Source organism: Dyadobacter crusticola DSM 16708 (assembly GCF_000701505.1).
Taxonomy (GTDB): Bacteria; Bacteroidota; Bacteroidia; order Cytophagales; family Spirosomataceae; genus Dyadobacter; species Dyadobacter crusticola.
Genome location: NZ_JNJB01000007.1, coordinates 80,973 through 196,315 on the forward strand (window position 1 = coordinate 80,973; position 115,343 = coordinate 196,315).

General features: G+C 46.8%; 90 protein-coding genes and 1 tRNA gene (2 of these 91 cut by a window edge). 33 read left to right on the top strand and 58 right to left on the bottom strand.

Annotation, left to right across the window (positions count from 1 at the left end):
• Both Q369_RS0110875 and Q369_RS0110880 read left to right on the top strand, forming a co-directional pair.
• Positions 1 to 685 carry the 3' end of a SusC/RagA family TonB-linked outer membrane protein gene (locus tag Q369_RS0110875; protein WP_031527835.1) on the top strand. Its footprint begins 2,534 nt before the window's first position, so 685 of the gene's 3,219 nt are visible here — the last part of the coding sequence; the start codon falls outside the window, past its left edge; its stop codon occupies positions 683 to 685.
• 10 nt (positions 686 to 695) lie between these two features.
• Positions 696 to 2,135 (top strand): SusD/RagB family nutrient-binding outer membrane lipoprotein, encoded by a 1,440-nt coding sequence (locus Q369_RS0110880; RefSeq protein WP_031527836.1) that lies wholly within the window; start codon positions 696 to 698, stop codon positions 2,133 to 2,135.
• Between the two features lie 66 nt (positions 2,136 to 2,201).
• Here the strand turns inward: Q369_RS0110880 and Q369_RS0110885 are convergent, their stop codons facing one another.
• Positions 2,202 to 2,513, bottom strand: coding sequence for a hypothetical protein (locus Q369_RS0110885; RefSeq protein ID WP_031527837.1), 312 nt, complete (start codon positions 2,511 to 2,513; stop codon positions 2,202 to 2,204).
• 21 nt (positions 2,514 to 2,534) lie between these two features.
• Positions 2,535 to 2,720 (bottom strand): DUF3606 domain-containing protein, encoded by a 186-nt coding sequence (locus Q369_RS0110890; RefSeq protein ID WP_031527838.1) that lies wholly within the window; start codon positions 2,718 to 2,720, stop codon positions 2,535 to 2,537.
• Positions 2,721 to 2,905: 185 nt separating this feature from the next.
• On the opposite strand from Q369_RS0110890, the gene Q369_RS0110900 reads away from it, so the two are divergent.
• A complete protein-coding gene (locus Q369_RS0110900; RefSeq protein WP_031527839.1) occupies positions 2,906 to 3,556 on the top strand; it encodes a hypothetical protein in 651 nt (216 codons plus the stop codon).
• A gap of 18 nt (positions 3,557 to 3,574) precedes the next feature.
• Here Q369_RS0110900 and Q369_RS0110905 read toward each other — a convergent pair whose 3' ends face one another.
• Genes Q369_RS0110905 through Q369_RS0110915 form a run of 3 tightly spaced genes read right to left on the bottom strand, consistent with a single transcriptional unit; the run spans position 3,575 to position 7,090 of the window.
• Complete coding sequence (locus tag Q369_RS0110905; protein ID WP_031527840.1) at positions 3,575 to 4,270, bottom strand: ABC transporter ATP-binding protein; 696 nt, start codon at positions 4,268 to 4,270, stop codon at positions 3,575 to 3,577.
• The gene (locus tag Q369_RS0110910) at positions 4,263 to 5,654 is read right to left on the bottom strand and encodes an ABC transporter permease (RefSeq protein ID WP_051664025.1); all 1,392 of its coding nucleotides are present in this window, start codon (positions 5,652 to 5,654) and stop codon (positions 4,263 to 4,265) included. The genes Q369_RS0110905 and Q369_RS0110910 overlap by 8 nt, the downstream gene beginning before the upstream one ends.
• Positions 5,651 to 7,090 carry an ABC transporter permease gene (locus Q369_RS0110915; protein WP_051664026.1) on the bottom strand — a complete coding sequence of 480 codons (1,440 nt, stop codon included), beginning with the start codon at positions 7,088 to 7,090 and terminating at the stop codon, positions 5,651 to 5,653. Before Q369_RS0110915 ends, Q369_RS0110910 begins: the two co-directional genes overlap by 4 nt.
• A 115-nt stretch (positions 7,091 to 7,205) precedes the next feature.
• Between Q369_RS0110915 and Q369_RS0110920 the strand changes: the two genes are divergently transcribed.
• From Q369_RS0110920 to Q369_RS0110935, 3 genes are all read left to right on the top strand, one after another.
• The gene (locus tag Q369_RS0110920) at positions 7,206 to 8,120 is read left to right on the top strand and encodes a pirin family protein (RefSeq protein ID WP_031527843.1); all 915 of its coding nucleotides are present in this window, start codon (positions 7,206 to 7,208) and stop codon (positions 8,118 to 8,120) included.
• Between the two features lie 140 nt (positions 8,121 to 8,260).
• Complete coding sequence (locus Q369_RS0110925; RefSeq protein ID WP_031527844.1) at positions 8,261 to 9,142, top strand: sulfite exporter TauE/SafE family protein; 882 nt, start codon at positions 8,261 to 8,263, stop codon at positions 9,140 to 9,142.
• 236 nt (positions 9,143 to 9,378) lie between these two features.
• Positions 9,379 to 10,425, top strand: coding sequence for an SGNH/GDSL hydrolase family protein (locus tag Q369_RS0110935; protein WP_229206805.1), 1,047 nt, complete (start codon positions 9,379 to 9,381; stop codon positions 10,423 to 10,425).
• A 54-nt stretch (positions 10,426 to 10,479) separates the two neighbouring features.
• On the opposite strand, the gene Q369_RS0110940 is transcribed toward Q369_RS0110935, so the two are convergent.
• The 4 genes from Q369_RS0110940 to Q369_RS0110955 form a co-directional block, all read right to left on the bottom strand.
• Positions 10,480 to 12,066 carry an ABC-F family ATP-binding cassette domain-containing protein gene (locus Q369_RS0110940; RefSeq protein ID WP_031527846.1) on the bottom strand — a complete coding sequence of 529 codons (1,587 nt, stop codon included), beginning with the start codon at positions 12,064 to 12,066 and terminating at the stop codon, positions 10,480 to 10,482.
• A 354-nt stretch (positions 12,067 to 12,420) separates the two neighbouring features.
• Positions 12,421 to 13,194, bottom strand: coding sequence for an exodeoxyribonuclease III (gene xth / locus Q369_RS0110945; protein ID WP_031527847.1), 774 nt, complete (start codon positions 13,192 to 13,194; stop codon positions 12,421 to 12,423).
• Between the two features lie 60 nt (positions 13,195 to 13,254).
• Positions 13,255 to 13,974, bottom strand: coding sequence for a hypothetical protein (locus Q369_RS0110950; protein WP_031527848.1), 720 nt, complete (start codon positions 13,972 to 13,974; stop codon positions 13,255 to 13,257).
• Between the two features lie 44 nt (positions 13,975 to 14,018).
• A complete protein-coding gene (locus Q369_RS0110955; protein WP_031527849.1) occupies positions 14,019 to 15,737 on the bottom strand; it encodes a tetratricopeptide repeat protein in 1,719 nt (572 codons plus the stop codon).
• Positions 15,738 to 16,001: 264 nt separating this feature from the next.
• Between Q369_RS0110955 and Q369_RS0110960 the strand changes: the two genes are divergently transcribed.
• Positions 16,002 to 18,740, top strand: coding sequence for a PAS domain-containing protein (locus Q369_RS0110960; protein WP_157488151.1), 2,739 nt, complete (start codon positions 16,002 to 16,004; stop codon positions 18,738 to 18,740).
• Here Q369_RS0110960 and Q369_RS0110965 read toward each other — a convergent pair.
• Together Q369_RS0110965 and Q369_RS0110970 are read right to left on the bottom strand one after the other, a co-directional pair.
• Positions 18,737 to 19,333, bottom strand: a complete 597-nt coding sequence (locus Q369_RS0110965) for a hypothetical protein (RefSeq protein WP_031527851.1) — start codon at positions 19,331 to 19,333, stop codon at positions 18,737 to 18,739. The genes Q369_RS0110960 and Q369_RS0110965 overlap by 4 nt on opposite strands.
• 5 nt (positions 19,334 to 19,338) lie before the next feature.
• The gene (locus Q369_RS0110970; RefSeq protein ID WP_157488153.1) at positions 19,339 to 20,145 is read right to left on the bottom strand and encodes a metallophosphoesterase family protein; all 807 of its coding nucleotides are present in this window, start codon (positions 20,143 to 20,145) and stop codon (positions 19,339 to 19,341) included.
• Positions 20,146 to 20,355: 210 nt separating this feature from the next.
• Between Q369_RS0110970 and Q369_RS0110975 the strand changes: the two genes are divergently transcribed.
• From Q369_RS0110975 to Q369_RS0110995, 5 genes are all read left to right on the top strand, one after another.
• Positions 20,356 to 20,811: a hypothetical protein gene (locus tag Q369_RS0110975; protein ID WP_035333320.1), complete on the top strand. Its 456-nt coding sequence runs from the start codon at positions 20,356 to 20,358 to the stop codon at positions 20,809 to 20,811.
• A gap of 205 nt (positions 20,812 to 21,016) precedes the next feature.
• Positions 21,017 to 21,631 (top strand): TetR/AcrR family transcriptional regulator, encoded by a 615-nt coding sequence (locus Q369_RS0110980; RefSeq protein ID WP_031527854.1) that lies wholly within the window; start codon positions 21,017 to 21,019, stop codon positions 21,629 to 21,631.
• 50 nt (positions 21,632 to 21,681) lie between these two features.
• A complete protein-coding gene (locus Q369_RS0110985; RefSeq protein WP_229206806.1) occupies positions 21,682 to 23,049 on the top strand; it encodes a TolC family protein in 1,368 nt (455 codons plus the stop codon).
• Between the two features lie 6 nt (positions 23,050 to 23,055).
• Entirely contained in the window at positions 23,056 to 24,099 is a 1,044-nt protein-coding gene (locus tag Q369_RS0110990) for an efflux RND transporter periplasmic adaptor subunit (protein ID WP_031527856.1), read from the top strand.
• 18 nt (positions 24,100 to 24,117) lie between these two features.
• Positions 24,118 to 27,201: an efflux RND transporter permease subunit gene (locus Q369_RS0110995; protein ID WP_031527857.1), complete on the top strand. Its 3,084-nt coding sequence runs from the start codon at positions 24,118 to 24,120 to the stop codon at positions 27,199 to 27,201.
• A gap of 52 nt (positions 27,202 to 27,253) precedes the next feature.
• Here Q369_RS0110995 and Q369_RS0111000 read toward each other — a convergent pair whose 3' ends face one another.
• The 3 genes from Q369_RS0111000 to Q369_RS0111010 form a co-directional block, all read right to left on the bottom strand.
• Positions 27,254 to 27,583: a hypothetical protein gene (locus Q369_RS0111000; protein WP_031527858.1), complete on the bottom strand. Its 330-nt coding sequence runs from the start codon at positions 27,581 to 27,583 to the stop codon at positions 27,254 to 27,256.
• Between the two features lie 128 nt (positions 27,584 to 27,711).
• Complete coding sequence (locus Q369_RS0111005; RefSeq protein ID WP_031527859.1) at positions 27,712 to 28,482, bottom strand: LytR/AlgR family response regulator transcription factor; 771 nt, start codon at positions 28,480 to 28,482, stop codon at positions 27,712 to 27,714.
• Positions 28,457 to 29,659, bottom strand: a complete 1,203-nt coding sequence (locus Q369_RS0111010; RefSeq protein ID WP_229206807.1) for a sensor histidine kinase — start codon at positions 29,657 to 29,659, stop codon at positions 28,457 to 28,459. Before Q369_RS0111010 ends, Q369_RS0111005 begins: the two co-directional genes overlap by 26 nt.
• Positions 29,660 to 29,827: 168 nt before the next feature.
• On the opposite strand from Q369_RS0111010, the gene Q369_RS0111015 reads away from it, so the two are divergent.
• Together Q369_RS0111015 and Q369_RS0111020 are read left to right on the top strand one after the other, a co-directional pair.
• The gene (locus Q369_RS0111015) at positions 29,828 to 30,850 is read left to right on the top strand and encodes a LacI family DNA-binding transcriptional regulator (protein ID WP_031527861.1); all 1,023 of its coding nucleotides are present in this window, start codon (positions 29,828 to 29,830) and stop codon (positions 30,848 to 30,850) included.
• 74 nt (positions 30,851 to 30,924) lie between these two features.
• Positions 30,925 to 31,566, top strand: coding sequence for a bifunctional 4-hydroxy-2-oxoglutarate aldolase/2-dehydro-3-deoxy-phosphogluconate aldolase (locus tag Q369_RS0111020; protein ID WP_031527862.1), 642 nt, complete (start codon positions 30,925 to 30,927; stop codon positions 31,564 to 31,566).
• 141 nt (positions 31,567 to 31,707) lie between these two features.
• Here Q369_RS0111020 and Q369_RS0111025 read toward each other — a convergent pair whose 3' ends face one another.
• Complete coding sequence (locus Q369_RS0111025) at positions 31,708 to 32,022, bottom strand: helix-turn-helix domain-containing protein (RefSeq protein ID WP_031527863.1); 315 nt, start codon at positions 32,020 to 32,022, stop codon at positions 31,708 to 31,710.
• Between the two features lie 12 nt (positions 32,023 to 32,034).
• Positions 32,035 to 32,373 (bottom strand): type II toxin-antitoxin system RelE/ParE family toxin, encoded by a 339-nt coding sequence (locus tag Q369_RS0111030; protein WP_031527864.1) that lies wholly within the window; start codon positions 32,371 to 32,373, stop codon positions 32,035 to 32,037.
• A gap of 273 nt (positions 32,374 to 32,646) precedes the next feature.
• Here Q369_RS0111030 and Q369_RS0111035 point away from each other — a divergent pair, with 273 nt between their 5' ends.
• From Q369_RS0111035 to Q369_RS0111045, 3 genes are all read left to right on the top strand, one after another.
• Positions 32,647 to 33,099 (top strand): hypothetical protein, encoded by a 453-nt coding sequence (locus Q369_RS0111035; RefSeq protein ID WP_031527865.1) that lies wholly within the window; start codon positions 32,647 to 32,649, stop codon positions 33,097 to 33,099.
• Between the two features lie 179 nt (positions 33,100 to 33,278).
• Positions 33,279 to 33,665: a nuclear transport factor 2 family protein gene (locus tag Q369_RS0111040; RefSeq protein WP_051664027.1), complete on the top strand. Its 387-nt coding sequence runs from the start codon at positions 33,279 to 33,281 to the stop codon at positions 33,663 to 33,665.
• Between the two features lie 518 nt (positions 33,666 to 34,183).
• Positions 34,184 to 36,421 (top strand): bifunctional alpha,alpha-trehalose-phosphate synthase (UDP-forming)/trehalose-phosphatase, encoded by a 2,238-nt coding sequence (locus Q369_RS0111045; RefSeq protein ID WP_031527867.1) that lies wholly within the window; start codon positions 34,184 to 34,186, stop codon positions 36,419 to 36,421.
• A gap of 56 nt (positions 36,422 to 36,477) precedes the next feature.
• Here the strand turns inward: Q369_RS0111045 and Q369_RS0111050 are convergent, their stop codons facing one another.
• From Q369_RS0111050 to Q369_RS0111070, 5 genes are all read right to left on the bottom strand, one after another.
• The gene (locus Q369_RS0111050) at positions 36,478 to 36,729 is read right to left on the bottom strand and encodes a hypothetical protein (protein WP_031527868.1); all 252 of its coding nucleotides are present in this window, start codon (positions 36,727 to 36,729) and stop codon (positions 36,478 to 36,480) included.
• Between the two features lie 227 nt (positions 36,730 to 36,956).
• Positions 36,957 to 38,033: a dipeptidase gene (locus Q369_RS0111055; protein ID WP_031527869.1), complete on the bottom strand. Its 1,077-nt coding sequence runs from the start codon at positions 38,031 to 38,033 to the stop codon at positions 36,957 to 36,959.
• Positions 38,034 to 38,043: 10 nt separating this feature from the next.
• Entirely contained in the window at positions 38,044 to 39,153 is a 1,110-nt protein-coding gene (locus tag Q369_RS0111060) for a D-TA family PLP-dependent enzyme (RefSeq protein WP_031527870.1), read from the bottom strand.
• A 280-nt stretch (positions 39,154 to 39,433) separates the two neighbouring features.
• The gene (locus Q369_RS0111065; RefSeq protein WP_031527871.1) at positions 39,434 to 39,910 is read right to left on the bottom strand and encodes a RidA family protein; all 477 of its coding nucleotides are present in this window, start codon (positions 39,908 to 39,910) and stop codon (positions 39,434 to 39,436) included.
• A 189-nt stretch (positions 39,911 to 40,099) separates the two neighbouring features.
• Positions 40,100 to 41,413 carry a GntT/GntP/DsdX family permease gene (locus tag Q369_RS0111070; RefSeq protein WP_031527872.1) on the bottom strand — a complete coding sequence of 438 codons (1,314 nt, stop codon included), beginning with the start codon at positions 41,411 to 41,413 and terminating at the stop codon, positions 40,100 to 40,102.
• Positions 41,414 to 41,696: 283 nt separating this feature from the next.
• Between Q369_RS0111070 and gyrA the strand changes: the two genes are divergently transcribed.
• The gene (gene gyrA, locus Q369_RS0111075) at positions 41,697 to 44,327 is read left to right on the top strand and encodes a DNA gyrase subunit A (protein ID WP_031527873.1); all 2,631 of its coding nucleotides are present in this window, start codon (positions 41,697 to 41,699) and stop codon (positions 44,325 to 44,327) included.
• A 73-nt stretch (positions 44,328 to 44,400) separates the two neighbouring features.
• Complete coding sequence (locus tag Q369_RS0111080) at positions 44,401 to 45,861, top strand: tetratricopeptide repeat protein (protein ID WP_031527874.1); 1,461 nt, start codon at positions 44,401 to 44,403, stop codon at positions 45,859 to 45,861.
• A gap of 60 nt (positions 45,862 to 45,921) precedes the next feature.
• Here the strand turns inward: Q369_RS0111080 and Q369_RS0111085 are convergent, their stop codons facing one another.
• The 12 genes from Q369_RS0111085 to Q369_RS0111140 form a co-directional block, all read right to left on the bottom strand.
• The gene (locus Q369_RS0111085) at positions 45,922 to 47,229 is read right to left on the bottom strand and encodes a hypothetical protein (RefSeq protein WP_031527875.1); all 1,308 of its coding nucleotides are present in this window, start codon (positions 47,227 to 47,229) and stop codon (positions 45,922 to 45,924) included.
• Positions 47,162 to 48,208 (bottom strand): glycosyltransferase family 2 protein, encoded by a 1,047-nt coding sequence (locus tag Q369_RS0111090; RefSeq protein ID WP_051664028.1) that lies wholly within the window; start codon positions 48,206 to 48,208, stop codon positions 47,162 to 47,164. Before Q369_RS0111090 ends, Q369_RS0111085 begins: the two co-directional genes overlap by 68 nt.
• A gap of 10 nt (positions 48,209 to 48,218) precedes the next feature.
• Positions 48,219 to 49,166, bottom strand: coding sequence for a glycosyltransferase family 2 protein (locus Q369_RS0111095; protein WP_035333323.1), 948 nt, complete (start codon positions 49,164 to 49,166; stop codon positions 48,219 to 48,221).
• Between the two features lie 412 nt (positions 49,167 to 49,578).
• Positions 49,579 to 50,448: a hydroxypyruvate isomerase family protein gene (locus tag Q369_RS0111100; RefSeq protein ID WP_031527878.1), complete on the bottom strand. Its 870-nt coding sequence runs from the start codon at positions 50,446 to 50,448 to the stop codon at positions 49,579 to 49,581.
• Between the two features lie 21 nt (positions 50,449 to 50,469).
• The gene (locus Q369_RS0111105; RefSeq protein WP_374754348.1) at positions 50,470 to 51,378 is read right to left on the bottom strand and encodes a hydroxypyruvate isomerase family protein; all 909 of its coding nucleotides are present in this window, start codon (positions 51,376 to 51,378) and stop codon (positions 50,470 to 50,472) included.
• Between the two features lie 127 nt (positions 51,379 to 51,505).
• Positions 51,506 to 54,202, bottom strand: coding sequence for a c-type cytochrome (locus tag Q369_RS0111110; protein ID WP_031527880.1), 2,697 nt, complete (start codon positions 54,200 to 54,202; stop codon positions 51,506 to 51,508).
• Positions 54,203 to 54,698: 496 nt separating this feature from the next.
• The gene (locus tag Q369_RS0111115) at positions 54,699 to 56,207 is read right to left on the bottom strand and encodes a RagB/SusD family nutrient uptake outer membrane protein (protein ID WP_031527881.1); all 1,509 of its coding nucleotides are present in this window, start codon (positions 56,205 to 56,207) and stop codon (positions 54,699 to 54,701) included.
• Positions 56,208 to 56,239: 32 nt separating this feature from the next.
• Complete coding sequence (locus Q369_RS0111120) at positions 56,240 to 59,485, bottom strand: SusC/RagA family TonB-linked outer membrane protein (RefSeq protein ID WP_031527882.1); 3,246 nt, start codon at positions 59,483 to 59,485, stop codon at positions 56,240 to 56,242.
• A 463-nt stretch (positions 59,486 to 59,948) separates the two neighbouring features.
• Positions 59,949 to 61,370 carry a DUF1501 domain-containing protein gene (locus tag Q369_RS0111125; RefSeq protein WP_031527883.1) on the bottom strand — a complete coding sequence of 474 codons (1,422 nt, stop codon included), beginning with the start codon at positions 61,368 to 61,370 and terminating at the stop codon, positions 59,949 to 59,951.
• 182 nt (positions 61,371 to 61,552) lie between these two features.
• Positions 61,553 to 63,847 carry a DUF1549 domain-containing protein gene (locus Q369_RS0111130; protein ID WP_374754349.1) on the bottom strand — a complete coding sequence of 765 codons (2,295 nt, stop codon included), beginning with the start codon at positions 63,845 to 63,847 and terminating at the stop codon, positions 61,553 to 61,555.
• 320 nt (positions 63,848 to 64,167) lie between these two features.
• Positions 64,168 to 65,676 (bottom strand): RagB/SusD family nutrient uptake outer membrane protein, encoded by a 1,509-nt coding sequence (locus tag Q369_RS0111135; RefSeq protein ID WP_031527885.1) that lies wholly within the window; start codon positions 65,674 to 65,676, stop codon positions 64,168 to 64,170.
• An 11-nt stretch (positions 65,677 to 65,687) separates the two neighbouring features.
• Positions 65,688 to 68,924 (bottom strand): SusC/RagA family TonB-linked outer membrane protein, encoded by a 3,237-nt coding sequence (locus Q369_RS0111140; RefSeq protein ID WP_229206809.1) that lies wholly within the window; start codon positions 68,922 to 68,924, stop codon positions 65,688 to 65,690.
• A gap of 379 nt (positions 68,925 to 69,303) precedes the next feature.
• Between Q369_RS0111140 and Q369_RS0111145 the strand changes: the two genes are divergently transcribed.
• Positions 69,304 to 71,211, top strand: a complete 1,908-nt coding sequence (locus Q369_RS0111145; RefSeq protein ID WP_031527887.1) for a T9SS type B sorting domain-containing protein — start codon at positions 69,304 to 69,306, stop codon at positions 71,209 to 71,211.
• 15 nt (positions 71,212 to 71,226) lie between these two features.
• On the opposite strand, the gene Q369_RS0111150 is transcribed toward Q369_RS0111145, so the two are convergent.
• The gene (locus Q369_RS0111150; RefSeq protein ID WP_031527888.1) at positions 71,227 to 71,610 is read right to left on the bottom strand and encodes a helix-turn-helix transcriptional regulator; all 384 of its coding nucleotides are present in this window, start codon (positions 71,608 to 71,610) and stop codon (positions 71,227 to 71,229) included.
• A gap of 243 nt (positions 71,611 to 71,853) precedes the next feature.
• Positions 71,854 to 72,669 (bottom strand): 2,3,4,5-tetrahydropyridine-2,6-dicarboxylate N-succinyltransferase, encoded by an 816-nt coding sequence (locus tag Q369_RS0111160; protein ID WP_031527889.1) that lies wholly within the window; start codon positions 72,667 to 72,669, stop codon positions 71,854 to 71,856.
• Positions 72,670 to 73,078: 409 nt separating this feature from the next.
• Here Q369_RS0111160 and gap point away from each other — a divergent pair, with 409 nt between their 5' ends.
• The gene (gap, locus tag Q369_RS0111165; protein WP_031527890.1) at positions 73,079 to 74,092 is read left to right on the top strand and encodes a type I glyceraldehyde-3-phosphate dehydrogenase; all 1,014 of its coding nucleotides are present in this window, start codon (positions 73,079 to 73,081) and stop codon (positions 74,090 to 74,092) included.
• A 57-nt stretch (positions 74,093 to 74,149) separates the two neighbouring features.
• On the opposite strand, the gene trmB is transcribed toward gap, so the two are convergent.
• The 7 genes from trmB to Q369_RS0111200 form a co-directional block, all read right to left on the bottom strand.
• Complete coding sequence (gene trmB / locus Q369_RS0111170) at positions 74,150 to 74,809, bottom strand: tRNA (guanosine(46)-N7)-methyltransferase TrmB (protein WP_031527891.1); 660 nt, start codon at positions 74,807 to 74,809, stop codon at positions 74,150 to 74,152.
• Positions 74,810 to 74,820: 11 nt separating this feature from the next.
• The gene (locus tag Q369_RS0111175; RefSeq protein WP_031527892.1) at positions 74,821 to 76,116 is read right to left on the bottom strand and encodes a bifunctional folylpolyglutamate synthase/dihydrofolate synthase; all 1,296 of its coding nucleotides are present in this window, start codon (positions 76,114 to 76,116) and stop codon (positions 74,821 to 74,823) included.
• Between the two features lie 6 nt (positions 76,117 to 76,122).
• Positions 76,123 to 77,049, bottom strand: coding sequence for a hypothetical protein (locus Q369_RS0111180; RefSeq protein WP_031527893.1), 927 nt, complete (start codon positions 77,047 to 77,049; stop codon positions 76,123 to 76,125).
• Positions 77,050 to 77,136: 87 nt separating this feature from the next.
• Positions 77,137 to 78,207, bottom strand: a complete 1,071-nt coding sequence (locus Q369_RS0111185) for an HU domain-containing protein (RefSeq protein ID WP_031527894.1) — start codon at positions 78,205 to 78,207, stop codon at positions 77,137 to 77,139.
• A gap of 30 nt (positions 78,208 to 78,237) precedes the next feature.
• Positions 78,238 to 79,899, bottom strand: a complete 1,662-nt coding sequence (locus tag Q369_RS0111190) for a TonB-dependent receptor (protein ID WP_051664044.1) — start codon at positions 79,897 to 79,899, stop codon at positions 78,238 to 78,240.
• 42 nt (positions 79,900 to 79,941) lie between these two features.
• On the bottom strand, positions 79,942 to 82,959 hold the full coding sequence (locus tag Q369_RS0111195) for a tetratricopeptide repeat protein (RefSeq protein ID WP_035333374.1): 3,018 nt from the start codon (positions 82,957 to 82,959) through the stop codon (positions 79,942 to 79,944).
• A 161-nt stretch (positions 82,960 to 83,120) separates the two neighbouring features.
• Positions 83,121 to 83,372, bottom strand: coding sequence for a hypothetical protein (locus Q369_RS0111200; protein ID WP_031527897.1), 252 nt, complete (start codon positions 83,370 to 83,372; stop codon positions 83,121 to 83,123).
• Between Q369_RS0111200 and Q369_RS0111205 the strand changes: the two genes are divergently transcribed.
• On the top strand, positions 83,373 to 84,431 hold the full coding sequence (locus Q369_RS0111205) for a tetratricopeptide repeat protein (RefSeq protein ID WP_031527898.1): 1,059 nt from the start codon (positions 83,373 to 83,375) through the stop codon (positions 84,429 to 84,431).
• Positions 84,432 to 84,438: 7 nt separating this feature from the next.
• Here the strand turns inward: Q369_RS0111205 and menD are convergent, their stop codons facing one another.
• The 6 genes from menD to Q369_RS0111235 form a co-directional block, all read right to left on the bottom strand.
• Entirely contained in the window at positions 84,439 to 86,148 is a 1,710-nt protein-coding gene (gene menD / locus Q369_RS0111210) for a 2-succinyl-5-enolpyruvyl-6-hydroxy-3-cyclohexene-1-carboxylic-acid synthase (RefSeq protein WP_031527899.1), read from the bottom strand.
• 66 nt (positions 86,149 to 86,214) lie between these two features.
• Positions 86,215 to 87,078, bottom strand: a complete 864-nt coding sequence (locus Q369_RS0111215; RefSeq protein WP_015810559.1) for a sigma-70 family RNA polymerase sigma factor — start codon at positions 87,076 to 87,078, stop codon at positions 86,215 to 86,217.
• Between the two features lie 66 nt (positions 87,079 to 87,144).
• Positions 87,145 to 89,286: a polyribonucleotide nucleotidyltransferase gene (gene pnp, locus Q369_RS0111220; RefSeq protein ID WP_031527900.1), complete on the bottom strand. Its 2,142-nt coding sequence runs from the start codon at positions 89,284 to 89,286 to the stop codon at positions 87,145 to 87,147.
• A 110-nt stretch (positions 89,287 to 89,396) separates the two neighbouring features.
• Positions 89,397 to 89,672, bottom strand: coding sequence for a 30S ribosomal protein S15 (gene rpsO / locus Q369_RS0111225; protein ID WP_031527901.1), 276 nt, complete (start codon positions 89,670 to 89,672; stop codon positions 89,397 to 89,399).
• Between the two features lie 105 nt (positions 89,673 to 89,777).
• Positions 89,778 to 91,271: an LptF/LptG family permease gene (locus Q369_RS0111230; protein WP_031527902.1), complete on the bottom strand. Its 1,494-nt coding sequence runs from the start codon at positions 91,269 to 91,271 to the stop codon at positions 89,778 to 89,780.
• Positions 91,271 to 91,663 carry an START-like domain-containing protein gene (locus Q369_RS0111235; RefSeq protein ID WP_031527903.1) on the bottom strand — a complete coding sequence of 131 codons (393 nt, stop codon included), beginning with the start codon at positions 91,661 to 91,663 and terminating at the stop codon, positions 91,271 to 91,273. The genes Q369_RS0111230 and Q369_RS0111235 overlap by 1 nt, the downstream gene beginning before the upstream one ends.
• 198 nt (positions 91,664 to 91,861) lie before the next feature.
• Here Q369_RS0111235 and Q369_RS0111240 point away from each other — a divergent pair.
• The 4 genes from Q369_RS0111240 (at position 91,862) to Q369_RS0111255 (ending at position 94,908) form a co-directional block, all read left to right on the top strand.
• Positions 91,862 to 91,935, top strand: a tRNA-Met gene (locus Q369_RS0111240).
• Positions 91,936 to 92,066: 131 nt separating this feature from the next.
• Positions 92,067 to 93,845 carry an ABC transporter ATP-binding protein gene (locus Q369_RS0111245; protein ID WP_031527904.1) on the top strand — a complete coding sequence of 593 codons (1,779 nt, stop codon included), beginning with the start codon at positions 92,067 to 92,069 and terminating at the stop codon, positions 93,843 to 93,845.
• Between the two features lie 89 nt (positions 93,846 to 93,934).
• Positions 93,935 to 94,636, top strand: coding sequence for a 2OG-Fe(II) oxygenase (locus Q369_RS0111250; RefSeq protein ID WP_031527905.1), 702 nt, complete (start codon positions 93,935 to 93,937; stop codon positions 94,634 to 94,636).
• A 2-nt stretch (positions 94,637 to 94,638) separates the two neighbouring features.
• Positions 94,639 to 94,908: an Ada metal-binding domain-containing protein gene (locus tag Q369_RS0111255; protein ID WP_031527906.1), complete on the top strand. Its 270-nt coding sequence runs from the start codon at positions 94,639 to 94,641 to the stop codon at positions 94,906 to 94,908.
• Here Q369_RS0111255 and Q369_RS0111260 read toward each other — a convergent pair.
• The 3 genes from Q369_RS0111260 to Q369_RS0111270 are packed head-to-tail and all read right to left on the bottom strand — an operon-like array spanning position 94,898 to position 97,540.
• Complete coding sequence (locus Q369_RS0111260) at positions 94,898 to 95,803, bottom strand: DNA-3-methyladenine glycosylase family protein (protein ID WP_031527907.1); 906 nt, start codon at positions 95,801 to 95,803, stop codon at positions 94,898 to 94,900. The two genes, Q369_RS0111255 and Q369_RS0111260, sit on opposite strands and share 11 nt — an antisense overlap.
• 55 nt (positions 95,804 to 95,858) lie before the next feature.
• Positions 95,859 to 96,878 (bottom strand): DNA polymerase III subunit delta, encoded by a 1,020-nt coding sequence (gene holA / locus Q369_RS0111265; protein WP_031527908.1) that lies wholly within the window; start codon positions 96,876 to 96,878, stop codon positions 95,859 to 95,861.
• Between the two features lie 56 nt (positions 96,879 to 96,934).
• Positions 96,935 to 97,540 carry an acyl carrier protein phosphodiesterase gene (locus tag Q369_RS0111270; RefSeq protein WP_031527909.1) on the bottom strand — a complete coding sequence of 202 codons (606 nt, stop codon included), beginning with the start codon at positions 97,538 to 97,540 and terminating at the stop codon, positions 96,935 to 96,937.
• A 96-nt stretch (positions 97,541 to 97,636) separates the two neighbouring features.
• Between Q369_RS0111270 and Q369_RS0111275 the strand changes: the two genes are divergently transcribed.
• Positions 97,637 to 98,152, top strand: coding sequence for an FKBP-type peptidyl-prolyl cis-trans isomerase (locus tag Q369_RS0111275; RefSeq protein ID WP_031527910.1), 516 nt, complete (start codon positions 97,637 to 97,639; stop codon positions 98,150 to 98,152).
• A 279-nt stretch (positions 98,153 to 98,431) separates the two neighbouring features.
• Here the strand turns inward: Q369_RS0111275 and Q369_RS0111280 are convergent, their stop codons facing one another.
• Positions 98,432 to 98,911 carry a deoxycytidylate deaminase gene (locus Q369_RS0111280; protein ID WP_031527911.1) on the bottom strand — a complete coding sequence of 160 codons (480 nt, stop codon included), beginning with the start codon at positions 98,909 to 98,911 and terminating at the stop codon, positions 98,432 to 98,434.
• A 67-nt stretch (positions 98,912 to 98,978) separates the two neighbouring features.
• Here Q369_RS0111280 and Q369_RS0111285 point away from each other — a divergent pair, with 67 nt between their 5' ends.
• Entirely contained in the window at positions 98,979 to 100,064 is a 1,086-nt protein-coding gene (locus tag Q369_RS0111285) for a DUF922 domain-containing protein (protein WP_031527912.1), read from the top strand.
• Here Q369_RS0111285 and Q369_RS0111290 read toward each other — a convergent pair whose 3' ends face one another.
• Genes Q369_RS0111290 through Q369_RS0111300 form a run of 3 tightly spaced genes read right to left on the bottom strand, consistent with a single transcriptional unit; the run spans position 100,065 to position 104,069 of the window.
• Entirely contained in the window at positions 100,065 to 101,849 is a 1,785-nt protein-coding gene (locus Q369_RS0111290; protein WP_031527913.1) for a ComEC/Rec2 family competence protein, read from the bottom strand.
• A 2-nt stretch (positions 101,850 to 101,851) separates the two neighbouring features.
• Positions 101,852 to 103,141 (bottom strand): M43 family zinc metalloprotease, encoded by a 1,290-nt coding sequence (locus Q369_RS0111295; protein ID WP_031527914.1) that lies wholly within the window; start codon positions 103,139 to 103,141, stop codon positions 101,852 to 101,854.
• Positions 103,122 to 104,069 (bottom strand): PhoH family protein, encoded by a 948-nt coding sequence (locus tag Q369_RS0111300; protein ID WP_031527915.1) that lies wholly within the window; start codon positions 104,067 to 104,069, stop codon positions 103,122 to 103,124. Before Q369_RS0111300 ends, Q369_RS0111295 begins: the two co-directional genes overlap by 20 nt.
• Before the next feature lie 244 nt (positions 104,070 to 104,313).
• On the opposite strand from Q369_RS0111300, the gene dnaB reads away from it, so the two are divergent.
• Positions 104,314 to 105,927 carry a replicative DNA helicase gene (gene dnaB / locus Q369_RS0111310; RefSeq protein ID WP_031527916.1) on the top strand — a complete coding sequence of 538 codons (1,614 nt, stop codon included), beginning with the start codon at positions 104,314 to 104,316 and terminating at the stop codon, positions 105,925 to 105,927.
• A 135-nt stretch (positions 105,928 to 106,062) separates the two neighbouring features.
• On the opposite strand, the gene rlmD is transcribed toward dnaB, so the two are convergent.
• Entirely contained in the window at positions 106,063 to 107,460 is a 1,398-nt protein-coding gene (gene rlmD, locus Q369_RS0111315) for a 23S rRNA (uracil(1939)-C(5))-methyltransferase RlmD (protein WP_031527917.1), read from the bottom strand.
• A gap of 62 nt (positions 107,461 to 107,522) precedes the next feature.
• Between rlmD and Q369_RS0111320 the strand changes: the two genes are divergently transcribed.
• From Q369_RS0111320 to Q369_RS0111330, 3 genes are all read left to right on the top strand, one after another.
• A complete protein-coding gene (locus Q369_RS0111320; protein WP_031527918.1) occupies positions 107,523 to 109,730 on the top strand; it encodes a T9SS type B sorting domain-containing protein in 2,208 nt (735 codons plus the stop codon).
• A 332-nt stretch (positions 109,731 to 110,062) separates the two neighbouring features.
• A complete protein-coding gene (locus Q369_RS0111325) occupies positions 110,063 to 110,716 on the top strand; it encodes an NAD(P)-dependent oxidoreductase (RefSeq protein WP_031527919.1) in 654 nt (217 codons plus the stop codon).
• 319 nt (positions 110,717 to 111,035) lie between these two features.
• The gene (locus Q369_RS0111330; RefSeq protein WP_229206810.1) at positions 111,036 to 112,358 is read left to right on the top strand and encodes a putative porin; all 1,323 of its coding nucleotides are present in this window, start codon (positions 111,036 to 111,038) and stop codon (positions 112,356 to 112,358) included.
• Here the strand turns inward: Q369_RS0111330 and Q369_RS0111335 are convergent.
• Entirely contained in the window at positions 112,355 to 112,810 is a 456-nt protein-coding gene (locus Q369_RS0111335) for an SRPBCC family protein (RefSeq protein WP_031527921.1), read from the bottom strand. The genes Q369_RS0111330 and Q369_RS0111335 overlap by 4 nt on opposite strands.
• Positions 112,811 to 112,911: 101 nt before the next feature.
• Between Q369_RS0111335 and Q369_RS0111340 the strand changes: the two genes are divergently transcribed.
• Positions 112,912 to 113,358, top strand: a complete 447-nt coding sequence (locus Q369_RS0111340; RefSeq protein WP_031527922.1) for an SRPBCC domain-containing protein — start codon at positions 112,912 to 112,914, stop codon at positions 113,356 to 113,358.
• A gap of 45 nt (positions 113,359 to 113,403) precedes the next feature.
• On the opposite strand, the gene Q369_RS0111345 is transcribed toward Q369_RS0111340, so the two are convergent.
• On the bottom strand, positions 113,404 to 115,343 hold the 3' portion of the coding sequence (locus Q369_RS0111345) for a Tex family protein (protein ID WP_031527923.1). Its footprint extends 178 nt past the window's final position; 1,940 of the gene's 2,118 nt are visible here — the last part of the coding sequence; the start codon falls outside the window, past its right edge; its stop codon occupies positions 113,404 to 113,406.

The following is a 115,343-nucleotide window of genomic DNA, read 5'->3' on the forward strand; positions in this document are numbered from 1 at the left end:
GACCGTCGGCAGACCGTTCGGGATATTGAGAGGATCAGGGTATTCGTACCACGAAAACGGCGGAAGGCTGATCGACGAGCGGGGACAGTATGTATTATCAAGTCCGACCAAAGAGATAGGTGACCCCAACCCGGAATGGATAGGCGGCATTGGCAACACGGTGAGCTTCAAGGGAATCTCGCTTTACTTTTTGGTTGATGTGAAAAAAGGCGGACAGCTCTACAACCTGGACACTTTTTACGGGTTCGGAACCGGGCTATATCCTGAAACTGCCGGCTTGAATGAACTGGGCAACCCGTCGCGGCTGCCGGTTGCACAAGGTGGAGGGATACTGCTGGACGGTGTGAAAGCCGACGGCTCGCCGAATGATGTGAGGCTGGAAAACCGCGCCTACGCACTCGGTCCGTACGGACCCAATGAATCGCACATTTACGGCGCCGGGTTCGTGAAGCTGCGGGAAGCATCGCTCTCGTATGCGCTGCCGGCAGGTTTGATCTCAAAGCTGAAAGTGGTGAAAGGGATTGATCTTGCGCTGGTAGGACGGAATCTGTGGATTATCCATAAAGATGTGCCTTACTCAGATCCTGAGGCCGGCTTTGGTGCAGGTAACATTTCAATGGGCTACCTGGGGGGAGCTTACCCGACAGCACGTAACATCGGCTTCAATGTAAAACTCAGATTTTGACCAAAAAACCATGAAAAAGACCATTCTATATAGTATTTCAACATTGTTTCTGACGGCGGGCTGCGTCAGTAACCTGGACAGCGATTTTAATATCGATCCCAAGAAGGCCACGGAAGTGCCTGCGGCTACGCTGGTGAGCAACGCGCAGTTCAATCTGACCAATATCATCACGACGCCGGATTATAATTACAATCCATTCAGGTACTATCTGCAATACTGGGCTGCGGTGCAGTACCCGGACGAAAGTCAGTACAATATCAATTCACGCGAGATCAATAAGTCTTTCTGGGATGTGCTGTACCGTGACGTGCTCAGCGATTTGCGTGAAGCGCGGAAGACAGTCGATGCAAATGCATTCCTGACCGAGGGAGCGCGCGCAAGTCAGGTTGCTACCATCGAGGTACTGGAAGTATATGCGTGGTCGGTGCTGGTGAATACATTTGGCAACATTCCATATTCGCAGGCGCTGGATATCAACAATGTACTGGCTGCTTATGAAGATGACGCGGCCATTTATGCGGACCTAATCAAGCGCCTCGACGCAGCAATAGCAAGTTTGAATGCCCACCCTGATGCAGAGGGATTCTCAAACGGCGACTTGTACTACGGCGGGGATGCAGCAAGCTGGATTAAATTCGCGAATTCGCTCAAACTGCGCCTCGCCATCACCATTGCCGACGCAGAACCTGCGAATGCCAAAAAGCTCGCGGAAGAGGCGGCGCCTCACGTATTTACTTCATCGGAAAACGACGCGCAGCTGAACTACACAGCTGCTATGCCAACCGCCAACCCGATGTCGGACATACTTGCAAAAAGGGATGATAACGTGGCGGCCAACACGCTTGTGGATTTGATGAACAAGCTATCAGACCCGCGCATCAATGAGTTCTTTCAGCCTGCAACAGCAGGGCCGAATGCAGGAAAATATGTGGGGGGAATTTACGGGGAAGCGAATGTATATGCTGAGTTTGCACAGCCTGGCAGTCTCCTCAGAGATCCTGTTTTACCCGGTGAGCTCCTTTCCTATACAGAGGTTGAATTTCTTTTGGCAGAAGCCAAGTCACGCGGGTTCAATGTTCCCGGAACTGCTGTCGCGCACTATAATGCGGCAGTTACTTCTTCAATCGTCCACGACTTTGACGGTACGCTGGCAGAAGCCACCGCATATCTGGCCAGGCCGGGAGTTGCTTTTGAAGCTGCTAACTGGAAAAAAAGTATTGGTACCCAAAAGTGGATAGCTATGTATAATCAGCCTGTGGAAGGCTGGAAGGAATGGAGAAGACTTAATTATCCAGTGTTACAAAAGCCGGCGCAGGCGCTGTCCGAAATGCCTTTGCGTTTTCCATATCCATTCTCTGAACAAAACCTGAATGGGGCCAACTATCGCGCGGCGGCAGCTGCTATGGGAGGTGATGAGGTTACCTCACGTATTTTCTGGGATAAACCGTGATACGCTGATTGTTGTAAACAAAATGCCCGGAACGTGCTTTGCATTCCGGGCATTTTGCTTTTATGCCTAGTCGACCCGACCGAGCTCTTTTTTCAGGTTATACCATTTAGTCACGTCGCCTTCTTCGGCATCCGTGTAATTCTTGGCCAGGTAATCCAGGAATGCAAACTTGGCTTCGTCAGATTCCAGGAACAAGTGTGGTACAACACCTTCGGCTTTGATAAAGTATTGGTAGCCGTCGTTAGTGACTTCCTTGGTGGTATAAAACCTCCCTGAACCTTCGAAATTGGTGATCGAGTCGTACAGGTTGTATACATCCTCGTGATCAGCCAGGCTCACGCCCGACAGCCATTCTTCATAATCAGTTACTTTTTCCATTTGTGTTTGTTTTTATAAATATCAATTCGAGTGATCTTTCAAATACGCCTCGATCTTCTCACGGTTGCCGCCAACGGCTTTGATTGCTTCCAGGATCTGCTCCCGGGAGGCGCCGCTCTTTTTTGCCAGATAGTCTATCTCATAATCCTCGCTGGCCGAAACGCGGTTGCGGTCGCGGGCGTCCTTTTTGGTTTTGTCGTCTGCCATGATCGTGCTGTTCAATTTGTTGATTAAAGGATTTTGGGCATAACAGCAAAAACCGTGCTTGCACGCTTTGACCAACTATCCGGATTTAAATTCGGGGTAATTGCAGGAATGCAGGCAGCGCGGGCAGGGGATAGCGTGTCTGTGGAGGTAGTCGAAAAATGGTTTTTACAAGAAAAATTTGAACTATGAGAAAACTTCGTCTACACCTGCCCGCATTAGCCCTGCTCATTTTTGTCGCTTCCTGTTCGCAGGATCAAATTGTCCATCGCGAGGCCGCGGTGAAGCTTGACAAGGATTCTGTAATCCACCAGCTCGGAAGCCACCGGTTTTTTATCTCAGAAGCGTACCGCTTTGTGGGCTCCGATTCTGCGGATCTGATGCAGATTGATCCTAAGTTTGACATTTACCGAAAGGAAGTGTACCTGGCATTTCGCACGAGCGGCTCTGTCCTTTACTGGTTCGGCACTGAGATCGACGAAAGGGCACAGCAGGGCGCCTCTTATACATTTTCCATGAACATCAGAATCGAGCGGCCGATCGGACTTCGTGTTCACTGGGATGACGAGAAGGGTACCGCCGTGGTAGAGTCGGAGCCAAATTCACCTCTGCCGATGATTGTTCTGGGGAAAAAGGCCTATCTGGAAACCAGCACTTACAAAATCTATCCCACACTGGAAGAAGCCAGGAATGCAAGTGTGAGAGGCAGCGCCACATTCATTTACGAAGACGACGATGCCAAGCTTGGAAAGGTAACTTACAAGATCAAATTAAAGCCGATGTACCAATATTACCGCGCGCCCGATCAGCAGAATCACGCCAAATTCGCGGTTTTTTAATAGTTCAGTTCAAAGTTTTTAAACAGTTTTCAGGTACAGCTGCTCTAATTCGTTGGCCGAAATGGAGCCTGCTTGGATAACAGATTGCAGGTTTCCTTCTTTCATGATACCGATCCGGGTGGCCACTTCGCGTGCCCGGAAAATGTCGTGCGTCGCCATCAGGATCGCTGTACCCGAAGCTGAAAGCGTTTTAAGGATTTCGGAGAATTCATTGGAGGCTTTCGGGTCCAACCCGCTGGTGGGTTCGTCGAGGAGAAGCACCTTCGCTTTTTTAGCTATTGCAATCGCAATTCCCACTTTTTGCCGCATTCCCTTGGAGTAGCCGCCCAGCCGTTTGTCGTGCGCAGTACTTTGCAGGCCCGCAGTATCCAGAAACCCTGCCAGCTGGCTCGCCTCATAGCTGAAACCGGCCAGCGATGAGAAGTATTCCAGATTTTCCAGGCCAGTCAGGTTGGGGTAGAGCATGACGGTCTCGGGAATGTAAGCCAGCCTGGTTTTGGTCTCCCCGGCGTGCGTGGCAACGTTCAGTCCATCAATGGACGCAGTACCTGAGGTCGGCTCCACAAAGCCTAGAAAAAGGTTGATCGTTGTTGTTTTGCCCGCCCCATTCTGGCCCAGCAATGCAAATATTTCTCCTTTCCCAATAGTAAGGTTGAGATTGTTGAGCGCGGTATAATCGCCGTATTTCTTGGTCAGATTGCTAGCTTCAAGCATTTTGCCTGTTGGTATGTTGGATGAAATTTCTTCTCATTAATAAAATGGCTGATAATCCCGCGAGCACACTCCATACGATCAGCGGCAGAACGGACGCACTCGCCGCCTCTCTGTGAGCAGTTTTCGCCTGATACTTCGGGTAGCTTGTCCAGTCCAGGTTTTCTGTTTGTACGTTTTCGAATATATACGGGTAAAAAAACTCCCGAAGCTGTTTGTGATAACTTTTGACCGATTGCAGGTATGCAATGTGGCTAGTCAGGTCGGTTTCGGCAATGCGGTTAAGCATTTGCTGTGCGTAGATCACCGGATTAAGCATACCGATTTGTTCGGCCAGCGCTTGTCTTTGTGCCAGCTTTGTAAAAAGCTGTCCGGCCGATTCCCTCGCTTCAACTTCCCCGGCATACTGCATTGCATAATACCAGCCCGGTGAATATTCGTCTTCCGGGATCGGGTATTTGCGGTATTGCGGATAAGCTGCGTAAAAGGTTTCCATTGTTGGTTTTTTAGGTAAATCCCATTTGGCATGATAACCTTCCCGCTGCCTCACTGTCGTTTCGAGCGCTTCGGGGATCGCGATCTGCCCGCTGATCAGCACATTGGCAATGCCTGGAAAAAGCATGCACAGAAATATCCAGCACGAAACCAGCGCGGTAGCATTGAAAGACGAGCTTTTGCCAAGCGAGATCACGAATGCACAAAGAAGAAACCAGAAGAGTAGGTAGCACACAATCACCAGAAAGAGCTTGAAGGTTGGCACCGACCACGGAAGTCCCAGCCACACAACCCCGGCCAGAAAGACGATCAGCGCGGTGAGAACTACGGCTGAAAAGCGGACCAGCAGCTTGATGAAAATAATGGTAAGCAGGCTGGGTGCATTGGTTTCCACGATCCGCCACACACCATGTTCCTGTTCCTGCGAGACGGTGTTGTAGGTGAATGCAATGATCAGGAGCGGAAACAGAAAGATGAAAACGAAAGAAGCGTCGAGGTTGCCGACCAGCAGCGTAAGCGGATTTGTGAGCTCGGAATCGTAAAGCTGACCTTCAATGCCCAGTATCTTGACTTTCAGGCTGAATGCATTTACATCCCGCTGGCCAATCGAGAAAGAAGCCCAGGGCGAAGGGTAATTTGCTGTGTAAAAAAACGGGTAGTACGCGGTAGTTCCGACTGTCTTGCCTTTTCCTTCCTCAGCTACGTGATGCAGGTGGGTTTTCTGCACGGAGGGAATGGAGCTGATGGTTTCGAGCTGGCTGCCAATTACATTTTTTCCGTGGTAGAAACTGTAAATGCCAAATAAGACAAGTCCGGCAATTGCCCAGCGAACCGTTTTCTCGCGGAAGAAATTAATGACCTCCAAAAAGAGGAGCTTACTGCTGATTTTCATAACTGGTATTTGCGTTGCGAAGAAATGAACCCGAGTGCGGCAAACCCTGCGGCAAGCCAGAAAAGCAATGCGATCAGGCTCCATTTTCCATTGTCGATGGTCGCTGCGAGCGAGAGCGGCCGGAACTGAAAAGGCGGCATTTGCTGCCAGTTGGACTGTGCCACTTTTTGCACGCGGTCATTTTTGTAGGAGATCTGTGTAAGGTGAATGTTATTGATCAGGGTTGTTTTGTCGAAACGGTATTTTTCGGTTTGCTTTTGAAATTCCGAGAAAGTGTCGAAGTCTACGCCGCAGAGCTGCATGGATATGTTCCGCAGCGGGAGGTATGGATCAAAGAAACCGAGGATTACGGATACAGCATTCTGTGCTTTGTAAGTGTCTATCAGCTTGTCGAAACGCGATCCGAAGATTTCCGAGGTAATGCGTTCGCCTTCCTGCATGACCAATGCGCCATAATTCACCGGAAGTTGTTGCACGGAATCGACACCGTACTTTTTCAAAGTGTTGGTTCTGAGCGCTGCGAAATGCGGGTCGTCGGGATCGTGGCTGTTGCCTTCCTTGCTTACGTCCGCCTCAATAGCCTGCTCAAATGCGATTTTATCGGGTGCTTTGTACAGGCTGCTGCCGAGTGTCTGGGCGCTTTTTGGTATTACAATAAAACAGATCATCCAGCCTAATACAAGGATAATTAATGCATTTGCTGCGTTTTTACTCATGGCCGAAACACTGGTCACGATCGTGGTGACGATCAGGAAATAGATTGCGTAAACGAGCAGGATCAGTCCGCACCTGAGCAGGAGTTCGGCATTGATATCATTTTGCAGCAGCACGGCGCCGCCAAGCAATGCGGCCAGGACGAGCGGCAGGAATAATAGCCAGGTAACCGCAACCAATCCGGCAGTTTTCCCCGCAAGTATATCAAAGAAGGAAGCTTTTTGGCATAACAGAATTTTGAGGACGCCGTTTTGCTTCAACCCGGCCACCGTGGAAAAGCCCAGGAAAATAATGAAAAGCGGAACCAGCAGCTGCAGCACAAGCGCCATGCTCAGCTCACCAAAGCGTAGCATACCATTTGAAAAACCCGCCTCACTCATGTTGACGGTATTTTGCCGGTGAGCTTCCAGGAATACCGAGTTGCCGACATAGCTGTCGAGACCGAAGTCGAAAAAGCTGAGCGGCGCCTTTTCCCTGAAAACCAGGTAGCCGTAGTGCGCCACCCGGTGGGGATGGCGCTCGGGCTGGTTCATCCAGTGATCCTGGACCTCTGTGGTGTAGCGGGCCTGCTGTGCATTGAACTTATGCACGTAGTTCCAGCCGATGAACCCGGCAAGTAAAAGCATGGCTAATAGAATGCTGTACAAAATAAAAGGCATTTTGCTCCTGAAAACGGTCTTGATCTCATGCAGGGCAACAATGCGGATTAAATGGAGGTGCATAGGAGTGAGTAAATGAAACGGTGTTGCAAATATAAGCGTGCGACTTTTAGATGCAACTATGTTGCATGATTTTGTTAAGCCGTTTCCCTATATTTAGCTCAACCAAATACCAGCTATGTTAGACATTGTCATCGAAGCCCGAAAGGCTGCTATCAGCGAATCTGTCATGGTCAAACGCATTCTTCCATTCCGCCTGCGGAGAATGGTCGGGCCATTTATTTTTATGGACCACGCGGGTCCTATCGCCGACATTCCGGCGAACCCGTCATCACTCGACGTACTGCCGCATCCCCATATCGGCTTGTCGACCGTGAGCTATCTGTTTGGAGGCCAGGTCACGCATCGCGATAGTCTGGGTGTGCAGCAGGTGATCAGGCCGGGAGAAGTAAACTGGATGACGGCTGGCAGCGGCATTGCGCATTCGGAACGTTTTGAAGATCCGGCTGCATTAACAGGTGGGCTGGAAATGATACAAACGTGGGTTGCATTACCCGAGAAAGATGAGGAAGCTGCACCTGATTTCAAAAACTACACGACGGCAGAGCTGCCTGTTTTTACAGACAAAAATATTTGCATGCGCCTGATCGCCGGCGATGCTTATGGTCTTAAAAACGAAGTTAAAACGCATTCTCCATTGTTTTACCTGCACGTGGTACTGCAAGCCGGTGCTCGTTTCGGGTTACCGGCGGGATACAGCGAGCGGGCGGTCTATATTGTGAAGGGAGCTTTGGAAGTTTCAGGACATCGCTACGAGCCCGGTCGGATGCTGGCTTTTAATCCCGGCGTCGATCCGGTGATCATCGCTTTGGAAAATACGACCTTGATGCTGCTGGGCGGTGAGCCGCTGGGCGAAAGGTTTATCTGGTGGAACTTCGTGTCTTCGCGCAAGGAGCGTATCGAGCAGGCCAAGGAGGATTGGAAACAGGGCAGGATTATACTGCCGCCTACTGATGATCAGGAGTTTATCCCACTTCCCGACGACAGATCCCGTCCCGCAGGTACGCCGCCACGACCCGAGCCGCTTTCGTAAATGCTGTTAAAAAACAACTCCGCAGGTAAACGCCTTTGGGGATGCAGGTATCTCATTTTAAGGTAAATTTAATAGACTATAATTTTAATAGAGTAAATAGATTTGCTACTTTTGGAGCATAACAATTTAGTGCTGCGCTTATGCTCTCCAAAGTTCTTTCCCTGCGTCTTCCGTTCTCGTCCTGGTTACTGCTGCCGATCGCGCTTGTTCTTGGCGTGGCCGGTATCCTGATTTTCAATGGGCCACAAACGTTCAATGCGGAAAATGTAACTGAGTTTCTGAACAGCGACTTCGCGCTTTATTTGTTGGTGGGTTTCATTGCACAAATGGTGGACGGTGCATTGGGAATGGCTTACGGAGCTACTTCGTCTTCCTTCCTGCTGGGAATGGGGGTGCCACCTGCGGTCAGCAGCACGAGCGTGCACGTGGCCGAAATGTTTACAACAGGTGCATCCGCAATTTCTCATTTTCGGTTTAAGAACATTAATAAAAAGCTTTTCAAGAGTTTGCTCATCCCTGGCGTCCTCGGCGCAGTTACAGGTGCCTACCTGCTTTCGGATGTGATTGACGGCGATTTTATCAAACCTTTTATCGCCTTTTACATGCTGATCTTAGGTTTGATCATCATCAGAAAGGCGCTTTTGACCAAACTCGCTAAAACAAAAACGAAACGCATCGGTGTACTGGCCGCAGCCGGAGGCTTCCTGGATTCGATTGGCGGTGGTGGATGGGGACCGATTGTTACTTCTTCCTTATTGGGCCAGGGCCGCGATCCCCGCTACACGATCGGCTCGGTAAATGCTGCTGAATTTGTGATCAGCTTTTCAAGCGGCGTAACATTTTTGTTCTTCCATGGCGTGGCAAGCTGGCAGGTGGTGCTCGGCCTGATTGTCGGCGGCGTTATCGCTTCTCCGTTAGGTGCATTGCTTGTGGGCAAGATTAAGCGTAAGCCTTTGATGTTAATCGTAGGTGCATTGGTCATCTTCCTAAGCGCCCGCACTATTCTTCATAGTCTTAATTAGAAAGGGAGGAAGGGGAGGAAAGGGACGAAGGGGATGAAGGGGATGAAGTTATTTCGCTTCCTCCATCAGTCCTTTCCTCCATCCTCCCTTTCCTCCATCCTCCCTTTCCTCCATCCTCCCTTTCCTCCATCCTCCCTTTCCTCCCAAGAAAATCCAGGAACGATTATTGAGCATGTAGATACCGGAAGTCTGGTTTAGGACTTTTCGAACAATCAAACACATACTCGTTCCATCAAATGATTGAAGATCAAGAAAGTACCCCGAAAATTAAGAATTCGAAAAATGCACTGAGCCGCAGAAGGTTTTTTCACCATTCTGGGGCGGCACTGCTAGCCACCACATTCCTGACCTCTTGTGAAGGGCTGCTCGACGATATCCTTCCCAAAAAGAACGGAGCGGAAAAAGGCGAGGAGGAATCAGGACCTAAGAGGGACCAGACGCTTGCATTTTTTGGCGACAGTCTCACGATCGGGGCTGGCGGCACAACGCCTTACGGTAATATGGTAGGGGAGGCTTTCCCCGGCAGGCCCATTGTCAGCGACGGGATCGTTGGGCAGGTCGCATTGTCAATCGCGATCCGGCAAGGCGGCACTCCGCTAAAAATTTCTGTGCAAGGTGGTAAGTTTGATGGTACCAACGAGATAAAGGTAACCAAGCTGAACAATGAGTTTCTGTCGACGCCGATCAACTACGAGACTTACAGCAGGACCGGAACAATCGTGGGTGTAAAATGCACGATCACACGCACCGCGAATGACAATGGCGAAAGCTACACGATCAAGCCCGATGCAGAAAGTACCCTCGACATTCCCGAAGGTTCGATTTTCGAACTGGATGATGCGACGCGACTGAGAACGGCAACGCAGATCCTCTGGTATGGCCGCAACAACATTACCAAAGGAAGTGCCCAGGACGAAATTCTCGAAGCGCTGGACAGTTCCATTGCTTTTATAGAAGAGCCGAAAAGGTACCTTGTTGTGGGTATGTTGCAGGCCAGGCCGGAAAATAGAGGGACCGACCGATATAACCAGGTAATTTCAATTAATGAGAAACTAGCCAGTCGGTACGGCAGCAACTACGTGCCTATGACACCGCCAACCGCCGACGAAATGGCCGCTATCAATTACACACCCACTGAGCAGGACCTTGCGGATATTGAAAATATGAATTTTCCGACCGGAATGCGCCCCGACGATCGTTCGGATGAAATCCATATCAATGACAAAGGATATAGGATTGTGGCAAATCGGGTAATTTCCAAATTGAAAGAACTGAAATATTAAGTTCTGATTATTAATACAAAAAACGCTGGCTTTTGAAAAATGGCCAGCGTTTTTTTAAAGCTGAATTACGCGTTCGATTTTGATTTGTTCGAGGAAAATTTCATCGTGTGAAATAACGAGGATTGTTCCCTGATATTCATTCATGGCCGCAGTCAGAATTTCCAGGTTTTGTAAATCAAGATTATTGGTTGGTTCGTCGAGCACGATCATATCGGGCGACTGGCTGATAATGGAAACAGAACAAAGCATTAAGCGCATCTTTTCACCGCCACTTAATGCAGCACAGGGTTTATCCCAGAATTCCCTTGTAAAAAGAAAGCGGTTAAGTCTCACTTTCACTTCATGCTCCTGTAAAAAACCATCGTTGAATTGTTGAACCTGATCAAAAACGGAAAGTTCATTTCTGATCAATGAATAATCCTGATCAATATAAATAGATTTGAAATCTGCGCGTTCAATATTTCCGGTTTCAATTGCCAGCTGACCTAAAATCAGTTTAATTAAGGTTGTTTTACCTGAACCATTATTTCCCTTTATAGCAATGCGTTCGCCGCTTGTGATTTGAAAATCAAATGGTAATTCCCACAATTGCTGCTGACCATAATGGAAGTTGATCTGCATTGCGCTGAAGAGTATTTTTCCTTTGTGCAAACCGGAATTATCCAGGTCCATTTTCATTTTGTCAATTCCTGGCGAATCACGTCGCAATGCAGTTAGTTCCTGCGCAATCGCACCCACTTTCTCCGCATGAATTCCTTTGATCTTTGAAGTACTTTTTTCAGCATTATTTCTCAGCGTGTTCATCATGATCGTGGGCAAGCCGGCTTTTTCCTGCTTCTTTTTGCCGCGTGCATCAAGTTTTTGCTGCCGCGCCAAAGTCTCCTTTTCGGTCTCCTTTGCCTTTCGCAGTGCCTTTTCCCTGCTTTTCAGGTCTTGTGCCAGTGCCTCGCGTTCGACTGCCTTTTGTTGCTGGTAAAAATCGAAATTGCCTCCGTAGGTAGTTATCCCTTTTTTGCTCATTTCATAAATTATTTCAACCAGGTTGAGCAGAATTCGGTCGTGACTTGCGACCAGCATTGTTCCTGAATGCATTTGAACGAAATTGTAAAGCAGCTTTCTGCCTTCGGCATCGAGGTGATTACTTGGCTCGTCGAGCAGAATGATCTCAGGATTGTGGATCCGTATACCTGCGAGAAACACTTTTGTTTTTTGACCGCCACTTAGTTCGCCCATTTTTTGGTGCAGGCTTATCTCCGGCAATTTCCAGAGCTCAAACGCTTCACGGCAACGTTCTTCAATCGTCCAGTCGTCGGCCAGCAAAGTCAGGTTTTCTTCGCTTACATTTCCATGAAGTATTTGATTCAATGCATTTACTTTTTCGTAAATGCCGAGTGCTTCTGCAATGGATTGCGCATTGAATTGTCCGAATAGCTGAGGTATGTAATACGGTTTTGAATTGCATTTGATAGTACCGGATTCCGGTAATATCTGGCCTGCAATAATCTTGATTAATGTAGATTTTCCACCACCGTTATTTCCTATTAATGCAGCCTTATCGTGTGGGTGAATTGTGAGACTGATGTCGTGAAACAACATATCTCTATTGGGATGCGCATAAGCGACATCTTGAATAAAAAGCATAATTTCTTCCTTTTAAAGTAAATAATGGCAGACGCGAAATGCGAGGCTGCTTTGACTTTTTGTGAAAGAAATTTGCTCTTACATGGAAATGTGTGATGGATTTTGGAAGTGCAAAAATAAAGAAATCAATTTTTTACTTCCAAATAAAAACAGGAAACTCCATCTCATTTCTGAAATGGAGTTATCGAAAGGTTATTGTTAGATAAGGTTAAAAAGCTTGCTGATGCGGAACCTGCTGCATACACAAAGCTGGGGAATATCTGAGGTATAAGTAGCGCGTTCAGCGAAATGGAAAACACGGGCCGAAATGCGCTTTCCAGTTTAACTTGCTTAAAACCAGCTGAGGTAATTTATTTATTCACTTATTTCAATCCAGGTAGGAGCGTGGTCGCTCGACTTCTCCCAGCCACGCACATCTTTGTCGACTCCCGCCGAAATCAGCCTGTCTTTGAAGTGCGGACTCAGCAGGAAATGGTCGATCCGTAAGCCGGCATTGCGGCCAAATGCATTTCTGAAATAATCCCAGAATGTATAAATCTGCTCGTCCGGATGTAGTGTTCGGAGTGCGTCGGTCCATCCCTGATCAACAAGGGTTTTGAATGCAGCGCGGGTCTCAGGTCTGAAAAGCGCGTCGTCTCGCCAGCGCTCGGGTTTGTAAACATCCAGGTCAGTGGGCATTACATTGTAATCACCTGCCAGGATCACAGGCACATCGTGCGCCAGGAGCTCCGCTGCGTGTGCGATCAGATTGTTGAACCAGCGCAGTTTGTAGTCGAATTTCGGCCCGGGCGCAGGATTTCCGTTGGGCAAATAAAGGCAGCCGATCAGCATATTTTCGATGATCGCTTCGAGATACCGGCTGTGAGGATCTTCTTCTTCACCTGGCAGCTGGCGTCGTACTTCCTGTATTTCGAGGCCGCGGGTGAGAATAGCCACACCATTCCAGCTCTTTTGTCCGTGCCAGATTGCATTGTAACCTGCGTCCGCAATCGCCTTTTCGGGGAATTTCTCCTGTGGTGCTTTCAGCTCTTGCAGGCAGACGATATCCGGTGCCTGCTCTTCCAGCCAGCGGAGCAGTACAGGCAGGCGGCCGTTTACACCATTCACATTATAGGTTGCGATTTTCATCCTTTTTGATCAACTATTTAATTTAACCCTTCACAAAAACCAGGCCTCGCGGCAGCGACATTATTTTAGCTCCTGGCAAAACGCCAGCAAGCGGGAAAGGTCTTTCTCGTCCGTGTAGTTTACAGGATTTTCTTTCAGGTACCGCGTAATCTCGTCTTTGTGTTTTGGGAAAAGCTTGCTGATGCTGTTTTTGCCGGGGATCAGGAACCGGTCATTTGGATCCATGAAAAAGTAAAGGATCCTGTGCCCGAAAATGGCCTCAGTATCCATCTTCAATTTCCTTGCGCCGGGTGCCGCCTCATTGGAATAGGAGTTGTAAGTAGTTACAGATGAAGCAGTATAGGAAATGCCGTAAGGTCCGCCTTTTTCGTTACCGATCCTCGCAAGTACGTGCTTTTTGGCCAGCTTAATGACGCCGAAAGCAGCTACCATTTCGCAAAAACCATAATGTTTATCATTATAGAAAATCTTTCCCTGTACGTCGGCAACCTTCACGAGTTTCTGGTCGAGGAGTTCGAGGGTATCTTTCTGATTATTCAAAAAGAGCAAATTCCCACCCAGGTACGTGTAGTTCAGAAGCGCCTGCTCGGTTCTCCCGCCGTAAAAAAGGATTTTCCCGGGCTGAAATGAAGGAAACTGGTACTGCTCTGCAACAGGGATTACCCTGTTAGGATAGTCTCCGGCCTTCACCTTGAAGGTTTTCATGGTTTGTCCATGTGCGGCGAGCGGCAGCCAGCTGAGCACTGCGAGCAGACGAACTAATGTCGGGCGTAAATTCATTTGCATTGTGTTTAAGCGCCTGAAAATGGATCAATTTACATTGCCTATCTGATCAAAACCGATGCTGCGGGCAGCTCGTCCGCGCGGGCAAAAGCTGTCTTGTATTGTGCTTCCAGTTTGCTGAGTTCCTTCGTTTTCCCCTGGGCTGTCAGGCTCTGCTGCAAGCCTTTGAGCGACCAGCCATTCCCGGGATTTTTAGCCAGATCCTCACGGTACACCTGCTCTGCCTGAGCAGCTTTTCCTGATTTAAGCAGGTACTTGCCCAAAAACTGCCGGCTTGGAATGGGCCAGTCTTTGGGTTCCGTATAGATCAGGTTGTCTTCCAGCTTCACGGCAGCTTCGAGTGAGGCAATTGCGCTTGTTTTGTCTTTTTGTTCAAATAGCACCGTACCGGCGAGGATCCGTTCTGCAATGCGGGCAATCTCAACCGGTGAGTTGAAAGGAATGCGACGTTTGGTCAATGCAGGATCGTTGATATTGTCGCGCAGGATTGAAAGCTGTGCCGCGGCCGAGTCGGTTTTGCCGGTCTGGGTAAATGCAACTCCCTTCGCAAATGCAGACAGGATTTTCGAGAAGTTCCATTGCGGGTCAATGTAAGTGGTATCGCTCAGTATCTCGTTCCATTTTCCCATTCTGACCATCGCCATTTGTGGCAGCATGTATAAATATTGGTCGTAAGTGCCTTCGTGAGACGGCGCTACGGTTTTGCGGAGCCGCTGGGCGTAGCGGGCAGCATCTTTGTACATTCCACCCGTTAATGCGCAGTAGGTTTGCACCGCGAAATAGTGCGCAGAATGCTTGTTAAGCGACAGATGCTTGGCGAGTGCGTCGTAGTAAAGCAAGTTATCGTCTGCAACATTGTTCACCTCCACGCCTTTTGCATACAGCCCGTTGCGTTCGTACTCGTGACTCGCCATGTGCACCATATGAGCGACGCCCGGGGCTACATTTCGAAGCGTTTCAGCACTTGCCAGCGCTACCTCGGGGCGGCGGGAGGCTTCGGTCAGGTGAATGTGGTAATGCAGGGCAGCCGGGTGTTTGGGGCTTTCTTTCAGTACCTGCTCACATAGGCGGATCAGCTCCGGTGTCCACGATTTTGCACTCCCGTCCTTGTTCCAGAAGTCCCAGGCGTGGATCAGCATCATCGCATCGATATACAGGATTTTGTATTCTTTTTCGGCCGGATTTTGTGCTACAAGCTCTTTCAGGCTTTTCGCATAAGCCAGGTTCAGCTCGCGCCTGCGGGAATCGTCGGGCCCTTCGGAGTAGCGCGTGTTCATGCTTTTGATGAGAGCCTGGCCGGTTGCGTTCGCATTAGCGGCAGCCGCATTCATGCTGGCCAGTACTTTCGAGAGCTCAGCAGGTTTGGTATAGCTGTGCGCTGCATTGTAGTAAGGCCCCATAGCCAGAGCCTGTCCCCAGTAAGCCATCGCATTCTCAGGGTCGAGTCGGGCGGATTCGCGGAAGGAAGCCACCGCTTCCCGAAAATGGTAGCCGTAATACAGATTAAGTCCCTGATCGAAGAAAAACTGGGCGCTGTCATTTTCAGTGGCAACCGGAAAAGAATAGTTGCCCCAGCCGGGCATCGAGCCGATGAATTTTCCTTCTTCGTTCAAGCCTGCCGGGCCGGCGTAAGCGGGTCCGCAAACGGCTATGTCTTTTGCGCTTGTGACGTAGCCCGGTTCTGTTTCACGGAAATACATGAAGGCCGCAGCCCCGACGAAGGTAGCGCCTAATGCAGTTGTTAATAAAAAGGTTCTCATAGTCGATCTTTTTCTTCCTTTCCAAATAGCCTGTGCGTGCGAGAGTGAAGTTTATTCTGTAATATAATAATTAAAAGCTCACGCAGCTTTTTGCGGCAAGTCAGCCATTATTAAGTTTTGTGATAATACCTTAATTTTTTGCACGAAAGAAAGTCTTGGTATATTTTTATAAAATCGTAATATCACGCTAGTTCTATCAACTTCTTCTAAAACTTACCTTCATAATAGTTAAATGTACATAATGCAGCTTAACACTTTTATCGCTTGTCATGTACAACCCGTGTAGCCTGTATGATCAGCCACGATTTTAAGGAAATATTTAATGCCAGCCCGGTCCCGAGCCTGGTGATAGAAGCTGATGCGCCTTCGTTTACGATCACGGAGGTGAATGAGGCGTTTCTTCTGTTCAGCAGCAGAAGAAAGGAAGATCTGGTCGGCCGGAGCTTTTGTGGTGCTTTCGACGAGGTACTCTCCGGCCAGGCGAGTTTATCGCTGACAGTGTTGGAGCAGGTAGCCGCTACCGGCAGGTCAGGTGTCACACCTGTTATGCGGTACGTAACTCCGCCGGACGAGCAGGGCCAGGTATCCGAAGTATTTTACCAGTCCACCTGTACTGCCGTCTTCGGCGAAAATGGACAGGTAAAGTACATCCTGAAATCGGTTATGGATGTTACCGGGGATGCAAGTAAGACACGCAATCACGGGCTTGTGCTTGATATCAGTGAAACGCGGCGGCTGGAAGAAGTGGAACACCTGGAACGGACAGTTCTGGAAATCAATGCAGGAAAGAACTCTCAGCTGAATGAAGTACTGCTGTACTATGTGACAGGTATCGAAAAGATTTTCCCGGGAATGACCTGTTCTATCATGGGGATCAAAAACAGCAGGCTGCAAAACTGGGCGTCGCCTTCGCTGCCGGCAGAATACACTGACTCAATCGTAGATCTTGAAATTGGCCCGAAAGCGGGCTCCTGCGGTACTGCCGCATTTACAAAAAAAATGGTGGTGGTGGAAGATATTGCAACTGACCCGGTGTGGGCAGATTACAAAGAGCTGGCGCTTAGACATAACCTGCTTGCCTGCTGGTCGCATCCGATCATTCTCTCGGATGATACCGTGATTGCGACTTTTGCTGTGTACTATAACAATGTCAAAGCGCCGAATGAAGAAGAGCTCAAATTCGTTGCCAAAGCCGTGGCATTGCTTACAGTCATTCTTGAAAACCGCCGGAATGTTGACCTGATTGCCGACACTGCGCTGCTGATATCGCAGGGACAGGAGCTGGCGCGCTTTGGTACCTGGCAATGGGATCTTGATACGAATGTGGTAAGCTGGTCAGACACTTTGTACGCCATTTACGGTCTGCAAAAGGGTGAATACAATCCTAGTCTGGAAGGGTATCTTGCTTTGGTGCACCCGCTCGACAGGGAGCGCGTGCGGGCAGGACTCGAAAATGCAATGAAAAACAAGACTGACATCGAATTCGAAGAACGTATCATCCATGCCTCGGGTGAGGTAAGATACCTGAAAACTTGGAGCCGGTCGAAGCTTGATGACAATGGCCGCATTGTAAAAATGATCGGAGCGTGCCTGGATATTACCCAAAGCAAGAAAATACAGGAAGAACTGCTCGCCAGCGAATCACGTTTGCGCAGCCTGGTCGACGCGCAAACGAATTATGTGATCCGGACTGACCTGCTTGGAAACTATACCTATTACAACAGTAAGTACCGGGAGGATTTCAGGTGGTTTTACAATGATGAGAACTTCCTGGGCGTCAATTCGATCATGGTCGTAATGCATTATCACCGCCTCAGCGTGGTTGACGTGGTGAATAAATGCCTCCTCGAACCCGGTAAGATCTTTTCGGTAGAGCTGGATTACGTGCAGCAAAGCGATAAGCCCAGATCCGTGTTCTGGCATTTCACAGCATTGACCGACTCAGTTGGCGAACCTGTGGAGATCCAATGCATCGGGATTGATATTTCTGAACAAAAACAGGCTATTGACGAGCTACGGAAAAGCAACCAGCGGTACGAGCTGCTCAATATGGCAACGAACGACGCCATTTACGACTGGGACCTGGTAGCACAGCGTATTGAATGGGGAGGCGGGTTTTTCAGGCTGTTTGGTTTCGAGCTTGGTGACAAAGAGCCCGCTGGTGAATGGGCGCGGCATTTGCACCCGGAAGACCGTGCGGCTGTGGAGCAAAGCCTGGCATTGCAGCTTGCCGGACGCGGCCAGCGGTGGAGTGCTGAATACCGGTTCAGGCGGGCAGACGGCACTTACGCATTTGTTGAAGACATTGGGTATATCACCCGCAACCGGCGGGGCAAAGCAGTGAGAATGATCGGGGTAATGCGCGATATATCCCGGCAAAAGGAGGAAGAATATGAACTCAAATTGCTGGGATCGGTGATCACGAACACCAGCGACGCCGTATTGATCGCCAAGTCAGATCCGGGTGACGTTACGGGCTTGCAAATCCTGTACGTGAATGCAGCATTTACCAGGCTCACGGGCTATACTCCTGCTGATGTCGTGGGCAAGAGCCCGCTCGCATTGGAGGGATTCAGATCTTCCGAGAACGATTTCGAAAAGCTGCGGGATGCAGTTTCCAATCTCGAACAGCTGAAATCAGAGATTGTGTACTACGAGAAAGAGGGTAAGGGTTATTTCATCAGTTTGTCGCTTCACCCGGTTGTAGACGAGGCGGGGCAGCTTACACACTGGATTTCCATTGGCCGCGACGTCACCGAGAAGCGCCGGTATATCAGTGAGATTGAAGAGCGTAACCAGAAATTACAGCAGATTGCCTTTATGCAATCGCACGTGATCAGGGCTCCGCTGGCAAGATTGATGTCGCTGATCGATTTGATGAAAAATTACGAGAACTCGGCCGAGGAAACCAGTGAGCTGCTGGATCATGTACTTTCGTCCGCGCATGCATTGGATGAAATTATCAGGGATATCTCCGGCAAAACCGAGGAGATCAGATCTTAAAAGCCAAATTTGACACCAAGCGCAAGGTTAAGAATGTCGCCTGGCTTCAAAAAGCCGGTATTCTGTACGTAGCTGATCAGCAGCAGATCGTAGGTTCCGAGCTCGTAGTATAACTCCACCTGGCGCTTGCGCGTCCGGGGCGTCACGTCCCTTCCCACTTTTCCTCCGATGTATAAGCCGGGCCTGACAGACGTAGCCCACCAATAGTAGCCTTTGGGATAGTAACTCGGCCATTTCCAGTCAAACTGCGGGCCGAATGTGTAGCTGAGGTAAATGCCTGCTGAAAATGGTTTGATGTAGTAAGAATCGCGCAATGGGACCGACCACGGCGAGTAGGTGGTTTTACCCGTAATTGTAATTAATGCATCGCCACCGAATTCCTCCGGTAAGTACCCGAACAGGAAGTCTGTTTCAAGTGTACGGTTTTTGGAAATATAACCCGGACCGCCGGACAGGAAGCCGGTTCCACCTGCGAACTGCAATTTTACATGGTCTGGCAGAAACCAGTGTCTTTGGGGTTGGGACAGATCAGTGCTTTGGCCCGAGGCGTTAAGTTGTGCGAAAAGCAAGCAGAGGAGTAGTAATTTCTTCATAATTTCTAAAATTCAATTCTTTTGATATCGTGGCCGCCTTCCCATAGTTTGATCAGCAGATAACCTCTTGCTCCCATGCTCGTCGTCACCACATAGCGAACGCCGTCTTTGTAATATTCACCGTCTGCAAATGAATGCTGGTGACCATATAAGCTCATGTTGACGTTCGGATTATCGCCCAGCAACTTTGCAAACTCTGGTTCCAGCTTTTTGTCGAAATCATTGTCGTAAGGCGGCACGTGACCTATTACGATCATCTGTTTTTCTTCCGGATTGTCGGCCAGCTGTGTTCGCAGCCAGGGTAGGTTCGGCACTGTGCCGTCGAAAGCGTACTCCCTTGAGTTGGTGTTGATGAAAATGAACTTGTAGTTGCCGTAGCTGAAAGCGTAATTCAGCGGTCCGAACATTTTCCTATAAGCATCAGGCCCGTTTGCGATCACATCGTGGTTGCCGATGACGGTCATGTACGGGACATCGAGGCGCGACATAATGCGGTTGACCCATTTGAGTTCCTGCGCCAGTCCGAAGTCGGAAATGTCACCGGCGTGCAGCACAAAGGAGATACCTTTCTGGTTGTTCGCACTTTTGACGAACTCTTCCGACTCGTCGTACCAGCGTTGGGTGTCGCCCATTAAAATAAAGCTCAGCGTATCCTGGATGGGCGTGGCGTGGAGCCGGGCAATGTTTTTTTCGTTGAGGTTCGATTCCCCGTTCAGCAGCTTTACCTGGTTAGGGTTGTATAAAAACAGGCTGTCACAGGAAGAAAGGCTCAGTAGTAAGAAGAGCAGTAGTGGTTGAGCAATGCGGGCCAAAGTAGAGTTGTTTTGTCGGTGAGATGATGTGGATTATGTTGTACAAATATTTTAAACAAACTCTTTAAACAACCATTTAATTCCCGAAATTCTGCTTAATTGCTGAAATTTGGCATATTTAAGACGAAAAACCCCGAATGAAAATGTACTTTCCGCCGGTATGATTTTTGCACTGTTCCCGTTTTTACCTCACATATCAAAAATGAAGCGATGAAAATCAGAAACATAGTGGTATCCCTCGGTCTTGCATTGATTACCTTTTCGGCCTCGGCCCAGGCAGTGTCTAAAGACTCTATCAACCTCCTGAAAAACCAGAAGGAAGCGCTTGAACTGAGCAAGAAGTTGAACGATCGTAAGCTTGAACTGGCGAAGCTGGAAAACGAGCTGCAAAGCAAAACGGAAGAAGCCGCAAAGACCGCAGAAGCAGCAGAACGCTCAGTAGAACAAAACAGAAAAGCGGCAGACAGGCTTAGCGACGATCCGCAGGATAAACGCGCCGCAAAGCGGGCCAGCAAAAGCGCGAGTTCAGCGAACAGAGATGCAAAAAAAGCAAGAAGGGCGGCGGACAGCCTCGAAAAATTGAAAAGAAATATCGATAACCTGAGAAAGGATATCAGCCGGGATGAAGAAAAACTCGCGTCGCTGCCGGGTACCTCAGGAATGTAAAATGCAATTATGCAATGCGAAAGCGGGTCAGTTCTGGTCCCGCTTTTTTTGTGCGCAATGCCGTCGTAAACTCCACCTAAGAGTACGAAAATTATAATTTGGCTTTCCGTTCAAGTATATTTTTCTGCCATTCTTCCTTTTTGTGTGAAACAAAAATAGATTTACTAAACACTGTTTATTATATTCACGGCGTATTTCAGAGACTATGGCGATTAAGGAAAGGAAAGAGCGGGAAAAGCAGGATATGAGGAACCTGATCATCGATTCGGCAACTCAGTTGTTTCTGAAGCAAGGTTATGATAAGACGTCCATTCGTAACATTGCCGAGGATATTGAATATAGTCCCGCTACTATCTATCTGTATTTCAAGGATAAGGATGAGATTTTCTACATTATCCACGAGAACGCATTTGAGATACTCGACAAACTTTTGCGTCAGCACAATTCCGTCACCAACCCATTCGAACGGTTGCGTGAGCTAGGGAAAACTTATGTGGATTTTGCACTTGCAAACCCCGATTATTATGATCTCATGTTTGTAATGCGGGCTCCATTGGCCGAGATCAAGCAAAAGGAAAAATGGAGTGCAGGTGAATGTGCATTCGGATACCTGCTCGAAACCCTTGCAGAGTGCATTGAGCAAAAGCTGATCAGGCCTGTCGACAAGTTTGTGGCTGCTATGACAGTCTGGTCCTTTGTACACGGGCTCGTTTCACTCTACATCAGGGAAAGGATTTGTATCCTCGAAATGCAAGATGAAGATGTAAGAAAATTGATGAATGCATCCCTTGATCATTTTTTGAATCAATTGAAAACCTAAAAAATTTGCCCTCTTAATGAACACTGTTTAGTAAATAAACGATACTTAGTATGAACGTCAATTTTAAGGCGCCCTCGCGGCGGCTGTTACACTATGCTTTTGCCTTTTGCCTGATGATTTCCGCTGCAAATGCACAGGATGCGACCTTGCAGCAGTACATTGACCAGGCGTTGAAAAACAACCAGGGAGTAAGGCAGCAGGGCTTCTTACTGGAACAAAATCTCTATGCATTGAAGGAGGCTAAGACGCTTTTCCTGCCGGAAGTAAATCTGAATGCTTCCTACCTGGATTCGCGCGGCGGCCGCAAGATCAGTATCCCGATCGGCGACTTGCTGAACCCCGTCTACAATTCTCTGAACCAACTTACAAATACCTCGGCTTTCCCGCAGGTGGAGAATGTAAGCCAAACTTTCAATCCTAACAATTATTACGATGCCCGTTTCAGGACCTCGCTGCCTATTTACAATGCCGAAATCATTTATAGTTCGCGTATCAGAAAGGAGCGGATCAACTTGCAGCAGGCTGAACTGGATGTTTACAAAAGAGAGTTGGTGAAAGAAGTTAAGCTGGCTTACTACGCTTGTTTACAAGCAAATGAGTCGGTTTCTATCATTCAGAACGCTGTTTCGTTGGCCAGGGATAATCTGCGCTTTAATCAGGCTTTGGTGAAGAATGACAAAGCGATCAGGACAGTGGTAAGCCGGTCTGAAAACGAGCTGATCGGCCTGGAAGCGAGGCTGGAAGATGCCAAAAACCAGTCTGTGAATGCGGTTGCCTATTTCAACTTCCTGCTGAACAACCCGCTGGACAGTCCGGTCAATTTGTCAAAGCCGGAAGAGAGTAGCCTCGTGGCGGATATGCCTGCGGGCGGAAAGCGGGAAGAGCTGGTCAAGCTGGAATCTCTTTCCAAAATCAATGCGCTGTCTGTTCAGCTTGCAAAGTCGGCCGCATTGCCAAAACTGTCGACGTTTATCGACCTGGGTTCGCAAGGTGACTTCCTGCGTTTCAACAATGATACCCGCTATTATCTGTTTGGCGTCACGCTCGACTGGCGCGTTTTTGCGGCCAACCGGGTGCAATACCGAACCAGGCAGGCAGAAATGGAGGTGAAAGCAGCGGGTGCGCAGCTTGATCAGGCGGAGCAGCAACTGTTGTTACAAACACAAACTGCGACCAACCGGCTTCGCTCTGCATTGCAGATTTATCAGGCTTCGAAGAGCCAAACCGCATTATCTCAGCAGTACTACAATGATCAGCAAAAGCTGTATCGGGAGGGGCAGCTTCTGTATATCGAGCTGCTCGACGCACAGAACAGGCTGGTCAGCGATCAGATGCAGCAGAGCATTTCTTATCTCAATGTACAAACCCGCGCCGCAGAGCTGGAACGCGCAAAGGCAAGCTATGTATTTCAAAACTAAAATGTCATGAAAACAACTACTCAGGTTACACTACCGACTTTACTATTTGCTTCGCTGCTTTTGCTGGCAGGATGCAGGGAAGAGAAAAAGCAGGAACAAACCGACAATACCATTCCTGTAAAGATCGTCAGTCCGGCTTCTCTGAGCCAGGCGCAGGCTGTTGAAACATCGGGATTGCTTGCTTCGGACAGTGAGGCGCGGCTGTCGTTCAAAGTGAGTGGCATTATCAGTTCTATTTCGGTCAAAGAGGGCGACAGGGTCCGCAAAGGGCAGGTACTTGCGACTTTAAACACCACCGAGATCCAGGCGCAGGTAAACCAGGCCGAAGAGAACTTCCTGAAAGCGAAACGGGATGCGCAACGCGTACAGAACCTCTACCGCGACAGTGTAAATACCAAAGAACAGCTGGAAAACAGCCAGACCGCATTGATTCTCTCAGAAAAGCAGCTCGACATCGCAAGGTTCAACTTGTCGCAAACCCGCATTGTATCGAATGCAGACGGCGTCGTGATCCGCAAGCTGCAAAATGCAGGCGAGCAGGTGCAGGGCGGTACTCCTGTTTTGTACATCAGCAGTACTGCAAATAAAGACTGGGTAGTCAAATGCGGACTGACGGATAAAGACTGGGCGCGGCTCAAAGGTGGAGAAAAAGCAGAGGTCACATTTGATGCTTACAAGCAGACTTTCAGCGGCAGAGTCAGTGCCATGGGGCAGGGGAGTGAGGCGGGATCGGGTTTGTATCAGGTTGAAATAAAACTCGATAAGTCCGTATTGAAGCTTGCAAACGGTCTTTTTGCCAAGGTAAGTATTTACCCGAACGAAAAAACGGATATGATCTCACTGCCGGTGGACGCATTGATCGAAGGGGAAAGTGACAGTGCATTCGTGTTTGTGGCGGAACGCGATAAAGCCGCCAGAAAGCAGGTGAAAATCGCCTATCTGGAAGGTAACAAAGCCTACATTGTGTCTGGGATCGAAGCAGGGGCCAAGGTGATCAGGGAAGGCTCAGCTTACCTCACCGACGGATCAGCAATTAAGATTATTCAGTAAACAACAACAGACGAAATCATGAAATTACCTGAATTTGCTGTTAAAAATTACCAGTTTACGCTGGTGGTTTTCCTGGCCGTGATGGCGCTTGGTATCTACTCTCTGCTTACAATGCCGAGAAGCGAAGATCCTGACATTCACCCGCCGCAGTTTACCGTAGTGGTCATTTATCCAGGTGCCAGCCCCAAGGATATGGAGCAGCTTGTAGTAGATCCGATGGAGAAAAAGATCAACGAGCTGGACAATATGAAGCACGTGATCACCGACATTCAGGATGGTTTGGCAGTGATGCAGATCCAGTACAAGTACAGCTCTGATCCGGAAGACAAGTACCAGGAGATTGTGCGCGAGATCAACAGCATTCGCGGCCAGCTGCCTGCAGACATCGCGGACATTCGCATTAACAAACAAATCCCTTCCGATGTAAGTATTTATCAGTACGCCCTCGTAAGTGAGAACGCGACCTATGTGCAGCTGAAAAAGTATTCGAAGGAATTCAAAGAGCAGCTGGAAAAAATCAAGAGCCTCAAAAGGGTAGACTACCAGGGTGTGCCCGAGCCTCAGGTGAAGGTAAGCCTAAACTTGCAGAAGATCGCCCAACAACAGCTTACCCAAAATCAGGTCATCGCCGCCTTGCAAAGCGAAAATGTGAATGTGCCCGGCGGGAGTATCAGCATGGGTACCAAAAAGCTGAACATCAAAACGAGCGGTAACTACCGGACGTTAGACGAGATTGCTAACACGGTTGTGTCCACGGCCAATGGAAAAATTGTTTACCTGAAAGACGTAGCGGAAGTGAGGATGGGGTATGAAGACGAGACACACCTCGCCAGACTCAACGGCTTTCGCTGCGCGTTTGTCAACGTAAGCCAGAAGGAAGGAGAGAACATCATCGCGGTACAGGACCAGGTGACGCCCGTTGTGGAGAAGTTTAAGGCTAAATTGCCAGCCAATATCGAGCTGGTGAAAGTGTTTGACCAGGCAAAAAGCGTAGATACCCGGCTCTCGCATTTTGCCCGTGATTTTGGCATTGCGATCCTCCTCGTGCTTCTCACGTTGCTGCCGCTGGGTACGCGGGCTTCGGTGGTAGTGATGATTTCCATTCCGCTGTCACTCGCAATCGGGCTGACGCTGATGAACCTGTTTGGCTACAACATCAATCAGCTGAGCATTGTAGGTATGATCGTGGCGCTGGGTATCCTGGTCGACGACAGCATTGTGGTGGTTGAGAACATAGAAAGGTACCTGAGAATGGGTTACAATCGCGTTGAAGCATCCATCAAAGCTTCTTCGCAGATCGGGCTGGCGGTTGTGGGTTGTACGATCCTGCTGATATTCGCATTTTTGCCGCTCGTTTTTCTGCCCGAAGGTGCGGGCGATTTTATCCGCAGTTTACCGCTTTCGGTAATTACCACGGTATTTGCATCCATGATCGTTTCGCTGACGATCGTTCCTTTCTTGTCAAGCGTGATCTTAAAACCGCACGCAAATGAGGAAGGTAACTTTCTGTTGAGAGGAATGAAGCGGCTGATCCACGGTACTTACGGCAGTATTCTGGACAAAGCTTTGAAGCGGCCGGCCCTCACGCTGGTGCTCGCTGCATTGATTTTTGCCGGTTCGCTTGCATTGATCCCGCTCATCGGTAACTCGCTTTTCCCCAAATCTGAAAAGCCGATGTTCCTGGTCAATATAGAAATGCCGCAGGGTACGAACATCAGAAAAACAAACCAGGTAGCCCGCTATGTAGAAGGGATCCTGAAAAAAGAGCCGCTGATTACCTCATTTGCGACCAATGTAGGGAAAGGTAACCCCAGGGTTTATTACAATGTGGTCCAGCACAATGAAAGCGAGAACTTTGCGGAAATTTTTGTGCAGGTGGAAGGTTTGGAAACCAGGGAGAAAGTTGAGGTCATTGAGCGCCTTCGCAAAAAGCTTGAAGGATATCCCGGGGCGGAAATCAAGGTAAAGGATTTCGAGCAGGGCCCGCTGATCGAGGCGCCGCTAGCCTACCGGATCTATGGTGAAAACCTGCCGGATCTTCGTAAAACAGCATTTCGCGTAGCTGATCTGCTTGCCAAAACCGAAGGTACCATCTACGTCAACAACCCGCTCCTGGTGCAGCCTACCGACCTGCGCATCAACATCAACAAGCAAAAAGCAGGAACACTAGGCATTTCATCTGCAGAGATTGACCGTACAATCAGGCTTGGTGCAGCCGGACTGAATGTGGCGACTTACCGGGAAGACGCGGGCAAGGCGGATAACTATGATGTGAATGTATCTGTGTCGCGGAACGGGGCGGTGCAGGATTACAGTGTTTTTGACAAACTATATGTAACCTCAGCCTCGGGCGCCAGCGTCCCATTGAAGAATGTAGTGAACGTGGAATTCGAGAGCTCGCCAAACCAGATCCGGCATTATGACAAAGATCGCTACGTCACTGTTTCGGCATTCGTGAAGCCGGGCTACAATGTTCAGCGACTGGATGAAGAGATTACTTCGAAGCTTAATAAGTTCAGGTTTGAGGATGGACAAAGCTTTACCGTGGCCGGTGAAAAGGAGAGCCAGCAGGAAAGCTTTGGCGGCTTGGGACTGATTATCCTGGTGACTGTTTTCGGCTTCCTTGGTGTGCTGATCCTTGAATTCAAAACATTCAAAAGCATTCTGATTGTGCTTTCTGTGATTCCGCTCGGGATCGTGGGCGGCCTGGCAATGCTCTTTTTAACCGGCGAAACACTTTCGTTCACGGCGACGATCGGCTTTATCGCGTTGGTAGGTATTGAGGTTAAAAATTCGCTGCTCGTAGTGGATTTCACCAATCAGCTGCGTGAGCAAGGAAAGAGTATTGAGGAGGCGATTATCGAAGCAGGCGAAATCCGCTTTGTGCCTATTCTGCTCACATCGCTGACTGCAATCGGCGGACTGCTGCCGCTGGTCATCGAGTACAGCGCGCTCTACTCGCCACTTGCCCTGGTATTGATCGGCGGATTGATCAGCTCTACATTGTTGTCAAGACTGGTTACTCCTGTCATGTACAAGCTGCTTCCTCCGGCCATTGAGGTAAAAAAGGAATTGCACGAAGAGCCTGAGCTGGTGTATTAGAAAAAGAAAAGCGGTTGCCTCGGTTATGAGAAACCAGGGCAACCGCTTTGAATTAAAACTGGACCATGCTTTGCAGTAAAACAGGTCGTTTGAATGAAACGGCTTCGCTGATAGGTGAGGGTATTTCCGCAGACTTATCGCAATGCAATGCAACTGGTTTAATCACCAGCTTCTGGTTCATCTGGTCATAGCACCATTGCGAGTCCGTTCCGCTTTGGGAGTTGGGGGTAAGTCCGGGCGCAGTTTCCGATGACGCTAAAACTGCCAGGCCGATGATAACCGCGCTGCTGCCCATTGCAACCGGCATCCATTTTGACCGGGCAAATGAGCGAAGGTCGCGCGCGAGGGCGGAATTAGGGAAGTTGAAGTTTTTAAATTGCATGGCTAGATAGTTAAGTAACAGAACGGATGCAAATTGGTCTACAAACAGCCTTAGAGGAAGCACTACTGTTTGAATTGTAGATTATTTTATCTGAACTGTTTCTATCAGCGCCTGAAACAGATTTGCTCTCAGCCTATTTTCGTCAGGAAAGCGCGGATGTTCTCGCGGTATCCTCTCGTCCATTTCACCTTGTCGCCAGTAGACAGGTGAATGATGTACTCGCCATTAAAGTAAGTTTCCAGCTCGGAGATATAGTTCATATTAACAATATTGGAGCGGCCAACGCGGATCATTACATCGGGATCAAGGCGGTTTTCTAAACTGCTGAGGCTTTCGTAAATGGTGTAGGTTTTCGTTGCTGTGTATACCGAAATATAATTTCCGTCGGCCGAAAAGTGGCTTATATCTGCTGTTTTGACCAGGTACATTTTTCCGGCTTCCTTTACCAGAATCCTTTGCAGGTAGTTTTCCGGCCGTTCGCGCTGTTCTTTCAGGAGGCTGCTGACGAGCTCTTCAATGCGCGGCTGCGATTTGAGGCTCAACCACTCTTTCGCCCGCCCGAGTGACTGATGAAACCTGATCTCGTCAAACGGTTTCAGCAGGTAATCGATCGCATTAACTTCAAAGGCGCGCAGCGCATATTGATCATACGCGGTTGTAAAAACAATGCAGGGCTGGTAATGCGGCCAAACCTCCTTTAAAACCTGAAATCCGTCCAGCTCGGGCATTTGGATATCAAGAAAAACGAGTTCAGGTCGGTACTGAAGTATTTTAACTACTGCCTCCGACCCGCTTCCGGCTTCTCCGGCGACCTGAATGTGAGGATCGTTTTTCAGGAACGTGCGTATCACGTCTCTTGCAAGAATTTCGTCATCAACGATCAGACTGGAATGTTTCATGGCTACTGATTAGTTTGGTTTTTGCCTGACCTTCAAAAAATAAGGTCACTATGGTGCCCCCGTTTGGCGGCTGCTCGAAAGTCAGCCTGGCTTTCTCTCCATAAGCCTGCTTTAACCTTGATGTGGTATTTTTAAGTCCAAGGCCCATTCCCTCTGAATCTTTTTGATGCCGGGCCCCATTGTCTTCCACCTTGATTTCCAGCCCGCTGTTGCTTACCGTGGCTGTAATGCGGATCAATGCATTGGTCGTAAGATCAGAGATGCCGTGCGTAATGCAGTTTTCAACAAGAGGTTGCAATATCAGCTGAGGAACCGGGTATAGTTCAGATGCAGGATCAATCTCGTACTCCACTTTCAGCCTGTCCTGAAACCTGACTTGCTGTATGCTCAGGTATTGACGTGTGAGTTTAAGTTCTTCCTGCAATGGAATAAAATCAGCCTTTTGATTAATCAGAACGGCGCGCAGGAGGTCACTTAAAGTGGTGATCATCACTGTTGCCTTGCGGATATCGTTCTTGATCATCAGGCTGATCACGGCGTGGAGGGTATTGAAGAGAAAATGCGGGTTTAGCTGCATTTTCAGCGATTGAAGTTGTGCATTGGCCAGTTGACTGCGCAGCTGTTCGTTACTGAGCTCTGTGTCAAAATGTTGCTGTTTCAAAGCCTGGTACCGGTAAATGTAAGATACCTTGTTAAAACCCACCACCAGCAAAAGGTACTGCGCAAAACTCCCGGCAAAACCGAAGTAGAAGGAAAACCAGTATTTTTCCACCGCTACTGACTTGCCTACTGCCCAGAACATCAGCGGATTGGTTACAAAGTAATGGAACAGGTTGACGGACACATTCAGAATGCCGACAATCAGAAGGTGGATTAAAATAGCTTTCATCACCGAACCTTCCTGTCCCTTGAAGGCAATTGGCACTTTCAGCGAGGCCCAGAGTACCAGAGGTGTGGTCGACCACCAGAAGAGTCCGTCCAGCAGCCAGATGAAGAGCTCGCTCGGCTGCATGATAAATCCTTCGCGAATGCGCCAGAGCATTGTCAACTGCCAGAGGGTGATCAATGCAAAAATCCCCCAGTAGCAGAAAGAATACCACCAGAACTCTTTTTCAGAGAGCGGCAACTTAGATTGGTCGAGCAGTTTTCTCAGGAAAGTAGTTTGCTTTTCAGGCACGTTGACTATTATGAGGATGCGGGTTACAAAATTAATTTGGCAAAATATGGTTTTAAGAGGATTTACATAAACCGTTAGCTCACTTATCTGAATTGCGGTAAATGGGTCTGGAATGCAAAGCTTGGGTAGAGAAAGGATTTTTACTTGTTTTATGAGAAAGTAAACTCAATGAAAAAAACTTCCCTGAAAGACATCGCACAGAAAGCCGGGGTTTCTACTGCGCTCGTCTCCTACGTTTTGAATGGAAAAGAAAGAGAAACGCGTGTTGGGGAAGTGATCGCGAAGAAGATAAGGGAAATTGCAAAGGAGCTCAACTATCAGCCTAATCACCTGGCCAAAAGCCTGCGGAGCGGCAAAACATATACAATAGGTCTGGTTATCGCCGACATCTCCAATCCATTCTTTGCCAATATTGCCCGGGTTGTGGAGGATGAGGCCAAGCGGAACGGCTATACGGTAATCATCGGCAGCTGTGATGAAAATGCGGATAAGTCGTGGGATTTGCTGAATGTACTGATCAACCGGCAGGTTGACGGAGTCATCTTAGTTTCCTGCGAAGGCTCGGAAAATCAGGTGCGCTATCTGAAAGAAAGAAAAATCGCATTTGTGCTCCTCGACCGGCATTTTCCCGAAATACAGACAGATTTCGTCGCGACAAACAATTACAAAGCTTCCTATGATGCAGGCGTTCACCTGATCGAAGGTGGGTATACCCGTGTCGGCATGATTGCCTATAATTCCAGAATGTACCACATGGAAGAGCGTGTGCGTGGCTACAAGCATGCATTGGCGGACAATCAGATCAGGTTTCAGGAGGAGTGGTTGAGAGAGGTGCATTTTGCGACAATGGAGAAGGAAGTTAAAATCGCAATTGACAAAATTCTGGCGCTACCCAAACCAGTTGAAGCACTTATATTTGCTACTTACGGGCTGGCGATCAATGGACTGAGGTATATCAATGAGCTGCGTTTGAGAGTGCCGCAAGACCTTGCGATTGTAAGCTACGGACAGGCCGAGGTATTCGATCTATACTATTGTCCGATCACCTACATCCGCCAACCGCTTGAACTGCTCGGGAAAACGGCCGTTGAATTCCTGCTCGAAAAGCTTGGAGATCGGAACGTTGGAATCAAGCAAATCCTGATGGAAGCCCGGCTGATTGAAAGAGAATCTTCAAGTGCAAAGCAGTAACTTCAATCTCCTGTTGTGATTCCTGAACAGCTCGACAGCTATATAACAACTCAAATACTAACAAACTCAACCAAATGAACAAAGAAAAGTTTTCCATTGCCCTATTCGAAAAAGCGCCACTGGTTGGTATTATCCGGAATGTGGCTTTTGACGATATCAAGCGGATCCTGCCAATTTACCGGGAGGCTGGTCTAACCACGGTGGAAATCACGATGAACACGCCGGGAGCAGCGGAGATGATCAGGTATGCTGTCGAAAATGAAGCGGAAGGGCTGAATATCGGGGCAGGTACGGTTTGCACGAAAGATGATTTGAAGAGCGCCCTGGAAGCGGGCGCGCAATTTATTGTCACGCCGGTGATCAGTAAAAAGGTAATCAAGACATGCGTAAAAAAAGAGATTCCCGTTTTCCCTGGTGCATTTACGCCTACCGAGATTTATAATGCGTGGAGCCTTGGCGCGACAATGGTGAAAATATATCCTGCAACTTCACTCGGGCCGGAGTACATCAAAGATCTCAAAGCGCCTATGAACCAGCTCAAATTACTACCGACGGGCGGTGTTGGCCTGGAAAACATGACCGCGTTTATGAAAGCCGGCGCAAATGGGCTGGGGATTGGTGGCCAACTTTTCGACAAAAAGCTGATCCAAGACAAAGATTGGCAAGGCTTGAAAAGCCACTTCGAGCGATTTGTACAAAAGCTGACCGGAAACTGAGCTGTTCAATAAGGGCGGTTTTACAGCAGGCTGAACTACTATATTAATAAGTACCATTCTAAAAGTATCATTATAAAAGTAATAATATACTGTAATTCACATTTGATACTTTTGATTTGTATATACCTTTTAAATCAACACTTACTTTTCAATATTGATGCTCACATTAGGCAGCTCAATGTGAAGCTGCACTTTGGCTTTCAAGGCTGTGAACACGCGGATCAGTGTGTCGAGTGTCATGTTAGCCGCATTGTTTTCCAGCTTTGAAATTTGCGCTTTTTGTACACCGACAAGCTTTCCAAGCTCTTCCTGTGTAAGCTGCCTTTCAAGACGGGTATCCCTGATTGCTTTGCCAACCAGGTCTATTTGCAGGTTGTATTCGAACCTGTCCCGGGCTGGTGTCCCGATCTTGCCGATTAACTCGTCCTGTACTTCGTCAAGTGTGAAAGTTCTCATTTTTCAGAATGTTTATTGTTCATCAAAATACTTGCATCTTAGCTTTTGAGCTCTGCTAACTTCATTCTCAGGTACTTTGCTCTGCTTTTTGATAAATCCATGTGTCGCAATCACCATCGTGCGCTCCGACTTGGATTTGTCCCAAAATGCCAGAAGGCGATACTGTAAGCCCTGGTAAAGTGTCCGGAACTCCCAAATTTCGCTATTCAGCTTTTTGAATAGCTCTGGGTCATTCTTGGCTTGTGCTTTCCTGATATTATATAATATCTTCTCCGAATGCTTTTTGTCAAGCTCTTTCAAGAAAGTAAATGCCTCTTCGAGGAAAATTACCTCAAACAATTTTTCGACCATCAAATTTACAGTTTAATTATTGGTTTCTATATAAGGAAACATTTTTATTTCAAATTTTTTTTCTTTACTGTTTAGACGTAGCATTGAACGTAAGGTAACTGTGGCAATCACTTTAATTTTTCGTCTTTGTTGTACCCGAATGGAGCTGTCGTTTTTGCGGATGATCTACATTGGTCTACGTTTCACTGCTGTATATCGACTGCGCACTTGCTCCTCTTCTGTCACTCGGCTTTTGCATTTACATTGTGCCCGCTAACATTAACAGCATGCAAAATGAACTCGAAAGAAATCGGCACAAAGTGGTATCCTGAGAACAAGCTTGTGGTCACGCAGGTCAGCGGCGATCTCGATGAATTTGAAATTGAGCAATGGGAGAGAGGTCTGAACGAAATATTCGAAGAGCTCAGAGATGGAGAGAGCTTCAAAATCCTGATCGACATGCACGGTTTCCAGGCAGCAGACACCGCAGCACACAAGCGTTTTCGCAATATTATCCCGCAGAAAATGGCGGAATTTGGCTGGAAAGTAGGTTATGTGAATTTATTTGAAGAAGAAGCCGACCGGATGATCCTGGCAAATTACCGGAACATCCAGTGCATTGGCGCAGCACATTGCCACCATGATGCAGGAAAAATGGAGCTTTATGAGCGACGTTTCAGCAGATATAACGAGCATTTTTTCACAGATAGGGAAGAAGCCCGAAAGTGGATCGAGCAAAGCTGCTGACGGGGAAAAGCAGTTTTCTAATCTTTGATTCAAGTATAGAATCGGCAATGCGGTATTTTAAAGTCAGGACACATTTATAACTTTAAATTACCTCTTGAATGAAAAGTGCTATCCCAGGAAGTTGGTTAGGCGGTTGCCTGGCTTTTTTGTTAATCACACTCCTAGTTCCACAATCAAGCATGGCGCAAAGCAAGGAAGAATCAGAAGTTGCAAAGGCAGTTGAGTCGTTAAAAACCCTGCTGGTTGAACCGAATCAGAAGGGACTTGAAGCAATTTCTTCCAAAGAGCTGAGTTACGGCCATTCAAATGGTTTGGTTGAAGATCAGAAAACATTTGTAGAGTCGCTGATGAGCGGTAAGTACGATTTCGTAACAATGGACCTTACTGAGCAAACAATAAAGGTAGTCGGCAATGCAGCAATCGTGAGGCATATTCTTACCGCAAAGACAAATGATGCCGGCAAAGGACCTGGTACTGCGAATATCAAAGTATTGCAGGTGTGGCAGAAAGAGGCGGGAGGCAAATGGGTTTTGATCGCCCGTCAGGCAGTGAAGATCGCTGTGTAAGATACCCGGCTTGGATATGAGAGCGGCAGGAGCAATCTTGCCGCTTTTTTATTTTAGTGGTGAACTAAGGCTATTAATGTAAAAAAATGGCGGTCATTTCTGACCGCCCGCAACCCACAACAAAGAGTGGCACAGTATTAATCTGCGATTACGTGATTGTAGTCCGGGACTAATCTAGGGTTTTCTTTCGAAACCTGTATTTGTGTTCAATCATCACATTATTCTGCGGAAAACAGCAATTATAAATGCTCGCTAAGTAACCTGAGGGCTACTTTTGCGGTTCGCCAGAAGCGACTCCTGTAATGTGATGAGCGAGGTTGCGCAGGCTAAGCTAATGCAATTTCAGGCAACGCCAAAATCTCCCTAGTAGAAAAAACCCCAGATTGTGTAACGAGTTTTCAGAAAGGTGTGCACCGGCGACCTCCGCGTGTATTTTCTTTCTGGTTCAATTTGGATGAATATCAGCATTTCACCAGCGTATGGCGAAATGGCACAATTTTGACGTAAAATAACTGTCTATGGAAAATTTATCAGATAATGGTAGTGTAGGAAGATTGATCATTGTTGCATATCGGCTGCCTTTCAAGCTGGTCTGGGAAAACGATCAGCCACAGCTGTTCCAAAACTCGGGTGGACTCGTTTCCGCTGTTTTGTCCCTTGTGAAGGATACCGGGACTGTTGCATTTAATGCCAATGAAAAGATCCAGTGGGTCGGATTTTCGGAGAATACGCAGGAGGAGCTTGAAGGTCAGTCAATGGAGAATGAGAACTTCCAGGCGCACCCGGTTTTCATCCCCGAAGAGATGAATGAGAATTATTATGAAGGTTTTTGCAACAACCTCATCTGGCCGCTCTGCCACTACTTCCCTTCACTTGCCCGCTTTGAAGATGCTTACTTTGAAGCTTATCAGCAGGCAAACCAGCTTTTCTTCGAGAAGCTCGATGAGATTATAAAGCCTGGTGACGTGATATGGGTGCAGGATTATCAATTAATGCTGCTGCCTGACATGATCCGCGAAAAATATCCTTCCAACAAAGTCGGATTCTTTTTTCATATCCCATTTCCTTCCTATGAACTTTTCCGGCTGCTGCCAACAGGTTGGAGGAAGGCGATTGTGAATGGCATATTGGGAGCTGATGTGGTCGGGTTTCATACCAATGATTATGTAGAATACTTCTTGAAAGCCGCCCGCCTGGTATCGGAGCACGGCAACAAGCTACACTACATAAATATGAGCAACCGGATCGTGAAAGTGGATTCGTTTCCGATAAGTATCGATTTCAACAAATTCAATGATGCTTACGACAAACCCGAGGTGGTGCAGGCCAGAGAAGATGCCCGTCAGTCCTTAAAAGAGAAAATCATTTTTTCAGTGGACAGGCTTGATTATTCAAAGGGAATAATCCACCGTCTACGCGGCTATCAACGATTTTTGGAAAGGTATCCTGAGTGGCACGAGAAAGTATCTTTCGCGATGGTGGTGGTACCGTCCCGCGACACGATTGAGCAATATCAGCAGATGAAGTCAGACATTGATCAGACTGTCGGGAAGATCAATGCGGATTTCGGGAGTATCTCCTGGCAGCCCATTATTTATCAGTACCGTTCCATGCCTTACGACGAGCTTGTTGGTATGTACACTGCAAGTGATGTAGCGCTGATCACACCGGTACGCGACGGAATGAACCTGGTTTGCAAAGAGTATGTAGCCAGCCGGAAAGATCGCAAAGGAGTATTAATACTCAGCGAAATGGCGGGCGCGGCTGCGGAACTTGGTGAAGCTTTGATCATCAATCCGCTCGACAGGCAGGATATTGCCGATGCGATCAAGGCTGCATTTGAAATGCCGGAAGAAGAACAGATTAAGAGAATGGACGCAATGCGTGAGCGCATCAGGGATTATGATGTGTTTGCGTGGACAAATGACTTTTTTACTCAAATGACAATGCTGGAACAAGAACACGAAAGACTAAAACAGACCTTTCTGACCGACAACGGGATTAATGCAATCAGGCTTGCTTATCAGAAAGCTTCGAACCGGATCCTTTTCTTCGATTATGATGGTACGCTGGCACCAATTGTGCCTGATCCTGCAAAAGCGATTATTTCACAGGATGTCAAAAGGCTGATTGGCGAAATTGCTCATCGAGACACCGTTGTCATCGTGAGCGGAAGAGACAAATTCTTCCTCGACAAACTTTTCAGCGATCTTCCGGTACACATGATCGCTGAGCATGGTGCTTTGATCAAATTGAAAGGGGAGGAGAACTGGACATTGAACGAGAGTTATGAAGAAGGTTGGAAGGATAATATCCGCCCGATCATGGATATGTACGCCAAAAGATGCCCGGGTGCATTTGTCGAAGAAAAAGAGACATCACTCGCCTGGCATTATCGCACAGCTGACGACCGCGAATACGCGACGCGACGTGCTCAGGAGTTACTCTGGCAATTGAAAAACTACATTCAGCCGGAAATGAACTTGCAGGTAATTGACGGAAACAAGGTTGTGGAAGTTAAGAAAACCGCATTCAACAAGGGAACTGCGACAAGGATGTTTGTAGAAAACGGTAGCTACGACTTCGTTCTGGCGATCGGGGATGATACTACGGACGAAGATATGTTCGAAGCGCTGCCGGAAACTTCTTACACTATCAAGATCGGAGACGATCTGTCTGCTGCCCGTAATCACATCAAGAGTCAGGAGGAGGTATTCTATTTCCTGAATTTCATGGTATCCTCCGCAGGAGAGTAGTGCGGATTACCTGTAACGAAAAGAGGCTCAGCGTGAATGCTGAGCCTCTTTCGGTTTTAAGCGGCGACAAGTTCGCCGCCCGCATCCAGGTTTTCAAGTTTGATGAAGTGGCAAATGTACCCTGCAGATCTTAATGCAGCCTGTATTACTTTGAAATCCGATAGCTCAGACGTAAGCGTCAGCATTAAGTCCTGAAAATCGTAAGCCCAATGTTTCACATTCAATTGTTTCAAGCAATCGTGGAGGCGTTGAAATGACTTGTTGTTCTGGATTCGCGTTCTAAACGAGATCTTATATGTGTTATTCATTCTGGCTAATTTTAAGGTCTGTTGATATTCATCTTTCATGTCAGGTTCATGAATCAAAGATCCTGATTATTTATAATACTTCCAAATAAGAGCATTCGTTTTTAAGGTTTATACCTAAACAAAAAAGCTTCGCAATCCGTGAGGCGAAATTGCGAAGCTTTATTGAAAAAGGTTTTATTATATTATTAAGAAAATATTAGATTTTCCATCAATATCTTCATATCAAGCTATCTTTTGGGCCAGGCAACCCGAAGGAATTCAACCCAGTTCTTCCACATAATTCTTTCAATGTCTTCATCAGAATAGCCGCGCGAAGCGAGCAGGGGTGCAATCGTTTGCAGGTCGGCTATGGAGTCCAGGTCACCGGGCGACTGCTCTTTTCCGTAAGCACCGTCAAGGTCGGACCCGATGCCAACGTGATTTGCATTCCCGGCTATTTGACAAATATGATCAATGTGTTGCACGACATGCTCGATTTTCAGTCCGGTATTCTCGGGCGTTGATTTGCCTCTTACCCAGCCGGGAATCATCATCCATGCATCAAACGCCATTCCGATCACCGCACCTCGCTCGATCAGCGCCTTTATCATTTCGTCAGAAAACTGTCGGTTGTGCGGCGTAATTGCGCGTACCAGATTGTGGCTCGCCCAAACCGGCCCTTTATAGATCGCAAGCGCTTCCCAGAATGCTGTATCACATAAGTGGGTAGCGTCGAGGATCATGTTGAGCTTGTCCATTTCAGTTAACAGATCCTTGCCTTTTTGCGACAGCGGTGCATCAGAATCAGTGCCATAAGCATACACGCCAGGCCCATAATGCGCCGGGCCGATTGCACGTAGCCCGTAACCGTAGGCAGTTTCCAGATTTTTAAGACTGATCAAAGAATCTGCGCCTTCAAGGCTAAGTATGTAGCCAATCGGGAGATTTTCGGTGGAAGCTGCATTCTGCCAGAGGGACAAATGAGCTGTAAGTTGCTCGAAATTGGTGACCTGAAACATTTCACCCGCTTCTTCCATTGCTTTGTACCACGCAATCTGCGCCTGACTTTGCGCCCAGGCCTGCGCCTGAGAGTGCCAGCCGGGTATCTGGCTGTCGGGCTTCACGAAACGGGCAATTTGAGTAGCTACGCAAATCCCGATGTTGCCCTTCCGCATTTCGGGAAGACTAACTACACCTTTACCCCGGTCAGGTTTGTCGGAAAGGTTTTTTTCCCGTTCTCTGATCGCATAAAGATCTTGTGTCAAATCCCGGTTCCATTCCACCGCGTTCATGGACAGATCGAGGTGGGCGTCAAATAAAAACATACACTTTGATTTAAATAGTTAACCTCCGGTTGCGCGCGGCAATTTTCCATTCGCCTTTGACCGCGCCGTTTTCTACAATCGTAGCAAATTCGTGTAAAGCTACTGTGGGACAAACGTGATAAGGCACTGCATAGAATACATCCCCGATACTCACTGACTCCCAAACCTCGTTATTAACCTGCAACACGCCATGTTCTTCGCTCTGGCTGAGCAACGTGTATCCACTCAGGTTCAGAATGCGCAGGCGGCTTTCGATCGGATTTTCTGCTGCTATCGCTTTGTGTCCCAGGTCGATGGTAACAATACCAGCAGTAGGTTTTGACACGACGCGGGTCAGTATCAATGCAGCATGCTCAAATGGCTGGCCGTCGAACCTGTCTCCATATCCCCAATCCCAGAGTACATTGGTGCCTGGACTGAGATATACATTTTCGCGCATTGCATGAACGGTAAGAGAAGGAGAGCCGCCGGCTATGATCATCGGATCACGTCCGATATCATTTTTTACAAGGTCTATTAATGGTAATACCTGATTGAATGCAGTATCCGCCGCTATTTTACGCTCCGAGAACTCTGGATTACGGATATGTCCGTCATAAACATGCAATCCGCTCATTTCCAGATGCGACATGCTGGCCAGGTACCGGTATAGGGAGAGCAGTGTACCATCAATCGGATGACCGGAACGGTTCATTCCATTATTAACATCGATGAATACACTTGCTTTCAAACCGCGATCCAATGCAGCTTCATTTAGCTGGCTGGCGGACTTTTCATTATCTACGAGAGATGAAAACACCACATAAGGAAATGCTTCCTTTAATTTGAACAAACGGTTAATATTCGGGCCTACCATCTGGTAAGAGAGCAGGATCCATTTTGCACCTGCATTCGCCAGCATTTCAGCTTCGGCAATCGTCGCGCATTTGAACTTGCTGATTCCATGTTCAAGCTGTATGGCAACAATCTCCGCGCACTTATGTGTTTTTACATGAGGAACAAGCCGCTCAGCACTTCCCGCAATACTGATCATTCCACGAATGTTATTACGTATCCGATCCTCATAAAACAGCAAAGAAGGAGAGATAACTGAATCAGGATTATTTAGTTGGTACCACATTTTGTCAATGATCGAATGATTGAATGGATGAATTTCGAATGAGTGAATGAGTGAATTGTGAATGAGCTGCCGCGGAAAGGTGAATTGTGAATTAGTGAGTTGTGAATTGGTGAATGAAACTAAAAGATCGATTAAGTAGAAAGTCTAGATATAATGTCGATTCTGCCACCTGGGTAAACTTCAAATATTCAATTATTCAAAATTGAATTCAGTCACTCGCTCATTCACTAATTCACTAATTATTCAGTCATTCAATCATTCACTCATTCAAAATTAACTCTCACTTTTCTTCAAGTTCAAACATCGCCTCGATTTCTACTGGGATGTTGTCAGGGAGGCTGCCCATTCCTACGGCGCTTCTTACGCCTATGCCGTTTTCTTCGCCCCAGATCTTCGCGAAGAGCTCACTTGCGCCGTTGATGATAAATGGATGCTTTTCGAAGTCAGAAGTGCAGTTTACCATCCCAAGAACCTTTACCACCCGCTTCACACGATTTAAGCTGCCCAGATTTGCCTTTAATGTTGAGAGGATAGTAAGTCCGACCTGGCGTGCCGCTAGCTTGCCCTGGTCCTGGTCCATGTCACTGCCGATTCTGCCGATGATCAATTTGGCATCGTCTTGCACAGGTCCGTGTCCGGAAACGTAAACCCAACGTTTGTCAACGATAACCATTGGTTTGTAAACGCCAAGTGGCTTGGGAGCAGGAGGAAGAGTGAGTCCGAGTGCGGCAAAATTTGATTCAGGTGTATTTTCCATCATGTTGTTTTTTTTCTCTCCGTTCGCTGAAGCGAACGGGAAATGATTTGCGTTTTTTAAATCCATTTCCGTTCGTTTTAACGAACGGAAACAGGGGTATCGACGGCTGATTTCTATTTTAGAAACGAACTCCTAAAAATCCATCCCCGTTCGTTTCAACGAACGGAAGGGGCGGGGTAGCAGGCGTGGTCATCCTGCAGTTAAAAACAAATTTAGTACCAAAACGCCCAGTAATCCCATTATTGACACGATTGTTTCCATCACAGACCAGGTAAGCAGCGTGTCTTTGATGCTCAAATTAAAGTATTCTTTAAAGAGCCAGAAGCCGCCGTCATTCAGGTGAGAGAACATTAAACTACCTGAGCCGATAGACAATACAATCAATTCCGGTGGCACAGAAGCGTTGACCAATAACGGTGAAAGAATACCAACTGTGGTTAGTCCGGCTACCGTTGCTGACCCTACGCAAACACGAATTACCGCCGCAATACCCCAACTCAGGACGAGTGGCGACACGTCAATGCCGGCCAGACTCTCCGCAATGTAGGTGCTTACGCCACTCGCGGTCATGATTTCTTTGAAAACGCCCGCTCCGGCGATGATCAGCAGGATTACGGATACACCCTTGAAAGCTTCTTCCATTGACTTACTAATCTTCTTCATATCCATTCCCCGCGCGATTCCCAGCGTGTAAGCAGCGAAAAGTACCGATAGGAGCATTCCAAAATACGGCTCAGCAAGAAGTCCGATGATTTTGTTATCAGGATAATATCTCTTAATACCTGACATTGCAGTGAGCAAAAAAACCGGCAGTAATGCAGTAATAACGCTGATTCCAAGTCCGGGCAGTTCCGATGTGGGTCTTGGTTTCACATTAAATAGATCTTCGTCAGGCTTAGGCTGAAAACGTTTCAATGTACTTCCAAAGATTGGTCCGGCGACTGCAATGGCGGGGATAGAAACGATAATACCATATAATAGCGTTTGCCCCAAGTCTGCATTCAGTTGACTGGCAATGGCGGCTGGCGAAGGGTGGGGTGGGAGGTAGCCGTGTGCGACGGATAGTGCCGAAAGCATTGGGATACCCACATAAAGCAAAGGGAGCCTGGCAGTAGCGCTGATCATGAAAATCAATGGGATTACGATTACGAAACCTGCATTATAGAAAAGCGGTATCCCGATTACAAACCCGGCCAGCGCCATTCCCCATTGAATGTATTTCTGACCAAATAAACCAATAAGGGCATCTGTGATGCGCTGAGCAGCCCCGCTGTCGGCTACCATTTTCCCGAGCATTGCTCCGAACCCTACGATCAGGACGAGGTCGCCCAATGTTCCGCCTACACCTTTTTGAATTGCTTTACTGACAGTGTCTACCGTCAACCCGCTTGCGAGGCCGAGGCCGATGGATACAAGTAGAAATGAAATGAACGTGTCAATTTTGAGCCAGGCGATCAGGAGGATCAAAGCCAGGATCGCAATGAAAGTAAGTAGTAAGGGCATAATCGAAATAGTAGGAAAGTAAGCTAACGGTTATAAGCCGGAATAAAGCGTTTTTTAATGAGAGATGCCAATTTAGTTTTGCAGAGCGTAATATCTAGCATAAAATACACGGGATCACACATATAGCCAGACTACCTCCAAATAGCATAAAAGATAGTTGCTAGACTGGGCAAAAATCGCGAAATTTGACTTTTTACAAAGGATAATATTGCATTAATTCACTGAGCAGTTGCACATATCCAATCGCTCGTTTTAACAAATTTCGATTCTTTTCTAACACTTTATGGCAGAATCTTCTGGTGAAAACATTATCCCGATAAATATCGAGGATGAAATGCGCGGGGCCTACATCGACTACTCGATGTCCGTTATTATCTCCCGCGCATTGCCCGACGTTCGCGATGGCTTGAAACCGGTACACAGGCGGGTGCTCTACGGAATGTCAGACCTGGGCGTTAATTACAATCGTGCCCATAAAAAGTCAGCTCGTATAGTAGGGGAGGTTTTAGGGAAGTATCACCCTCATGGTGACTCTTCTGTTTATAATACAATGGTGCGTATGGCGCAACCCTGGTCGCTGCGGTATCCGTTGGTTGACGGACAAGGTAACTTTGGTTCCGTTGACGGTGACAACCCTGCGGCAATGCGTTATACAGAGGCACGTCTGAAAAGAATTGCCGACGAGCTTCTAAGCGATCTGGGCAAAGATACCGTTGATTTTCAACCCAACTTTGACGATTCGCTTAACGAGCCAACTGTACTTCCCGCTAAATTCCCGAACCTGCTTGTTAACGGTTCTTCGGGTATTGCGGTAGGTATGGCCACCAATATGGCGCCGCATAACCTGTCGGAAGTTGTGGACGGTGTGCTGGCGTACATTGATGATAATGAAATCACCATACCGCAATTGATGGAGCACATCAAGGCTCCCGATTTTCCTACAGGCGGTATTATATATGGTTACAATGGCGTAAGATCGGCCATGGAAACTGGTCGCGGAAGCATCATTATGCGCTCCAAGGCGATTTTCGAAGTTGCTAAAAACGGTCGGGAGCAGATCATCGTCACCGAGATTCCTTACATGACCAACAAAGCTGCGATGATCGAAAGAATTGCAGCATTGATCAACGAGAAAAAGCTTGACGGGATTTCTGATATCCGTGATGAATCGGATAGGGATGGTATGCGCATTGTTTTTGACCTCAAAAAAGATGCAATACCTAATATTGTACTGAACCACCTGTTCAAGTACACACCTTTGCAGACTTCTTTTGGTGTCAACAACGTAGCGCTGGTGAAAGGCCGGCCGGTAACGCTTAACCTGAAAGACCTGATCAAGCATTATGTTGATCACCGGATCGTGGTGATTACCCGCCGGACAGAGTACGAGCTGAGAGAAGCTGAAAAGCGCGCGCATATTCTGGAAGGTTTGATTATCGCACTTGATAACCTGGACGCAGTTATTTCATTGATCCGTAGTTCACGTGATCCTGAAACTGCAAAGAATGGTTTAATGGAGCAGTTTGCATTGAGCGAGATCCAGTCAAAGGCGATCCTCGAAATGCGTCTGCAACGTTTAACAGGTCTTGAAAGAGATAAAATTGTTAAGGAATACGAAGAGATCATGCTTCTGATCACTGACTTACGTGACATTCTTGCAAATGAATTCCGTAAGTACGAGATCATCAAAACTGAATTGACGGAGATCAAAGAACGCTACGGTGACGAGCGCAGGACCAAGATCGAGTTTGCTGCGGAAGAATTCAGTGATGAAGATATGATCCCAGACGACGAGATGCTCATTACAATCTCGAATGAAGGGTATATCAAGAGAACACCATTGTCCGAATATCGTACGCAAACGCGCGGCGGAGTAGGATCACGCGGGGTGAAAACCAAGGATACCGATTTCACAGAGCACTTGTTCTCCGCGACAATGCTCAACTACCTGCTGATCTTTACAGAATTTGGTAAGTTGTTCTGGATGAAGGTGTATGAAGTGCCGGAAGGAAGCAAAACCTCGAAAGGCCGACCGATTCAAAACCTGATCAGTCTGGAAAATGGCGACTCAATCCGCTCTGTGATCAATGTACGCACTTTGTCAGATGAGGATTATATCAACAATAATTACCTCATAATGTGTACGCAGCAGGGCACAATCAAGAAGACTTTGCTGGAAGCCTATTCACGTCCGCGTGCAAATGGAATTATCGCGATCTCTATCAATGAAGGAGACAGGCTTCTGAACGTGGCGCTGACAAATGGAGACAATGATATTGTAATTGCGTCTAGTGCAGGCCGTGCGGTTCGCTTCAATGAAAAAGGAGTTCGCCCGATGGGAAGAACTGCTGCAGGTGTTCGCGGTATCAACTTGATTGAGCCGGGCAATAAGGTGATCGGAATGGTTTGTATAAACCGGGACGATGCGCAGTTGCTGGTTGTTTCTGAAAATGGTTTCGGAAAACGCTCGAATATTGATAGTTACCGCGTTACCAATCGTGGTGGTAAAGGAGTTTCAACGATGAATGCGACCGACAAGGTAGGAAAGCTGGTTGCGATCCGTGAAGTTACCGAACAGGACGATCTGATGATCATCACCCGAAATGGTATTGCCATCAGAATGAGCGTATTGGATATTCGTCTGGCAGGTAGAAATACACAGGGCGTGAAATTGATCAGGCTTAACAACTCCGACGAGATCACATCGGTGACGAGAATTCTTAAAGATCCGGACGAGAAGGCCGCTGAACTGGACGAGGATGGCAACGTGATAGCAAAGCCAATTGCCGAAGGACAAGTTCTGGACGGGGCTGAAATATTACCGGCTGACGAGCTTGACGAAGAGATTGAAGATGACGCGATCGAAGACGATGAGGAAGATGAAAATGATCCTTCTGAGGAACCAGAGGCATGATTTTTGTAAAAATTATATTAATTGATTTATATTTAGCATTCGAACAAACCAATCACAATCAAAGTTAATATTTATGAAAAGACTGTTTTTTGTATCTGCACTTAGCCTTTTCAGCCTGGCAGCAGTCGCGCAAGACGATGCTGTCAACAAGGCTCTGGTAGACGGATTTCGAAAGGAAAAAGAGAAAAGCGATAAAGATGTAAATGATCCAAAGGCCAGCGCAAAAGCTTCTTTCTGGATGGAGCGTGCTAAGTTGTACGAAAACATTGCATCACAAGCTTCTCAGGTCGATTCGAGTGCAGCAAAAACTGCAATGGAGGCATATAAGAAGGTTGTTGAGCTGGACGTAACCAAAAAAGGGGAACCAGGTAAATCTTCGAAAGAGGCAACAGCAGCACTTACAGCAGGAGAGGGCACCCAGCTTTTCAATGCATTTGTAAGACAGGGAGCTGAGAAGTACCAGGCTAAAAACCTGAACGGAGCTCTTGAAATGTTCTCAATGGCGCAAGAAATCAATAAGAAAGATACACTTGCATCTCTGTACGCAGGTATCGCTGCTCAGCAGCTGGAAAAGAAGGAAGATGCAATGAAGTCTTTCGAAGCTTACGCTGCAAACGGTGGTAAAGACCCAAGTGTATATTATGGTTTGGCTCAGTTGTATCGCGCAGAAAACAACTTTGATAAAGCGATCGAGACTTTGAACAAAGGATTGACCCAATCTCCGAATAACAAAGATCTTAAAGCGGAAGTTGTAAACATTCTGCTTGCATCGGGTAAAGAAGATCAGGCGATCAAAGAGCTTGAAGCTTTGGCTGCTGCCGATCCAAACAATACACAGAACATTGTTAACCTTGCGATTCTATATGATAACATGCAGAGAACAGCAGCGGAAAAGATCAAGCAAATGAGCGCGAAGTCTGGCAATGGTGCAAATTCTGTTGGAACGTTGACTAAGAATCTTGAAAGCGAAAAGGGTAAGATAGAAGTTTATGACGGTGAGGTAAAACGTATTGGCGCATTGATCAAGAAGCAGCCAAAAAATGCTGACTTGAAACGTCAGCTTGCGGATGTGAATGCAAAAAAGAAGGAATCACTTGCTGCAATTACTAAATTGGAAGGTGAAGTAAGTGCTGCACAAGAAGCTGCTAAGAGCAGTGCTAACTCAGGATCGGAAAGCGAACTGGCTGACCTGAAAGCAAAACAAGCAGATGCAGCAAGCAAAGCAATGGCCAACTACCAAAAAGTATTGCAAATCGATGCTGCTAACTACGATGCGCTTTTCAACCTGGGCGTGTTCTATTTCAATGAAGCTGTTCAATTGAAAGGCGAAGTTGATAACATGAACATGACAGAGTATCAGCAAAGAGGTAAAGAAGTAGAAGGACGTGTTTGCGGTAAATTCAAAAAGGCGAAACCATACTTCGAAAAAGCAATCCAGGCAAAAGACGAAGCAGAAGCAAAAGAAACGCTTGAAACTGTCAACAGTGTACTGGAACAATTTACAAGTAAAGGAGTTGCTTGTGTTGAGCAGTAAGAATTAAGAATGCATTTTGTTGAGAGCGCCCTGAGAAGGGCGCTCTTTTTTTTGGTCTTATTATCGCCGCGAATTGCTATTGATCTTATGCGGAAGCAAATTGCGGATAGCCTGATTATCCAAGAGCTTCTTCAATCGAGCTGAATCTGGATATGGAATATGCATTGTAGGCTGTTGAAGATAGATTGAATTGTTTGTCCGAAGGTATTTAATTACGTTTTCGGTTTGAATAACAGAGTTTCGATGGAATCTTTGTACCTCATACATATCAGATTTGAACCTTTTTTTGTGCCCGTAGAAAAACAGTGGGAAGAAACTGAGAATAACATATTTGTAGTACCACTTAGGTTTTCCGTATTCTTCTACAAAACGGATTGCAAACCAGGCATTTGCTATTAGTCCAATACTTAGTAATTCTGTATATCGGGAAGGTAAAGCTGAAAGTTCCTGTCCACGACCAAATGCAATTGCCATCGCTTGTCCAAAAGACCACATGAAACATCCTGCCATAAAAACATCGTTTTGATATAGTTTTTTCCTCTTTAACAAAAACGGAACCGCGATGAGCGCTGGCGACCAAAGTGGAGCAGCGATCCAGTTGTGAGGGCCAACAGGCCAGCTCAGAATCCGGAACAATGAATGTGTCCATTCCGATAAGTTTCTCGCGCGGTACATGTCATGAGCTGCAATGTGCGGTATTTCCAAATACCCGACCATGCTTATAATTACCAAAGCTGCAATGAGGATCAAATTTTGAATCTTTTTTCCAGGTTTGCTTACCCATTGAAGTAGATATATACCTGCTGCGGTAAGTGGAGTTAAAATCCCTGACGCCATCGTGTAGGTACTTAAAAAGCAAAGAAAGAAGACTAAGAACTTCGCCGATGCTCTTTCGGGAGAGGCAGTGCTCAGACCAATGGCAATCACTGCAAACAGTATTAGAAAGTAGAACTGGCTTTGAAAACCCACCAGCCAGTTTTCAAAAGAGAATGGAAGTGTAAACAGTGCAATCACAACAGGTAAAATCCACCATTTTTTCCCATTTAGGTTATTGAACCTGTAAAGAAAACCAAGTAAAATCGCAGGGATTGTTACATTAGCTCTTGCGGAAAAGAGGTTATTCCATTGATCCGTAACTTGGTATAGGATCAATGAAAACAGTCGAGTAGGGAAGATGCGGTGCTCATTATGAGACTTCCATAGATCCGTTATCCTCAAAGTTCCTTCCACCCAAGGGCGCAGCAAATAATCTCCTTCTGCGTCCCATTGATCCCAAAATGGTAGAGTCACAGCGAAGGTCTCAACATAGTAAGACCGAACTCCGGCCACCAAGGCAAAACTCAGTAGCACTATCCAAAGCTTGTTCATAGTACTGCATAGATTTGCCGAATACGCGGCTCCACAGCAACTTTGATCTCAATCCCCACATTTGGCGGTATATAAATGAGTTTCGCTTGGACTTCCTGATCCTTTGAATAAAATATAGGGTTTCAAAGTGTTCACGGATAAATCTCGCGTAATTTATAGAGAGGTAGGAGTGTAGTCGGGTCTCAAATAGCTCCGCTAAGTGCTCAACAAAAGCGGGATTCTTGTTAAGCGGAAAACTAGCACAATGTTTGATCCATCTCAAATCTCGTTCAAGCTTCTGAATATCTCTGTTTTCATGGTAGTGTTTGTTGATTATACTTCTGTAATTAAGTATATCAGTAGAATTACTGGCGTGTTGCCTGTAGCTAACGAGGCATTCCCTCACACAATGAATAGTTCCAAGATTGGTGGCAACGTAAGCTATCCAGTGATCGTGAAAGTAGGCGGGATCCAAAGGTAAGATATGTTTTAGAAGTTCCTTCTTGAAGAGACAGCTATGCCCAGAAACACAATTAAAGAGCAAGAAGACTTCTGACTTACCTCCGGCGTACAGATTGATTACATCTGACATTTTCTTGTTAAGAGACAAACCACCTTCATCGATAAATTTTGAATCATGGTAGATAAGTTGATGATTTGCAATTTCGCCTAATAAGCATTGTAACTTATCAGGGTGCCATATATCATCCTGGTCTGATAAGGCGATATATGTACCAGTACAAAGGTGGAGTGCCTTCTCGAAGTTTTTGGTGTAGCCTATATTCACCTCATTTTTGTAAAAGTGAATAAATGGGTATTGCTGCTGATACTCAAATAGTATCTCGCATGAGGAGTCTGTGCTATTATCGTCCACTGCGATGATTTCCTTTCTTTCATAACTCTGGTTGATCAATGAATCCAGTTGTTCTCTTAGAAATCTTTCTCCGTTGTAGACACAAAGTGCAATGGAAATCAGTGGTTTTTCAGGTTGTTTGGACATTTTTCAAAGTCTAAATAATGCATGTAGCACTGATAAGTCGCTTGGCCTTTAGACCCCAACTTTTCTTGATGATGAAGAAGAGCTTGCTTACGCTACTTTTCTTGGGAATATGCAATAGGCTTTTTCTGTTCTTCCAAATCATAAGGGCGTAAGAACAATGGAAAAATGCGTCATTCCTCTCCAGGCTTTTTAGATAAAGAGACGTTACGAAATGCTGAGAAGCCGATACAATTTGGGAGCAGGTTTTAAGCCAGCCACTTTCTATCAGGATCTTCTCCCGGGGGCGACTGGCCCCAGTACATTTGTTTGCCGAGGAGAGCAAGTTTGTGCAATTATGATCATGAATTCGGTATTGTACTAAGCTTTCACTGACAAAATCAATTGACCCGACGCAGCATGCGACATAAGCAAGCCACTGATCATAGTGGAATTCACTTGGAAAGGGTAGTGCATAGGGCAAAAGGGACCGCCGCATCAGAATTGTGTGTCCAGACACACAATTCATGAAAAGAAACGTCTCAGGCAGCGAACCTTTGTAAAAGTTAAATTTGCCTGACATTTTGCGGTTCATTGTTTTTCCAATGCTATCAATTAGATCTGAATCGCAGTAAACAAGCATATTGGTTTGTATAGCTTTCAGTTGAACTTCAAGCTTGTCTTTATTCCAGATATCATCCTGATCGCAAATGGCAATAAACTCTCCGTTGCAGAGTTTCAGAGCCTTTTCGAAGTTCTTGTTGTAACCTAATCTAGATTCATTGGAGTGTAGTCGAATGATTGGATAAGTAGCCGAGTAACTCAGTAGAATATCATAAGTAAGATCTGTTGAACAGTCATCTACGATAATGATCTCTATGTTGCTGTAAGACTGACTTATAAGTGAATCTAATTGTTCCTTCAGAAATCGCTGACCGTTGAAAGTGCAGAGAGCAACAGATATGAGAGGTATTTTGTCCATAATATGAAGATTGTGCAGGAGCAATTTTCATATTATCATCAGTATCATTAACAATTAATTAGCCTAGGGCACGTGTAAATACTTGAGTGGTTTTCAAGGTGAGCTGTTAGATGAAAACGATACTTAACATAATATAAATTATAAAACACAGGTGCATTGAAATTTATCGATCCATTTACATTTAATACTTTTTAACGCAAACCAAATATTTACTCCAACAAACCTTCACAGCCGAAAGACAGACCAAAAGAAGCCGCCTGAGATTTGAACAATGCGGCCCTATATCCAGGAGCTGTGCTTTTGTTCAAATCTCAGGCGGTGTAGATTGGAGGTGTTTAGTTCTAACTAACTGCTTTTCAATGGTGTTAAGATGATCTAATACAATCGAAAAATCTTGTCTGTAATTTCAAAATTAGGCTATATCGCAGATCTCAACACATTGTTTGAGTGACGCCAGTGGCTCGCGTTTTGGTATAAACTCCTGAGCCACAAAACCTTTGTAGCCTGTGGCAACAATTGCCTTCATAATAGCGGGGTAATAAAGCTCCTGACCTTCGTCAATCTCGTTTCGTCCCGGAACTCCGCCGGTATGATAGTGACCAATGTATTTGTGGTATTTGTTAATCGTCGCAATCACGTCGCCTTCCATGATTGACATGTGATAAATGTCGTAAAGTAGCTTAAAACGCTCAGAGCCAATCATCTCGCAAAGGCCAGCACCCCAGGCTGTGTGGTCGCACATGTAATCTTTGTGATTTACCTTACTGTTGAGCAATTCCATAATCATCGTAATTCCGTACTTTTCAGCGGAAGGCATCAATCTTCTCAACCCGATTGCGCAGTTCCGCATTCCGTCGATATCAGACATACCGCGACGGTTGCCTGAGAAACAGATCACAGTAGAATACCCAGCCTCCTTTAATTTTGGAAAAAGATCTTCATAGCTTTTAACAAGCTCATCGTGCAGCGCCAGATCATTAAAGCCTTTCTCGATTCCCATTCCTGCTCCATTTGGCAATGCGCAGGTAAGTCCGTACTTCTTCAAAGTCGGCCAATCTTCCGGGCCCAGCAATTCAATGGAGGTTATACCTATCTTTTTACATTCCTGTGCAAACGTGTCCAGCGGGATTTTACCATAGCACCATTTACAAACAGAATGATTGATTTTTCCTTTCAGCTTCGGACCGAGTACTTTCTCGGTAGCTGCGAAAACATCTGATATAGAAAGCACACCAGCGGTACTGGCAGCTATATTTCTTAATGCGTTGCGTCGGCTCGACATACTTAAGGTTTTTGAAATGTGTTAGGCGATGTCACAAATAGTAACTCCTTGTTTAAGAGAAGCAAGATCATTGTTGCGGCTCGGAACAAATTCCTGGCCTACAAAACCTTTGTAACCGGTCTCAACAATTGCTTTCATGATCGTGGGATAATATAGTTCCTGTGTTTCATCAATTTCATGTCGACCAGGAACTCCGCCGGTGTGGTAATGCGCGATATACTTGTGGTACTTTCTGATTGTAGCGATCACGTCGCCCTCCTGGATCTGCATGTGGTATATGTCGTAGAGCAGTTTGAATTTTTCGGAGCCGACCATATCACAAAGGCCTGCGCCCCACTCTGTCCGGTCGCACATATAGTCACGGTGATTTACCTTGCTGTTCAGCAATTCCATTACCAACGTCACATTGTGTTTCTCACAAATCGGAATCAGCCTTTTGATTCCCACCGCACAGTTCCGCATTCCATCCACATCCGACATCCCGCGCCGGTTGCCTGAAAAGCAGATAATCTTGTCATAACCTGCAGCCTGCACTTTTGGGATAATATCTTCAAAACCCCTGACCAGCTCGTCGTGATTCGCAGGATCATTAAAACCCTTGTCGATACTTCGTGTCAAACCTTCGCCCCATGGAAGCGCACAGGTTAATCCATACTTCTTGATGACCGGCCACTCTTGCGGGCCGAGCAGCTCAATGGATGTAAGCCCTATTTTCTTGCATTCCTGTGCAAACGTTTCGAGCGGAATTTTATCATAACACCATTTGCAGACTGAATGGTTGATTTTTCCATTCAGCTTTGGGCCAAGTGCATTTGTTGAATCTGCAAAAGCCTTCGATAAAGAGGTTGTAAATGGTACGATCCCCGCTCCCATTGCGAGGTTTTTGAGAACTTTCCTTCTACCTGATTTGCTGGTCATTATGGAACTCATAATTGTATTTTGGGAAAAAAAAGTAGTGATGCCGCCGGTATCATCAGCCTGTAAGACCGGACAATACAACACGCGACACCACTATCTTAAGCTTAATAAATTATATTCTACTCAAAAAATCGCTGATCTACTTCCCGCCTTTGGCGGCGCCGGACTCGGTATAAATCGGGTTGTTTTTGTTACCACCGGACATCAGGTAAGCAACCAGATCCCGAAGCTCATTCGGGTTCAGACTATTAATCAAGCCCGGCAGCATAATTGAAACCGGCGAGATCTTGCTCGAAGCCACTTGCTTTTTCGAAAGCTTACGGATCGTTTTGGAATCGAATGGATTTTGCGCGATATAATAGAAGTTCGCATCCTCATTCATCTGCCGGCCCAACACCGACTGGCCATCTTTCATCGTGTAAATCGTGGAAGCGTATTGGTCAGAAACTGCTTTGTCAGGTACGATAATCGCTTCAAGCATATCTTTCGCACTGAAACGGGTTCCCAGTTGCGTCAGCTCCGGCCCTACATCAGCGCCTTCGCCCTGAATCGTATGGCATTTGTCACAGATCACCGCTGAGAAAATCAGCTTTCCACGTTCGAAATCACGGTTTTGCAAGCTATCCTGAACCAGACTGACCGCTTCGTCCACTTTCCAGGCACGTCCCGGACCCTTTGGTGAATACGCATTTGCAATATCGTTCCCGCTCGCACTCAGCAACTTAGCGCCGGACAAATTGTTATAGTGGTCGAATTTGTCTTTTGGCACGTGTTGCAGCGCCCGCTGGCGTGCTTTGTCGATGAAGCCAATGTAGCTTCTGCCGCCTTTGTAGCTAAAAGCATTATTGAACCATTTGAAGTATTCGTCGCGCAGGGATGGTGTCCAGTCTGTTTTGTCATTGCTCAGAACCATCGAGTAGAAAGTCTGCTGAGCTGGTGGAAGCTTTGCAAGCAAACCTGCGATATCCAAACCGTATTGCGGATTTCTCAGGATCAGATCGGAGGAAGCAGTCGCAGGAATGTTGTCTTTGTCTTCGAATTTCTCCGATTTCAGCAGCGCCAGGGTTCTTTCCGCAGTTTTCGGCACTTCCAGGAACACGAGTAATTTGCTGTACAACCTGTTGATTTCGGGCGATTTGGACGGATAATTAGGATTCAGGTAAGCGACAACAGCCTTCTTGGTAGTGGCGTCAGGCTGTCCGAAACGGAAGAAAGCTACTTCAAATGTTCTGAGCAGATCCGCTTTCTTCGCATCAGGAAGTTTTGCGTAGTCGATTTTCGTTAGTGCATTGTAGAGATTGTCTTTCACACTTGCGTCTCCCTGACGGGCCAGCGCCAATGCACCATAAATCAGAATTTGCGGATCTTTTTCATTTAGAACTTTCGATTTCCACTGATCCACTGGCTGGTGCTCCACTGCAATGCGTGCCGCGTAGCGAACAAACCGGTCAGGATGTTTCAGGTTTGGCCAGGCAGTTTCAATAGCTTTCGGGTCCTTTTTAGCATGGAACTTTTCCAGCTCAGTACGTAGCTTGTGCTCCGGCGTAATAACCGGCTTTACCACATTTGAGCCAGCTGATATCTTCTCGTAATCCTTGTAGTAAACGCGATAAAGGTCAGATTCCAAGCGACGACCACCTGTCAGGAAGTAAAGTGCTCCGTCCGGACCAATCTGTCCGTCAGTCAAAGGAAGCGGAGATCCCGATATAAATTCCTCATGGTCAGCGGCGTAAGTAGCTCCCTGCGGTTTCAGGTGCAATGCATGCATGATCCCGAAACTCCAGTCAAACGCGAGCAAGGTGTTTTTGTACTTCTCAGGAAAGCGCGCGTCTTTCAGGTAAATCAGGTTGGTTGGCGAGCCCTGACCGATGTTTTGGAGCGCAGGCAGGTTGTCTGGGAACGACGGGTGCCATTTACCCGAGCCAGTCCGCCAGCCGAATTCGCCGCCGCTGGTTGCGTGGCAGATTCTTGTCGGACGATACCAGGGTTGACCAAAATCCCACTCCATATCCGAATCATAGGTAAACAGGTCACCGGCTTCATTGAATGCGATATCGTATGGATTCCGGAAACCGGCCGTAATCAGTTCCCACTTTTTACCTTCTGGATCTGTCTCTACAATCCACCCTCCTGGTGCCATTCTATCATTGGCATGTCCGCGCGGGTCTTTAATCAGGGGAAAAAGATTGTCGTCTTTCCAATTCGGCGTCAATCTGTAAGAATCCATAGCCGGCAAATCGGTATGGTTACCCGCCACTACAAAAAGCGATTTCTTGTCCGGCGAGAGGATAATGCTGTGAGGCCCGTGCTCGCCCTCTCCTTTTGTAGCTTTCAGCAGCGTCACTTTGTCAAACTGATCGTCATTGTCAGTATCCTGCAAGCGGTATACCCCACTGGATGCCGGGATTTTGTCAGTTGAACGGTTGTTGACTACCACATAAAGGCTATTGAATGCATAAAGAAGCCCCTGTGCCGCTCCCATATTGACTTTGGCGGTGTCGGCTTTGTTGCCTACGATCAGCTTTTCTACTTTCGGAGCAGCTGTTGAGCCGATCGGCGGGAGTTCCAGGCGGTAGAGAAATCCGTACTGGTCGGAAGTGATCATCCGGCCTTTGTCGTCGAACGCCATTGAAACCCACGAGCCATTCTTCTCTTCCGAGGGACTGTACAAATGCTCAGCCTTAAATCCTTCCGGCAATTTCAGCTTATCAACTTTCGAGCCTGGCGGCCGGTGTTTAGCAGTTCGGTTACTCAGCAGCACTCCGCAAAAGACCCCGGCGGCAATAAGCACCGCAAGCGTCATAGGAAGTTTGAACCATTGTTTTTTCGTGTACATCTTACAGCTCGGCGTTTATGGATAATTAGTGAATTAGTCAATTAATGAATGAGTGAATTAGTGAATGATTGAATGATTGAATGAGTGAATGAGTGAATTGTTGAATTGTTGCGAGTGGATCCTTGTATTGCAATCTTAAATAAAACTAACTAAAGCTCAAAATAATCTGATTGTAGCAATATTAGTCGTAATCTTTTAACCCACCATCCTGCTGTGTAGGGCTTGCGGGACGAAGAATGTTGAATGATTGAAGATTTTAATTAATGAGTGAATTGGTGAGTATAGATTAAAAGGTATCTAAGTAAAAAGTGCAGCCAGCAACGCTCACTGCACTTTTTACTTAGAGAACCCAAGTATTGTCGGAAAGGTGATGCGAAAATTAATCACTCACTAATCATAACTCACCGACTCCCCGTTCCAGGGCGGCTCCTTCCCATTCCACAGCGGATCATTCAAAATTCACTCATTCACAATTCACTCATTCAGTCATTCAAAATTAAAAATGCGGCGTTAGTGCTGATTCCACTGCAGGAAGTCCGTAGTAGTCATCAAGTACTGTGAAGGCATTTGGTGGTGGGACTGCGCCTTTTGGGAAATAGTAGGCTGCCGGATTCGCTTTTACTTTGGCCCCGTAAGCTCCGATGATCTCTTTCACGCGGGCGGTGCGGGTTAAGTCAAACCAGCGTTTGTTTTCGAAAGCAAGCTCCACGCGCCTTTCTTTGAATATCGCCTCGCGCATCGTCGCCTGGGAAGTAGCAGTGGTGTTAGCCAGGCCCGCACGGTTCCGTACCTGGTTGAGGTAGGTAGCTGCTTCGCCGGTCTTGCCTTGCTCATTCAATGCGTCTGCCAGGAACAGCAATACCTCTGAATAGCGGTATACCGGCCAGTTTTGACCCGTGTTATTGTGAAGCGAATGCGTTTTTGCATACTTCTTAATATAAGGATAAACCTTGTTTTCCACCTGACTCGAACTCAGCGTCACATAGCCTATCGAAGCTTCCTTCCGTTTGTCACCAGGCTCGTAAGCGGCGATGAGGTCTGGAGTGGGAATATTGTTGCTTTCCTGGGAAATGTCCTGCGGATTAGAAGTTCCGGTAATCGGCGCCAGTTCTTTGGAGGTAATCGGGGCCGGAATGAAGCGGTAGATCTGATTACCGTTGTAGCCGGCAGATCCTTCCATATACTGGATTTCAAAAACCGATTCCTGATTGTTCTTGTTGCCGGTCGTTGTTGAAAATGCATTTGCGTAATCCGGCATTAATGCGTAACCATCTTTCGCAACCACATCCTTCATCAAAGTTTCTACTTGCGGCCACTTTTTCTGTGTCAGGTACAGGTTGGCCAGTAAGGTCTTAGCTGCGCCCGATGTAGCGCGACCGGCCTCCTGCTCTGCTTTATTCGGCAGTAAACTACTTGCCTCAGTCGCATCCTTTTCGATCTGAGCGTAAATCTCTTCCGTCGAGGAAAGCGGGAGTGGCGCATCTTCGCGGTTTGTCACCGGAGTAAGGTGCAGCGGTACTTTACCAAACAGACGTACGAGGTCAAAGTAGGCGAATGCGCGCAGGAAGAGCGCTTGTCCTTTCAAGTTTGCTTTCGCCTTTGAGTCAAAATCCACATTATCGATCAATGCCAGTACCTGGTTTGTGCGTGCGATAATCTGGTAGTTCAAACGGTATTGCACAAGAACGTTATCATTCGCGGTAACGCCGCCAGCTGTCGGGACAGCAAAATCAGCCACGTTTTCAGTCGCATCTACTGCTCCGAAAAGTATGTTACGTGCATAATAAGTGTTGTCGGAATGCATCTCTTCCAGTACCCAGGCTCTTTCATTGAACATCTGCCGGAGCGGCACGTAAGCGGCATTCACGGCCTGTTGAAAGTCATTTTGTGAGGTAAAGAAAATTCCTGAGCTCAATGCAGTCTCCGGAATCACACTCAGGAAGTTGTCGCCGCAACTGGTCAGAGCGGTGGCCAGGAACCAGGCTGCTATATATTTTATCTTCATTTTTGTTCGGATTTAAATGAGTCTGATCTTCATTAAAAATTCAGGTTAACACCCAAAGTCCAGGTACGTGGTACAGGATAGTTTGAGAAATCGACGCCCTGGCTTAGATTGCCGCCGTCACTTTGTCCGTCTGCCTGAGAGCTGGTTTCCGGGTTAGGTCCGCCCCAATACTTCGTGAAAACATACACTTGCTGAATCGAAGCATACAAGCGGGCTGATTTAAAGAATTTATTTACTGCCCCGATGTTGTACCCCAGCGTGATATTCTTGATAGTGAAATAAGAAGCATCTGCGAGGAAGTGCGAGCTGTTCCAGTCGCGCTCGATGCCGGTGAAGTTTCCTCCATTGTTCGTCGCGCCGTACATTCCCTTGCCCGGAGTGATCACCGTGGTAGCTACTCCACTTCCGTCTGGCTTGGTTACATTTTTAACACGAAAGCGGTCTTTCACGCCGGCCACCATATTGAAAACACCGTCGAGGTTGGCTGTACTGTACAAGTGGCGCACCCAAAGCTGGTTCCCCTGCGAGCCGGAGCCCACGATCGACAGATCCCAGTTCTTGTAGCTCAGGTTGTTGGTAATCCCGTAAGTAAACTTTGGAAATGGGTTGCCGATGATCGTCCGATCGTCGTTGTCACCACCGTTTGTAATCACACCGTCGCCATTAATATCGCGCATTTTGATTGTACCAATGGCGGAGCGGCCAGGGATAACCGGCGAATTTGCCAGATCTTCGGCACTCGTGTAAAATCCGTCTTTCACCAGACCATAAAACTGCCCGAAAGGCTGCCCTACCTGAGTAATGTGGAACGTACCATACACGCGGTCGATACCTGGCGCAAGTTCCAGAACCTTGTTTCGGTTAAAAGAAATATTCGCATTGGTGGTCCATTTCAACTTACCGTCCAGGTTGCGGGATGTAACTGAAAATTCATGTCCCCAGAATTTGATCTCACCGATATTGTCATTGTAATTGGTAAATCCAGACTCCTGCGGCACCTGAACCGCATACAACAGATTGGTAGTACGTTTGGTGTAAAAATCATAGATGAACTGGATCCGGTCATTAAAAAGTCCCAGGTCTAGACCCATATCAAACTGCTTGGTTGTTTCCCAACCCAAATTCGGATTGGCAAGTGACGTCACGTTAGCGCCAGTAGCGACGGTACTTCCAAAAACTGCATTAGTTGTATTGTTCACCAGCGCATATTGGGTGTAATTACCGATGTTATTGTTACCAATCACCCCGTAGCTCGCGCGAACTTTGGCAAACGACACTTTGGTGAGATCCTGCATAAAAGTTTCGTCTGATACCACCCAGCCCGCCGATACAGAGGGAAACGTACCCCAACGATTGTCGACACCGAAACGGGACGAACCGTCGGCGCGGACAGCTGCTGTAAACAGGTATTTGCCTTTATAATTGTAAGTCAGCCGTGAAATGTAGGACAGAAGCGACCATTCATTTACACCATTAAATGTATTTGAACCTGATATACCGTTGACATTGAAGCTGCCGCCGCGGTCAATGTTCAATGCACCTTGAATAGTTGGCAGGCGGTCGTCGGTATAGGTGTTCGTGGTGATACGGTCGAATTCCTGACGGAACCTTTGCTGGGTAAATCCTCCTAAAAGCTCAAAATTGTGCTTTTCTCCAAAGCTGTGGTTGTAGGTTGCAAGGTTCTCATTCAGCCAGGAGAAATTCTGGACATTCTGGCGAATGGAAGAAGCAGTGGTCGGAATAGGTACGTTAATCGCGCTTGTTGCCGTGGATGGATTGAAGAAGAAGAATTTGTTGCTTTCCATCTCAATGTTCAGGGTCGATTTCAAGGTCAGCCCTCTGACTGGCTGGTATTGCAAGTAGCTGTTGCCGAGCAGTTTTGTAATCTTAGTCTCGTTGGTCAGCTCACTTGCAGCGCGCACCCAGTTGGGATAAGCGTAGATGTTTCCTGTATTATCCGGCAACCTGTTGAATTTGGTTAAATCGCCATTCTCATCCCGAATCGGCATGATCGGCCAGGTGTGCAGCGCATTGAAGAGAATACCTGTTCCCCGGTCCCCGTCAGTTCTCGGCGTATTGTCGTATACATACTGCGGCGCGATGTTAAAGCCGATTTTCACCTTGCTGGATATATCATATTCGGTATTCATCCGCAGGGAAAAGCGCTTGTAATTGTTGTTGATCACAACACCCTGCTGGTTGAAAATACCGGCTACCAGGGATGTACGCATGTTTTCCCGGTTTGAGCTCACCGTCAGGTTATAGCTTTGAATGGGCGCCGTGCGCAGCAATGCACCGTACCAGTCGTTGTTCTTTCCCGCATATTGCTCAGGATTCTGGAAAATCTCCGGTACCGCTCTGTTTTCATCTTCGTAAAGCTCTTTTTTAAATTGGGCAAATTCCTGCGCCGTAAGCATTTCGATTCTTCCCTTTTGCGGCACCTTCTGGAAACCATAGAATGCATTGAAACCTACATTCGTCTGGCCCGGTCTTCCTCTTTTTGTTGTAATCAAAACCACGCCGTTTGCCGCGCGGGAACCATAAAGGGAAGTCGAGGCAGCATCTTTCAATATTGTGATATCGTCAATCTCGTCCGGGTTCATCTGGGCGATGGTACCTGTGATCGGAAAACCATCAACCACGTAAAGCGGCTCACTTCCAGCAGATACCGAGACTTGACCCCGTATGCGGACCGACATACCCTGTCCGGGTTTTCCGGTCGTTTGGTTGATCTGCACACCAGCCAGACGCCCTTGTAGCTTCTGCGTCACCTGAGATACCGGAATATCTTTTAATTCTTCACTTTTCACAGTTTGCACAGAGCCGGTGATCTCCTTTTTCAGCTGGCTGCCATAGCCTACCACCACCACCTCAGAAAGTGCTTTTGAATCGGCTAAAAGCTTGATATCGATTGTGTTCGTGTTGCCAACCGGCACTTCCTGCGATACAAAGCCGACGGAAGAAAATATCAGAATAGCGCCCTGGTCAGGTACGTTAATCGAATAAGCACCATCGGCGTCGGAAACAGTCCCGGTTGTAGTTCCCTTCACAAGGATACTTACGCCGGGCACGCTTGCGCCGGTTTCATCGGTCACTTTGCCTTTGATGTTTTTGTCGATTGCAAACTTTCCTGATTCGGTATAAGCATTCGGGATCGCGGAGTAGTTACCGGCGTACGCATTCAGTCCACAAGCTGCGCCTATGAGCACCTGGCTCAGCGAGAGTTTTATGAACGAATTCAATCCGGAACAATAGGGAAATTGTCGAAATTGAGTCATAGGATTTAGCTTTAATTTTGTTGTCGAGGTTTGTCCATTCAAGGACTTTTGAGATTGAGCTTTACTTTAATAACAGACTTTTGGCATACGGGCGGGATTTAGGTGAACAATGATCATGTTTAGGAATAGTCAATATCTGATTGAAATACTTGTATTTAATCTTGATTAATTCATATAGGATTTGAGACGCACCAAGTGCCTCATTACGAGTTCCATTAAGAAAGTTGAAGAGAGTTGGGTTTTCTGAAATAGGAATACTTTAAGAACAAACTGGCTTTGGTAGTACAAAAAGCCAACATTTAATTCTCAAAGTAATATTTCTGCAATAGTAGAATGATTACCAGTATCGACTGTCCTGCTCTGTCTGGTTTTAAGAAAGATTTAATTTTCTTGGTTTTTGTAGGACAGAATAAATAAAAAGCACCCGGGGTGCCCAGGTGCTTGCATTGGGGAAGGTAGAAAGTCAGCTTAGCAGCTCCATTACAGCTTTGCCTTTTCCGTCGGGTGTTGTATAAAACGGGCGTTTCTCGACTTCATACTGCGTATCTTCTGCAATGCCGAGTGCGTGGTAAATGGTCTGGTGAACCCCATCGATCTTGATCGGATTCTCTATGGTTTTGCAGGGGCGCTCGTCGGCAGTTTTGCCGTAAACGAACCCTTTTTTGATACCGCCTCCAAACATCAGCATGGAGCAACCGTCAGTGAAATGCCGGTGCATTCCATAAAATTTAATATCCGAAAGAATGTCTGGCTGGGCTACTTGTTCCAATACCTTGGCATCTGGCCGGCCTTCTACCATCATATCGCGGCTGAATTCACTCGCCAGAACTACCATGGTGCGGTCCAGCAAGCCTTTTTCATCCAGGTCTTTGATCAGCTGCGCAATAGGTCCGTCGATTTGCTTTTTCATTTCTTCCAATCTGGTGTGGCCGTTTTCGTGCGTGTCCCAGCCTTTAAACGGTTCATATTCGGTTGTTACGCTGATAAACCGCGCGCCTTGTTCCGTCAGTCGGCGCGCCAGCAGGCAGCCTAGCCCGAACTTTCCTGTGTTATAGATATCGTAGCTCTTTTTAGGTTCTGTACTCAGATCAAATGCTTTCGACTCCGGTGAATTGAGCAGCGCGTAAGCTTGTTCCATGGAACGTTTCAGGGATTCGCGCTGGTAATCGCTGCCGAATTCCCCTATCGGACTGTTATTGATCAGTTCATTGTAAAGCTGGTTTCTTCGCTCAAACCGTTTTGCATCCATTCCAACGGGCGGGCGAACGCTTTCAAGCCCCTGGCTCGGATCCGGAATGAAGAATGGACCGAACTCATTTCCCAAAAATCCGGCGGTATGAAAAGCTTTCAGCTCTTCTGCTTCACCTACCGTGAACCGCTGACCGATATCCACGAACGCAGGAATCACCGGATTTTTTGGCCCGAGTTCCTTCGCAATCCACGAACCAATGTGCGGCGCGGCTACGGTTTGCGGCGGCTCGTAGCAGGTATGCCAATGGTACTGGTGTCGTGAATGCAGAATGTGTCCCATATCCGCGGCCACATAAGACCGGATCAATGTGCCTTTGTCCATTACATTTCCAATGGACTGCAAACCTTCGGAAAAGTGAATTCCATCGAGCTTTGTAGGCAGCGACTTAAAAGTACTCAGTACCCGGTTGCCTTCCATATCCTTCTCAAAAGGCGTGTAAAGCTTCGGGTCAAACGTCTCGGTATGCGCCATTCCTCCCGCCATCCAGAGAAGGATCACGGTATCTGCCGAGGAGTTTGACTTGCTTTTACAGGAAGAAAGCAGGTTTGAAACGGGAGCTCCTGCCGCTAATGCAGCAAGTGTTGCAGCACTCGCATGTTGCAAAAACTCCCTCCTATTCCATTTGCCTTGCATTGTTATTGTATTTAAACATTAATAATGAACGAATTATTAGAATTACGGTACTGTACATTCAATATTGCATACCTGTACTATATGTACTCAGAGTATCAGGTGCCAAATAATTTATATATGTATTTAAAGAATTATCAGGTGCATACTTATTATACTTTAAGTAAGTAAAATAAGTTGTTAGCTTAGTATATTAATTGAAACTCCGGTACCAGCGCGATTGCCCAGACTAAATCCTGAATTCCTTCTTCGCTAGGCGCTGGGCCGAGTATCTTTTTCGCTGCTGCGATCTCTCTGGGCAACGGTGTCCGGCCAAGTGCTTTCCGGTACAATGCTGTCACGAGCGAGTCGGAAGTCTGGTACTTAGCTTTCCATTCTTTCGATCCGGATTTCAGGGTTTCCGTAAACTTGTTCCCATTGGTCAGTTCCAGCGCTTGCAGCAGATTAGCCTGCGAAGTGCGGCTCGTGCTCACGGTCTCGCGGTTTGGCCTGCCAAGCGAAGTAAGGAATGGATCGTTTTTCACAAAGGCAGCCCGGGCAAATGGAAGGCGCTCTTTGATATTTTCTGGAAGCCGCTTGTACATAATGGCGGAGTCGGCATACATTGGTCTGAATGCCGTACTGATCGCGTCTGAAAACTGTTCTGCTGACAATCTCCGTCGCACCATTCCGGTGAACTTGAAATCGTTCGCCATGATATCGTCGGCTTCTTTCACAGAAGTTGACGGTAGCTGATATGTTTTGGAAGTAACAATGGTATAGATCAGCTTCTTCATATCATACCCATTGGCGACGAAATCCGAAGCCAGCCAGTCGAGCAGATCTGCACTCCACGGTACATTGTCCATTACATCTACCGGCTCTACAATACCGCGCCCCAATAGCTGGGCCCACACGCGGTTTACTACTGTTCTGTACAGCCGACCGTCTTTGGGTTGAACCAGGTAATCTGCAAGCTGGCGCAGGCGCTTCTCGGTGGGTGCGTCCACGCTGATCTCACCCAGCTCAGGGAAAAGCATTTTAGTACCTGCGATTTTGCCGGTGGGCTTATCGCAGTGATTAATTTCAAGAAGCGTATCTGCGAAAATGTTTGCGAATGCATAAGCGTCTGCAAGCTTCCAGTCGCTCACGAAGCTGTCGTGACAGGAGGCGCATTTCAGGTTAAGTCCAAGAAATACCTGAGATACATTCTGGGCGGCCTGCATTTCGGTGCGCTGGCTGGAATTGATCGTGCCCCTCCATTTGATACCTTTTATAAAACCTTCTGATTCCTTGTTCGGCCTGATCAGCTCTTTTACAAACCAGTTGTAAGGCTTGTTGTTCTGCAAAGAGCTGTAAAGCCATTTCGTGATATCAAACCGACCGCCGGTGATGTAGCCGGTACCCGAGTAATCGTTGCGCAATGCATCGTTCCAGAACGACATCCAGTGTTGTGCGTAATCGTCATTGCGGCTCAGAAGCTCTCTTGCCAGTACTTCACGTTTGTCAGCCCTGGTATCTGCGATGAATGCGTCCACTTTCTCCGGTGGCGGTAACAATCCGATGATGTCGAGGTAAACACGGCGGATATAAAGGCGATCGTCTACGGCGGGCTTCCATGCTATGTTGTTCTTCTTGAAATAAGCATTTACAAACAAGTCAACAGGTTTGTTCAATTCCGCTGTCGGTGCCGGTACCGCAGGAGATCTGGGTTCGAGTGCGGCTATTCGATAAATGCTCTTCTGCTGTCCTTCGGGCCACAATGCACCTTTTTCAATCCAGAATTTCAGGACATTCACTTCTCGCTCTGTGAGCCTTTTACCTTTGGTCGGCATTGCTTCCTTATCGCCTTTGGGCAGTGTAATGCGGCGTATGATCTCGCTTTTATCCGGGTGATTTGGCACCAGCACAGGCCCGCCTTCGCCTCCTTTCATAATTGCTTCCTTACTGTCGAGCCGCAGATCGCCTTTGGTTTTGGTTTCGCTGTGACAGCTGTAACAGTTGTGCGCGAGAATGGTGCGGACTTCCACATTCAGGTTTTGTACCTGCTCGGGACTTAATGCGCCGTTGTTGGTCAATACAAAATCGGCTTCTTCGGTACCGGCGGGTTCCCGGGTGTCGGAGGATGGTAACACGCTTGACAAGTAGTCATCGCCATGGGTAAGCATTGCGCCGTAATGTCCTGCGAAGGACACACCGAAAACAGTAACAAACAGCAGGGAGCGGAAAACCGAGCGGCTTCTGGATCTTAATGCAAACGTTGCTGCAACTGCAAGCGCCATTGTTGCAATACCCGACCACTTGTGGATTTCAAAGCTGGTACCACCTGCGTCTTCGGAGTCTGCCAGCAGTAACCCAAAAACAACAGCAAGCAGCGCACTAGCGGCGCCTACCCAGGTAACGATGGCGGTAGCATCGCGCAATGCAGCCGACTTGCGACGCCAGTCCATCAATTCAAGTAAAAGGGCAACGAGCAGCAATCCGATGGGAAAATGGACCATCAGCGGATGCAACCGCCCTAAAAACTGCCAGAGCCAGAATGTTTCGTTTGCTTGAAGTAACACAATCAAAAAGAATTAGGGGTTCAGGAATAATCGGGTGAAGCTTTTACCTAAAAAACACAATACTAGGGCGTTAATAACTTTGTTCCATCCTGTTCTGTCTTGTAAAGATATTATCCGATGTAGTTAATGAATGAATTTTCAGATGTTTGGATTCCGTCAGCTTAGCACGAATATTATTAGTAAGATAACGGTTTGTTCTTAAATAAGTGATAATTTTTGAAGGATAAGCACATTTAACTTCTTATCCTTCAATCACATCAGTATCCCGGATTCTGGGTCAGCTTTGCATTGATCAGGATCTGCGGTGCAGGGATCGGCAGCACGTACTCATTCTCGGTATACACATAATCAGTTGAGTTGAAAGGCACATTCCCCCGGTCGATAGTCGGTTTTGCTCTCTCGCGCGCACCGTGTGCATTCATGAAGGCAGCCCATTGTGCAGGAGTCATCGTTCTTTTCAGGTCAAACCAGCGGTGATTTTCAAAGGCAAGTTCCAGTCTGCGTTCTTTCAGCACCGCAGTCCTGAATGCAAGTTTGTCTAAACCTGTCAATGCAGCCAAACCTGCGCGTTTGCGAACCTGATTCACGTAATCATAAGCTTCCGCAGTCGGGCCGCTTTCTTCGTTCATCGCTTCCGCAAGCATGAGCAGCACATCAGCATAACGGATCACCGGCCAGTTGGTGTTGGTGCGACCGATGATGGTATGCGGGTAATTGTATTTCGATACGTAAGGAACTGGATAAACTTTGCCGTCAAGTGTGAAGCTCGTTTTCAGTGAAATATCCTTTCGCAGGTCATCCTTTTCGTAAGCTTCAATAATGTCGTTTGTGGGCGAATTCCGGCCGCCGTTCCCGCCGGCTGCATAACCGGTGACCGCGCCTTTGGACACCCGGGGGGCAAATACATACTGGAACGTACTCCATTCACCCAGGTCATTATCGCCCTGGTACTGGATCTCGAAAATGGATTCGACGCCATTCTTTTTGGCAGGTGAGGGATCAAAGTTGTCGGCGTAATTTGCATTCAGCGCGTACCCCAGCGTGGTGACCTCTTTTAAAGTGGTTACCGCATCTGCGTACCTTTTCAGGGTAAGATACGATTTGCCTAAAAGGCTCAAAGCGGCACCTTTGGTCACGCGGCCTTTATCCGCCGCATTCGGATACCTGGCAGGCAGTACGGCAGCAGCTTCTTTCAGGTCCTTTTCAACCTGGGCCCAAACTTCTGCCTGCGGCGACCTGACAAGCTCAAATGCCGGATCGGGCGTGGCGAGTGTTGAAGTGACAATAACTACATCTCCAAAGTATTGAACCAGGTTAAAGTACAGGTACCCCCTTAGAAACTTCAATTGTCCCTCAATTTCCTTCCGCGGACCTTCTTCTATGGTCGCATTCGCCATTTTTTCCAGCGTAAGGTTAAGATTGTAGAGCGTCGCGTAGTAGCTGTTCCAAAGGTTGGCGATTTCTCCATTGCCCGAGTTAACGGTACCAAATTCAAATGCTTCCCAACCGCCTGCGCCACCGCGGTCCGACGGGTTCAGGTCGATTGTTGTGTTGTCTGTATAAAACTCCCCGAAGATGTAGCCGGTGTTGGTCAAACTCTGAACTTGTCCGTAAACGCCATTTAATGCTTGCTTTACCTGCGCCTCGTTTTTGTAAAATATATCTACCCCCACTTTCGTCGGGTCTGTCTGGTTCAGGAAGTCTTCACTGCAGGAAGATTGCAGTAACCCCAGCGCCACTATGCCTAGTATGATTTTGCTTTTCATTTCCAATGTTTTTAAAAGTTCACTTTTATACCTGCGGAGTAGGTTCTCGGAACCGGGTAGGACTCATCATCATTATTGAGCTCCGTTCCACCACGTACGCCGGCGTCAGGGTTATTTCCCGGATATTTCGTGATGAGGAACAAGTTGGCTGCATTTACAAAAATCCGCGCATCGGACAATACTCCTTTCACTCTCGGGATCGTATAGCCGATGGTCACGTTTTTGATCCAGGTGTGAGTACCGTCGTACACGTAGCGTTCGCTGCTCTCTCGCGACCATTTAAAATAATCAGTACCACCTTGTGAATGCTTGTCGGCCGGATTCGGGCCGGGGTTTTGCGGTGATCTCCACCGGTCTTTGGCTTTTTCCAGTACATTGAAAACGCCATCCATATTCATTGTAGAAGCCTCGATGTTCCTGTAAATATCAAAATCGTAGGCGCCCATCAACAATACGCTGAAATCAAAACCCTTGTAATCTCCATTGACCGTCCAGGCCCAGTTAAACTTTGGATTGGGGTTTCCGATAATGGTCATATCCTTGGTGTCGTAGGAAACAATCCCGTCGGGGCCGCCGTCGGGTGCTCCGTGCAAATCCGCAAATATCATCGCACCTGGTACCGCACCTTCCTGCAATGGCGCTTTGTTAATCTCGTCCTGCGTATTGAAGATACCGAGCTTGCGATAGCCGAAAATCATTCCAATGGGCTGTCCAACCTGCTGGATATTGTAGCCGCCGTACTGGCTGCCCTGCAAAATGAAGTCGTTCTGGCCCCGGATTGCAAGTACTTTGTTCCGGTTGATGGTGAGGTTTGCATTGGTACGAAAGTTCACCTGGCCAACTCTGATCCGGTAATTAGCAGCAAATTCGAAACCCTGGTTCTGAACTTTTCCAAGGTTTTTCAGGGTAGATGTAAAACCGGATACTGCGGGAATGCTGTAACCAAGCAACATATCGTCGGTGATCTTCTTATAGTATTCCAATGTAAAAACGAGCTTGTTGTTAAATGTGGCCAGGTCAAGACCTATGTTCAGCTGGTTTGACTTTTCCCACGAAAGTTCCGAGTTGGCAAAGCGGGTTACCGTTTTGCCGGAAGCCAGAGAATTGCCGAGCACGTAGTTGTTGATCCCCAGGAATGCGAGACTGGCGTAGTTACCATCATCACCTGCATTCTGTCCTACACCAAAATTGTTGTTGGCACTCACTGCGTAGCTATTGTTACCTGTCATACCCCAGCTTGCGCGAAGTTTAAGATCGGTAAGCCAAGCAGCTTTTGGGATAAACCGTTCTTCGGAAAGTCTCCAACCGACAGACGCGGCTGGGAAGTTACCGAACTGGTGCCCTTCGCTGAAACGCGAGCTGCCTTCGCGGCGGATGGAAGCTGAAAGCAGGTACTTGTCTTTGAATGAATAGTTTGCCCGCGCCATGTAACCAATCATCGTCCAGGTTCTTTCCATAGAATTGGACGAGCGGATCGTTGCATTGCCGAGGAACGGCGCCAGATCGTCGGGGAAAGTGTTACCACTTCCGTATAAACCTTTGACAGTTTCCTGCTGTGCGGTGTAGCCCAGCAATGCATCGAAGTGGTGGTTTTCGCCGATATTCAGATCGTAGGTAAGCAACTGGTCAGCGGCATAGTTGCGTAGTTCTTCCGAGTCGTCACGCTCCGTTGCGATCCGTGGAGGCGCTCCGTTGCTGCCGGTCGCAACAGGCAAGCCGATGGTGGAAGGCACAAACTCTTTGTACCTGTTGTAATTGATTTTCGCATTCAAAGAAGATCTGAATTTCAACCCCGGCAGTATGTTCAATTCAATATATCCATTGGAAAGCACGTCTGCGATGTTCCGGTCGCGGTTGATGTTTTTAAGCATGTACAAAGGGTTTGGAAAGCCGAAAACGTCGCCAACACCATTGTAATAGGGGATCAGCTCACCTTTCTCGTCATAAGCAGGATAGCGCGGATCGGCGATCAGGGTGAGACCAACCTGCGCATTGCGACCATCGGTACTCGCCAGGCTGGACCTGGAATAGCTACCGGCAATGTTTACGCCCATTGTAATGAACTTGTTTACATTGCCCATCAGGTTGGTACGTATGGAAGCGCGGTCATAATCGGTGTATTTCAATGCACCTGCTTCTTTGTAATAACCCGCTGAAATAACAGACTTTATGGGGCCAGAACCGGATGAAAGTGTTACGTTAACATCGGTGTATGGAGCATTGTTATGCAGGATCAGGTCAAACCAGTTGGTGGAATATTTGGTCTGTTCGGGGTACCGGAAGTCCATTGGAATTTCCTCGATGGTGGGGTTCCGCTTGTTAGCTAACAGAAATCTTCCTTCAAAAACCTCCTTTTTGAACTGGGCAAAATCTTGTCCGTTCAGTACCTTGGTCTTGCGCGACTCTGGTACATTCTGCACGCCGTAGTCGACCGATATGTTAAGTGAAGTCTTGCCTTCTTTGGCTGATTTGGTTGTGATCAAAACCACTCCATTCGAACCCCGCGCACCATAGATCGCCGTAGACGCAGCGTCTTTCAAGACGGATATTGTCTCAATGTCATTTGGATTGAGATTTTGTCCAGCCGAGATACCGACGGGAAAACCGTCTATTACGTACAAAGGATCGCTGCCTGCGCCAAGAGAGCTGATCCCGCGCACTTTTACTTCAAACTGCTGACCGGGTGTCCCACTTTTTTGCTTGATAATAACACCTGGCGCCTGGCCCTGGATCATCCTGGTTACGTTCGACTTAGGAACCTCGCCAATGTCCTGCATATTGATCACCGACAGTGCCGAAGTAATGTCGCGCTTGCGTTGGGTACCATAGCCGACCACGACCACTTCTTCCAACGCTTTGGTGTCGACTGCAAGCTGCACATCAATGGCGCTCTGATTACCGACCGTTACTTCTTTTGTCAGGTATCCTACAAAAGAGAAAACCAATACGCTGTTGCCTGTTTCGGGAACATTGAGGGAATAGTTACCGTCAGCATCTGACACGGTTCCCGAGCTGGAACCCTTCACAATCACACTCACACCGGGTAGCGACAAGCCTTTCTCGTCACTGACTTTGCCTGTAATCGTTTTGTCAATTGACACGTGCGTTGCGGCGTGTAAAGTGCTGGTAACATTTGTATTAGCACTTGTTACACCGGTCAACAGAATTCCCATGAACACCTGCGGCAGCAGTACCTTCGGGAGCACTTTCAGGCAGGTGTCAGGATTCAATAGTCGAGGTAGATTCATAGTTTAGGACTGGGTTAGGTTGGACTTTTGATTTTGTGTTACAAGTGCATTTGTAAATGCTTGGACATGGAGATTGGGTTTGGTGGACAATGTAAATGCGGCACGTGTTTGCATTCGCCCGACCTTTCAGTCCCGGGACAGCAGCTATTGCGCATAGTAGAATTATCGGATAAGTACAATTTTAGATTTGAATTGTTCTTCTTCACGCAATAGTATCTTGATTTGGAACAGTCACTGTCCTGTTCTGTCCGGTAAAAGCCAAAAAGTGTAAGAAAGGAACAATTAATATAGTTCGACCAAAAACAGGCCTTGGTACGGCTCAGTATATTGGTTGTATTAACTAACTTTAAGAATAGGTAATTGTTAGACATTCAGGCGTATGAGACGAGTTGTACCGGTATTTTGGTTGATACTAACATTGTTTTTTGGCCTAACAACGTTCGTTGAAGCCAATCACATCGTTGGAGGAGAGCTGCAGATGCTCCGGAAAGGAAATACGAATACCTATGAAATCCGTTTGATCCAGTTTTGGGATAGTAACAACCTGGTCATTCCAGGTCAGAACACGGGCGGTAACCGGGACGAAACTGCGGATATTTACTTTTATAGCAAAGGCGCGAACCAGTTGGTACAGATACTGAGAGTGCGCCTTCAATCCACTACCCCAATTGCTTACCAGAATAAGGCCTGTGCAACCAGCAGATCACTTAATACGAGCGTTGGTGTTTACAGCGGGCAGATTACACTGGATCCCAGGCAATACAGCGACGAAGAAGGTTATTATCTCGTTTGGGAACGCTGTTGCCGCAATGACGATATCAACAATATAGTAGCTCCGGGAGATAACGGGATGGTGTTTTACCTCGAATTCCCACCCTTGCAGATCGCCAATTCTGCCCCGGCATTTGTGGAACCGAATGGTCAGTATATCTGTGCAAATACACCATTCAGTATGAACATGAGCGCAATCGATGCTGACGGCGACGAACTCCGTTATTCACTTACGGTTCCAATGCGCGGATTTACTTCCGGGAATGCCCCTTTCGGAAATGCCGCGCCCAGGAGCCCCTACCCGCTTGTAACCTGGGAAAGCGGGATTTCACTCACCAATGCTATTCCCGGGCCGCAACCATTGCGCATCGACAATGCGGGTAAATTATCAGTCACTGCCAACCGTACCGGGCTGTACGTTTTCGCAATTCAATGCGAAGAGTACCGGAATGGAAAGCGGATCGGGCTTGTGAGAAGGGATTTCCAGCTGCTGGTTATCGACTGCAACAACGATCTGCCGACCCCGCCGGTAATTACAATGGGCTCAGTCCCGATTCAAGAAATTGTATTTTGTCCGGAGAGTCCCATTGAACTGAAAACAGAGAGTTCGCCAGACTGGTCTTATCAATGGCAACTGAATGGACTGAACATTCCCGGCGCGACTGGCCCGAATATGATGGTCAAAGATTCGGGCAATTACACAGTAGTAAAAAGTTACACGCGGATCTGTTCAAGAGACACCAGCTCACTGGTGGTGAAAGTCCGGCATGCAGACCCTATTGAGGCGATACTCTCGGCAGACGCTCCCCTATTCTGTGAAGGCGCATCAACTTTTATGTATGCAAACGGGGGTAATCTGGCGGCAGACCATGTGCTTTCCTGGAAAAAAGAAAATGCAGTCCTCACCAGCACAAGTGCGACGATTGAAGTGTCCGAGCCGGGTATATACTCGATTGATATAACAAATGGGATTGAAGGATGTCACGGCAGGGATACCATGACCATTGCACAGGAAGATCTCAAAGTAACGCTTCCGGGTAGGAAAATGATGACAAAAGGCTCCCGGACAACATTGCGCCCAGTGGTAACGCCGCCTCAAACCAACGCTTCTTATGATTGGAGCCCAAGCGATGGAATGCTCTCCGCTACGAGTGACGAAACATTGATTGCCTCTCCTCCGGCAGATACCACTTACACTGTGACGCTGACAAGTGCGGCGGGCTGTACTTACCAGGCAAGCACCTACATTGATGTAATTGACCCTATGTATATCCCTACGGCATTTTCGCCCGATGGTGATGGCCATAACGATACTTTCGAGATCATGAATGCCCGGGATCAGATCGTGGAAGTGCGCATTTACAACAGGTGGGGCGAAGTGATCCATTCATCGAAAGGTTACGAGACGCCCTGGAACGGTAAATACAAAGGCGGCTCAGCGCCTTCCGGTAGCTATCCCTACGTGATTAAGACTGTCGACCAGGAGGTGACTGGTACCGTGCTTTTGCTCAAATGATGGCTGCTTACCCTCTTATTTCTCCTGGAATTCTTTGAATGTTCCGTCAGTGTAAAAGATCACGATTCGGGCAACCTGCTTTTCCGGAGCAGCTGTAACCAGCCTGGACTCTTCTACCAACTTCTCCTGCGGTAATACTGTACCAGGCAATGCTTTCTTTTTTGCGGGTACGGGTTCTTCTGGAGCAAGTTGTGGCAGCTCATTTTCTTCAAGGATCCATTCTAATCCCAGTTCCGGATATCGCTTCACAATCTTCTGCACCATTTCAAGACTGGGCTTGTTCCGCCCTGCCAAAATGTGTGACATACTGGATCGTTGCACGCCTATTTCGTCTGCGAAAATAGAGGGTGAAAGAGCCTTCTCGGCGAGTATTTGCTTGATCTTATCGGCTAGTGTCATTTGTAAATGCATTTCAATGCTGTGATGTTACAAATGTAATAAACCCAGGAGCTAACAACAAGCGTAAAGTAATTGAATTTTGTAAACTAACGAGTAATAATGTAAATCCTGGTTAGTTTAGTTTTGTAACTATACTCACATGGCTGATTGCGATGGTGAGTTTACAAAGTTGAAAAGCTTAGGCACAAAAAAATGCGATGCCGCATTGGCACCGCATTTCAAGATTTCAGGCGTTAAATCTAATTAAATTGCAACTTGGTTTTCTCTTAATGCATCATTCAGGGATGTTTTCAGGTCTGTGCTAGCCTTCCTCTTTCCTATGATTAATGCACAAGGGACGTGGTACGTGCCTGCTGCAAACTCCTTTGGCAGTGTGCCAGGAATTACAACAGAATCCTCTGGCACAAAACCTTTGTATTCAACGGGTTCGCTTCCTGTAACATCTATTATCTTCGAGCTTCCTGTGATCGTGACGCCAGCGCCTAATACGGCTCTTTTACCCACGTGCGCCCCTTCCACAACAATGCAGCGTGAACCAATGAATGCGCCGTCTTCAATAATTACCGGTGAAGCCTGAACTGGTTCCAGCACCCCTCCTATCCCGACACCACCGCTGAGATGAACATTTTTACCGATCTGAGCGCAGCTTCCCACAGTTGCCCACGTATCGACCATTGTTCCTTCGTCTATATATGCGCCAATGTTAACGTATGAAGGCATGAGTACGACTCCCTTCGAAATGTATGCTCCATATCGGGCAACGGCTGGCGGCACTACGCGTACTCCCAGTTGTTCGTAGCCGGTCTTCAACTTCATCTTGTCGTGGTATTCGAAGATTCCCAATTCTGTTGTCTGCATCTGCTGGATTGGGAAGTAAAGAATGATCGCTTTCTTCAACGCCTGATTAACTGTCCAAGAACCGTCAGCTTGGGGCTCTGCTACTCGCAGTCTTCCTTTGTCTACTTCTTCAATAAGATCCTTAATAAAATTTTTTGCTCCTTCTTCTTTAAGCAGTTCTCTGTTCTGCCAGTAATTCTCAATAGTCTCTGCAACTGTCATATTAAAGTAATAGATTAATAAAAGGTAATAAATGCCTTGATATTCAAGAAGTTATATGTTCATAGAAAATTTAATGAGCACGTTTCACAAAAGCCACATAGCAAAGTAAATTACAAGTAAAACTGTCTCCTCAGACAGCAAGAAGCTTTAAAGCAAAAGAGACAACTAAACGAAAGTAAACATTTTAATAGAAGAATAAAAGTGCATGGTAACTACTCATATTAGTAAAACAAAGCTGAAAAATACTAATTACGATAGCTCTGATCGGGTCGATTTACTAATTATAGTAGCTAAAATAGCTCCTTATAAACTATTCCCGCCCAAGACTAACCCTCAATTTTCAGCCATTATCCTTTAAATACACGCCATTTTTGTTATTTTTGCGCATAATTAACCAATCAAATAAGATATGTCTACAGTTAAAGTCGCAATCAATGGTTTTGGCCGAATCGGTCGCCTCGTATACCGCCAGATTTACAATATGGAAGGTATCGAAATTGTCGCCATAAATGACCTTACCAGCCCAAAGGTTCTAGCACATCTACTTAAATACGATACAGCACAAGGACGGTTTGACGCAGAAGTTAAATCAACAGATAACTCAGTAGTTGTGAACGGCGAAAATATCGTGATTTACGCACAGCGTGACCCGGCTCAAATTCCCTGGGGATCGCACGATGTAGACGTAGTTCTTGAATGTACAGGCTTTTTTACAAGCCAGGAGTCAGCAAGCGCTCACATTAAAGCCGGTGCGAAAAAAGTTGTTATCTCAGCTCCTGCAACTGGTGATCTGAAAACAATCGTTTTCAACGTGAACCACAACATTCTTGACGGTTCTGAAACAATTATCAGCGGCGCTTCGTGTACTACCAACTGCCTTGCTCCAATGGCGCAGGTTTTAGAGGAGAAATTCGGCATCGTAAATGGCTTGATGACAACAATCCACGCCTACACTAATGACCAGAATACACAGGATGCACCACATCCAAAGGGAGATTTGAGAAGAGCGAGAGCTGCTGCTCAGAACATCGTACCGAACAGCACAGGTGCGGCAAAAGCGATCGGTCTTGTTCTGCCTGCATTGAAAGGCAAACTGGACGGTTCTGCTCAACGCGTTCCTACTCTTACAGGTTCTTTGACTGAATTGACTGTTGTTCTTGGCAAAGAAACTACTGTTGAAGAGGTGAATGCAGCTATGAAGGCGGCAGCAAACGAAAGTTACGGATATACAGAAGACGAGATCGTGAGCAGCGATATCATCGGTATCAGCTACGGTTCACTTTTTGACGCAACTCAGACAAGAGTTCAGAAGGTTGGAGATACCCAGCTGGTAAGAACTGTTGCCTGGTACGACAACGAAATGTCATACGTTTCTCAATTGGTAAGAACAGTCTACTATTTCGCTGGATTGATCAACAAATAGTTTCAATTGATTTATAATCAAAACAGCCCGCCGGAGCATTCCAGCGGGCTGTTTTGGTTATAATATTGTCGCTTTAATGTATTTGATTGTATAGCCTTTGCCTGTGAAGATTGTCTCGTAATGCGTCCGGACACCGTGATGATCATCCAACAAAGAAGACTCGTACAGATCATCGGTATGTTCCAGGATTTTATACCTCGACGAACTCGTCAATGTTTCCAAACTATAATCGTAGAGAAAAGTACTATCTGTTTTAAGACAAAACAGGCCGCCAGGTTTGATAAAACCGGCATATTTTTCCAGAAAATCGGGGTTAGTCAATCGCTTATTTTCATCTCTGTCACGCACCTGAGGATCCGGGTGGATCAGCCAGATCTCGCTGAGCTCGTTTTCTGCAAAGAATTCGTGTGAGTACTGGATCCCCGCGCGGAGAAAAGCGACGTTAGGAAGATTTAATTCAGTAGCCATCGCACTTCCCCGCGCGATCCGATCACCTTTAATATCCATTCCTATAAAATTTTTATCAGGGAATATCTGTCCAAGTCCAACAGTATATTCACCTTTTCCGCAAGCCAGCTCGACTACAATCGGATTATCATTTTTGAAGTACAGATTATTCCAATTTCCTTTTATTTCCTGGTAGAGTGGTTTTCCTGACTGTATTACATTGTCGGCCTGCGCACTAAAGTTGTAATGGTGTAGCTTTCTTCTTGTCATTTAAATTTGAACTATAACTGATCGAGATCGGCAACGACGAATGTGCTGCCTCCAACATAAATAATATCTTCTTTTGCAGAAGCATCAACAGCGGCTTTTAATGCTTGATTTACGTCAGCGTAGTAAGAGCCGTTCAACCCAAGCCCGGAAGCTTTCTCCATTAACTCCGAAGCATCTAAGGCCCGCAAATTGGAGGGAGCGCAAAAGTAGTAAACAGCTGTTTTCGGGAAAAGCGCGAGCATTGCAGAAATGTCTTTGTCTTTCACAAATCCGATAACAAAGCGCATCAGCGAATGAGGCAGAGATTGAAACTGTTTGATTGTATTTTCTAGTCCTCCAATGTTATGGGCGGTATCGCAGAATATAGCTGGATCACTTCCCAGCTGCTGCCAGCGGCCTTTTAGCCCCGTAAGCGCTACCACAGAGCCCAGTGCGGCTGAAACTGCTTCGCGCTTAATAGATAATCCTTTCTCTTCCAGAACTTTCAACGTCGTCAAAACACCCCCTAAATTCTTTAATTGATAAGAGCCGGTCAGGTCTAAACGCAGCTGCTCGGAATGAGTTCCGCTTTCACTCTTAACGTTTACTTCTAACTTGCCCTCCATCAGTTCCCCGCCTTCCACGACAAACTCTTTATCACCGAAATGGATAGGTGCATTCAACAACCTGGCCTGCTTTACGAACACATCACCGACTCCATTCCCTTGGCATTCACTGATCACAACCGGAACATCTGCCTTCATAATACCCGCTTTCTCTCCAGCAATTTCCGCGAGCGTATTTCCCAGGAATTGTGTATGATCCAGACTTACATTTGTGATCACGGAAACAAGTGGCGTAATGATGTTCGTCGAGTCAAGTCTTCCTCCCATTCCTACTTCTATCACTGCGATATCCACATCCTGCTCTTCAAAGTAGGTAAATGCCATAGCAACTGTCACTTCAAAAAAGGAAGGCGACAATCTATCGATGTTAGATTTTATATTGCTGGTAAATTCAACGACAAATTCCTTACTTACACACGTTCCATTTACCCTGATCCTTTCCCTGAAATCCTTCAAGTGAGGGGATGTATACAGGCCTACTTTATAGCCGCACTGCTGCAAAACCGCAGCAAGCATGTGCGACGTACTACCTTTTCCATTTGTACCGCCTACATGAACAGTCGGGTATTTTGTTTGGGGATCTCCCAGGGATTTACAGAGTTCCTGAGTAGTACGAAGGCCCGGCTTAAAAGCGCGGGCCCCAATATTCTGAAAGACGGGTAATTTGCTGTAAAGGTAATCCAGCGTCTCCTGATAGTTCATTACCTGTTATCTCGACCGTATTTTAAAGGTGATTGTACCAACAGATTCGTCGGGAACATTTGATGATTTGGGTATAAAAGTGAGATCTCTTACTGCGCTCTTATACTTGTTGACTACTGAATAATCAGTGACAGTGGTACTGGCAGTCACGATGTTCTTCACTCTCCCGTTTTTATCAACTGTGATCCTGAAAGTGATATCGCCTGTGGCGTCCGAATTATCGTCTACAACAGGTCTTCTCGCCCACCCCCAGCCAGAGAGGTTCAGGCCGACTGCCGTGCCGCCTCCGCCACCTTCTCCTTTATAGGTCTTCGCAAAAAGACTACCGGTTTTAGAACCTTTGTCACCTACTCCATCTGCATCATCACCGTTGTTATTTCCACCAACACCGGTCTGCGTTCCATTGGTACCATTACTTCCGGATTTGCTGCCAGATGATTTCGAGAACAATGCATCCCTGTTTATAGCCTTTTCAGGCGCAGGCTTCGCAGCTGGTGCAGATGAGTTTTCACTGCCGGTTGATTTTTTAACGTCAGTTTTCTCAGGTGCCTCCACCGGGCTTTCTACCTTGGATGCAATCACAGGCTTTTCTGCAACTGTTTTTACAGGTTTAGGCGACTCGATTTTAGGCGGGGTTGGCGGCGTAGGTTTGGGAGTTGCGACAGACTTCACCTTTTTAACCTCGTCAGCATCGGCACGCATGTTTTGCGCTACTTTACTGTCATTTGGCTTATTAAAGGTTTGTATATCTCCCTTTCCAACTTTGCTTGTACCATAATTAACTTCTACAAACAACTCCATCGGCTCCACCCTAGGAATGGAGCTATTCAGCCGGATAAAGAAGAATAAGCCCAGCATGGCTGCCGTTAATCCAAAGGACCAGGCCCAGGAAACAGCGATTCTCTGACGATCCTCTGCTTGTAATGTGATCATTGACTCAAAAATTATTATTTCCTCGAAAACGTAAATTTAGGAAAATTCGTATGCAACAAAAAAGGAAGCTTGAAGCTTCCTTTTTGATCATTTGTTTGTTTTAGGCTTAAAAACCCAGCCTTCCTGACCGATTATGGATTTCAGCCGGGCGGAGGCACGGTAAGCCTCTTTTTCAGTATCGTATCCGTCAATTGCAACTTTCACTTTGGTACTGTACTTATTACCGGGGATGATCAGAGCATCTTCAAATCCTTTTTCCCGCAGGTCGGCGAGTAATATTCTCGCTTGCTTGGGACCTTTAAATGCGCCAGCAATGACGTAGAACTTGGCTGCCGTGTTACCAACTGCTGGCGCAGCGGGAACAGCCGAAGGAACGATAGCTGCTGCTGAATCGTGCTTAGCTGCTGAACTGTCTACCAGCGCCGTCTCAGTAGAATCTTCTTCAACTACGACAGTCTCGTTATTCGTTGCAGGTGCCGGCTCTTCAACGATGGTTTGCTGCTCTTGCGGTAACTCACTTTTTGAAAAGAGCTCCTTAAAGGGATTTAATGTACTCTGTATATCCGAATGCTGGGAATTGACCAGAAAAAAGCTGAGTCCACAAAGCAATGCGACAACAGCGGCGGCTGCCCAGCGCCTCCAATTGATTGATTTTACCTTTTCATCTTCAAACTCGATCACTTCAACCTCGTGCTCCGCAGCGAAAGGATGGCTAACAGAATTTGCCATGACCTGCTTGTTAAAGCGTTTTACTTTAACCTTCTCGAAACCGTACCATTCATCTTTGAAGTACTTTTCCGTTTTAGGCTCAAATACAAGCTTTCCTTCCACATTCCTGCCAAACTCCCCAACTCCGTCAATAAGAGCCTGCCCATTGGCGTCAAGTTGCTGCTTTAAGTTATCAGTGTAACCTTTAACATAATCAACTGCTTCGGTGTGGGTGCACTTTTCCTGGCGCGAAATGTGATTTGCAAGTAGACCGTCGTCTAGCTTAAGATACTCATTGAACGCGAGCTTTTTTGCCGGAGGCGAAAAGAAGCCCGAATTACTATCATAAGCAGCCGGAATATGGTGCGACAACAGTGCCCCGAAACCAGGTATGATTACAAATTCGTACTCGCTAATAAGTTTTCTTAATACCGTTTCAACTGCGATCATGAAGCTCTTTTTGGAGTTAACCCGACGAAGTTAAAAAGAAAATGACAATCCTCCAATAAAGTTCAGGCCCTGCTGCGGGTAGTACTGGTAACGCTGGTACTGTTTGCCAAGTACATTGTTAAGCGCCACAAAAGCCGAGAAGTTCTTGGTTAACAGGTAGTCAATCTTGAAATTCAGATCAGCGATAACGGGCAATTTTGTAACTACGCCACTTTGAAAATTCTTCGCTTTTATTCCCCTTAGTACATAAAAATCAGAGGTAACAAACAGCTTTTTACTTATTGTAAGCGCATTGAACCAGTTTATGGTCAGGTCGGGCCGGTGCCAGGCATCCTCCACATTCGACGACATGGCATAGTCGAAGAAGTTTGCCTTTAACGAGGTTTTGAACATGTCATTGAAATTGTAACCTGCCTGTGCCGATATCGTCAGCACCTTTGTTTTTCCCGGGTCATAAATGATCGAGAACCTGGAAGTATCAGCCAGTGAGTTGTTAAAGTTGTAGAAGTTGCGGTAACTGGTATATGCCACTTTACCTTCATAATTTAAGCCGCCACTGACTTCACCTTTTACTCCGGCACTTATTTCAGATGTCTTCTCTGTGTTTACGATAAGCACGTTCGAACCAAGCCATTGATTTTCCGCCAGCATGCTTCTTAAAGTATTTCTGACAACATCTCCATTCCAGCCAGCGAAGATATGTAAACCGGTAAATGGAGTTACATCCAGGTTCACTGCTGGAAAAGCTTTGGTTTTGTTGATGTTGAGCTCTTCGTCCGTTTCATTAACAACGTTAAGTCCCGCTGAAACAGAGTAAATATCGGTTACGTACTTGAATGTAGGCTGTACCTTGAAAAGGTTACGGTTATAAGTAAGCTGATCAACGCGCTGCGAAACGAATGCATCGGCTTCAAGCAATGCATAAAAGCTCTCGCTGATCGGCACTGACGCATTCAGTTTTGTACCCCAATCCAGCTCAGATGCACTGTACCTGTCGCGCAGAGTGTTCAAACTGGTCTTTACAGAATAATCAACAAGTACCGAAGCATCTGTATTTTCAAAACCCAAATTTACACCAAACTGATTAACTGTTTGTCTGATTGTATCCCGGTCCACCACAATTCCTTCGGGCTGCGGTTGATAGCCATAGAAATAGTAGTTCTTTCGATCATATTCCAGCGCCGCATCCATTTTGTATGTGCTGCGAATGTACTTGCCGCCAATCTTAATGTTAGTTGAAGCATTCGCCGAATTCTTGCCATCAACCGGCCCGTTCGCTGCTGACAGGTGCTTCAACTGTGTTGTGAAAGCAAGATCCTCGGCAGGCCGGCCGCCTACGAAAGCCTCTCCAAGAAAGCGGCCATAGTTACCTGCGCCCAGCTTTACGTAGTTATTCAGAATGTCCTTTTCATCTTTTTCCTTCTGGTCGGAAGTTGCTGCAACTGCCGGGGTAAGTTTGGGAGAAGAAATGTTGATCTGCGGATCTATGATCTCGTAAGAAACCTTTGTCTTGCCTGCCTCACTTTTAACAGGTTGTACTTTGTCAAAGACCCGGTTAGCGGGTGCGAATTCTATACTTTTTTCCTTTACGATCTCGTAAGTCTGGCTTTCAATTTCGCCTCGTTGAGCAAATGCCGTAGAGACAGCGAGCGCCGAAGCTAAACTTGCAATTACAATTCGCGATGCTTGCATTTTAATCATTTGTACCAATAGTTTTTGTTCGACCGGAGTGGACTATTTCAGTTTTTCAATTTGGGTTAGCTTTTCCTTTGCCAGCTCCACAGCTTCCTTATCATCGGAATTTTCAATGATGGAATTCAATGTGGCCTTAGCCTGCCCGACTTCATTCAAGCCGGCATATACATCAGCGAGCAAAATGAACGAACGTGCACGCCAGTAATCGTACCCTTCAAAGGCTTTACCCATTTCAATAATAGCCGTCTCAGCTTCCTTATATTTCTTTTCCTTGTAAAGGATCATCGCACCCCAGTAACTCGCCTCCGCGCCAAATTCATCTTTTGAAGATTTTGATATCTTCTTGAATTCCTCCGCCGCCTTTGTTAAATCACCTTTGTCGTAAGGAACTTTACCCAGGTACAGCTGCGCTTTGCCCAGTCCACCCGGAACCACATTTCCAACGTTAATTACCTCTTTGGCATAATAAAGGGTGGAATCGTAGCTTTTCAACGTATAATAAGTATCCATTAAACCGATCCAGGCCTGAGTCTGCTCTTTCTTGTTTTCAGAGTTTCGAAGCAAGATCCTGAAATTAGTTACCGCATTGTTATAGTTTCCGCGTCCAATCTCCAACTCGGCCGAGCGTTGCGCAGAAGCTGCGACAAAAGTTGATTTGTTATCCTGTACCACTTGTCGGTAACCTTGCAATGCTTCATTCACCTGTCCTAATTTATCGTAAGAAGAGGCGATGAAGTAATTGGCGTCAAACTTGTGCTTGCTTGCAGGATAGCTGGACAAAAACTCTTTCAGAGCCTGAATTGCATTCTGGTACTTCTCTGCATAATAGAGGTTACGTACGTTATCGAACTCAACTTCTTCCAGCTTCTCGTTGCCTGGATTGTTTTTTCTAACTACACCAAGTACCTGTGTAAATTCCTCTGGTCTGCCGACAGCCGTGTAGCTCTCCTGTATACCTTCCAACGCGCTGCTTGCAGAAGGAGACTCAGGGTGTTCTGTCAGGATTTTACGGAAGTCGACAATTGCCTGTTCGTAAACCTGCAGGTTATAGTAAGACTGGGCGCGGCGCAGCAAGGCAGCCGGGATCATCAAACTTTTAGGCTGCTCATTAATCATCCTTGTAAAACCCTTCACAGCGGCTGAATAGCTTTGATTTTGAAAATCAATGTCCGCCATCTGGAAGTAAGCATCGTCAAGGTAGCGCGACGAAGGATATTGACTGATCAACAATTCGAATTGCCTGCGTGCTTCCGCTTCACGATTCATGTAAACATAAGCTCTGCCCTTCTGGAACATTGCGTAGTCCTTATCGACCTTTCCTTTAGAAGCAACCTGCTCATAGGTACGAATCGCTTCATTATAGTTTTTGGCTGCGAGGTAGCAGTCAGCTAACCTTGAATGTGCATCTTCAATCATCTGCACGTCCATTCCCTCGATATTTGAAGTAAACTCCTTAAAGTAGGGGAGCGCCTGGCTGTATTTTTTCTGATTGTAATAAATGTACCCTAGTGCATACAAACTCTTACGGGCATAGATCCCAGCTTTGGGATTTTTGGATATCTGCGTGTAAAGTCTTGCAGCCTCGTCAACCCTTTTAAGTCCATACACCGACTCTGCTTTGTAGAACAAGGCAGAATTATATATTTCCGGATCAATTGGTACTTTCAGGGATTTGTCAAACATCGTAATCGCCTGATCAAACTTTTCCTGGTTGAAGTCAGCAACACCCTGGTTGAAAGTAAGTCTTTGATAGGTGCCATTGATTTTAGGATTGCGGGAGGACAGTCCTTCAATGTATTTGATAGCACCTTGGCTGTTGCTAGCGCTGGCATAACCTTCCGCGATCAGCTCCGTTGTTTCTTCTTTATGTTTGCTATTCGGGAACTTAGTAAGGAAGCTGGTAAGCTCCTTAACTGCCTCTGCATTGTTACCTGTTTCAAGCTGTACTTTCGCGTGGTTATAGGAAGCTTCTTCCTTTACAATCTGATTGTGATCTAATCCTGCTGCATTCCCGAAGGCTGTTAAAGCATTGCTTAAAGCATTCGTCTTCAAGTAGCTGATTCCTAGCAGATAGGAGGAGTACTGCGAAACAGAATCCTTGCCGGAACTTACCGGCTTTAATGTAGTAATTGTAGCCTCGTAGTTGTTAGTTCTGAATTGCGAATGCCCGTAATGCAAAGCCACTGCAGGCGGCATGGTCCCGGCCCGCATTCTCTTGTACCTGTCATAGGCCTTTACAGCAGCGGGATAGTCTCCTCTCTCGTAATAAACTTCTGCAACATACAGCGCGACATCATCCAGCTTAGTATTCCCTCTTTGTTGTGCCAATATCTTTTCGCCATACTGTGTGAGCTGGTCAAACTCCTTTAGCTGATAAAGCGATGAGATAATCCAGTTTGGCGCTTCATTCTTGTAATAAGGATGCGTCTCAACTCGCCTGAAATCTTCCAGAGCAACGTCAAAGTTGTTTTTCTGGTAGTTAATTACCCCTGCATAAAATGATGCGTCTCCTGCGTTGGCAAAAGAAGCATCCATTTTAACCTGATTAAAAAGTGGTAGTGCAAGGTCAGGCTGCTGGGTACTATAGTAGGACATCGCAAGCTGATACATACTCTCCGTCTTAATTCCACCGGACGTAGGAGCTTCAACCGCCTTTTCAAGGTACGTTATTGCCTTGTCATAGTTGCCTGAATTGAAGTAGTACCGCCCCAGATCTCCATACACCTGCTGTGCTTTGGGGTGTTCTGCGTGATTTTTGACAAAACGGTCCACCTGAATTTCCGCTTCAGGATAATTCAGGTACAGTCCGGTAACTGCAACGTAGTATTCAGCAGTTACCTTATTATAATCGCTTGTGCTCAGCAATTTGTTCTGAGAACTTAGAAACTGGCCGAACTCCTGTCGTGCAGCTACATAGTTCGACTTTTCATAGTATTCCAGACCATTTCTGAAGTGAGCCTCGGGCTCTGTTATACTCAATGTATTCTGAGCTGACACGTAGGTTGTGCCGGCGCATAAAAGCAATCCGAACGCCGAAGCGCTGCGTTTTAATACCATAGAAGCTGAGTTGGTGGAGTTTTGAATGAATTTAATGCGATGGACCATATCTTTATATAAGATTACCTGAGCGCACAAATACCGCCTGAAATTGTTTGCTATCTAACGAAAAGCATACTAAAAGCGTATACGTGGACAGGTTTTGAAGAGGTTATGACACGCTAAAATACTACATTATTGCGCCTGAGAGACGCGAAAAAGTCCTCCTGCATTGCATCGAATTTTGCTTTTACCGAATCCATGAAAATCTTGTCCAAACCAGACTCCAATTCTCCTGCATGCTCCACTTCATACTCATCAATCTTGTAAGTCTGTTCAAAAAGTCCTGATTCAATTTTGATAATGTATTTGTTGTTCCACTGATAAAGCCCAATTTTGAATTCCGCATTCGGAATTTCCTTTATATATCTCATATGTTATTTAAAAAGCCAGAATACCCCTTTGCTAAACTTAAATATTCATTAGCACTAATATTTTTAGCTGCAATCTTTCTGAATTGTACCAGTCAGAGCAAGAAAGACGCAGCTGATTTCTTCCTGAAAGCAAACCAGGCACTGACTCAAAAGAACTATGCCGAGGCAATCAGGCTATATGATGAAGCAATCTCCAAAAATGCAGATTTTTCAGACGCATACCTCAATAAAGGAATAACTTTATTGAAAATGGGCCAGGCAGAAGAAGCTTACGAGGTTTTGACAGAAGCAACTCGCATTGATCCTACGCTTGTACAAGCAAATCTCGTGAAGAGTGAAGCTGCCCTTCAATTAGGTCGACTGACTGACGCTGCGGAACATTTAAGCGTAATTGAGAAAGACTACAAAGATTCGGCCCGCTTCTTTTTGACCAAAGGAGATATTCTTGCTGCGCAAGGAAATGATGTTGCGGCGATCTCCAACTACGATAAAACCATCTCTCTGGAAAGAGGTAACGTAGAAGCATACGTGAACCGTGGTGCGCTGTATTATCGGATGAGGTCCTACCCTGCTGCAAAAGCAGACTTTGAGAATGCACTGGCACTTGACAACGCACATCCACAAGCACTCAATAATCTTGGGCTAATACTTTCTCGCGAAAAAAATTGGAGTGCTGCTCTCGAATGCTTCGATAAGGTTTTGAACAGGCAGCCCGATAATGCATTTGCATTGAACAACAAAGGGTATGTATTACTGAACACCGGCTTGTCTGACAAAGGAAAGGCACTAATAGAACGCTCTCTGGAAAAGCTAGCTGCTAACGGGTATGCACTACGCAATCTTGGAATCTATTACGCCCAGAAAAATCAATTCGCAAAAGCTTTGGACTATTACACGCAAGCCATTGAAATCGCAGAACCCGTAGAAATGCTCTACGGGCTTGCTGGAAGCGCCTATTTCGAGCTAAAACAGCCCCTCGAAGCTTGCAGAATCTGGAAACAAGGTGTTATTCTGAAAGACTCACTTGCAACCGAGCTTGCTGCTCAAAATTGCAAGTGATATTATATCAGATAGACATTGACTTCAAACCTTTCCAGGCTTTACGATTTTCCTCGGGATCTGTGAAGATCTCCAACAAACTAATCGTAGTCGAAGAAAGGAACTCTTCCACTGTCAACTGCATCGCAGCAAAATCCCGCAACTCAAAATACGCCATCCCGGAATCCTCGCACGTTCGCTTCGCTGTGAATGAATGCCGGGTTTCAAAGTAATCACCAAGCTCAGGCAGCCCGGCAGGTCCGTCAATGATCCTGAAAATATTACCGCCTGCATTATTAATGACCACAATCTTTAAATTCTCCGGCAAGTGCCGGATCAGCAGCCCGTTCCTATCATAAAGAAAACTGACGTCACCTACAATTAATAATGTAGGCAAATTGTTAACCAAAGCCGCGCCAATTGCTGTGCTGACACAACCATCAATTCCGCTGGTTCCCCGATTGCAAAACAAACCCAAATCGCTCCGAGTAGCCAATGCATTGGCATATCTGATCGACATACTATTGCCTAAATGCAGCTGGTATCTGTTATCTAGCTGCTCAAAAATAAAATCTAACGACGTTGTATCATTTAACGACCTTAAATTATTAACAAAATTTACTTTGTGCTGCGTCGCAGCCCTTTCCATTTGTTGCCACACAGCACCATAGCTGCTATCATTCTGCAGATCTGCATTTTCCACAAAAAGCTGATAATCAACTTTTTCAAACAGCGAATTAAAAAAGTATAGCGGCTCTACTGCAATTTGCTGGGTCATTGACTGCATTGGATCGGCTAAAAAAGAGTCCTCCCCTACGTGCCAGTGCTTGAAAGGTGGATTTTTTCTCAGGAAGAGCTTCAATTCTTTAGATACCAGCGACAATCCAAAGGTGATCAGCAGATCCGGTGTAAGATTTACGTCCTCTTTGCTGGATAAAAACAAATCGTGGTGACGAATGAAAATGGGGTTCCCCGACAAATTGCTTACACAGTCCCCTACCACGGGCACATTCCATTCCTCCGCAATCTTTGCAAGTACCTGGCTAAGTTCCGGCTCCGGATTGTGCTGTCCGACTACGATCAGAATGCGTTTGGCAGCGTCTAGCTCATCCAGTAAATCATTCCATGGTTCAGTCGGAATTGTTCTCTCTGAAATTACCCGGCTTATAATCCTGATATGCTCAGATTGGACGAATTCTTCCGTCTGAGAAGGATAAAACGGCTCTCTGATCGGAACATTGATATGTACTGGCCCGTGCGGCTTGGTTTGTGTCACACCTATTGCTTCATTTACGATCCGGTTGATCGCCCAGGTGGCATCCTTGTGTCCGTAATCAGCAGGAAGCTCGAAAGATCGTTTCACATGCTTGCCATAGATTTCATTCTGGTAAATGGTTTGCCCATCGTATTGGTGCATCCATTCCTTCGGCCGGTCAGCTGTCAGGATCAGCAATGGGATCTGCTGGAAAAAGGCTTCTGAAACGCCAGGAGCGAAGTTGTATGCTGCACTGCCCGAAGTACAGATTAATACGACCACAGAGCTTGTTTGCTGTGCTATTCCGAGCCCGATAAAAGCAGCGGAACGTTCATCCATACATACCTGCATTTGAAATCCGCCGTGCCGTGCGAATGCAAGTGTCAGCGGAGCGCTTCTTGATCCTGGTGAAACTACCGCGTGTCTGATTCCGTGAGCATAACAGATTGCCGGAATATCTATCAAAGGTTGTAAAATGGCCATATCTAAATGAAAATAGCCTCTTATAGAGGCTATTTAAGTTATTTTTCAATTGAATGCACCAGAAGCTTATCCAAGATAAGTTTTAAGCGCTTTGCTTCTTGATACGTGGCGTAATCTCCTGATCGCTTTTTCTTTGATCTGACGCACGCGCTCACGAGTCAGATTGAACTTCTCCCCTATCTCTTCCAAAGTCATTGCATGCTCGCCATTCAGACCGAAATACAATGCAATCACGTCTGCTTCACGTTGCGTCAGCGTACAAAGCGCGCGCTGAACTTCTTTCCGTAAAGACTCATTTACAAGACCGGAATCTGGTTTGTCTTCCAGATCATTCTCCAATACATCAAGCAGGCTGTTTTCTTCACCTTGAACAAAAGGTGCGTCCATCGAAACGTGGCGACCTGATATTTTCATGGTATCAACTACTTCGGAAGATGAGATTTCAAGCACTTCCGCAAGTTCCTCCGGTGAAGGCTCGCGCTCAAAACGCTGCTCCAGTTCAGAGAATGTTTTAGAAATTTTGTTAAGTGAGCCAACCCGGTTCAAAGGCAGACGAACAATACGGGACTGCTCGGCCAGCGCTTGAAGAATGGACTGACGGATCCACCAAACTGCGTATGAGATGAATTTGAAACCACGGGTCTCATCAAAACGTTGTGCAGCTTTGATAAGTCCTAAATTTCCTTCGTTTATCAAGTCACCCAGAGATAGCCCCTGGTTTTGGTACTGTTTTGCCACGGAAACAACGAACCTGAGGTTTGCTTTGGTTAATCTTTCCAAAGCCAACTGATCCCCGTCCCTGATTTTTTGCGCTAAGGTCACCTCCTCATCCGGCGTTAACAAATCTACCTTACCGATCTCCTGCAAATATTTGTCTAACGACTGACTTTCACGGTTGGTGATTTGCTTACTGATCTTTAGCTGTCTCATCTATGTCTTTTATTAAATATGTTATGTAACGACGTCAATACTGTCTCCAAATAAGGAAACACTATTTTATGCATTTTTGTTCTCGGGCTTTGGCAGCAACACTTTGCGTGAAAGTCTGTATTTTCCAGTTTTCTTGTCAATCTCAACCAATTTCACCTGGATCTCTTCTCCTACTTCCAGCACGCCTTCCATTTGTTCAAGTCTTTCCCACTTGATCTCGGAAATGTGCAACAAACCATCTTTACCAGGCAGGAACTCAACAAATGCGCCGAAAGGCATAATGGACTTCACTTTACCAGTATATATCTCCCCGATCTCAGGCACCAGGATGATACCTTTAATGCGAGACACTGCTTTATCCATTGAAGTCTTGTCAGCTGAGAATATACTTACAAACCCGGCACCATCCTTTTCTTCAATAGAAACAGTAGCTCCTGATTCTTTCTGGATATCCTGAACAACTTTACCACCCGGCCCGATTACCGCACCGATCATCTCGCGATCAATCTTGATAACAACTGCGCGAGGTGTATGTGGTTTCAAATCCGGGCGACTTTCGCGGATTGTCTTGTTCATTTCCCCCAGGATGTGCAACCTGCCCGCTTTGGCTTGCATTAAAGCTTCTGTCAATACTTCGAATGAAAGACCGTTTACCTTCATATCCATTTGACAAGCCGTGATACCTGCTTCCGTTCCTGTTACTTTAAAGTCCATATCTCCCAGGTGATCTTCATCACCAAGAATGTCAGAAAGAACAGCGTATTTGCCTGTTGCTGCATCGGAGATAAGTCCCATTGCAATTCCGGATACAGGCGCTTTAATTTTCAAACCTGAGTCCATCAATGCCAGAGAACCCGCGCAAACGGTAGCCATAGACGAAGATCCGTTTGATTCAAGAATATCAGATACGATCCGGATTGTGTATGGATTGTCTTCAAGCGGCGGTAATACTTTTTTAAGTGCACGCAACGCAAGGTTCCCGTGACCTACCTCGCGACGACCAGGTCCACGATTCGGTTTTACTTCGCCTGTCGAAAATCCAGGAAAGTTGTAGTGCAGCATGAATTTGCTGTACCCGTATTTCAAAGTTGTATCAACGATCTGCTCGTCATTCTTCGTACCCAAAGTAACGGTAGTCAGAGACTGTGTTTCACCTCTTGTAAAAAGTGCAGAACCGTGCGCGTTTGGAAGAAAATCAACTTCAGAAGCAATTGGTCTTACTTCATCAAGGCGGCGACCGTCCAAACGAATCCTCTCATCCAGAACCAGGCGGCGTGAAGCTTCCCAAACCAGATCATTGAAATAACGTTTCGCCAGACCTTCCTTGAATTCCGGCGCTTCTTCTTCGGTGATTGTCGTTTTAAATTCTTCCCAAACTGCTTTAAATCCGTCTTTACGAACTTGCTTGTTGGTCGAACCTTGCTGTGCGACAGCATATATCTTATCGTAAGCAAATGAGCGAACGCGTGCTTCAACTTCTGTATCAGCATCATCACCTACGTATTCTCTTTTCTCAGTTTTACCTACTGCCGCTTCAAATTCTTTCAATGCAAGGCATTGTTCCTTAATTACTGCGTGAGCGACTTTCAACGCTTCGATAATTTCCTCCTCAGATACTTCGCTCATTTCTCCTTCCACCATGGCGATATCGTCGTAAGTCGCACCCACCATCAGGTCAAGTGTTGCTTTTTCAAGCTCAACTGATCCCGGGTTAACTACATACTGCCCGTCAATTTTCGCCACACGAACCTCAGATACCGGTCCGTTAAATGGAATATCAGAAGCCGCCAATGCAGCAGATGCAGCTAATGCAGCCAATGCATCCGGCAATGCGGTTGGATCAGCAGAAATCAAAAGAATGTTAACCTGTACTTCTGCGTGATAGTCTTCCGGAAACAATGGACGAAGAACCCTGTCAACCAGACGGCTGATCAATACTTCGTGGTCGGATAATTTACCTTCACGTCTCTGGAAACTTCCTGGAATACGACCGGCAGAAGCAAATTTCTCCTGATAGTCAACAGACAATGGTAAAAAGTCCAGTCCTTCTCTAATATCTTTATTAGCAACAACCGTAGCCAGCAACATGGTATTACCCAGTCTGACAACCACCGAACCGTCGGCTTGTTTTGCTAATTTTCCTGTTTCAATAGTGATTTCCCTGCCATCAGGTAAGGGTATAGTCTTGTTAACTATATTAAAAAGCATAGAATAGTGATTTTTGTAGCTGTGGAGCGCCGTCCTGACGTCCCGATGATTTTTCTAATTCCGCAAAAAATCAGGGAACTTACATGTGATTGAAGTTCCCTGATTTTAAATTACTTACGTATGTTCAATTCGGCAATAATCGCACGGTAGCGGTTAATGTCCTTTTTGTAAAGATAGTCTAACAATCTTCTACGCTTTCCAACCATTTTAAGCAAACCAAGACGCGTGTCATTGTCTTTCTTGTGCGTCTTTAAGTGCTCGTTCAAATAGTTGATGCGGTACGTAAATAAAGCAATTTGTGATTCAGCTGAGCCAGTGTCTCCGCTCTCTTTTTTAAAACCTTTTGATTCGAAGATCTCGCTCTTCTTTTCCGCGGTTAAATACATGATTGTAACAACAGATTAAATTGTATGGGAAGTATTTTACAGCACCTTGCCGTAAATAAGGTTGCAAAAGTACGATTTTACAGCGATTTAAAAAATATAATTTTACTATGATTGGATAAGCTGGCTTTTGCCAAATCTACTTGCCAACCACGTTTTAAATCTCTTAAACTGCATTTGATAAACATCTTTTTCGAAAAGCCGCGAGTCGCTTCTGGCCTTACTGATAAAGTATAAACCTGCAAGCAGCAACACCGTATTAGCCAGCCACGCGCCCAGCGGTACTGCAAGTAATCCCTCTTTCACCCATTTGTCCCCCTGATTCGTTAATACATATAAAAGGATGAAAAACAAGATCGATACTAATACAGGTACACCAAATCCGCCCTTTTTGATGATCGCGCCCAGCGGCGCACCGATCAGGAACATAATCAGACAGGAAATTGCATTGGTATACTTGTGGTGTTTTTCCAATTCATAACGATTCGCATCTTTCAGCTTGGTCTGCAGATAGTCGTACTGGGATTTCGTATAGCTCAGCATGCTGTTCGCTGCGCCTTTCGCATTCTCCAAAATCTCTTTTTTCAAACTGTCCGATACCGGCTTCACGAGCAAAGAATCCACCCACGCTCCTTTCTTGATCGTTTTATCAGTTCCCTCCCGATAGTTATAAGAGTAGTACTGCTGACTGCCCGGAACCAGGTTTTTACGCGTTTCCACATAAGAGGTACGAAGCGAATCTGCGGTTTTTGTCAGATCCGTGATGTTCTTCATAAACTCGTGGTATTTAAACTGCCCCTCATCTGTCCGCTTCATTCCAAACGAAGAAAGACTCTCAGTCAGCCGGTAATGCTTGAAAGAGTTGCGGCTGAAATTGGAAAAGCCGCGCGTCATCGCCCCACCGGCAGAAATGTAGACCGGACGGGAAGTTGATGAATTGGCTTCGTCCGTATACCTGGTTCCATTGTACAGTTCAATAACCAGGTAGCGGTTGTCATTGATGGAATACATTCTCCCTGAGTCCGCAAGTATCACTTCGGTGTTGCCGAATTCATAGGAGCGGTTGCTGTGCTTGTAAATCACCATTCCTTTCAGCCTGCCGTTTTCTTCCTTCTTATCTACCTTAATACTATATCCCGGCAGATCATTATAGAAAATACCGTCTTTGATTTTCAGGGTAGCTTTCGTAGTCTTAATATCATATAAAAGACTATAACCCTTCAAATTAGCCCAGGGCGATACTCTGTCGTTGAAAAAAAAGGAGAATATACTGATACCGAATGTTACTATAAACAGCGGCAGCATTGCCCGGGTCACCGAAATACCCGCGCTCTTGATGGCGGTGAGCTCAAAGAATTCTCCCAAATTTCCAAATGCCATCAGTGAAGACAGCAATGTAGCCAGCGGCAGCGCAGTCGGGACTGTGATAAGACTGAAAAAGAAGAACAGCTGCGCGTAATCGGCGATACCAAGATCTTTTGATACAAAATCGTCAATGTAGAATATCATGATCCGCATAAGGAACACGAATACGACGACCGACATTGTAATGAAAAACGGCCCCCAAAAAGACATTAAAACAAGCTTATCCAGCTTTTTCATCAACTACCTACTATTTCTCTAAGATTATCAATAAAGCCTTCCCACAATGACGCCAGTTCGTCCTGATCGCGGTTCGACGAGTAGTCGATTACACGCAGGAAAGTTGTTTGAGTTAACTCACTCACTTCTAATTTAAGTTCCAGATGGTTGTTATCGAGGTTGTCGTCACTTGTGTTTTCAAAGTCAAAACGTACTGCCTTATTGATGCGGAGGCCGGTTTGGCGGGCAATGTGACTGTCTCCGTCCCATTGGAAATCGAAGCGGTGATCGGGCAGTACAGTCACTTTCTCTGCAAACCACTGTTCCAGTCCGGAAGGGGTCGAGATATATGGAAAAAGCACTTTCGGAGAGGAACGCAACTCAAACTCGGTAATAAATTTATATTTTTCCATGTGAACTTCTATTAAAACGATACCCTTGACAGTTCCTGCCTTACTCGCTGATTTAAAAGTTGTAATATAGCATAATTCAGTTATAAATGCCTGCAAAGTTAAAATTGCATGAACCGTCGGACATATTTTCCGCATCATTTTTACAGAAAACGAGTTGTGCCGTAAAAATATTTAACATACTTTTGCACCACATTAAACGGCGGGGTAGCTCAGATGGTTAGAGCGTAGGATTCATAACCCTAAGGTCGGCAGTTCGATTCTGCTCCCCGCTACCCGATTTCAGACATCCCATTCCAGGATGTCTTTTTTATTGTTTCTGCATTTTCAGGCTTCGCAGAGAATTAAATTTTTCCGCTTTCAGTTTATCAGTCTAGGTAAATCACCTGTTTCACCCTGCTACTGTATGAAATTATTATTACAATATCTCAGCCGCTACAAATGGCTGATATTGCTGGCGCTTCTGATGGCCGCAATCAACCAGGTCTTTTCTCTTCTGAATCCCTATATCTTAGGTAACCTGCTCATCGACCCTTATGCCAACAAAGCGGCCTATTTCCGCAACAATGGGCTCGACGATGAATTTTTTAAAGGAGTACTCACCGGGCTGGGGCTCATTATCGGTACTGCAATGGTCTCCCGCATTGCGAAAGCGTTTCAGGATTATCTTGTGAACGTGGTGATCCAGAAGTTTGGCGCTAACCTGTATACGGACGGGCTTCGTCATGCATTGCGGCTGCCTTTCCAGGATTTTGAAGACCAGCGAAGCGGAGAGACACTCTCTGTTCTGCAAAAAGTACGCGCCGATTGCGAGAAGTTTATCATGAACTTCGTCAATGTACTATTCACAACGCTGATCGGGATCGTGTTTGTCGTGATTGTCGCATTCAAGCTCAGTCCGATGCTCCCGTTAATTTACCTCGTGGGCTCTGTGGTGCTGGCAATTCTAACGAGCATATTGAGCCGCCGGATTAAAGTAATACAGAAGAATATTGTTTCCGAAACAACTGCGCTGGCCGGTTCTACTACCGAATCTTTAAGAAATATTGAACTTGTAAAAAGCCTGGGACTCACCCAGCAGGAAATCAGCCGGCTGAATACCACTACTTTCAAAATCCTTAAACTGGAACTGAAAAAGGTGAAAAGCATCCGGTCAATCAGTTTTATACAAGGTACATTCGTCAATTTCCTGCAGCAATGTATCATGTTCGCATTGCTTTTCTTCGTCTTCCGCGACCAGATTACGGTGGGACAAATGATGATGATGCAATTCTACTCCTTCTTCATCTTTGGCCCATTGCAGGAACTGGGAAATGTAATCATGTCGTACAGAGAGGCCGAAGCTTCGCTCAATAACCTGCAAACACTTTTGGCGCGCCCCATTGAAAAGAAGCCTTTGCAGCCTGAGAAGATCGGGGAAATTGAAGTCCTGGAATTTCAACAGGTTAAATTCCAGCACCAGTCGGCGACGCGGCCTGCGTTGGAGAATATCTCATTCCGGGTACAACGGGGCGAAACAATCGCATTTGTCGGTCCTTCCGGCTCGGGGAAAACAACGCTGGTTAAATTACTGGTCGGACTTTATCCGCCGATCGAGGGAAATGTTTATTACAACAACTTCAATGGAAACAGCATTGATTTTGATGAAATAAGGAACAAAATAGGCTTTGTGACACAGGATACACAGCTTTTTTCAGGTACAATCAAGGAAAACCTTCTTTTCGTAAATCCGGATGCTACCGACGAAATGATCAACGATGTGCTTCTTAAAGCAGCGTGCTACAATCTGCTCTCGCGTGCAGACAATGGTATTTACACGGTGATCGGCGAAGGCGGATTGAAGCTGTCCGGCGGCGAGCGGCAACGCCTTTCCATTGCCCGCGCATTGCTCCGAAATCCTAACCTCATCATTTTCGACGAAGCTACCTCCGCGCTCGACTCACTTACGGAAGAGGAAATTTCCAACACAATCCGCACTATTACCGATCAGCGGCAACATATCACGGTCATGATCGCACACCGACTCTCGACTATCATGCACGCAGACCGCATTTACGTTCTCGAAAAAGGTCGGATCATCGAAATGGGCACACATAACTCACTTTTGGACGAAAAAGGGTTGTACTATGCAATGTGGCGCCAGCAGATCGGCGAGCGTAAAGATGAGCAGGTAGTATCGGTTTAGACCAAAAATACATCTAGCAAGTTTCGGGTTTCGCCGCCTCCTAAGTCAGGATACATTTGTCGCAACTAATCCTGACAACGTATCCTGCAATGAGAGCATTAGCAAACACTGAGTGGCAAAATATTACGCACAGCCTTGACGAAATTGGTTATGCACTGGTAAAGCAAGCAGTTGGCGCTGACGAATGCAGCCAATTGATCAAACAGTATGAAAACCCTGAACTACATCGCAAAACGGTCGTGATGGAACGCTACCGTTTTGGTTTGGGCGAATACAAATACTTCAACTATCCCCTGCCCGCATTACTTGGAGAGCTTCGGCAAAGTTATTACCAGAATCTTGTTCCAGTGGCGAACAAATGGATGCACCAACTTGCCATTCCGCAGCATTACCCAAACGATTTTTCTGATTTCCTTGAACAATGCAAGGCGCAAGGCCAGGTAAAACCAACTGCATTGATCCTGAAATATGGCGAAGGCGGTCACAATACGTTACACCAGGATTTATACGGCGATGTATTTTTTCCGATCCAAATGGTGATTTTTCTGAACCAGACCGGACAGGATTATACCGGTGGAGAATTTGTGCTCGTGCAGCAAACCCCACGGGCGCAGTCAAAAGCAATTGTTTTGCAGCCGGATCTCGGAGATATCTTGATTTTTACAACGAATTTCCGGCCGCTTAAAGGCAGCAGAGGCTACTTTAGGGTCAATATGAAACACGGTGTCAGCCAGGTGCATACAGGCAGCCGCTATACGCTTGGAATCATTTTTCATGATGCATTAAGCTAGCTATGTTGTCGCACTCAGAGCTCGACCCGATTTCATTTAAGACCAGCAGGCATTTGTTACGACTCATACAAAGCGGCCAGATCACGTTCGGCGGAAATAGGACGCTGCGCATTTACGGCCTGCTGAGCTGCCGGTCAGGTAAAAGAATGAAACAGCAAAACAGGGTATTTTTCAGCTCCGGAGCAGAAGCGCTTGAAAACGGCTACCGTCCATGCGCACATTGCATGAGAATAGAATATCAACAATGGAAACGAAGAGCCTCTACACTTTGAAAGTCAGGCTTCGCCATAGATAAAAAACCAGGTAGCTCTCCCACCCTCGGTATTGTGAAAAGAGTGCAGCAATCCGGTCAGTTTCCTTCCGGTCACGGATGATATCGTGATTGGCCAATGCATTCAAGAGTCCGATATCTCCGTGCGGGATGCTTGCCGGTTCACGCAGCGACTTCATCAATGCATAATTGGCAGTCCACACACCGATACCTTTGTGCGCAGTAAGCGCCTTGATTTTGGATGTGAAATCGGGCAGCGCTTCGATCATTTCGCGGCTCAGCGCACCTGAGGCAAATGCCTTTGAGATACCTATCGTATAATCCGCTTTTTGGGTCGAGAATTGCATTGCCTTCAATTCATCCATACTCACCGTAGCCAGCACTTCCGGATCCGGAAAGACAAAATAGCTCCGGCCTTCGTGTTCTATCCGCTTGCCGAACTGCTCCACGAGCGCGCGTTTTACCTTATATGCAAATGAAAGATTGATCTGCTGCCCGATAATCGACCAGCAAATCGTCTCATACAAATTCGCAATGCTCACCAGCCGCAAGCCTTTAAATGCTTCCGCCATGTAGGCCAGCCTGGTATCCTTTTTCAACAAGTCGTAAAAAGGCTGGATCTGCGTCTCCATATCGAACCATTCCCGGATATAACGGATCAGAAATGCCTCACCATCGTTGTCAATTTCACCTTTCAGCAGATTAACTTCCAAAAAGCTGCCGTTTGCGGTAATCCTGAAAAGCACCAGCTCTCCATTGATTTCCAAAGCTTTATAAATGCTACCTTCGCGGATTTCGTGCAGGCAATCATCGTAGTTGCGGTCTAAAAACCACATGCATTCGTCGAAACTGAAAAGTGCCGGTGTGGGTATGAGAATGCTGTTTCCTTCTTCCATTTGTTGAAGATAATTCAATTGAAATGCGCATAAAAGCCGATTCTTGCGAATGTGATCAATGCAGGATTTTGAAAACAAGCTCCCTCAGCAGCTCGCCTTCCGGTACCGTTACGCCATCAAGCCCTTTCATCCTGCCATCGCATTCACGGAGATAATGGATGATATTGGCAACCTTCGGCAACGGATAATTCCGGCATGCAAGCAGGTAATCTTTAACAAAATAAGGATTGACGCCCAGCTCGGTCGCGAGGCCCTTTTCGCTTTTATCAGGCGACTTATGCGCCAGCAGCAGTTTGGAGTAAAAATTATACAAAATGATCAGAATGGGCGCCAGTGGATTGTCCTTGGTATTAGCCGAAAAATGGTGTGCGATCTGGTTAGCCTTCATCACGTCTCGCGACATCAATGCCTTCTGGAATTCAAAAACATTATATTCCTTGCTGATACCCACAAACCGCTCCACAGCTCCGGCGTCTATCCCCTCACCTACTTTCAGGTTAACCATCACCTTCCTGATCTCGTTTGTCAGGCGTTTTAAATCGTTACCTATGTTATCAACCAGCATCAAAACCGCCTTAGGGCTGATCTTGACTCCTTCTTGCTGGCAGAATGACGAAACCCAGTCGGGCAGCTTGTTATCGTACATCTTCTTCGACTGCACAACCGCGCCTTTTGCATTGATTGCCTTAATGTACGCGCGTCGCTCGTCGGCATTTGCATGAAAGCAGAAGACGAGCACGGTACTTGCGAGCGGATTTTGGGCGTAATCTTCCAGCCGCGCCAGCTGATCCTTCTGCTCGATTCCGCCCAGCTTATTGGCATCTTTTACCAAAACCAATTGCCGCTCCGACATAAATGGAAATCGCCGCGCATAGCTCAATACGCCGGCCACATCGGTATCCTTTCCATAAAGTACAAACTGGTTAAAGCCCTTTTCAGCCTCAGGAACAATGCGTTTTTCAAGCTCCTCGGCAATGGAATCGATATAATAAGGTTCGTCGCCGTGCAGGAAATAGATCGGCAGGTATCGTTTGTTTCGAATGTCTTTAAGAATGCTTTCAGGAGTATGCGCCATTTCGGGTATCCGGTAAGCCGGGAGATGTCAATTTTAAGATGTTTCAATTAGGAAGATTAGCGGGTCGCATTGTCTGTAATGAACTTGGCTGCATTAACTTGAAGCTCGGGAAAGAATTTCAGGAATTTGTTGTGATAAAAATTCTCATTTGCTTCCAGCTCCTTCGCTGCAAATTTAATGGGCGACAAGTAATCAGCGCGCCGGGACAACCTGTGAAAAGTAGTATCAATGCCTTCAAGCGTGGCATAGCTAGTCAGCCAATCCTGCCGGATCATCGAGCGAACCATCGGGATCATGCTTTCTGGTACCAGATATTCATTTTTCTCGATCTTCATATACTTATCGTGAACATACACTTGCAGCGGGTCTTTATGATAGTCTGCAAAATGCTTAGCTAGGAAGTAATCGAAGTAAATATCCATCACGATCCCGGCGAGCTTTCCCTGCGTCAATGCGGCGAGCTGCTTGGCATCGTGTACCTGCGAATGTGTGTCTGTAAACGAATCTATGAAGCGGTGTAACTTCAATCCAAGTACGTACTCCGGGTTCCAATTAGTCGTTTTTTCGGGCGTAAGCCGCCCTTTTACAAAATCGCCCACATAATTTCCCATCATGATTCCTTCACTTTCACCTGACAGCAAAATATGGGCTAAAAAGTTCATCGCAATTACATTTTAACAAAAATCCCGTACGTTTGCCATCATTCCATTTATGGAACAATTCTTTTACAACAACATTCATTTTAATCAAACGAGCAAATGAAAGTCGAAAAAAATAACGTCGTCGCGTTGACATATAGCTTACAAATTCCTGACTCCGACGGAGAAATGGATGTTGTTGAGGTAGTTACCGAAGACGATCCCATGTACTTTATCCACGGCATCAGCGGGCTGCCGGAAGGATTCGAAACACAGATCGAAGGCTTGGCCGCAGGCGATACTTTCGAATTTACTGTTGAGCCCGAAGAAGGTTACGGTGAATACGACGAAGAAGCCGTCGTAGAGCTTCCAAAAGCAGTTTTCCAGATGGAAGACGTAGACCAGGACGAACTGCTTCAGATAGGAAATATCATTCCGATGACCAACGAAGACGGTGAAAAAATGCACGGTCAGGTAGTTGAGATTAAAGAAGATATCGTCCTAATGAACTTCAATCACCCGCTGGCAGGCAAGGAAATGCATTTCTCAGGACAGATCCTCTCCATCCGCCCGGCAACTCCCGAAGAAATCAGCCACGGCCACGTGCATGGCACTGGTGGAGTGCATCATCACTAGGTTGAATGAGTGAGTGAGTTAGTGAATGAGTGATTGAGTGAATTGTTCAATTTTGAATGATCGAATGATTGAATGAATGAATCTTTTGGACAGTCTTTTCCAAGTTGATCTTTATCTACAAAAAGGTGAAAGTTAGCAATTGATCAAAAGAGATCATTTAAATCCTACAACAGCACTTCATTTATGAGTCAAAATCGAGTTCACTCACTAATTCACTCATTCACTAATTTGCTCATTCCCTATTCATTCATTCAATCATTCACTCATTCAAAATTGAATTCATTCAGTCGTCGCATACTGCTCCACTTCCACGCCAAATCTCCTCAGAAACTCTACTCCTTCTTCCACTGCGATTCCCTTGTAAGCTGCATAAGAATGCAGAAATATTACCTTTCTGATCTTCATCGTGTAGATTACCCTGGCGCAGGCTATGCAGGGGGCGAGGGTTACGAAAAGTGTTGATCCTTCAATGTTCGAGCCGTTTTTGACGGCGAACAAAATCGCGTTCTGCTCTGCGTGTAAGGCCAGCGAGCAACTTCCCTTCGCGTCTCTCGGACAGCCTACTCCCGGAAATTCTTCATCACAGTTGTGCGTACCTGCGGGTGGGCCATTGTACCCAATTGAGATAATCCTCGTGTCTTTTGTAAGCACCGCACCTACCTGGGCTTTGATGCAATGAGAGCGCTTGGCAAGATTTTTTGCCAACTCCATGAAAATGTCATCAAATTCCGGCCGCAAATTCGTTGTAGGTAATGTCATTCGTGTTACTGTAATTTTTTTACAAACTTAGATAAATGGCAGTTGGATTCAATATGGATTTAAGACTATGATCAGAGGGGTTTTGCAGTACCTGTTGTTACTTATCTTACCGCTTGCAGCCCACGCGCAGCAAGACCGGGTTGTTCTGGCTCTTTCGAGGGAACCGGCTGCCCTTTTTAAATCTTACCAATTTTTCATCCAGGAAGTTGAAGATAAACGTGCTGCGCCCGGTGCGGCACTCGGCAAAGTGATTGCATTTGGAAAGGAAATGCCGGCTGTATTGCTCGGCAACGCAGAAAGAGAACTTTTTAATTATTGGTCTTTCGCTGCTCCGAAAAAGGAACAGACTTACCTGCCGCTCTATATCACAATCAAGGAGTTATCATTAAATGAGAAGCGGGTTGCGCCGAACAAGGTAACAGGCGAAGTCAAACTGAGCCTGCGATTTCGTTGGTACAGGGATATGCAGCCTGTGGAGCTGACGGGTTACCAAACTTCGGCAACTTACACCCGGCCGGAAACGAAATACGATTACGAAAAGCTGGTAAAACAGCTGCTGGACCAATCCCTGGTACATTTCCAGAAATGGATGTCGAACAACACAGGGAAAAATCCTGCTCTTGCCCGCAGCCTGTTATTAGTCTTCAAAGAGATCAATGCGGCAGCGGACGATGATACTGTGTTCTATTCTCCTAAAAGACCGCTTGTCTGGGACGATTTCAAGGTGAGGAACCCAAAGCCAGGTAGCCGATATGCAGCGGCTGTATTCACAAGCTTTGGGTACGAAGGCCGCTCGTATCCGAAAGGCAACGACCTGGTGGTGGAAATTGGTTTGAAAACATTTATGGTAAAAAGCATGTCCTGGGGCCGGCCTGAGTCGCGGAATGCAGGCACACTGCGCCACGAGCAGATCCACTTTGACATCACGCGACTGGTTGTTGAAAAATTCAAAGACCGCCTGAGAAAAGCGGAGCTAACCATAGAAGATTACGACAGCGAGATCCAGTACCAGTTTTTGGAAGCATTCAGGGAAATGAACCACGACCAGGAACAGTACGATGGCGAAACCGGCCACGGATTGAACGCAAGTGCACAAGCAGACTGGGACAGAAAGGTTGCAGCACAGATCGCGGCGGTGTATTCGGTGCAGTAATCATTTGCATTCAACAAAAACAACCTCACCCACTTCCCGGCTCACAGTATAGTTTTTTACATAGAAGTCAAATGCGCGTTTGTCTGATCGGAACGCGGTGTCGGCTACCAGGTAGAGCACATTCCCGTGCCGGTAACTTCCTGCCGAATGCTTGGGAATATTGTAAGAAACCCGCTCCTCAGATAAGTACAGCTGAATGCTCTTTGACACAGAAAAACTGGCGAAAAGGAAAATAATGGCGAAAGCACGTTTCAGGAACTTGTATTCGCGCGTTTCATAAGCATACCAGATTAGAAAAAGCGTGCAATACAGCATGATCACTTCAATCGCTTCGAGATTGATCTGCTCCACCAGGTACCCGGGAAAGTATTTCGGAATGCCAGCAGACACGTTGGTCAGATAGGCTGAAAGCTCCACTATTTGGCCAACAATCCATTGCAGCCAGTAAACTCCTGTGGTACTTACCAGCAGCAGGACCAATGCAGCCGGAAGCAACACATTCGTGAATGCAACTACCAGTGGATTTACCAGCCAGAAATACGTTGGAAACTGATGAAAATAGTACAGGCTCAGTGGAAATGTGGTAAGTTGTGCTGCAAATGCGAGCGCTGTTACCTGCCACACAAACCTGAATATGCGGCTTTTCGGATGAAAAATGCTGTGGATAGGCTCGTAAAATAAAAAGATCCCGCTCATGGCAAGGTAGGAAAGCTGAAATCCTACATCAAACAAGGCCGCGCTGTCGAACAGCAGGATCAGCAATGCAGAAATCGCAAGCGTATTCATTGAATGCTGCTTGCGACCCGAAACTTCGGCGAGCACAAACACAATACACATGATGGTAGCCCGCTGAACAGAAGGTGAAAATCCTGTGACCATCGCGTAGAAAGTAAGCAGCAGGATCATCGTGGCAACGTAAAGCAGCTTTCCGTAATTCCACCGTTTCAACCAGCTCAGCATCAAGCTAATCACCAGGAAGATGATCGCGACGTGCATTCCGGAAACCGACAAGATGTGAACAGTGCCCGAAGCAATGTAGTCGTCAGTCTGCCCCGCTTGCAGGTCGTCGCGCCTTCCCAGCAACATCGCTTTTACCAACCCGTAAGATGAGTTGTTGACCACATTTTTGCGAAACTCCAAGTCGGCCCATTCAGAAGTTGCGGCAAGCCAGTACTGCACAGACCATAACTGAACCGGTCTTTTGATGCTCTTGAAAGAACTTTCCCAAAGCTGATCGGTCCATAGAATTCCCTTGTTTCTGAGGTAATTCCGGTAATCAAACTGTTCAGGATTATCCGCAGAGGCAGGAAGTTGAAGCTGTCCATTCACAACCAGCACATCGCCGGGCCGCGGAATGTCAGCTGCTTCGGCAGGCAGGTTTAACAGCGCTTTGGTTTGTTGATCAATCCATTTACCCCCGCTCAATATGCGGGTTACCGTCGCTTCCATCCTGACTGTCTTCTCCCGTTTCTCAGGCAAGCTAGTGACAGTCGCTTCGTAGGAAGTATAATCACCCCCCTCAAAAAGCGCGATATTCTGATCTTTCCTGCTTTCAGCCGAAACCCGGCAAAATGCACCCAATGCAATCAGAAACAGCCAGAATGACGCCGTGAAGGATTTTGAAGATTTAAGTTGATAACAGGTCAAACATCCGGCCGCGGCAACCGCCGAAATGACCGCGAAAATCAAATCCGCATTGAACAGAAAGTCAGACGAAAAATCCCCGCACAGTATTCCCGTGATAAAAAGCAAAACTATGCCGACAAATGGAGCTCTTGACAGCATAGTTACCGGACATAAAACCGTTTGGTTATTGTCCTCGAAGCGGTTTGTACCTTATAAAAGTAGATCCCGCTGGGTAGATTTTTTACGTTGAGAGATGTTCGGTTTGGAGTTTCACCGAAAATTTTTTGCCCTTTTTGATTATAAACAGTGACTGTAAATACCTCGAAGTTAGGCGTGTAAATATTCGAGAAAAGGACTTCCTGCACTGGATTAGGGTATAACGTGACCATCAGGTCCTCTGTTGTGATTTTGGAAAACTCCACCAGCTTCGCCCGCCGGGGGCTCAGCTCCATGACTGCGTGCATTCTGGCTTTCTGATCGTTGGTAAAAACGCTCATGCACACATCCGGTGAGTAGTCCATGTAATTTTCAATCATGTTGCGCGTAATCACTCCGCGGCAATTGGAGAAAACGGGTGTACATTCTGTGTCCGTAGTTTCATTTTTGGTAAATGCGGTCGGTGTATCATCGCAATGGTCGGTACCGCAATTCTGGTCTCCCCAGATGTGGATCAACCCGAGCCAGTGCCCAACCTCATGCGTCGTTGTCCGTCCCAGATTGTAGATCCGACTGGTTATCGCGTCTGAATTCCTGCCAAAGTATCTGAAATCAATAATAACTCCATCTGTCAGCGCGTCCCGTGCTTCATCTTCTGACGTGGCCAGCCCAGCGGTCCTGTTGGTGATTTGTGTCACAACGGGAAACTGGGAAGTACCCAGATACCTGTCGTTCAGGCGGCATACCCAGATGTTGAGATACCGGTTTGTAGACCAAGCCGGCGAAATCTCGGCAAGTTCATCGGCGTCACTCACCGGGCTGAACTGCGTTTTAGCATTATAGGTGCGCACAATTTTCACCAGCTTGAAGCGAATGCCTGTATCTACACCCAAAGAATCCGTATAAAAACCCTTGTAGCCCGAATTATTGCCATAATCCTCATTCAATACATCAATCTGGCTGGCAACCTGTGCGTCAGTGATATTTGCGTTGTTCGGCCCTCCTATCCGCTGGTTCTCCTGTCCGTGAACAACGTGAACCACAACCGGGATCGTGATAATTTCATCCGCGCTGGTCCGGCTTGCTTTTCGTGCACGAATGTGATTTTGGATCAACTCTTCTGATTGCCGCCGCTGCCTGAGCAGGGCGGGATTCTTCAAAACCCTTAAAGAATCCCGCTCAGTGCTGGCGCAACGGATCAGTCCGGCATCGGGCACCTGTGCCACAACAGTAGCAAAAGTGCTGCCCAAAACCATCAGCAATAATGCCAGAAACCTATTGCTCCGATTTTTCATAAGCAGCCAGAATATCCTTAACCAAACGGTGCCTTACCACATCTGATCCATCCAGTTCAACAAAACTGATTCCTTTAATGCCTTTCAACACAGTTATGGAATCGGTAAGACCCGATTTGAGGTTTTTGGGCAAATCTATCTGTGACTTGTCCCCCGTAATGATCGCTTTGGAGCTCGGGCCCATCCTGGTCAGGAACATCTTCATCTGCATTGGCGTCGTGTTCTGCGCCTCGTCGAGCAATATGAATGCATTGTTCAGCGTACGTCCGCGCATATATGCAAGCGGGGCGATTTCGATCGTCCTGCTTTCGAGATATAACTTCAATTTCTCCGGCGCGATCATATCGTCGAGCGCGTCATAAATCGGGCGAAGATACGGGTCGATTTTTTCTTTCAAATCACCTGGTAAAAAGCCCAGGTTCTCCCCTGCTTCTACTGCCGGGCGGGTTATGATGATTTTCTTGACTTCTTTGTTTTTAAGGGCGCGTACCGCAATAGCGACTGCGGTGTAAGTTTTACCCGTTCCGGCAGGACCGATTGCAAATACCAGATCAAACTTAGCCGCCTGCTCGACCAGCAGCCTCTGGTTGGTTGTTTTTGCCTTGATAACCAGGCCTTTATTTCCGTAAAGGATTACATCGTCGTCATCTTCGCCACTCGGTACCGGCGTTTTCGAAACACCGTTGAGATACCCTTTAACATTGTCATTGGTGATCTTACCATATTTCTGGTAATGAGCCAGAAGTGAGTCCATTACATCTGTAATCCGGATGATTTCGGGAGCTGTGCCCTGAATGCGGATCTCGTTACCGCGTGAAATGATCTTGCTTTCCGGGAAAGCGGCGGCGACTTCCTTGATATTCGAGTTGTGAATACCCAAAAAGTCAACCATTGAAACGTCTTCGAGCGTGATGATTTTTTCCAGCAAATGAATTAAAGTTTAGTGTTTACCTATTTGTTCTAAAATTTAGTAATAATACCAACATTAATAAAACAAAGAATCAGAAAATCCTATTCCGCAACTGAAAAAATATTGCAAAAACCCCTGTTTTCCGACCAACTATTTCATTATCAGATTGGCAGAAAAATGAAGTTTTTCGAGAAAAAAATAAAGGTTGAACTTCAAGATCCTTTCTTTTGATCGCGCCCCGCATTGCGTAACTTTGCCTTCTATGGAAAACGAAAAAGCACCCAATAACTCTTTCAGACAAGGCTCCAAATCCGGGGCTTTCGCTAAAAAGCCTTACGGGGCAAGGACACCATCTACCGATCAGACACTCAGCAAATTACCTCCTCAGGCCATTGATATGGAAGAGGCTGTGCTCGGTGCTTTGATGATTGAAAAAGATGCATTGACTGCCGTAGCCGACATTCTCCGCCCCGACAGTTTTTACAAGGAAGCCCACGTGCGGATTTACAGCGCTATTATCACGCTTTTCGCCGACTCGGAGCCGATCGATATGCTGACGGTTACCGCCAAGCTGCGAAGCACAGGCGAGCTGGAAATGATCGGCGGCGCTCCGTACATTATGCAGCTGACCAACAAGGTCAACTCAGCCGCCAACATCGAATTCCATGCGCGTATCATTTCCCAGGCTTACATTAAAAGGGAACTGATCAAAATCGCATCTGAGATCCAGCGGGAGGCATTTGAAGACACAACTGACGTCTTTATGCTTCTTGACAAAATGGAACAAAACCTTTTCCAGATCTCGGAATCCAACATCAAGAAGAACTATGCGGACATGGGCGCACTGATGCGACAGGCATTGGCCGAGCTCGACCAGAAGAAAAATAATAAAGACGGTCTTACCGGAGTTCCGTCGGGTTTCAGTGCGCTTGACAGACTTACTTCCGGCTGGCAGAAAACGGAGCTAATGATCCTGGCGGCACGTCCGGGTATGGGAAAGACGGCATTCGTCGTTTCTTCGCTCCGCAACGCCGCTGTGGATTTCAACATGCCCGTCGCTATTTTCTCGCTCGAAATGTCCTCTGTTCAGCTTGTAAACAGGCTTATCTCGGCAGAAGCTGAAATTGACAGTGAAAAGATCAGAAAAGGAAGTTTGGCACCGCACGAGTGGGAGCAGTTGCATCACCGCATTCATCGTCTGACGAATGCACCGATTTTTATTGACGATACCCCGGCGCTTTCCATTCTCGAACTTCGTGCCAAATGCCGTCGTTTAAAGGCCCAGCACGATATTCAAATGATCGTAATCGACTACTTGCAGCTGATGACGGGAGATACCGGAGGCAAAGGCGCGGGTAATCGGGAACAGGAAATTGCAATGATCTCGCGGTCTTTGAAAAACCTGGCAAAAGAACTTGACGTGCCGGTGATTGCACTCTCGCAGCTGAGCCGGGCAGTAGAAACGCGCGGCGGAGAAAAACGCCCGCAGCTTTCCGATTTGCGTGAATCGGGATCCATTGAACAGGATGCAGATATGGTTATCTTCCTCTACCGTCCGGAATATTATGGGATTACCGAAGATGAAGCTGGTAACTCGGTAGCAGGTATAGGAGAGGTAATTTTGGCTAAAAACCGGGCTGGGTCACTCGACACCATTCAGCTGCGGTTTATCGGTAAGTACACCAAGTTCGCCGATCTTGACTCCGCTTACAGCCCTGCCCCATTCTCGGTAGACCGCCCCATTCAAACCACCAACCCGATCGGTTCGTTCGAAAGCCAGGCAAATCCATCTTCGGCTGGCGGGACATTAAGAAGCCGCGCCAACGACCTCAGCAACTTCGACTACAAAGGGCCGGATAGCGAGCCACCGTTTTAACCCCGTTTTACCCTAAATCCCCTGGAAGGGGACTTTTGCGATCTGCAAAGTGCCCTTCCAGGGGATTTAGGGTAAAAACCAGCACCACCACTCACAACAAGCTCACAAGAGTTCGCTCCCAGTGGATCTAGGGGGCTACCTTCTCACCAACAACGCCACATTCTCCACGTGATGCGTGTTTGGGAACATGTCTACGGGCTGTACTTTGGTTACTTCATAATCTTCTGACATCAATGCGAGGTCGCGGGCCTGGGTGGCGGTGTTGCAGCTTACGTATACAATCCGGTCTGGTGCGGCTTTGAGGATAGTTTCCACAACGGGCACATCCATTCCCGCGCGGGGCGGATCCGTGATGATCACGTCTGGCCTGCCGTGCGTATTCAGGAAACTTTCGTTCATGATGCCACGCATATCTCCGGCGAAAAAGGAAGTGTTTGTAATCCCGTTCAACTCCGAATTCCTGCGTGCGTCCTGTACTGCTGCTTCCACATATTCTACGCCGACTACCTTTTTGGCTCTTCTGGCAACAAAATTGGCGATTGTACCCGTTCCGGTATACAGATCATAAACAGATTCATTGCCGGTCAATGCGGCAAACTCCCGCGCCACACTGAACAGCTGGTAAGCCTGCTCTGAATTCGTCTGATAAAATGATTTAGGCCCAACCAGGAATGTGAGATCTTCCATTGTTTCGCGGATAAAATTTTCGCCCGCGTAGTTGATCACTTCCTGGTCCTGATACGAATCGTTTCCTTTCAGATTGATGATGTAGTTTAGCGATGTGATCTCCGGGTGCGTTTTGTGCATGTACTCCAATACCTCATTGATTGCCTCCTGATTGTCGGCCCCAAACTGCACGATCACCATCACATCACCTGAATTGGCGGTTCTTACCACCAGATTACGCATGATACCCACATTGAACCGAACATCATAGTAAGGGATATTTTTCAAATCGGCGAAATGGTGCAGCGAGTTACGGATCGTGTTGGAAGGATCCGGCTGCAAATGGCAGTGATCTACCGTAAAAATCTTGTCAAATCGCTTTGGAACGTGAAATCCCAGCGCGTTTTTGGAAAACTGCTGGCCCGAGTCCATTTGCTCCTTCGTGAGCCACCGCCAGTTTGAAAAAGTAAATTCCAACTTATTGCGGTAATATTCAGTCCTTGGTGCAGCGATAATCTGATTTATCTCAACATTCCTGATCTTTCCGATCCTCTCAAAATGATCGATTACCTGCTGCCTTTTGAACGTCAGCTGATGCGCGTAGTCAATGTGCTGCCACCTGCAGCCGCCGCAAACCGTATGGTGAATGCAGTATGGGTCGGTACGTAATTCAGATAGCTTGTGTGTCTTTGTAACAATAGCTTCTTTGAGTTTCTTCTTTGTTTTTACAACCTGCAAATCAACGATGTCACCCGGCGCCACATTTCCTTCAACAAAAATTACACCGTCTTCGGACTTAAATATACATTTGCCTTCTGCCGCAAAATCGGTAATTTCAACGTACTCATATTTATTGTTTTTGAGCATACTTTCTTGTTTTAATTCTTAATCCAAATCGTATAGGATCATTTTTACTACTTCATCCAACCATGAAAAAACGTTTCCTCTGGTCGATTTTCCTTCTGTTTTTCTTTTTCCAAGCCAAGGCTACACACATTGTCGGCGGTCAGCTTTTTATCACGCAAAATCCTAACCAATACTATAACTACAATATAGGACTCACCATGTACTTCGATGCGCTGAATGGAAACCCAGGCGCCGAAGACCAGGCTGTGGTTATTTACGTCTTCCGAAAACGCGACAATGCACCTATCGGCTGGCTTGAAGCCCCAAAAATAGAACGAAAATCGGTCTCCTACGCAAATCCACTTTGCGGAATATCCACACTGCAGACTTACATGATCACTTATAGTACTGCTCTGCGCCTGGAACCCGGCCAATTCAACGATCCCGACGGGTACTATATGGTGTGGGACAGGTGTTGTCGCAATGGGACGATCACCAACATCCGCAACCCTGGCGACGCGGGAAGCTTGTTTTACCTGGAATTCCCGCCATTGATGAAGAACAATGCAAATTTCAAAAACTCCTCCCCCGTTTTCCCCGCTATCAAAGGTGACTATGCCTGCGTCAATTCCCCGTTCTTCTTCGATTTTGGAGGAAAAGATGCAGATGGCGATAGTCTTTCGTACAAGCTTATCACGCCTATGCAGGGTTACTCCGATAAAGCCAACCCGAGCATTCCGGCGCGTGGCTCCTCCGCTTATCCCCGCCTGAACTGGATTAACGGAATCTCAGAAGCAAATATGATCCCTGGCCCCGAACCACTGAAAGTGAACCCTGCAACCGGAATGCTTTCTGTGACGCCAGGCAGCGTGGGTTTATATGTGTTTGCAGTACAGGTGGATGAATTCAGGAATGGGGTAAAAATCGGTTCTCTGACGCGCGACTTTCAGCTCAAAGTAGTCGATTGCCCCAAAATGGATCCACCCAAGCTGCTGTTTAAACCCAAAGGAAAAACCGCGTGGTACAGCGAGAATGAGATCATCACGGTTAAAAAAGACGATCCGAACTGCTTCGAGGTGATCGTAACTGATCCTACTGTCAACCAGCTGATCAAGGTAAATGGCCGCGCCGTCAACAACTCGAAAGACTATTTCACAATCCTCCCGGCGGAATTCCGCACGAGTATCGCAAACGATACGCTGAAATTTGAAGTGTGCCTGGACGAATGCTTTGTGACTTACGATAATCGGCCCATCAAAATTGAGCTGATTGCGGAGGACGAAAGTTGTCCGGTTCCGCTGATGGACACGCTCAGTATCTTCATCCGACGTGAGAGCTCTGGCAATAATGCGCCGGTTGTGAGCACTTCGCTGGGCAGCGATTTCGTGCATGTTACCGCAGGCGTGCCGGTGAATTTTACTGTCTTTGGTAAAGATCCCGACAAGGACAAGCTGGCATTGTCCGGCCGTGGACGGGATTTCAATATGAAGGATTTGGGCATGAATTTCGCGGCTGCCTCGGGGACTGAGAGCGTGCAGCAGAACTTCACCTGGACGCCGCCTTGCAACGCAAAAAAAGGCGATACGCTGGCAGTCGATTTCAAGCTGGAAGATATGCGCTGTGAAGGAAACCCGATGCCGGTCTCAAAACCTGTATACTTCATTGTCGACGAGTCACCCAACAACCCGCCCACAGTAGCCACGTCGCTTCCCGTGCAGGAGATTACCTACACGATCGGCACAACGGAGGGAATTGCATTCGATGTGTTCGGGAATGATCCCGACACCAATGCGATCAGTCTGGTAGCAGCAGGACGTGGTTTTGATATCAAAGAACTGGGAATGCTGTTCGACGGAAAAACGGGCGTGAAAAGCCTTATCTCTCCCTATTCCTGGAATCCCGAATGCGGTTTGCTTAATGGCGAGGCCGAGCAGACTTTTATGGTTGATTTCATTACAATGGACAAGAGCTGCGCGTCCGCAAGCGACACTACCACGGTCAGGATCACCGTCAGAGATACCGAAGAAGAGCCCTTTCCGGACTTCCCGAATGTGATCACTCCTAACGGAGATTCAAAGAATGACTGCTTCGTATTCCAGGATCTGCCGCGAGACAAATGCGACGATCAGTTCAAGGATGTAACGGTTTACAATCGCTGGGGCAAGCAGGTATATTACTCCAAGATCCGTCCAAACGACTGGTGCCCGGACAACATTTCAGCGGGTTACTATTACTACCTCATCCAATACACCCGCCGCTCCTACAAAGGCGGACTGACCATATTGAAGTGAGAACTTCCTATACTGAACATTGGTATCATTATTATAATAAGCTTACTACATGCAGTAATAACCCGCTGTGTCGCCAATATGGAAAGTAGAATATGTATTGTATGCAAGATGAATATCATCTGTATATAAAAAATTAAAAGCTGAATGCTTTCAATAAGTATTATATGCTTTATATGTAACAAATGCTCTACCGTATAAAATGTATATTATGTATCAACCATTAGGAAAGTACAGCAGGATAAACCACTGAGAGTGAGAACAACTCCATTCTCCTTCTTCCATCCTCCCTTTCCTCCATAAAAAAAAAACCTTACACCTAAAAAAGAAAGTAAATGAAAATAGCATTGATCGGAGCAACTGGATTTGTTGGCTCTCATGTTCTACAGGAACTGATAAGCAGAGGTCATGATGTGATTGCGATTGCGCGTAACACAGACAAAATACCGACAGATGGCGGCAACGTTACAGCCGTTTCGGCAGACGTACTTAAACCCCAGGAAGTAGCAAGTGCGGTAAACGGAGCAGATGCGGTAGTTAGTACTTATAATCCGGGCTGGACTAACCCGAATATATATGCAGAATTCCTGGCGGGTGCACAGTCGATTCAGGCTGGCGTGAGGCAAGCTGGCGTGAAGAGGCTGCTAGTTGTGGGAGGCGCAGGAAGCTTGTATGTAAAGCCGGGAGTTCAGCTCATTGATACGCCCCATTTTCCGGAAGAGTACAAGCCTGGGGCAAGCGCGGCGCGTGAGTACCTCGACATACTTAAAGAAGAAAGCGAACTCGACTGGACCTTTCTGAGTCCGGCCATTGAAATGCACCCGGGTACTTCGGGAACAAGAAAGGGAAACTACCGCAAAGACTTGGACAGTCCTGTGTACGACGAAAATCATAGAAGCATTATTTCAGTGGAGGATCTGGCGCTGGCCATCGTCGACGAGGTTGAGCAGGGTAACCACATCAAACAGCGTTTTACCGTAGCTTACTAATACAAAGGTTTGTATTAAACGAAAGCTTGGATAGTACTTAAAGGCCCACAAGGCTGATACTATCCAAGCTTTATTTCTGTACTAAAAGCGATATACATTTAAAACTTTTATAAAGTATAATACATACATAAATGTAAAAACTATATTAATGTATTTAAAGTATTATTTGGATGAAATATAAGATACTTTCGCTACTCAATAACAATACTAAATGAACGCTGCTTTTCAAGCGTTTAGTTAAAATCTTCGCGCAAAACGGCCATGATTTTCCCAGAAATTGAGGTTCTTTGTAACTTCTGACACCAATTATCTTGACTTAATGATACTTCGATACGCCGGATTTACACTCCTGCTTATTTGCCTGACTGCCGGTCAGGGTTTCTCCCAGCGCTTTCTGATGGATCTGGTTGACACCACTAACCAGATGGGAAAGGGTATGCTCTCCATTTATGAACGTTACAATCGCGTCCGGATCAGCGGCTACATCCAACCGCAGTTTCAATACATCTCTAAAAAAGGAGCCGAAACTTATGGAGGCGGCAATTTCAGTGCTGCTTCCAACAACCGGTTTATGCTCCGGCGCGGAAGGTTGCGCGTAGATTATGCGCATTTGAATGAACACAATGATCCAACATCTTATTTCGTATTTCAGTTTGACGGCACTGAACGGGGTGTCGCGATAAGAGATTTTTGGGGAAGGTTTTACGAAAACAAATTCCGGCTATTCGCATTGACAACCGGTATGTTCGCGCGGCCTTTTGGGTATGAGATCAATCTTTCCTCTGCCAACCGTGAAAGTCCCGAGCGCGGCAGGATGTCACAGATACTGATGCGGACCGAACGGGATATCGGTGCGATGCTCACAGTTACCAGCAGGCAGTCTGATTTATGGTGGAAAAAATTAAAGCTTGATGCCGGCGTATTCAATGGACAGGGCATGTCGGGACCTATGGATTACGACAGTCACAAAGACGTGATCGCCAGGTTCAGTCTTAAACCGACCAAAGTACGTGCGCTAGGCGGCAGCACGCTTTCTGCGGGCGTATCCAGTTATATAGGCGGGATCACGCATCAGTCAAAATTACATTACAAGACGCAGCACAGGGGAGGCGAATACGTCATGGCGGCCGACTCCGCGGAAAGCAATCTCGGAAAAATTGCTCCACGGAACTATGCCGGGGCAGATATTCAGATCAGCTTACCAAACCGGAAAGGTGAAACGGAGTTCAGGGCCGAATACATCAAAGGCAAGCAGACTGCAACATTTTCCACCAGCGAAACACCGGGTGTTTACCCTGTCACGAACGGGGTTAAAAATCCATTGTACGTGCGTAATTTCGACGGCGGCTACTTCTATTTTCTCCAAAGCCTGGGCAGCCTTGAACACATGCTGGTGTTTAAATACGACTGGTACGATCCCAACAAGCTGGTTTCAGGTACCCAGATCTCGGATGCCAGGGGATTCAGCAAGGCCGACTTGCGGTACGATACCTTTGGAATGGGCTATATATATGTAGCGAATGAATCCCTGAAGTTCACATTCTACTATGATTTTGTCCGGAATGAAAAGTCAGCACTGGCAGGCTACACCGGCGATGTGCCGGACGATCTTTTTACCTGCCGTGTGCAATACAACTTTTAGCTTCCAAACCGCTCTGACAACACTTTTCGCCGGTAAGTGAATATTCCATTGACTTCATTTCGTATAAATACGGCGTTCACCACATCTCCCAGGATACCCAGAGGCACTTTGTAGTTGAGTATATCCTCCATCAAAACCCCGCCGTCGACTTCGGTAAAACGGTGCTGGTGGTGCCAGAATGCGTAAGGACCCGAGCGTTGCTCATCAATGAAATACTTCTTTGGTACGACGTGCGTGATCTCAGTCGTCCATTTCAATGGTACCCCGAGTACAGGTTTCACAATATACCGGATGATCTGTCCTTCGTACATTTTCTCACCGTGGTGCTTGGAGATCACGACAAAGCCCATGTGAGCGGGAGTAATTTCTTTCAGATTAGCGGGATTAGAAAAAAAGTCCCATGCTGCGTCAAGCGTGATGGGCAACTTTTGCTGAAGATATAGCTCTTGCATCGTTTGTTGTTTAGGGAAATACCAAAATATCCGCGCCAGTCGGGAGAGGTTCTGTGGCACGATTTTAGCCCATTCAAGATAGGACTAAATTCTGAGGAACAATGAACAGAAAACTGATAGCAACAACATCCACGTCGATTTACGCAAGTCCGTCAGATGTCTGGAAAGCATTGATAGATCCCGAAATCGTAAAGAAATATATGAATGGCGCCGAGATAGATTCGGAGTGGCACGTCGGTAGCCCGATCCTGTTCACCGGACAGTTTGAAGGCAGGACTTATGTAGACAAAGGCACGATCCTGGAAATAATTCCTGAACGTGTTCTAAGCTACTCCTTTTGGAGTCCGCTGGCGGGCGTGGAGGATTATGAAGACAATTACGCACACGTCACTTACCACATTTCGGCGTACGATGATGAGACCACGCTGACCATCACACAAGATAACCTCGACACCGAGGATGCAGTGGTGACGGCAGAAGGTCACTGGATGAGAGTTTCCAAGGAGATTAAACGCATCCTGGAAAACGAGCACAAGCACGTCTTGTGACATTTGACAACCTTCCCGGAATTCGAACCCCGGGAAGGTTGTTTCTTATAACTTCATACTTAATGCAATCCGCTTTCGTGAAAGATCGACCTCTGTTACTTTCACCTGGACAACCTGCTGCAATTTGACAATCTCATTAGGATCTTTGATAAAGCGATCCGCCATTTGAGAGACGTGTACCAGTCCGTCCTGCTTGACGCCCACATCCACGAAGGCACCAAACGCAGTGATGTTTGTAACAATCCCCGGCAGTACCATTCCCACTTTCAGGTCCTCCGGTTTTCTAACCGATTTATCGAACTCAAACTTTCTTATCTGGTCACGCGGGTCGCGCGCGGGCTTTTCCAGTTCTGCAAGGATGTCTTTCAAGGTAGGCAGTCCCACAGTGTCAGAAACATACTTTTCCGGTCGGATCTGCTTCCGGATCTCAGGTTTACCGATCAGATCTTTAATGGAAGACCCCGCGTCTTTCGCCATTTGTTCTACCAAACCATACCTCTCAGGATGTACAGCGCTGTTATCGAGCGGGTTAACTCCATTTTCAATGCGTAAAAATCCGGCTGCCTGCTCAAAAGCCTTGGCACCCAGGCGGGGAACTTTCAATAATTGCTGACGCGATTTGAAGTTTCCGTTTTTAGCCCGAAAATCCACGATATTCTGCGCCAAAGCAGGTCCAAGGCCAGAAATATACCTCAATAAATGCTTGCTGGCCGTGTTGAGATTTACGCCTACGGAATTCACGCAACTTTCTACGACTGTATCCAAAGCATTTCGCAATGAATTCTGGTCTACATCGTGCTGATACTGCCCCACTCCGATCGATTTAGGATCAATTTTGACCAGCTCAGCCAGCGGGTCCATTAACCTTCTGCCAATGGAAACCGAGCCGCGCACCGTCACATCCTTATCGGGAAACTCCTCCCGCGCCACTTCCGAAGCAGAATAAATGGAAGCGCCTTGCTCACTCACCAGGAACAAACCAATCTCTTTATACTCAGTTGACGAATCTAAAATCTTCTTTACAAAATCTTCGGTTTCCCGGCCCGCCGTTCCATTGCCAACTGCAATTGCTTCTATTTTATACTTTCGGATCAACTCTGCTACCTTGGTTTGCGCGTCGGTCGGACGGTCGAATGGATAGATCACCTGATCAGTAAGCAAACTTCCCTGGTGATCAAGTACTACCACTTTGCAGCCTGTTCGATAGCCGGGATCTATTGCAAGTACGTTTTTTTGTCCGAGCGGAGCGGCGAGCAAAAGCTGCCTGAGGTTTTCGGTAAACACCTGAATGGCGGCGATATCTGCCTTTTCTTTGGACAAATTACTGAACTCTGTCTCAATGGAAGGTTTGAGCAGCCTTTTGTAACTGTCTGAAATAGCGGCTTCGATCTGGTCTTTGCAAAGCGAAGAACCCCTCAGGAAAAGTCGATCCAGCGTTTCCAGCGCCTGATCTTCGTCGGGCGAGATATCTACATTCAATATTCCTTCCTCCTCACCCCTGCGAATTGCCAGCAGCCTGTGTGACGGAATTCTGGACAGCGGCTCGCTAAAATCAAAATAATCGCGGTATTTGGCGCCTTCTTCCTCTTTTTTCTTTTTCACCTTCGAGGTAATAACCGCACCGCGCTGAAAAACCTGCCGGATCCTGGCCCTGGCATCCTGATTTTCGTTGATCCATTCAGCCATAATGTCCCTGGCGCCTTGCAATGCATCGGCGACAGTTGCTACCTGGTCATTCATATATGCACCCGCTTTTCCTTCCGGATCATTCTCCTTACCGGTAAAAATTGCTTGCGCCAGCGGTTCCAGTCCCTTTTCGATCGCAGCAATAGCACGCGTTTTTCGCTTTTGTTTATAGGGTAAGTAAATGTCTTCCAGCTCGGTAAGCGTAAAAACACCTTCAATTTTCCTTCGAAGTTCCGGTGTCATCTTCCCCTGTTCTTCGATGCTTTTCAAAATGGCTTCCCGCCGTTTTTCAACATCCA

Coding starts and splice junctions, on each gene's coding strand:
- Q369_RS0110880 (WP_031527836.1), top strand. CDS start 696: ATGAAAAAGACCATTCTATATAGTATTTCAACATTGTTTCTGACGGCG.
- Q369_RS0110885 (WP_031527837.1), bottom strand. CDS start 2,513: ATGGAAAAAGTAACTGATTATGAAGAATGGCTGTCGGGCGTGAGCCTG.
- Q369_RS0110890 (WP_031527838.1), bottom strand. CDS start 2,720: ATGGCAGACGACAAAACCAAAAAGGACGCCCGCGACCGCAACCGCGTT.
- Q369_RS0110900 (WP_031527839.1), top strand. CDS start 2,906: ATGAGAAAACTTCGTCTACACCTGCCCGCATTAGCCCTGCTCATTTTT.
- Q369_RS0110905 (WP_031527840.1), bottom strand. CDS start 4,270: ATGCTTGAAGCTAGCAATCTGACCAAGAAATACGGCGATTATACCGCG.
- Q369_RS0110910 (WP_051664025.1), bottom strand. CDS start 5,654: ATGAAAATCAGCAGTAAGCTCCTCTTTTTGGAGGTCATTAATTTCTTC.
- Q369_RS0110915 (WP_051664026.1), bottom strand. CDS start 7,090: ATGCACCTCCATTTAATCCGCATTGTTGCCCTGCATGAGATCAAGACC.
- Q369_RS0110920 (WP_031527843.1), top strand. CDS start 7,206: ATGTTAGACATTGTCATCGAAGCCCGAAAGGCTGCTATCAGCGAATCT.
- Q369_RS0110925 (WP_031527844.1), top strand. CDS start 8,261: ATGCTCTCCAAAGTTCTTTCCCTGCGTCTTCCGTTCTCGTCCTGGTTA.
- Q369_RS0110935 (WP_229206805.1), top strand. CDS start 9,379: ATGATTGAAGATCAAGAAAGTACCCCGAAAATTAAGAATTCGAAAAAT.
- Q369_RS0110940 (WP_031527846.1), bottom strand. CDS start 12,066: ATGCTTTTTATTCAAGATGTCGCTTATGCGCATCCCAATAGAGATATG.
- xth (WP_031527847.1), bottom strand. CDS start 13,194: ATGAAAATCGCAACCTATAATGTGAATGGTGTAAACGGCCGCCTGCCT.
- Q369_RS0110950 (WP_031527848.1), bottom strand. CDS start 13,974: ATGAATTTACGCCCGACATTAGTTCGTCTGCTCGCAGTGCTCAGCTGG.
- Q369_RS0110955 (WP_031527849.1), bottom strand. CDS start 15,737: ATGAGAACCTTTTTATTAACAACTGCATTAGGCGCTACCTTCGTCGGG.
- Q369_RS0110965 (WP_031527851.1), bottom strand. CDS start 19,333: ATGAAGAAATTACTACTCCTCTGCTTGCTTTTCGCACAACTTAACGCC.
- Q369_RS0110975 (WP_035333320.1), top strand. CDS start 20,356: ATGAAAATCAGAAACATAGTGGTATCCCTCGGTCTTGCATTGATTACC.
- Q369_RS0110980 (WP_031527854.1), top strand. CDS start 21,017: ATGGCGATTAAGGAAAGGAAAGAGCGGGAAAAGCAGGATATGAGGAAC.
- Q369_RS0110985 (WP_229206806.1), top strand. CDS start 21,682: ATGAACGTCAATTTTAAGGCGCCCTCGCGGCGGCTGTTACACTATGCT.
- Q369_RS0110990 (WP_031527856.1), top strand. CDS start 23,056: ATGAAAACAACTACTCAGGTTACACTACCGACTTTACTATTTGCTTCG.
- Q369_RS0110995 (WP_031527857.1), top strand. CDS start 24,118: ATGAAATTACCTGAATTTGCTGTTAAAAATTACCAGTTTACGCTGGTG.
- Q369_RS0111000 (WP_031527858.1), bottom strand. CDS start 27,583: ATGCAATTTAAAAACTTCAACTTCCCTAATTCCGCCCTCGCGCGCGAC.
- Q369_RS0111005 (WP_031527859.1), bottom strand. CDS start 28,482: ATGAAACATTCCAGTCTGATCGTTGATGACGAAATTCTTGCAAGAGAC.
- Q369_RS0111015 (WP_031527861.1), top strand. CDS start 29,828: ATGAAAAAAACTTCCCTGAAAGACATCGCACAGAAAGCCGGGGTTTCT.
- Q369_RS0111020 (WP_031527862.1), top strand. CDS start 30,925: ATGAACAAAGAAAAGTTTTCCATTGCCCTATTCGAAAAAGCGCCACTG.
- Q369_RS0111025 (WP_031527863.1), bottom strand. CDS start 32,022: ATGAGAACTTTCACACTTGACGAAGTACAGGACGAGTTAATCGGCAAG.
- Q369_RS0111030 (WP_031527864.1), bottom strand. CDS start 32,373: ATGGTCGAAAAATTGTTTGAGGTAATTTTCCTCGAAGAGGCATTTACT.
- Q369_RS0111035 (WP_031527865.1), top strand. CDS start 32,647: ATGAACTCGAAAGAAATCGGCACAAAGTGGTATCCTGAGAACAAGCTT.
- Q369_RS0111040 (WP_051664027.1), top strand. CDS start 33,279: ATGGCGCAAAGCAAGGAAGAATCAGAAGTTGCAAAGGCAGTTGAGTCG.
- Q369_RS0111045 (WP_031527867.1), top strand. CDS start 34,184: ATGGAAAATTTATCAGATAATGGTAGTGTAGGAAGATTGATCATTGTT.
- Q369_RS0111050 (WP_031527868.1), bottom strand. CDS start 36,729: ATGAATAACACATATAAGATCTCGTTTAGAACGCGAATCCAGAACAAC.
- Q369_RS0111055 (WP_031527869.1), bottom strand. CDS start 38,033: ATGTTTTTATTTGACGCCCACCTCGATCTGTCCATGAACGCGGTGGAA.
- Q369_RS0111060 (WP_031527870.1), bottom strand. CDS start 39,153: ATGTGGTACCAACTAAATAATCCTGATTCAGTTATCTCTCCTTCTTTG.
- Q369_RS0111065 (WP_031527871.1), bottom strand. CDS start 39,910: ATGGAAAATACACCTGAATCAAATTTTGCCGCACTCGGACTCACTCTT.
- Q369_RS0111070 (WP_031527872.1), bottom strand. CDS start 41,413: ATGCCCTTACTACTTACTTTCATTGCGATCCTGGCTTTGATCCTCCTG.
- gyrA (WP_031527873.1), top strand. CDS start 41,697: ATGGCAGAATCTTCTGGTGAAAACATTATCCCGATAAATATCGAGGAT.
- Q369_RS0111080 (WP_031527874.1), top strand. CDS start 44,401: ATGAAAAGACTGTTTTTTGTATCTGCACTTAGCCTTTTCAGCCTGGCA.
- Q369_RS0111085 (WP_031527875.1), bottom strand. CDS start 47,229: ATGAACAAGCTTTGGATAGTGCTACTGAGTTTTGCCTTGGTGGCCGGA.
- Q369_RS0111090 (WP_051664028.1), bottom strand. CDS start 48,208: ATGTCCAAACAACCTGAAAAACCACTGATTTCCATTGCACTTTGTGTC.
- Q369_RS0111095 (WP_035333323.1), bottom strand. CDS start 49,166: ATGGACAAAATACCTCTCATATCTGTTGCTCTCTGCACTTTCAACGGT.
- Q369_RS0111100 (WP_031527878.1), bottom strand. CDS start 50,448: ATGTCGAGCCGACGCAACGCATTAAGAAATATAGCTGCCAGTACCGCT.
- Q369_RS0111105 (WP_374754348.1), bottom strand. CDS start 51,378: ATGAGTTCCATAATGACCAGCAAATCAGGTAGAAGGAAAGTTCTCAAA.
- Q369_RS0111110 (WP_031527880.1), bottom strand. CDS start 54,202: ATGTACACGAAAAAACAATGGTTCAAACTTCCTATGACGCTTGCGGTG.
- Q369_RS0111115 (WP_031527881.1), bottom strand. CDS start 56,207: ATGAAGATAAAATATATAGCAGCCTGGTTCCTGGCCACCGCTCTGACC.
- Q369_RS0111120 (WP_031527882.1), bottom strand. CDS start 59,485: ATGACTCAATTTCGACAATTTCCCTATTGTTCCGGATTGAATTCGTTC.
- Q369_RS0111125 (WP_031527883.1), bottom strand. CDS start 61,370: ATGCAAGGCAAATGGAATAGGAGGGAGTTTTTGCAACATGCGAGTGCT.
- Q369_RS0111130 (WP_374754349.1), bottom strand. CDS start 63,847: ATGGTCCATTTTCCCATCGGATTGCTGCTCGTTGCCCTTTTACTTGAA.
- Q369_RS0111135 (WP_031527885.1), bottom strand. CDS start 65,676: ATGAAAAGCAAAATCATACTAGGCATAGTGGCGCTGGGGTTACTGCAA.
- Q369_RS0111140 (WP_229206809.1), bottom strand. CDS start 68,924: ATGAATCTACCTCGACTATTGAATCCTGACACCTGCCTGAAAGTGCTC.
- Q369_RS0111145 (WP_031527887.1), top strand. CDS start 69,304: ATGAGACGAGTTGTACCGGTATTTTGGTTGATACTAACATTGTTTTTT.
- Q369_RS0111150 (WP_031527888.1), bottom strand. CDS start 71,610: ATGACACTAGCCGATAAGATCAAGCAAATACTCGCCGAGAAGGCTCTT.
- Q369_RS0111160 (WP_031527889.1), bottom strand. CDS start 72,669: ATGACAGTTGCAGAGACTATTGAGAATTACTGGCAGAACAGAGAACTG.
- gap (WP_031527890.1), top strand. CDS start 73,079: ATGTCTACAGTTAAAGTCGCAATCAATGGTTTTGGCCGAATCGGTCGC.
- trmB (WP_031527891.1), bottom strand. CDS start 74,809: ATGACAAGAAGAAAGCTACACCATTACAACTTTAGTGCGCAGGCCGAC.
- Q369_RS0111175 (WP_031527892.1), bottom strand. CDS start 76,116: ATGAACTATCAGGAGACGCTGGATTACCTTTACAGCAAATTACCCGTC.
- Q369_RS0111180 (WP_031527893.1), bottom strand. CDS start 77,049: ATGATCACATTACAAGCAGAGGATCGTCAGAGAATCGCTGTTTCCTGG.
- Q369_RS0111185 (WP_031527894.1), bottom strand. CDS start 78,207: ATGATCGCAGTTGAAACGGTATTAAGAAAACTTATTAGCGAGTACGAA.
- Q369_RS0111190 (WP_051664044.1), bottom strand. CDS start 79,899: ATGCAAGCATCGCGAATTGTAATTGCAAGTTTAGCTTCGGCGCTCGCT.
- Q369_RS0111195 (WP_035333374.1), bottom strand. CDS start 82,959: ATGGTATTAAAACGCAGCGCTTCGGCGTTCGGATTGCTTTTATGCGCC.
- Q369_RS0111200 (WP_031527897.1), bottom strand. CDS start 83,372: ATGAGATATATAAAGGAAATTCCGAATGCGGAATTCAAAATTGGGCTT.
- Q369_RS0111205 (WP_031527898.1), top strand. CDS start 83,373: ATGTTATTTAAAAAGCCAGAATACCCCTTTGCTAAACTTAAATATTCA.
- menD (WP_031527899.1), bottom strand. CDS start 86,148: ATGGCCATTTTACAACCTTTGATAGATATTCCGGCAATCTGTTATGCT.
- Q369_RS0111215 (WP_015810559.1), bottom strand. CDS start 87,078: ATGAGACAGCTAAAGATCAGTAAGCAAATCACCAACCGTGAAAGTCAG.
- pnp (WP_031527900.1), bottom strand. CDS start 89,286: ATGCTTTTTAATATAGTTAACAAGACTATACCCTTACCTGATGGCAGG.
- rpsO (WP_031527901.1), bottom strand. CDS start 89,672: ATGTATTTAACCGCGGAAAAGAAGAGCGAGATCTTCGAATCAAAAGGT.
- Q369_RS0111230 (WP_031527902.1), bottom strand. CDS start 91,271: ATGAAAAAGCTGGATAAGCTTGTTTTAATGTCTTTTTGGGGGCCGTTT.
- Q369_RS0111235 (WP_031527903.1), bottom strand. CDS start 91,663: ATGGAAAAATATAAATTTATTACCGAGTTTGAGTTGCGTTCCTCTCCG.
- Q369_RS0111245 (WP_031527904.1), top strand. CDS start 92,067: ATGAAATTATTATTACAATATCTCAGCCGCTACAAATGGCTGATATTG.
- Q369_RS0111250 (WP_031527905.1), top strand. CDS start 93,935: ATGAGAGCATTAGCAAACACTGAGTGGCAAAATATTACGCACAGCCTT.
- Q369_RS0111255 (WP_031527906.1), top strand. CDS start 94,639: ATGTTGTCGCACTCAGAGCTCGACCCGATTTCATTTAAGACCAGCAGG.
- Q369_RS0111260 (WP_031527907.1), bottom strand. CDS start 95,803: ATGGAAGAAGGAAACAGCATTCTCATACCCACACCGGCACTTTTCAGT.
- holA (WP_031527908.1), bottom strand. CDS start 96,878: ATGGCGCATACTCCTGAAAGCATTCTTAAAGACATTCGAAACAAACGA.
- Q369_RS0111270 (WP_031527909.1), bottom strand. CDS start 97,540: ATGAACTTTTTAGCCCATATTTTGCTGTCAGGTGAAAGTGAAGGAATC.
- Q369_RS0111275 (WP_031527910.1), top strand. CDS start 97,637: ATGAAAGTCGAAAAAAATAACGTCGTCGCGTTGACATATAGCTTACAA.
- Q369_RS0111280 (WP_031527911.1), bottom strand. CDS start 98,911: ATGACATTACCTACAACGAATTTGCGGCCGGAATTTGATGACATTTTC.
- Q369_RS0111285 (WP_031527912.1), top strand. CDS start 98,979: ATGATCAGAGGGGTTTTGCAGTACCTGTTGTTACTTATCTTACCGCTT.
- Q369_RS0111290 (WP_031527913.1), bottom strand. CDS start 101,849: ATGCTGTCAAGAGCTCCATTTGTCGGCATAGTTTTGCTTTTTATCACG.
- Q369_RS0111295 (WP_031527914.1), bottom strand. CDS start 103,141: ATGAAAAATCGGAGCAATAGGTTTCTGGCATTATTGCTGATGGTTTTG.
- dnaB (WP_031527916.1), top strand. CDS start 104,314: ATGGAAAACGAAAAAGCACCCAATAACTCTTTCAGACAAGGCTCCAAA.
- rlmD (WP_031527917.1), bottom strand. CDS start 107,460: ATGCTCAAAAACAATAAATATGAGTACGTTGAAATTACCGATTTTGCG.
- Q369_RS0111320 (WP_031527918.1), top strand. CDS start 107,523: ATGAAAAAACGTTTCCTCTGGTCGATTTTCCTTCTGTTTTTCTTTTTC.
- Q369_RS0111325 (WP_031527919.1), top strand. CDS start 110,063: ATGAAAATAGCATTGATCGGAGCAACTGGATTTGTTGGCTCTCATGTT.
- Q369_RS0111330 (WP_229206810.1), top strand. CDS start 111,036: ATGATACTTCGATACGCCGGATTTACACTCCTGCTTATTTGCCTGACT.
- Q369_RS0111335 (WP_031527921.1), bottom strand. CDS start 112,810: ATGCAAGAGCTATATCTTCAGCAAAAGTTGCCCATCACGCTTGACGCA.
- Q369_RS0111340 (WP_031527922.1), top strand. CDS start 112,912: ATGAACAGAAAACTGATAGCAACAACATCCACGTCGATTTACGCAAGT.